Here is a 112,110-nt window from a genome sequence, read left to right as displayed (position 1 = left end):
CTTTTTCCGGCTGTGCTTCGGCCTTCGGCGAAGGCCTGCGCCCGTCCGGAAGAACCAGATCACCGGCGCGGCCAAAATTGGTCAGCGCCAGAACACCGAGGTGATGCACCTTGCCGTCAAGTTCGAACTGGCGCGAGGATGTGCCGATGCCACCCTTGAAACCGAAACAGCTCATGCCGGTTCCTGCACCGACATTGCCTTCGCTAACGTCCGTTCCCGCAATCTGCAAGGCTTCCTGCGCATCGGCTTCCGTGACGGCCATGGCCTGAATGTCGTTGAGCGGACCGTCATTGCATTCCAGAACGACCGGATTGACGGTCGCCGTGGTGCGCCCGATATCGGGATTGCCTGCAATCGCCTCTCGGATCAACGCATTGGCGCAGGTTCCGACGCCAAATGTATTGGTGAGCAGGATCGGCGTTTCCAGCGTGCCCAGTTCCTCGACCTGCACGAGACCAGTGCTTTTGCCAAAACCATTGATGACATCGCAGGCGGCCAGCACCTTGCGACGATATATGTTACCGTCATGCGGGATGATTGCTGTCACGCCGGTATTGATATCGCCGTTGCGCAACGTGCGGTGCCCCACGCGCACGCCCGGCACATCGGTGATGGCGTTGTTTTCGCCCGGCTGCATGATGCCGCAGATGATGCCGTAGTCGCGTGCCTTGCCTGTCATGGTTTTTTCCGTGTGCTGGCCTCGATAATGCGCATGAGGAAAGCCCGCAGCAGCAGGCCTTCCTCTAGGATTCTATCGTTTTGCAGAAAACAGGTCTTGTTCGCAACCTCGCGAGCAAAACCCATTCGTTAGTTACGACTGAAGTACCGGCTCAGATCCCGTGCGAGCCATATCCATGTAGATCTCCTGCAAACGGCGGGTGATCGGCCCCGGCTTGCCGTCGGAAATCGTATGATCCTGAATGCCGATGATTGGCGTCACGAAGCTCGATGCGCTCGTGAGAAACGCTTCCTTGGCGGCCTTCGCCTCATCGACCGTGAACAGGCGCTCTTCAATGCGAAGGTGCTGTTCTTCCGCGATCTTGATCACGGCGCGACGCGTGCAGCCAGGGAGGATAGCGTGCGAATTCGGCCGCGTTACCAGCACATTGTCATTGGTGATGATGAATGCCGTCGATGAACCGCCTTCGGTAACGAAGCCGTCTTCAACCAGCCAGACTTCATGGTAGCCCTTGCTCTTGGCCTGTTTCTTTGCCAGCACCTGCGCCAGAAGCATGACGGTCTTGATGTCGCGGCGCGCCCAGCGCGTATCCGGTGCAACATCCACCCTTACGCCATTCTGGACCGACGGCGAATTGGCGAGGTTCTTGGCCTGCGTGAACATGACGAAATTCGGCTTGATGTCGTCAGTATAGACGAAATCGCGTTCGGCTTCGCCGCGCGTCACCTGCATATAGACGACGCCTTCATGCAGTTCATTGCGCTTCATCAGCTCGATCTGTGCGGCGCGAATGGCGTCCAGCGAAGCAGGCAACGGAATTCCGAGTTCCCTGACAGAGCGCTCCAGACGGGCGAGGTGAAGTTCGTTATCAACAAGGCGGCCATCGATGACAGCGCTGACTTCGTAAATACCGTCACCAAACAGAAAGCCGCGATCGAACACCGACACTTTCGCCTCGTTCTCAGCAACGAAAGCGCCGTTCAAATAAATTACCCTGGCCAAAACACGTCCTCGGACATCTATGTGATTGATTGTGCGCACCCCGAAAAACGTGAAGCGGTTTTCGGAACAGATGCGCGTTTAACAGTTTTGCCGGACGGTATGGAAAAAGCTTGGGAGCTGCCAATGCTATGTTTTGCAATCACTATGCAGAAATTGCATAAGGGGTAAGGCAGCAGGAAAAAGGTCTCGTTCAAGCCGAACCAAACATACTGCCCTATTGCCATACTGCCTTATTGCCCTTTGCTGGAAAGGCCCCGACCCAATGGAACTGAAATGGCTGGAAGACTTCATCGCGCTGGCGGCAACGTCCAGTTTCTCGCGCGCGGCGGATACCCGGCATGTGACGCAATCCGCGTTTTCCCGTCGCATCAAGCAGCTTGAACTCTGGCTTGGCGTTACTCTCGTCAATCGCGCGACTTTTCCTGCAGAGCTTACTCGCGAGGGACGAACCTTCCTGCCAGTCGCGCAGGATACCGTTCGCCAGTTCTACAACACACGCAAGGCGCTGCAGCCGAGCCGCGAGGTCCAAAACCCCGTCCTCACATTTTCAGCCTTGCACACGCTGACAGTCACATTCTTTCCGCACTGGCTGAAGCAGATCGATGACGATGTTGGCAGCATACGCTCTCTGCTCAGTCCGGATCGGGGTGGTTTCGAGGACAATATCGCGACGCTGACGGAAGGAGAGGTTCATTTCTTCCTGACCTATGCGCATAATTCCGTGCCGATCCTGATCGACCGCACGCAGTTTCCTTATATCGTGCTCGGCACGGAACGGCTGATGCCGGTCTCGCGCCCGTCTCCGACAGGCCCGATCCTTGATCATGCCGTAGCCAGCGGGGAGCCATTGCCATATCTGAGCTATGGTGACTTTTCCTTCTTTGGCGCTGCCCTGTCGCAGAAATTTGCATCCGGTACCGCGTTCAAGCGTCAGGTGGTTCACGAAAACACCATGTCGATCGGTCTGAAGGCCATGGCGCTTGCAGGCTGGGGGATGGCCTGGCTGCCCGAAAGCCTCATTTATGATGAACTGCAACGCGGCGAGCTAGTGCCAGCCTCAACTGATCCCTATTGGGATTTCACGGTCGAGGTCCGTATCTATCGTCACGATGCGGCACTTCCGGCCCATGCCGAGAGCTTCTGGGAATATTTGCAGGCAAAAGATCGGGCAATATCTGAAAAGGGCGATTGACAGCAGCCCATCGTCGGCGCTGTAAAAGGCAGCATATCTTCAGCCGGTAGCAGGGGACACATCACGGCATGAAAGTTACCATCGAACAGACGCTCGATCAGGCGGGTACGGGCGCATTTCAGCGCGGTCTTCTGGGTGTGTTTGGCCTTGTCTGGGCCGCCGACGCCATGCAGGTGCTGGCGGTCGGCTTTACTGGTGCTGCCATTGCAAAGACTTTTGACCTGACCGTCCCACAAGCATTGCAGACCGGCACGCTGTTCTTCCTTGGCATGCTGATCGGCGCGGCGGTCTTCGGGCGACTGGCGGATAAATACGGCCGCCGCCGCGTGCTTCTGATCACTGTCGCCTGCGATGCAGTTTTCGGACTGCTTTCGGCATTTGCGCCGAGTTTCGGTATTTTGCTCTTCCTGCGCTTCATGACGGGCGTGGCAGTCGGCGGAACATTGCCGGTCGACTATGCGATGATGGCCGAATTCCTTCCCGCCAAAAATCGCGGCCGTTGGCTCGTCATGCTCGAAGGTTTCTGGGCGGTCGGCACCGTTATCATTGCCCTTGCGGCATGGGCCACCAGCCTTGCAGGCGTAGAAGATGGATGGCGCTATATCTTCATCGTCACTGCTGCACCGGCGCTCATCGGCATCTGGCTGCGCCTCTGGGTGCCGGAATCCCCGATGCATCTTCTGAAATCGGGACGTCCGGAAGAAGCCAAATCGGTCATGAACCGCGTGCTTCGCCGTAATGGCAAACCGGAGTTACTGCCGAAGGCCCGGCTTGAAGCGCCCCTTATGGTGACAGGCGAAAAGCTTCTGTCGCCAAATCTGCGCCAGCGCACGCTGACGACGCTGGCAATCTGGTTTCTCGTTTCGGTGTCCTATTACGGTATTTTCACCTGGATACCGGCCAAGCTTGCCGGTGACGGTTTTGGCTTTGTCCGCGGCTACGGCTTCCTTGTCGTGGTTGCACTGGCCCAATTGCCGGGCTACGCCCTCGCCGCCTATGGCGTGGAAGCGTGGGGACGCAAGAAGACGCTGATCACCTTTCTGTTCATCAGCGCTGCGGCCTGTGCTCTCTTTACAGTGGCCAACAGTTCAGCGGTTGTCGGTGTATCCATTCTCATCATGAGCTTTGCCCTGCTTGGCACATGGGGCGCGCTCTATGCTTTTACGCCGGAACTTTATCCGACAGGATTGCGCGCAAGTGGAATGGGAGCGGCGGGCGCGATGGCTCGCCTTGGCGGCTTGCTTGCGCCGTCCGCGCTGGCACTCGTCATCAGCCAGAGCTTCTATGTCGCCGTGGCACTGTTTGCGGGACTTCTGGCGCTGGCAGGTATTATCGCCTTTTTCATCGATGTGGAGACACGGCAGAAAGCGTTGAACTAGAACATGTCTCCCAAAAAATGGGAACCGGTTTTGGGATAAAGAAATGTTAGGAAAAACAGCCCGGAGATCAATTTTATCTCCGGGCATATTATATATTATTTCAGTGATTTATGCCGTATTCTTTATCCATTGCTTTCGGTACGCAGCGTAGGCTTCATTGCCCGGTCTGAAAATCCTGCCGTGTTTCTCCGGAACCGTTGCACCTGCGAGCAATCCGGCACCAAGCGACGTGCCGGTCGATCCTGATACAGCTTCGACGTCTCGTCCCGTAAAATTCGCCAGCGCTTCAAGATAGACCGGGTTTCCGGCAAACGGCCCTTCGACGATAACCGGTCCATCGGCACCCAGCAGGTGGAGACAGGTTTCCGTCATCAGCGCCGCATAGATGCAGGCGGCAACATAGCGCTCTGCATCGCTGGCTGTGTCAGCATTGATCCAGCGAAGATTGGAACTCGGATAGGGGCCGCAACCCGGCACGGCTGACGGCAGCGCCATGATGTGCTGCACCAGAACCTTTGCTGCTATATCGGGCTGGTCGATGACCGGGGGAACGGTCAGTCCTTCCGTCATGATATCGAATTCGCGCCCGCCCATGTAACGGGCGGATGGAACAGCACGACCATAGGCATCGACATTGGCAAGCGTGTCGCGTTCCGGGTCAAGCCCGTCGAAATTGCCGCCAACGGCGAAACTGACCACCCACGTCCCGGTCGAGACGACCGAGAACGGGGCCTCCCGATCCATTAGATGCGCGAGCAGCGATGCATTGGAATCGTGAATGCCGCAATGAACCGGCACAGCTTTGCAAAGGCCGACCTCTGTTGCAATCTCGGGCAAAACTTCGCCCAACGCATCGAAGGCAGAGCGAAGTGGCGGGAGTTTTGCACGGATGCCCAGCCGGTCGACAAGAGGTGAGAAGGCGGATTCCTTCGGCAACCACAGATCCGTATGACAGCCGAGCGATGTCACTTCCGAAGCGGCAATGCCAGTCAGGCGCCATGCCCAATATTGTGGATAGGTGAATATGAAATGCGCCCGCGCAAAATCGGCGGGAAACGTCGTCTTCAGATAATGAAGCTGCGCACCGAGATTAAGGCCGAGCGACAGCGGTGGCGAGAATGTATCTTTGAAATCCGGCTTTATGTCAGCATAGGCTGCGAGGATTTCAGCCGGATAGTCGAGTTCATAGTCGAGGACAGGCATGGCCAGCGTGCCGTCCTTCGCGACGAGAACCGCCGCCGCGCCATGCGTGGTGATGGAAATGGCGTCGAAGCCCGGCTCTTTGACAAAAGCGGCAAGGCTTTTCAGGAAAAAGCGCCACAGAGCCTCGATGTCATAATGTGGATAGGGGCCATCGCACAGCACCGTATTGGAGATGCGGTTTGCGACGATTTCTTCGCCGCTTGCCGCATCAAGCACGACGACTTTGGCGTTGGTCTTGCCTATATCCAGAATGGCAATGCGCTTCATGGCATGTGAAACACTGGCTTGAGGTCCACGGAAACCGGCGAATTATCGGCATTCGTTGCCATGATATCCGCCATATGCGCCCACCACTTTTTCATTACCGGATGATCAGGCAGGGCGGCCATGCCGTGATTGGGCTTACGTGTCAGCACGCCGAACAGGGTACTGGTCTCTTCATCGAGATAGATCGCGTAATCCGACACGCCTGTCTCGTGCAGAAGGTCCACCAGTTCCGGCCATATCTCGTCATGCCGACGGCGGTATTCCGCTTCCATGCCAGGATTGAGCTTCATGCGAAATGCATAGCGTTCGCCAGTCATGCTGCGCGCCTTGTTTTGAACTGCCGGATGAGGATCGGCAGTGAAATGGTGACGATCAGCAGGAGGCCGATGAAGATCGACATGACGATGCCCGGCACATTGAGAAGCCCAAGCCCGAAGGTCACGAGACCCATCACGAAAGCGGCAATCACCACGCCGACAATTGTGCCCGAGCCGCCAAGGATCGACACGCCGCCCAGCACGACCATGGTGACGACTTCCAGTTCCCAGCCTTGCGCAATGGAGGGGCGCGTGGAGCCGAGGCGCGAGGTCAGGCAGACGGCGGCGATGCCGCTCATCACGCCCGTCATCAGGAAAAGCACGAATTTGGTTTTCTCGACCGGAATGCCGGAAAAGCGCGCCGCGAATTCATTATTGCCGATGGCATAGACGCGGCGACCGAAGCTGGTGGCATGCAGCAGTATGCCAGACAGCGCGGCGAACAGCACCAACAGCGCGAATTCGAAAGAGATCACCCAGAACACATAGCCCTGTCCGAAATAGGCAAAGCTTGCCGGGTAGCCGCCAAAGGCCTGATCACCCAGCACGATATAGGAAATGCCGCGGAAGAGGCTCATCGTGCCGATGGTCACGACGATGGACGGCAGTTTCAACCCGGCCACCAGCCCGCCATTGATCGCGCCACAGACAAGACCGGTGCCGATGCCGATCATCACGAGGCCGGGTGTGCCGACACCTGCCTGCGCCGCTGCCCCCATCGCCGTCGAGGCGAGCGCAATGATCGCGGCGACCGAAAGATCGATTTCGCCGGAAATAATGAGAAGCGTCATCGCAAAGGCGATCAATGCCTTTTCGGTGAAATTGAACGTGGCATCCGACAGGTTCCAGGCATTGAGGAAGTAGGGCGAGGCAAAGGAATTCGCGATGAAGATCGCAATTGCCACGCCAAGCAAAAGCATTTCCCAGCTTGCGAAGATGCGGGAGAATGGCGTTCCGAGCCGGTCGGGGATATGACGGCGCTGTTCATTATTCATGCCGCAACCTCCTCGTAAGTTTTTGCAGCCTTGTCGCGCAGGATGATGCGTCCGCGCCGCTTTTCCTGTCGTGCATTGAAGATCACGGCCAAGATGATAACAGAGCCGGAAATCGCCATCTGCCAGAAGGGCGATATGTCGATGACCGGCAGTGCGTTCTTGATGACGCCGAGGAACAGCGCACCGAGAACCGCACCGGTAACAGAGCCTATCCCGCCAAGTGTCGAGATACCGCCAATGACGCAGGCCGCAACGCTGTCGAGTTCGAATCCGGCTGCAACATCCACATAGGCGACGGCATAGCGTGACACCCAGAGATAGCCGCAAAGCCCGGCGAGCGCACCCGACAGCACGAAGGCGAAGAAGCGCGTGCGGCCCACATCGATCCCGGTATAGACGGCGGCGGTCGGGTTGCCGCCGGAGGCATAAAGGGCGCGACCGAAGAATGTCCGCGTCAGCAGCACATAGACGAGCGCGACGATCAGGATTGCTGTCCAGCCGAGGAGCGGCAGGCCAAGAAAGGGCGTGCGCGGCGTGTTGAGAAACGGCGCCGTCATCTGATGGGCATTCACCCACGCGCCGCCGGAGAGCACAAAGGCCATCCCGCGATAGATGGTGAGTGTGCCGAGCGTAACGACAATCGCCGGAATGTTGAGCTTCCAGACCAGAATGCCATTGATGGCGCCCAGAACCGCGCCGATGCCAATTGCCAGCACAATGAGAAACACGAGCGGCAGGCCCGGATAGGTCGCATTCAGCATAGCCACCGCCATGCCGGTAAAGGCGAGGTTGGCGGCGACCGACAGATCGATTGACTTGGTCAGGATCACCGCCATCTGTCCAAGCGCGACAATGATGAGGATGGACGTATCGTTGAAAATATTCGCCAGATTATGTGCGCTGGCAAAGCCCGGAGCGCGGCTTGCGAACAGCCCCACCAGAAGAGCGATAATGACAAGGAGCAGGATTTCGCGCTGCTTGAGCAACTGTTTCATCGTCTACTCCGTGTTTCCGGTGGCGGCGCGCACCAGCACTTCCGCGTCGAGGCTGGCGCGCTCAAAGATGCCTTCCATCAGCCCTTCGCGCATCACCATCACACGGTCAGACATGCCGATGATTTCCGGCAGTTCCGACGAGATCATGATGATACTGAGCCCTTCCGCCGCCAATTCGCTGATAAAGGCGTGAACCGCTGCCTTGGAACCGATATCGATGCCTTTGGTCGGCTCATCGAGAATGATGACCTTCGGATTGGTCGCGAGCCACTTGCCGATGACGACCTTCTGCTGGTTGCCTCCGGAAAGGGTTCCGACAGGGACCGAAAGCGCTGCTGCGCGCAGGTCGAAACGCTCGGCATATTTGCGCGCCAGCGCCAGCTCTTCCGCCATGCGCAGAAAACCATTGCGCGAGGTGCGGGCGAGTGACGGCAGCGATACATTCTGGAAGATCGGCAGTTGCAGCACGGCGCCATGGCGCCCGCGTTCTTCCGGCACATAGACGATGCCATGTGCCACCGCATCGCCGGGGCGGTGGATACTGATCTCGCGATCTTCAAGCGTCACGCGGCCACGCGACGGCTTAGTGATGCCGAACAGCGATTGTGCGAATTCCGAACGTCCAGCGCCGACAAGGCCGTAGACGCCAAGGATTTCGCCCTTGCGAAGCTCAAAGGAAATGTCGCGGAATTCAGTTGGATGCGAATAGTTTTCGACCTTGAGCACCGGCTTGCCGATGGCGACATCCTGCTTGGGGAAAGCCTGTTCGACAGACCGCCCGACCATCATGCGCACAATATCGTTCTGCCGCGTGTCGGCAAGCACACCGTGTCCAACCGCGTGACCGTCACGAAAAACGGCATAATTATCGGCGATTTCATAGACTTCATCGAATTTGTGGCTGATGAACAGGATGGCTTTGCCCTGTGCCTTCAGCCGCGCCACGATGCGGAACAGATCGTCCACTTCCTTGCGCGAGAGCGCTGCGGTCGGCTCATCCATGATGACGATGCGCGAATCCACCGACAGCGCCCGCGCAATCGCCACCAGATGGCGCTGGGCGATGGACAGTTCTTTCAGCTTGATGCGGGCATCGACCGTCGTTTCCAGCGAGGACAGCAGCGCCTGCGAGCGGGCATAGACGGCCTTCCAGTTGACGAAGCCGAATTTGGTGTGCGGCGCATGGCCGAGATAGATGTTTTCGCCCACCGACAATTCGTCGAAGAGCACGGTTTCCTGATGAATGGCCGTCACGCCATGATCGGTCGCATCCTGTGCGGTTGCGAAATGCACGGGCTTGCCGTCGATGCGGATTTCGCCTTCGTCGGGCTGGTAGATGCCAGTCAGGATTTTCACAAGCGTGGATTTGCCAGCGCCATTCTCTCCGATCAGCGCCGTCACCTTGCCGGGATAAAGCGCGATGTTCACGTCATCGAGCGCACGCACGCCCGGAAACGTCTTGGCTATGCCGCGCATTTCCAGAATGGGCTGATCCGTGGCGGAAAGCGTCCGCTCTCCGCCGGATGGGCCGCTGGATTGAAGGGCTGCATTCATCGCAGATACCTGAAATCGGGTTTGGAAAACGATAGGCGGCATTGAGCTTGCATATCCAATGCCGCTTTTTTGTACGCGCATCTTTTCCGAAAACCGGTTTCCACTTTTCGGATGCGCTTTCCGATCAGAAGACCTTGGAGAACTCGTCGATATTCGACGCGTCATAGACGAAAGGATCGCTCATTGCGGCTTCGCCGTTTTCGCCGATTTTGATCTTGCCCATGCGTCCGGCTTCGATTTCCGAGCCCGGCTTGCCATCGGCATCACCCTTTACGAGGTGGTAGGCAATCTGGGTTGCCGAATAGCCAAGGTCGATCGGGTTCCAGATGGCGAATTCCTTGGTTGCGCCCGACTTGATGGCGCCGGCCATTTCGGACGGAAGACCAAGGCCGGTCACATAGACATCACCAATCTTGCCCGCATCCTTTACGGCCTGCGAGGCAGCGAGAACGCCAACGGTGGTGGGGGCCACGATGACCTTCACATTTGGATTTGAAGTCAGCAAGCCTTGTGCTTCACGGTAGCTCTTGTCGGCCAGGTCGTCACCATAAACGGTGGTCACCAGATTGAGGCCGGGGAAGTCCTTGAGCTGCTGCTTCATCTCGCCAATCCAGATGTTCTGGTTGGTCGAGGTGGTGGTGGCAGACAGGATCGCGAAATCGCCCTTGCCGTCCGGCAGATGATCGGCTGCAAGCTTGAGGCACATCTTGCCGATCAGTTCGTTGGATGACGGGTTGAGGTGGACGATACGGCCTTCAGGTGCGACGCCCGAATCCCACGAGATCACCTTGATGCCGCGCTGTGCAGCTTTCTTCAGGGCAGGGACGACAGCATCCGGATCGTTGGCCGAAATGGCGATGGCGTCCACACCCTGCGCGATGAGGGAGTTGATGACCTCGATCTGACCTTCCGCCGTCGTGGTGGTCGGGCCGGTATAGATGACCTCTACGCCGCCCAGTTCCTCCGCAGCTTCCTGCGCGCCCTTGTTGGCAGCTTCAAAGAAGCCGTTGCCGAGCGACTTCGCAACAAGTCCGATCTTCATGTCGGCGGCCTGCGCATGGGCCGCCATGAAGGCAACAGCCAGCGCAGTTCCTAGTGCCAGTTTCTTGAAAAGTTTCATGTCTCATTCCTCCCAGTATAAAGACATATGTTTCGCTTGCTCCGGCTCAGGCCACCTCGGCGGAATCCTCCCGTGGGTCGCCCTTGCCGGCATTTGCGGAGACCTGCGCCACGATGAGCCGGATGCCCGCATTTTCCACCATGCGCCGCGCGTCGTCCGAAATGCCGTCATCGGTGATCAGTGTGCTGACCCGGTCGAGAGGGCAAAGGATGAGGCTGGAGCGGCGTGTGAATTTCGTTGAATCAACCATCAGAACAAGTTCGTCCGCCTGGCCCATCAGTTTCTGTTCGCTCTGGATGATCAGCGCATCGGATTCCATGACGCCGAGCGGACTGATCCCCTGACAGCCCATGAACATGCGCCGTCCGTAGAAATTACGAATAACGTCATTGTCGAAAGGCGACAGGATAAGGCTCTGGTCGCGATAGATCGCACCGCCGGGCACGATCACCGTGCTTTTTGACTGGCGTAGCAGATGTTCGGCGATAGCAAACGAATTGGTCAGCACCTGCAGGCGGCGCGGAGCAAGATAATGCACCATCTGGAAAGTCGTGGACCCGCCATTGATGATGATGCTGTCGCCTTCTTCGCAAAGCGCCACGGCTTCGCGAGCGATTGCACGTTTGCGGTCCGTGTTTTCGGTCTCCGAAACCTTGAAAGGACGGCCTGCGAGATTTCCGAACTGTGGCGGATGAATAGCCTCTGCGCCACCACGCACGCGCTTGATACGGCCCTGCATATGGAGCGAAGCAATATCCCGGCGAAGGGTCGCTTCCGACGCCTCCGTCAATTCCACCAGATCCTGAATGGTAATCACCGGCTTTTCCTGAACAGCACTCAGGATGATGCGGTGGCGCTCTCTTTCGTGCATGGCTCCTCCTTGTCTTTGTATCGGGCATAAATGTCGCTCATGTCAATCACAAACAATCATAATAGGGCGCAATAGTCACATTAATGATTGATTATGATCGTTTATGATTGACAGCAATTCGTTTGATACGTCATATCTGCCGCAACATGATCGCTGGCACATTGGACATGCATGCGGATGGACATGCAGACGTACAGGCGGCTTGCGATTCACCATAACAGAATTGGGAGGATGACATGGTGGCCCAGAGCAGACTTCTCGAAAACCGGTGGGATGATGCCAGAGCGGCAACGATGGATGAGCCGGGCAAGCTGCTTTATCGCTCCAATCTGCTCGGTTCCGACAAGCGCATCACCAATTACGGCGGCGGAAATACGTCCGCCAAGGTGGAGGAAACCGATCCGCTGACTGGCGAAAAAGTTCAGGTTCTCTGGGTTAAAGGTTCGGGCGGCGATGTCGGCACCATCAAGCTCGACGGTTTCGCCACGCTTTATCAGGATAAGCTGGATGCTCTGAAGGGCATCTATAAGGGCGTCGAGGACGAGGACCGCATGGTCGGTTTCCTGCCGCACTGCACCTTCAACCTCAATCCGCGCGCCGCTTCCATCGATACGCCGTTGCACGGATTTGTCGCCTTCAAGCATGTGGATCACATGCATCCCGATGCGATCATAGCAATCGCTGCATCCGAGAACTCTCGTGAACTGACTGCCGAGATTTTCGGCGGCGAAATCGGCTGGCTGCCATGGCGTCGTCCCGGTTTCCAGCTTGGCCTCGACCTTGAAGTCTTCGTGAAGTCAAATCCCAACGCTAAGGGCGTTATCCTTGAAAGTCATGGACTTTTCACTTGGGCCGATGATGCCAAAGTCTGTTATGAAACCACGCTTGCCATCATCAACAAGGCCATTGAATGGCTGGATCAGAAGACGGCAGGCAAGCCCGCTTTTGGCGGTGCTGTCACGCAGAGCCTCCCAGTTTCCGAGCGCCGTGCCATTGCAGCACGGCTGATGCCCGAAATTCGCGGACTTATCGGTAAGGATGAGCGCAAGCTCGGTCATTTCGATGATCAGGATGCCGTGCTGGAATTTGTAAATTCAAACGATCTGCGCCCGCTGGCAGCGCTTGGCACGTCCTGCCCGGATCACTTCCTGCGCACCAAAATCCGTCCGCTGGTCGTTAATTTCGACCCGGCCAAGCCCGATATCGATGCCGTGGTTGCCGGACTTGAGGGTGCACTGGAAGCCTATCGCGCCGACTACAAGCGCTATTACGAGGCGTGCAAGCATGACAATTCGCCGAAGATGCGCGATCCCAATCCGGTAATTTTCCTGATCCCCGGTGTCGGCATGCTGTCCTTCGCACGCGACAAGGCGACTGCGCGCATCGCCGGTGAGTTTTATGTCAACGCGATCAACGTGATGCGCGGTGCATCCGGCGTATCGGAATATCAGGGCCTGCCCGAACAGGAAGCCTTCGATATCGAATATTGGCTGCTTGAGGAAGCCAAGCTGCAGCGCATGCCAAAGCCGAAAAGCCTCGCGGGGCGCATTGCATTCATTACCGGCGGCGCTGGCGGCATCGGCTTTGCCACAGCAGAACGGCTTGCAGGCGAAGGTGCTTGCGTGGTTCTGGCGGATATTGACGCAGAATCGCTCAAATCCGCTCACGCCAATCTGTCAAAGCGTTATGGCGCCGATCAGGTTCGCAGCGTCGAGTTAAATGTGACCGACGAAAAGGGCGTCGCAAACGCTTTTGTCGAAGCCAGCGTCGAGCTGGGCGGCATCGACATTCTGGTTTCCAACGCTGGTATTGCATCATCCGCGCCGGTAGAAGCCACCGAACTTTCCATGTGGAACCGCAATATCGACATTTTGGCGACCGGCTACTTCCTCGTTTCACGGGAAGCGTTTCGCTTGTTCCGCCGCCAGAAAATCGGCGGCAATGTGGTATTTGTCGCCTCGAAGAACGGGCTTGCAGCTTCGCCCAATGCTTCGGCCTATTGCGCTGCAAAGGCCGCAGAAATCCATCTGGCGCGTTGTCTGGCGCTGGAAGGTGCAGATGCCGGAATCCGCGTCAATGTGGTCAACCCAGATGCGGTTCTGCGCGGCTCCAAGATATGGGACGGCGAGTGGCGCGAACAGCGTGCAGCATCCTCGAAGATTGATGTTTCCGAGCTTGAGGAACATTATCGCAAGCGCTCCATGCTGAAGCTGAATGTTTTCCCCGAAGACATTGCCGAAGCCATTTACTTTCTTGCAAGCGATGCTTCGGCCAAGTCGACTGGCAACATCATCAATGTCGACGCCGGAAACCAGCAGAGCTTTCCGCGCTGACCATATAATCTGGACATTCTGGGAGGAACCATGTCCGAGCAACGCATTGCGGCCGATTTCATCGCCGAGCATAATTCCGGTTTTGAGAAATCATTGAAGAGCGATTATCAGGCGCTCGGCGAACAGCTTTTGCGCCGTGGCATCGAGATCGACACGATTACAGACAAGGTGGCGGCCTATTACGTGGCCGTACCTTCATGGGGCACAGGCACAGGCGGCACCCGCTTCGGGCGTTTCCCGGGCGGCGGCGAGCCGCGCGGCATTTTCGACAAGCTCGACGATTGCGCCGTCATCAACGAGCTTTGCCGTGCCACACCGAATGTTTCCCTGCATATTCCATGGGACAAGGCCGATCCGAAGAAGCTCAAAGCCCATGCCGAAGCGCTTGGTCTCGGCTTCGACGCCATGAACTCCAATACATTTGCCGACGGCGCAGACCAGAAGCTTTCCTACAAATTCGGGTCGCTTACCCATGTCGATCCGGCAGTGCGGGCGCAAGCCGTAGAGCACAATATCGAATGCATCGAAATCGGAAAAGCCATAGGTTCCAAAGCCTTGACCGTATGGCTGAGCGATGGCTCCAACTTTCCGGGTCAGCAGAATTTCACCCGCGCCTTTGAGCGCTATCTGGCTTCCATGGGTGAAATCTATCACGCACTACCCGACGACTGGCGCCTGTTCTCTGAGCATAAAATGTATGAACCGGCCTTCTACTCGACGGTGGTTCAGGACTGGGGCACCAATTATCTCATCGCCTCGACGCTAGGGCCAAAGGCGCAATGTCTGGTCGATCTCGGCCATCATGCGCCCAACACCAATATTGAAATGATCGTCGCGCGGCTGATCCAGTTCGGGAAACTTGGCGGATTCCATTTCAACGACAGCAAATATGGCGACGACGATCTCGATGCCGGTTCTATCGATCCGTATCGATTATTCCTTGTTTTCAATGAGTTGGTGGATGCAGATTATCGTGGTGTGGCCGACTTCCATCCGGCCCATATGATCGACCAGTCGCACAATGTGACCGACCCGCTGGAGAGCCTGATCTCATCCGCCAATGAAATCCGCCGTGCCTATGCGCAGGCGCTTCTGGTGGATCGTGAGGCACTGGAAACCTATCAGCAGGAAAACGATGCGCTGATGGCATCTGATACGCTGAAACGCGCCTATAGAACCGACGTCGAACCAATTCTCGCGGAAGCACGTCGCCGCACCGGCGGGGCCATCGAACCGATTGCCGCCTACCGAGCCAGTGGCTACCGCGATAAGGTTGCGAAGGAGCGTCCGGAGAGTAGAAGCGACGGCGGGGCGTTTAACTAAAACTCCACTTGCCACAAAACCGCCATATAATGAACGGTCCTTCGCCGCAATTAAAAGGCGATTTCTGTCGCTTGTCCGTTCCGAAAATCGCGTTTGGCAACTGTCAGCGCGATTTTCTGAATGTCAGATTGAGGCGAAACGGACCCAGTTTTTCATGCTCGCCGCGCTTCAGGGCGAGTATGCCATGATAGAAGAGACGTGAATGTCCGCCCCACACAACCACGTCACCGTGATGCAGGATATATTTCGCAATCGGGTCGGTTCGCTTCAACCCGCCGAACTGGAAAGTCGCAGGCAGACCGAGCGACACCGAAACAATCGGATTGTTGAAATCCTGCTCGTCCTTGTCCTGATGCAATGAAAGTTTCGCACCCGGTTCATAACGATTGATGAGACAGGCATCCGGCGCAAAATCAGGATAACCAGCTTCACGGGCAGCAGTTTGGGCAAGCGCGCGGAAGGCATCCGGCATGGTCGGCCAGAGAAGGCCGGTTTCCGGATCGTCGGTACTGTAGCGATAGCCGGTCCGGTCCGTGACCCAGCCGAATTCTCCACAATTCGTCATCGCAACCGACATGCGATATCCGCCCGGCGTGGTCATATGACGAAAGGGGGCCACGGCAGAAACATCGGCCACAGCTTTCAGAACGGCATTCTCACTTGGAAGCGCAAAGCCACGCAGAAGCACAGCGCCCGGCGCCAGGATTTCACGCGGTTCAATCTGGTCGAAAAGGTCTCTCATGAGACCTTTCTAGCATGAGATCAGGAGACAGCCTCCCGAAACCTGCTTTCAAACTCAAGCCAGCCCTGTGGCTTTCTCGAAAGAGCGCATGAAAAGATCATTTTCTTCCGGCGCACCGACACTGACGCGGATGAAAGTCGTGTAGCCCTGCTGCTTCCAAGGCTTCACGATGACGCCGTCTTCCAGCAGTTTTTCGGCAAACACAACAGAATCCGATTTCACGTCGATGAACAGAAAATTTCCCTTGGAGGGCGCAAAACGGATTTGTCGCTCGCTCAGGAAACCGGCCATCCGGTCCCGCTCGCTAAGCGCAAGCGCGATACCTTTTGCGAGATGGTCTTTATCCCGGCGCGCAACCAGCCCCGCAGCCTGTGCAATGCCATTGGCGTTGAAAGGCGTGCGGGCGCGGTCCAGAAACCCGCGCAAGTCCGGGTCGCTGACAAGCCCGAACCCGAGCCGCGCACCGGCCAGCCCATAAGCCTTGGAGAAGGTACGCAGCGCCACCCAGTGAAGGCCGCTGTCGCGCAGAAGTGTAGCGGCAGACGGATAATCGTCACCGGCTGCATATTCAGCATAAGCTTCGTCCACGACCAGCAACGTCTCCGGAGCAGCCGCATTGACAACGCGCTGCAAAGCCTCCGGTGTCAGCCAGGTCCCGACCGGATTGAGCGGATTTGCGAACATCACGAGACGCGGAGCGGTCGCAACCGCTGCCACCAGCGCATCAACGTCGACTTCAAGCGACGGCGTCACTTCAACCCGTTCGACACTTGCCCCCATGGTCGTCGCATAATCCTCGTGCAGCGGAAAGGACGGGTAAAGTGTGACCACCCGGTCGCGCGGCCGCAAAACGGTGCGGCAGATTACGCCGATCAGGTCTTCCGATCCGTTGCCGAGAATGATGCGGTCCTGCGGCCAATCGAACTCGATCGCAATTTCCTGCGCCAGTTCGCGTCCCGACGGGTCGGGGTAGAGCCGCAGCAGATCATGGGCACCGGAAAAGAGCGCCTGCACCTTGGGTGACGGTCCAAGCGGGTTCTCGTTGGAGCCGAGTTTTGCGATTGCCGGAGGATGATAGCGCGCCTCCACCTCGGCAATGGTGAGACCGGCATTATAGGGGCTGAGACCACGGATTTCGGGTCGAATCAGATCGCCAAACCGGGCATTTTCCTGCGCCATTCACGTTCTCCTCTGGTGCAGCGCGTCACTTGTCGCGCGCCTTTGGGAGAGAAGTTCTAAGACTAAAATCCAATTTTGTATATATATGTATAGACAAGTTATGAAAAAGATGTTCCTATGCTGGGGAGACCACAAAAAATTGCTAAACATTCGACCCGGAACAGTTAGAAGTTCGGGCAACAATATTGTTTTGCCAAAGGTCCGCAGGGGAACATGATGCAGGTTTTATCGCTTTTCGACCTAAGCGGGCGTAAAGCGCTGGTTACCGGTGCAAGCCGGGGACTGGGACAGGCCATTGCCGAAGCGCTAGCCTCGGCTGGTGCCGATGTCGCCATTACAGCGCGCAAGTCCGACGACCTCTCCGAAACGGCATCCCGTATCGCCGCCCATGGCCGCGCTTCGGCCACCCTTTCGCTCGATGTGCGCGATGTTGCCGCCTGTGGTGCCGCGGTCGCGCAAGCGGCGGAAGCTCTTGGCGGCCTCGATATTCTCGTCAACAATGCAGGCTATGAAGAAATCCGCCCCTCGCTCGATGTGGACGAGGCGCTCTGGGACCGTATCGTGGCGACCAATCTCAAAGGCGCGTTCTTCTGTGCGCAGGCTGCTGCCCGCCAGATGACAGACAGCGGAAAGGGGGGAGCGATCATCAATCTGTGCTCGTTGACCTCCTATGTCGGTGTGCCAACCGCCGCTCCCTACGGTTCTTCCAAATCCGGCCTCATGGGCATGACCCATGCTCTGGCGACAGAATGGGCGCCTTCCGGCATCCGCGTCAATGGCATTGCGCCGGGCTATTTCCGCACTGCCATGACCGATGTGTTTTACGAGAATGACGACTGGCAGACGGCGATGCTGGGCAAGATTCCGCAGGGCCGTTTCGGCGCAATGGAAGATGTTGCGGGCGCCGTGGTGTTTCTGGCAAGTGCCGCGTCGTCCTATGTCACGGGGCAGGTGATCCCGATTGACGGAGGCTACCTTGCATCCATCTGAGAACCTGCTCCAAAAGTCGCCCTGTGTGGCTGCAAATGGCAATTTGTCTACGTTCCGGTGCTCACGTACCTTCAAGTACGCTCCGCTCCGGTACTCGAAAATCACCATTTTCGCACACACATGCCGCTTTTTGATTCAGGTTCTGATATCCTTAAGTAGAACATCATCATACCGTGAAATAGCATTGAAATAACTTCATAAAGTACCTTCCGGTACTTTGACTGAAATGGGAAACAGTGATGAATACAACCGAAACCGGAACTGGCCGTATAGTCTCCAACGGACCGGCTGCCGTATCGGTCAACAATGTCAGCATGATCTATAAAGGCTTCCATGCCGTGCGTGCGGCATCTTTCGATCTCGCCAAGGGCCGTTTTCTGACCATTCTCGGGCCGTCCGGCTCCGGCAAGACGACGCTTCTCCGCCTCATCGCCGGTTTCCAGAAACCGAGCATCGGTGAAATATTCATCAACGATGAAGCTGTCAGCGCCGTGCCGCCGCACAAGCGTTCCATCGGCATGGTTTTCCAGAAGCTCGCACTTTTCCCGCATATGACGGCGGCCGAAAACGTCGCGTTTCCGCTGAAAATGCGCCGCTTCGATGCGCGTTCGATCCCTGAGCGCGTAGAGCGTTATCTCGACCTCGTTCGTCTGAACGGCCTCGGCGGACGGCGCGTGCACGAGCTTTCCGGTGGCCAGCAGCAGCGTGTCGCCATCGCGCGCGCCCTCGTTTTCGAACCGGACCTGCTTCTGCTCGACGAACCTCTGGCGGCACTCGACCGCAAGCTGCGCGAGGAAATGCAGCTTGAATTTCGCCGCATCCAGCGGGAACTTGGCGTTACGACCATCAATGTCACCCATGACCAGCGCGAAGCGCTCGTCGTATCTGACGAAATCATCGTCATGGATGGCGGTGAAATCCAGCAGATGGCGCAGCCATCCGAGACCTATCGCAACCCGTCCAACGCCTTTGTGGCGAACTTCATCGGCGTCACCAATTTCATTTCCGGCAAGGCATCGTCGCTCGACGGCAATCTCGTGCGGGTCGATGCAGGAATGGCTCTGGTAGGCATGGCAGGCGAGGGGCGCGGACCGGTTACCGCCAACGCAAATGTCTCGTGCGCAATCCGTGCCGAACAGATCCGTATCGGCGGCAGCGCCGCAGCGCATGCGGAACTCGATACCGTGCTTGAAGGCATCGTTACGGATGCGATCTTCGAGGGCGAACGCATCGTCTATGAATTGCGGGTTCCTGCGTTAGGAGACGTGTTGATGCGCGTCTTCGACCACGATCCCATCGGCCATAGCCAGTTTGCAGAAGGTGAAACCGTGCATCTTGGCTGGAACGCCCGCGATCTCATCGTCTTTGCCGTATGAACTAAAACGTTACGGGAAACTCCAGAGGAGAAACAAAATGAGCAATCTGAAGAAGCCTTTTCTGATACTCGACCGCCGCCGCTTCCTGCAGAGCGCAGGTGCTTTCGCCGCCGCAGCCGGCACGACATCGCTCGGCCTGTCGCGCGCATTCGCTGAAGAACCGGCAAAGCCGAAGGAACTGATCGTGCGCGCCTGGGGTGGCAGCTGGGTGGAGGCGCTTAAAGCGGGCGTGTCTGATCCATTTACCGCCAAGACCGGCATTTCCATCCGTCACGACCTGACGGAAGACAACGAAATCCAGCCGAAGCTCTGGGCTGCGGTCGCGCAGAAGCGTGTTCCGCCGATCCACGTCAACTGGGATACGACCACCAATGCGACCAAATCGGCATTGCGCGGCGTGACGGAAGACCTGTCGGACCTGTCCAATCTCAAGAACACCACCGATCTTGCCAAGCCGGTTGGTCTCGACGGCTATCCGATCGTCAACACATATGGCTATGTCTATGTGCTGGCCTATCGTCCGGAAGCCTTCCCGGATGGCCCGCCGAAGTCGTGGCACGCCCTGCTCGATCCGAAGTTCAAGGGCCGCATCGCGCTTTATAACGATGGCATCGGCTTCCACTTCCCGGCACAGGTTGCCGGTGGCGGCAAGCTTGAAGACATTCCGGGCAATATGCAGCCCGCATGGGATTTCATCACCAAGGTGAAGCAGCAGCAGCCGCTTCTCGGCGAAGACCCGGATTTCACCACCTGGTTCCAGAAGGGTGAAATCGATCTGGCCTGCACCATTTCCACCAATGCGCGCGAAGCCCAGAAGAACGGCGTCAAGATCGACTGGACCGTTCCGGAAGAGGGCGCGAAGTTCGACACCGACGGCCTTTGGATTCCAAAGGGCCTGCCGGAAAACGAGCTTTACTGGGCCAAGGAATATATCAATTTCGCCCTTACCAAGGATGCACAGCAGGTCTGGCTCGACGGCCTTGGCCTGCCGGGTGTCGTGCCGGGCCTGACCCCGCCCGCCGATCTGGTGAACGATCCGGCCTATCCGACCAAGGACGAGGATTTCAAACACCTCATCCGTATTTCGGCAAAGGTGCAGGTGGAAAACGAGAGCGAGTGGTTCTCGAAGTTCAAGGCCATCATGCAGGGCTGATCCAGCTATCATTACCGGAGCTGCCTTCAGGGGCAGCTCCCCAATCAGATAATCAGGAATTGAAACATGCGAGCGGCACGCACTGCCTATCCGGTTGTCTGGCGCATCATGGACGCGCTGGAAGCAATCGCAGCCTTTTTGTGGCCCGCGCGGTTCAATCGCGCCGTGCCTTATCTGATGCTGCTTCCGGCGATTGCTCTGGTCGGACTGCTGGTGCTGGGCTTGATCCAGATCGCGGATACCAGCCTGCGCACGCTCGACACTTCGACGTTCCTGATGTCGGACTATTACACGCTCGCCAATTACAAGCGCGCACTGACGGAAAGCCTCTTTGCAACCGTGGCATGGCGCAGCCTGTTCGGCTCGCTCGTCGTGACCGCATTCACGCTTCTTCTGGCATTTCCCTATGCCTATCTCATGGTGCGCACGCCATCGGCTGCATTGCGCAAATTCCTGCTGATCGCGCTGTTCCTGCCCTTCTTCATCGGTCAGGTCGTGCGCGCCTATGGCTGGCTCATCATTCTCGGTAATCAAGGCATGGTCAACGAAGCGCTTGGCCTTGTCGGTATCGCGCCAATGCGGCTGCTCTATAATTATCCGGCAGTTCTGTTCGGCCTCATTCAATATATGTTGCCATTCGCCGTGCTGATGCTGGCGCCAGCCCTGACGGCCATACCGGAGGAAATGGAAGCGGCGGCAAGCTCGCTCGGTGCGAACTGGCTGCGGACCTTCGCCCATGTTGTCCTGCCCATGGCCCGCCCGGGCCTGATCGGCGCGGGACTGGTGGTGATGACGCTGTCGCTCACCGATTTTGCCGTACCGGCTATTCTGGGCGGCGGGTCGCAGGATTTCATCGCCAATGCGATCTATGACCAGTTCTTCCGCACATCCGATCAGGGACTGGGCGCAACGCTTGCGCTGCTTCTCGTCGGCGTCGGTTCCATCCTCGTCGGGATCGTATTCACGTTGTTCGGGGCAGGCACACTTGCCGTGGGGAGGGCGCGCAAATGACCTCGCCACTGTCAAAATCCATCGTCATATGGACGTTCGTGATTGCCGTTCTGGTGCTGCTTTCCGCACCGACCATCGTGGTGCTTGGAGCTTCCTTCACATCGGGCAACATGATTACCTTTCCGCCAGAAGGGTTTTCGCTGAAATGGTATCAGAAGATCGCCGGAACGAGCGACCTCTGGGATGCATTCCTGCGCTCGCTCTATGTCTCCTTCATCTGCACCATTGTCGCCATTCCGGTCGGAACGCTCGCGGGCATAGCGCTGGCGAAATATGCCGTGCGGTTTGAAAAGACAATCCAGATTTATCTGCTGCTGCCCTTCACCATTCCGCTGATCGGTTCTGGTATTGGTCTCATGCTGGTCTTCGGTCAGGCCGGCATTCTGGGCCAGCTCTGGCCGGTGGGGATTGCAGCCTGCGTCATCAATCTGCCTTTCATGATCTGGGCGGTGACCGCAAGTGCCGCCAATCTCGATGCCGATCTGGAACTCGCCGCCGCCAATTGCGGAGCAGGGCCGATCTCGACCTTCTTCTTCGTCACCTTACCGGTCGTCGTGCCGGGCGTCATCAGCGGCTCGCTCTTGATGTTCATTCTGGCGCTGAACGAATTTCTGGTAAGCCTGCTTCTGGTCGATGCACGCATCGTGACGCTGCCGGTGCAGATCTACAATTCGATCCGGTCCATCATCACACCGGACCTTGCGGCCATCTCCGTCGTCTTCATCGCCTGTGCCGCTGCTGCTATCTTCCTGCTCGACCGGCTGGTCGGGCTCGACATCTTCCTCAAATCGAAATGACGGGTTGCGCCACCACCGCAACCAGCAAGGAGCCCATCATGTCCGATGTTTCTTTTCACGAACTGGCTAAACTGGACGACGCAGCGCGCGCCGAACTTCTCAAGCGCTCGGAAACCGATCTGTCCGGCTTTATTGAAAAGGCGAAGCCGATCATCGAAGCCGTTCGCACAGAAGGCGATGCGGCGCTTGTCCGCTTTGCGCGCGATCTCGACAAGGCTGAAGTCGATCCGGCGAACATCAAGGCGACGGAAGCCGAGTTCGATGCCGCTTTCGACAAGGTGGAAAAGGACGTGATCGAGGCGATCCAGTTCGGTATCGACAATATCCGCCATTTCCATGAGGAGCAGAAGCCAGAGGCCATGTGGCTGAAGGAAATGCGTCCCGGTGCCTTTGCAGGCGACCGCTTCACCCCGATCCGCTCCGTCGCGCTCTATATTCCGCGCGGCAAGGGGGCGTTTCCGTCCGTCACCATGATGACCGCCGTTCCGGCTGTGGTTGCTGGCGTGCCTGATCTTGCCATCGTCACCCCGCCGACGCCGGATGGTTCCGTCGATGCTGCCACGCTCGTTGCAGCACGCCTTGCCGGTGTGGAAACCGTCTACAAGGTTGGCGGTGCGCAGGCCGTTGCTGCCGTCGCCTATGGCACGGAAACGGTGAAACCGGCGCTCAAGATCGTTGGCCCCGGCAGCCCATGGGTGGTCGCAGCCAAGCGCCTGCTCGGCGGCGTCATCGATCCCGGCCTGCCTGCGGGCCCTTCAGAAGCCGTCATTTTCGCTGATGATACGGTGAAGGGCGGCCTTGCCGCGCTCGATCTGCTGATCGAGGCGGAACATGGCCCGGATTCGTCGGCATGGCTCGTCACGCACAGCCGCCGTGTCGCGGAAGAAGCGCTTGCCGCATTGCCGGACCATTGGGCACGCATGACCGAACAGCGCGTCGGCTTCTCCAAAACCGTGCTTACCGGCAAATATGGTGGCATCGTCCTGACGTCTTCCGTGGAAGAGAGCTACAAGTTCATCAACGACTATGCGCCGGAACATCTGGAGCTTCTTTCGACCGATCCGTTCGCGCATCTCGGCCACATCACCGAAGCTGCCGAAATCCTGATGGGGCCGCATACGCCGGTCGTCGTCGGCAATTTCGGCCTCGGCCCCAATGCCGTGCTGCCGACCAGCCGCTGGGCGCGCACCTATGGTCCGCTTTCGGTAACGGATTTCGTCAAGCGTTCGTCCATCGGCTATGTGACGGCTTCCGCCTATCCGGAATTTGCAAAACATGCCCGCACACTGGCGCGTTACGAAGGGTTCTCCTCACACGAGAACGCCGTGTCAGAAATCCGCAAGGATTACCTCTAGAAAGAGCCGGGGAGGCTGACGATGAAGGCTGTCCGGCTTTATGCGGCGAAGGATTTGCGGGTCGAGACAATCGACCCGCCGTCGCGGCCTAAGCCGGGCTGGGTCCGGCTGAAAGTGTCGGCTGCCGGTATCTGCGGCTCCGATCTGCATAATTTCATGACCGGGCAGTGGATCAGCCGGTCACCTTCGGTCGCAGGCCATGAATTTGCAGGTGTCGTGACTGAAACCGGTGCTGGCGTGACCGGCTTCAAACCCGGCGATACGGTGATCGCGGACTCCCGCTACTGGTGCGGCGAATGCCAGTCCTGCAAAAGCGGCAGGCACAATGTCTGCGAAACGCTGGGGTTCATCGGTGAAGTCTGCGATGGCGGTTTTGCCGAGGAGACAGCACTTCCTGCACGGCTCCTCGTTCATTACGATCCGGCCATCAACCCGGTGGTCGCCGCCATGGGCGAACCGCTTTCGGTGGCGTTGCACGCCATCCGCAAGCAGCGCGTACCGTCGGGCGAAGCGGTCCTCGTTGTGGGTTGCGGGCCGATCGGCGGGCTTGCAGCACTTCTTCTCTCCCGCCTGCATGACGGTCCTGTACTGGTCTGCGACCGCAACGAGCAGCGCGCCAGTCTTGTTTCAACTGTCACCGGCGCAACCAGGGTTCCACTCGACAAGGCGGCAATTGAAGCCGCACTCGATGGCCAGCCAATCCGCTATGCGATCGATGCCACCGGCAATATCGACGTCCTCAAGGCAACGCTCGACGTGCTTTCCGGCGGCGGTTCGCTGGCACTTGTTGGCATATCCCACGGCAGGATCGAGCTTGATCCGAATAGTCTGGTCGAGCGGGAGATCAGCCTGATCGGCTGCCATGCCTATCAGGACGAACTGCGTGAAATTGCAAAAATCCTGCCCGATCTTGAGGCGTCGCTGTTGCAGCTTGTCGACCGGGAAATTTCGCTCGATGAGGTTCCGGACGCCTATGCCCGGCTGATTGCCGGTGAAGCGGACGGCTTGAAAACGATCATACGGACAGGGATGTGACTCATGGGTGCTGGCGACAAATCAGAATCCCATCATGCCGCCGACATGGAACTGCCCGAAACCGCCGGGCCGCTCTATGAGAAGGTCAAGGCGCAGGTGCTGGACAACATCCGCTCCGGTCGCTGGCCCGGCAATCATCGCCTGCCTTCGGAACATGAACTGGTGGATGCACTCGGCATTTCCCGGATGACCGTCAACCGGGCCCTGCGCGAACTGACCGATCAGGGCATATTGAAACGTATTCAGGGCGTCGGCACTTTCGTCGCGCCCCCGAAGCCGGAAACGACGCTGATCGAAGTCGTCAACATCGCCAATGAAATCAAGGCGCGTGGCGGGCAGCACCGCGCCGAAGTCGTCACCCTCGACATTATCGAACCGACGCCCGAACTGCTCAATGCGTTCGAACTGCATAAGAGTATCCCCATCGCCCATTCGCTGATCGTGCACCTCGAAAACGAGGTGCCGGTGCAGCTTGAGGAGCGGTTCGTCAATACGAGCCTCGTGCAGCATTACGAATTGCAGGACTTCCGGGCTATCACGACTTACGATTATCTTCAGAAAAGCACCCCGATGACCGAGGTTGAGCAGGTCATTTCGGCGATAACACCAGACGCGGAAATTGCGCGTCTGCTGCGTCTCGATGATGGTATTGCCTGCCTGCTTCTGGACCGCCGGACATGGACGGGTGAAACGGTTGCGACCGTCAACAAGCTGATCTATGCCGGCAATCGTTACCGTCTTGGCAGCCGTTACAAGCCTGAAATCTATAGATAATCCAAACCACTTCGTAACGATCACATTTATCTGACCCAGTGCTTTTCACTGGTTGTGTTGACATTTGCTGATTCTCGTAACATTTATAGTTACATGAAAAGAGACAGCAAATTATCGGGCGTTCTGCACGTCCTTCTCCACATGGCGGAACATAAAGGGCCTGTCACATCGGAGGTTCTCGCCAAGGCCATGACCACCAATCCAGTCGTCGTGAGACGTGTCATGGGCGGCCTGCGTGAGCAGGGCTATGTTCGCTCGGAAAAGGGACATGGCGGCGGGTGGGAGATCGCCTGCGACCTTAATAAGGTTACCTTGCGCGACATTTACGAAGCTATCGGGGAACCAGCGCTTCTGGCCATGGGAAACCGCACCGAAATGCCGGGCTGTCTGGTGGAGCAGGCAGTCAATGCCTCGCTCAGCAAGGCATTCACCGACGCCGAAAACCTTCTTCTGGAGCGTTTTGGCGAGGTCACGCTCGCCATGCTGAGCGCGGATTTTCATCAGTGCGCGCTGGAGCGCGGCGTAACATTCGATCTGGAGAGCAGTCATGCATCATGATGCAATCATTATCGGCGGCAGCTTCGCTGGCTTGTCTGCCGCAACCTATCTGGCGCGGGGCAGGCGATCTGTCCGCGTGATCGACGCTGGAAAACCGCGCAACCGTTTCGCTGAACATTCGCATGGTTTCTTTGCGCAGGATGGCAGCAACCCGCTGTCCATGCTGGAAACGGCAAAAGCGCAGGTCGAAGCCTATCCGACTGTCAGGTTCACACAAGGGAAGGCCGTTTCCGGTAGTGGCGAAATCGACAACTTCGCGATCGAACTTGATAGCGGCGAAATCGTTGAAGGGCGCAGACTGATCCTTGCTTTCGGTATATCGGATGAACTGCCGGATATTCCCGGCCTCGCGGAGCGATGGGGCAATTCCGTCATTCATTGTCCTTATTGCCACGGCTATGAATTCAGCGACCGTCAGCTTGGCGTTCTCAATATGTCGCCGATGTCGGTGCATCAGGCCATGCTGATCTCCGAATGGGGATCGACAACCTTCTTCATTGACAAGGGACTGGAGCCGGATGCGGAGGCATTCGCAGAACTGGAACGGCGCGGCGTGAAGATAGAACGCAGCCCGGTCCGTGCGTTGCACGGCGAGGGGATCGACATTTCAGAGATCGAGCTTGAAGACGGGCGACTGGTCCCACTCAATGCGCTTTACATCGGGCCACGCAATTGGCTGAACAGCCAGATTGCCGGCACGTTAGGCTGCGCAATGGATGAACTGCCACTCGGCAGAACGATACAGACAGACGGGTTGAAGACGACAACGGTGCCAGGCATTTTTGCGGCGGGCGATATTACCCGTGGCGCGCACAGCGTCGCCTGGTCGGTCGCTGATGGCGTGACGGCAGGAACTGCAGCGCATCGATCTCTGGTGTTTTAGCCTCCCAATTTGTTGCAATCTGGCTACATTGGCACACCTGTCTGCGGCCGTTATATATCAGCCCCTTGCTTACACGCTCCAGTCCTGCAAATTCAGCGTTCGTGGCCCTTTCCGCAGTAGGGATTCTAGGGCCGGATCGAGGAATCCATGGTCACCGGGTCAGTTAACTCAAGACCGCTCGCAGGCATCGCGCTTGCTTGCGGCGGTTACGCCTGTTTCGCCCTTCAGGACGCGATGGTAAAATGGCTCGTCGCGACCTATCAGGTGCCGCAGATATTGTTCATGCGCAGTCTGGTGATCGTAGTCATTACCGGCGTACTGATACGCTATCGCCGCCATCCGTCCATTTTCCGAAGTCCTTATCGCAACACCATCGTCCTTCGTGCCGCACTTATGCTTGGCGCGTGGTTGCTGTTCTACAATGCGGCCCGCCATCTCGAGCTGGCAGAACTGACCACGCTTTATTTCTCCGCACCGATCATGGTCATGTTCCTGTCGATCCTCGTGCTCAAGGAGAAAATCGGACCGGGGAGGTGGATCGCCTGCGCCGTCGGGTTTGTCGGTGTAACGGTTGCTGCTAATCCCACCCATTCGCCCAATCTCATTCCCGCCGCCATGTGCATCGTGGCAGGTTTCTGCTGGGCGTGGAGCACGATCCTGGTCCGGCTCGTCAGCCGCAGCTAAACCACGATGACGCAGATGTATGCCACCGGCCTGCTTTTCGGTCTGGCCTGCGCGCTGTCCTTTCCGTGGACATGGCAGGACCCCGATCTCTCCGGCTGGCTTCTGATGATCAGTCTGGGACTTGTATCGACGCTCGGCCAGTTCCTTCTCTATGAAGGATTTCGCCATGCACCCGCCTCGGCGCTGGCGCCAGTGGAATATAGCGGGCTCATCTGGGCCTTTATCTACGGTTATCTCATCTGGGCGGAGGTTCCGGCAGCAAATGTGTTTGCCGGTGCATTCCTCATCGTGCTGGCAAGCCTGCTGCTCATCGCCTGGGAGCAGCGACAGGCAAACCTGCGCAAACGCCGCGCCCCCTGTTGAGAGCCCACTCCAAAACTCGCCCTGTGTGGCTGCAAATGGCAACTTGTCTCCGTTCCGGTACTATGTACCCAAAAGTACATTGTGCTCCGGTACTCGAAAATCACCATTCTCGCACACACATGCCGCTTTTGGATTCAGCCTCTAAGGCGCGGCCGCGTCACTCTTGAAGCGATGTCAAACCGCTTCTGCGGTCTGCCCGAGCGGTAGTGGGAACAGTCTGTCATATGCAATGTTGAACACAAACGCATAGACCAGATAGAAAACGACAATCGCTATATCCATCACAAGGGCGGCAATCAGCGAAATTCCCAGATACCAGGCGATGAACGGGATCAGCAGCACGATCAACCCGGCTTCAAAAAGGATTGCATGAAGAACACGGACGGCCATGCTCTTGTTGACGCTACCCGTGAAACGCAGCATCGCTTTGTCAAAGCCCAGATTGAACAGAAAATTCCACACGGTTGCGGTGGTTGCCGAAACAACCCCGATCACGCCCATCTCTGCTGCAGGCTTGTCCAGAATGAAGGCGGAACCGGGTATGAAGATCGCCAGACCGATGATTTCGAACATCGTTGCGTGGCGGACACGGTCCATAAAACTGCGCATTTCCTTTAATCCCTGTTGTTAATGCGCGTGCTTCTATCTTATTCTGGCGATAAGAAAAGTTAGATACTATCTGGATTTGCGATAAATGAGTATCGAACTCGAACAGCTAGAAGCCTTTGTGGCCTCAGCGGATCACGGCTCGTTCTCCGCTGCTGCGCGATATTTGCGTAAGGCGCAGTCCGCCGTCAGTGTGCTGGTTTCCTCGCTGGAAGACGATCTTGACGTCAAGCTGTTCAGCCGTGCATCCCGCAATCCTGTGCTCACGGAGGCGGGTGCGAGGCTGTTGCCGGAAGCGCGGTTGCTGCTTGCCCGGCGTGAACATCTGATTTCCGTCGCCAGAAATTTCGGCGATCATGTTGAAAGCCGTCTCGTGGTCGCAATCGACGAGCTTTATCCCGAACCGGCTATCGCGACGCTGTTCGCAGCCTTCGCGCAGGAATACCCGCATGTCGAACTGGAGCTGACTTTTCCGCCGTCAACGGCAATAAGCGGGCTTGTGCTGGAAGGAAAGGCGGACCTCGGCGTGATGTGGCACGCCGAACAGATGCCGGATGAACTTGGCTTCCACACCATCGGATGGGTGCCTCTGGTTCTCGTCTGCGGGCGAGAGCATCCACTGGCTCATACGGCGGTCAGCTGGGAAGATTTGAGATCGTTTCGCCAGATCATGGCCCGAAAGCACAGCGATACGGCTGAAAGCCGTCGTCTGCGAGTGGGTGCCGAGGTCTGGTGGGTGGAGAGCCACTGGGTCATCCTGCAAATCCTCACGCGAGGGATCGGCTGGGCATTTATTCCCGAGCATATCTTGCAGGATTCACCGCTGGCGCCGGAACTCGTTATTCCGAAACTGCAGTTCGACGAAGGTGCGCATCCGGTCGCGCTTGAGCTGATCTGGAACAAGCGGCGACGGCAGGGGCCAGCCGCGCAATGGCTGCAGGAGCGCTTTGCCAAGAGCCGCTTTTGAACTTCCGGCGACGAAGGTGCAAAGGGCAGGGAATACAATACCCTGCCCAACGCGGATTATACCTTTGCGGCTTCCACGAAACGTGGATCGAAAGTTTGCGCAAATGAGATATCCGCACTTGCCAGTTCCGGATCGAGCGCCTTGAGCATTTCGAACAGGCTCTTGAAGCCGTCTTCCGCAATCAGGCCCTTCTCGGAATACATGGCGCGGGACTTCTCGAAGCCGGTCTTGTAAAGCTCGCGGTCGCCCAGCAGATACTCTTCCGGCACAGCATCAGCCACGTCATCGGCAGAAGCCTTGTGAATCCAGTTCAGCGACTTGACGAAAGCGTTGACAACCCGCTGCGTCGTTACCGGATTTGCATCGATGAAGCTCTGCTGCACATAAACGGTCGCGGCCGGATTGGTGCCACCGAAAAGCTGGCGCGTGCCTTCTTCGGTGCGCGTATCCAGAAGCAAGGTGATGTCGCCATCCACTTCCAGTCGCGTGATGACCGGGTCAAGATGGACGAGGGCTGCAATTTCGCCCTTCTTGACGGCTGCGACCGCGCTTGCGCCACCGCCGACACCGATGATTGAAGCGGCATCTGCTGCCAGACCGTTCTTGATGAGCGCATATTGCAGCAGCAGCGAGGTTGAAGAGCCCGGCGCCGTGACACCGACATTCTGGCCCTTGAGATCGGCAATCGTCTTGATTTCGCCTGCGAGGTCCTTGCGCACGCCGATGCAGATGCCCGGAAAGCGGCCAAGCTCGCAGACGGCCTTGATGTCCTGTCCCTTGTTCTGCATGCGAATGGTGTGTTCGTATGCGCCGGTTACCACATCGACCGAACCGCCGATCAGCGCCTGCAGGGACTTTGCGCCGCCACCAAAATCATTGATGGTCGCCTTGATGCCTTCTTCCTCAAAGAAACCCTTGCGCTCGGCAATGGTGAGGGGAAGGTAATAGAAGAGCGGCTTGCCACCAACACCGAACATCAGCTCCGGCTTTTCCGGCGTCGCAGATGCATCCTGCGCATAGGCAGGCAGGCGCGAGGCAATACCCGCAAGCCCGAAGGCTGCGGCGCCCAGCAGTATATCTCTACGTGTTGTTCTCATGGTTTCCTCCTTGAATCCTCTTAACCGTTGTGTCCGGCAGCTTTCGGGCGCCAGACAAGCAGGCGTTCCTCAACGATCGTTACACACCAGTCGATAATCAGCACGAACCCGGTCAGCACCAGCATGCCGGCAAAGACACCGGTGACGTCGAACACGCCTTCCGCCTGATGGATCAGGTAGCCAAGCCCTGCCGACGAGCCGAGATATTCGCCGACAACCGCGCCGACGACGGCAAAGCCGACAGCCGTATGCAGGCTTGAAAACATCCAAGACAGCGCCGATGGCAGATAGACATTGCGCAGAAGCTGGCGCTCGTTCATGCCAAGCATACGCGCATTGGCGAGCACTGTCTGGTTCACTTCCTTCACGCCCTGATAGACGTTGAAGAAGACGATGAAGAAGACCAGTGAGACGCCGAGCGCCACCTTTGACCAGATGCCGAGGCCGAGCCACAGCGCGAAGATCGGCGCCAGCACGACGCGCGGCAACGAATTGGCAGCCTTCACATAAGGGTCGAAGATCGCCGCGAGCAGGGGCTTACGTGCAAACCAGAACCCGATCAGCACGCCGCCAATTGCGCCAATGGCAAAGGCCAGCATGGCTTCAAGCAACGTGATGCCGAGGTGATACCAGATCGTTCCATCAGCGAACCATTTATAGATGCGCAGCGCCACATCGCCCGGCGTCGCAAAGAAGAACTTCGCCTTGGCCGGATTGCCTAGCAGATGGGTGGCGGTGAAGAGGTGCCAGACCAGAATAACGGCGACAGCCACGCTGAGCTGCGCCAGAAACAGCATAGGCTTTTTCATTTCTTTTCCCCGCTCGTCTGCTGATAGCCCTTGAGAACCTCTTCCTTGAGCGCGCTCCATATTTCGCGATGAATTTCGTGAAATTTGTCGTCGAGACGAATTTCGGAAATCTCGCGCGGGCGGGCGAGGGGGATTTTATATTCGGCCATGATGCGGGCACGCGGCCCGGCGGACATGATGACGACGCGATCCGCCAGCGCGATGGCCTCTTCCAGATCGTGGGTCACGAACATGACCGCCTTCTTGTCCTGCGACCACAGGTCCAGCAGAAGGTCGCCCATGATAACCCGCGTCTGCGCGTCGAGGGGGCCGAAGGGTTCATCCATCAGCAGATATTTCGGATTGCGGATCAGCACCTGCGCAAGGCCGACGCGCTTGCGCTGTCCACCCGACAGCATATGCGGATAGCGGTCGCCGAAACTTGCAAGACCGACGCGGCCGAGCCACTCACGGGCCTGTTCGCGCGCCTGAGCCTTCGAGGTGCCTGCAATTTCCAGCCCGATGGAGACATTGTCCAAGACAGTCTTCCAGGGCATGAGGGCATCCTGCTGGAAAAGATAACCTGCCTTGCGATTGAGACCCTGCAGCCGCTGGCCGCTGATTTCGACCGTACCGCTGGCTGGTACGAGAAGCCCGGCAACGGCATTGAGCAATGTGGATTTTCCGCAGCCGGTCGGACCGACAATCGCCACGAACTCGTTTTCAGCAACTTCAAGATTGCTTTCGGCGACAGCATCGAAGCGGCCGCCATCGGCCAGCTTGAACGAAATCTGCACATCCTTGAGCGCGATTGCGGTCTTGCGTGTTGCTTCCGGCTGAATACGGCTTGGTTCGGCGCTCATCGCTCGTCACATCCGGTGAACTGACGATGTGCTTTGCCATAACGGCTCATATTTCCGCTCCTTTTCGGGTAGCGCCTCATGAATGGGGGAACAGACAAGACGCGGAATCTTGCCATCTAAAATGAGACGCAAAAATTTGCGATAGAGTCCCTTCGTATAACGTCCCGGTAAGAACATGCAACGAAAAGCGGACAACGCATTTCATTCTGTCGACAATAATATGTCTATACGAAATATTATTGCGATCAGCCGCGCCAGGTCAAGAAACGCTTCTCGATCTGCCCGATGATGAAATTGACGATCAGTCCCATCACCGACAGGATTGTGACTCCGGCAAACAGCTTTTCAAGATCGTAGAGCGATCCGGCTTCAAGGATATAGGAACCGACGCCGAACTGGGCGCCGAGCATTTCGGCTGCAACCAGCAGAATGATGGCGATGGAGATCGACACTCGCAGCCCGGACAGGATCGCAGGAAATGCGCCGGGCAGGATGATCTTGCGCACGATCGACCACCATCCGAGACCGAAGCTCTGGCCCATGCGCACAAGCGAACGATCCACATTATCGACCGCGCCGTAAGTGGCGACGACGGTGGGCGTAAAGGTGCCGAAGGCAATGAGCATATATTTCGACATTTCATCGATGCCAAACCAGATCACGAAGAGTGGCAGGAGTGCGATCTTGGGTATCGGAAAGAGGGCGGCAACGAGCGGCACCAGACCGGCGCGGACATAGCTGAACAAGCCGATCATTACCCCGAGACTCACACCGACCGCGATGCCAAGACTGGCACCGACAACAAGCCGCCGCAGCGATGGTAGCAGATGCTGCCACAGAAGGCCCGTCTGCCAGAGCTGGACGAAGGTTTCCAGCACGGCGGACGGGCGTGGCAATGTCAGATTGGATATGAAGCCGCTTCGGGTTCCGATTTCCGCCAGCGCCAGCAGCGCTATAAACAGGATCAGGGCCATGTGGCGCACCGGCTGAGGTGCGAAACCGCCACCTCGGAAAGGAACCGGGCGAACATCCTGGCTGGACTGCTTCATTTCTGCGATCTCAACCATTGATCAACTCCTGATCTGCTGCCTGCGCTTCCGCCCGCATCAGCTCCCAGAGCTGCTTCTGCTTTTCTTCCAGAACGGGGTCGCCAAGATGACGCTCGGAAAGGGGAAGATCGATGTCGACAATCTCCCTGATCCGTCCCGGCCGTCGCGACAGCACCACCACCCGATGACCGAGCCGCACCGCCTCGTTGAGATTGTGCGTGACATAGACTGAGGTGAATGGCTGGCGCGTCCACAGCGCAATCAGGTCGTCCATCAGCAGTTCCCGTGTCTGGCTATCGAGCGCCGACAAGGGCTCATCCATCAGCATGACGGCAGGACGTACCGACAAGGCGCGTGCAATCGCCACGCGCTGGCGCATGCCACCCGAAAGCTGCTTCGGTAATGCCTGTCGGAAATCTGACAGCCGGGTGCGCTCCAGAACATTGGTTACGATCCTGTCCATTTCCGCCCGGCCTAGACCGTGATCCTCCAGCACCAGCTTGATATTTCCTTCCACGCTGCGCCAGGGCAAGAGGGCAAAATGCTGGAAAACATAGGTGAGGGGATTGAGTGAATCTTTCGGCGGCGAGCCGATCTGCAGCACTTCACCCGAGGATGGCCGCTCAAGACCGCCCAGAAAACGCAAGAGCGTGGACTTTCCGCAGCCCGAAGGGCCGATCAGGCAGACGATCTGCCCCTGCGGGATGGTAAGCGATATATCTTTGAGAACTTCGACCGGACCATAGGAATGGCTGATATTTTTCAGTTGCAGATCCATTTCAACTCCAGTCAGAAAGTCCGCCCTTCGACGTTAGAGCGCGTTTCGATATGATTGGATCAAATCCGCGCTCTATCTCGTTGTTTTGACGCGCATCCCGGTTTGGAATACCTGTCGTCGGGCTTTGCGCCCGACAAAACCTGTCGGGCACTGAATGTTCAGTTTCAACCAGCCTTAGCCAGTCTCAAATTGTCTTGACGTAGGATGTGTCGAACAGCTTTTCCTGTGTGACGGCTTCCTTGACCATGCCTTCGGAGCGGAACCAGTCGAGCTGCTCCACGCAGCTGTTGAGCGACAAGGCCAGCCCCTTGTTGATGCGCATAGCACCATCGATCAGGTTCTGTTTTGCCGTCTCGAACGGGCTGTCGCTTTCGACATATTTGTGCACGATCTTTGCAATGTCGTCGCGCGCTGCATCGTCTGCAGTGTTGTCGATAAAGGCCGCATTATAATCGTCGATTGCCTTGGAATAGGCTTTGACGAAGGCTTCGGTCATGGCGCGCTCGTCGGACGCATTCTTAGTAGACGTGAATGCTGTCGTGACCTGATAATCCGGCGCATAATCGGAGACGAGACCGATCTGCTTTGCAGCGCCCTCACGGATGAGCTTCTTGGCGATATTGGGCTGGATGGCCCAGGAATCGATCTGCCCGGTCGACAGGGCACCGACAACAGCGCCGAGCTTCTGCAATGGGCGCAGCTGGATTTCAGAAAGAGGAATATTGTTGGCCTTGGCAATCTTGTGCGCCATGAAATGGAATGACGATCCTGCCGTGGTGATGCCAAAACTGTGTCCCGCCAGCTTGGACGGTTCCGTCAGCCCGCCTTCATAGGCCTTGTTGGAGGCCAGAATGACATTGCCGGTAATGCCTTTTTCTTCTGCAAGCGCACCGCCGATGACCTTGATCGCACCCTTGTCGGCCAAACTGATCAGACCGCCGCTCATTGCCGTCACACCGAAATCGGCATCGCCGGATGCGATGGCGACAGCCATGGGCTGGGCGGCTTCGAAGAACTTCAACTCGATATCGAGACCAGCATCTTTGAAATAGCCACGCTCGTGCGCGATATAGCTCGGCGCATGGCTCGCCAGATGGAGAACGGCCAGATTTCGCGTCGCGGCGCGGGCAGGGGAGCCGAAAGCCGTGCTGATGCCCAACGCACCAAGTCCCATCAATGTCTGACGGCGTGTCAGGGTGAAATCCATTCCGGTTCTCCTCCGATGCGGGTGTCAGCCTGGCGCAACAGATTTCCTGCTAGGCCCGGCAAACAAAATTTCATTACGTCTCTGCCACGGAAAAATATGGAAGATTGCTTTCGCATAAAGCCACATAGCGGGATTTTCAATAAGATTAACGGTCTCGTACTTGTTCTGCCGCCAATGCACCGGCATCGATTCTCCGCAGAAACGGGTCTAACCCAGCCAGTATTGGACCTGAAGCCATCTCAGGCAGAAGATGCCCGCCAGCCAGTCCTTCGCCGTCAACATCGATGGCCCAGTCTGCCCATATATCGAGCGGTTCGCGCCCGCCGCCATAGCGTCGGCCTTGTTCCCAGAAAACCAGAACCGGCGCATGAATGCGCCGTCCTGCCGCCCGATCCGCAAGATCGTCAGCTTCGTCCACACCTGCGCCTGCGCGGTAATCCTCGCATATCCAGTGCCGGACTTCCGCACTGTCAAAGGCTTCCCGATAATCCGCAAGTGCAAGCGGATGCAGCTTGTTGAGACCATGCGCCATCTTCTGCAAGGTTGTATCGATCATGAAACGAGGATTGCCGGAAAGAAGCATTTCAGGCAGCGGTTCGGGCTGTGCCAGCATGAACCAGTGCCACGCCCCCATGCCGAAAGCCTTGCTGGCGCCTTCCCACATTTCCGGAGTCGGTACGACCGTCACGGATACCAGTCCAACCACCTTGTCCGGGTGATCCAGTGCCATGCGATAGGCGACACGCCCACCGCGATCATGCCCAATCACAACAAACCGCTCATGCCCGAGCGCCTGCATCAACGCGACCAGACTAGCGGCCATCCGGCGTTTTGATCCGGCACCAACCGGATTGGACGTGATGCGGCTTCGTCCATAGCCCGGCAGATCAGGCACGACGACTGTGCGGGAGCGGGCGAGTTCAGGGGCAATGCGATGCCATGCAGCCATGGTTTCCGGATAACCGTGCAGCAACAGAACCGGCAGGCCTTTACCACCAGTCATGACCGCAAAACGAACATCATTCGTTTCCACTTCCCGCATCTCAAAGCCGGGAAAGAGCTGCTCGATTGCTGGTTTCATACCCCACCGTTTTGATCTCGTCGGAAACCGATTCAGTTGAAAGTGCTATGCTAGAGCATTTCCTGTTTTGATTGAAACATTGGAATCAGGCCACCGCGCAACCCGTCCGCGCGATGGCCATACAACCAGCCTCTATTTCATTTGCTTTGAAGAGACAGCCAGCGGGTTGCGTGTATGTTCATCAGATTGTCGCTGTAGCCTTCAACCTTGTCTGCCACGAGCGCTTGTGATGAAGGATAGAGCAGTGGGATGACCGGAACCTCTTTCAGCAGAATGCGCTCAGCCTGAGCAAGGGTTTCAGCCCGCGCTCCGGTGTCGGTCATCGTTTCCGATTTTGTAATCAGCGCGTCATAATCCTTGTTCGACCAATCGGAATTATTGAAATAATTGTCGGTCGTGAACATGCTCAGGAAGGAATAGGCGTCGTTGTAATCGCCGATCCATGCCTGATAGGCAAAATCATACATGCCTTTTTCATGCAGATAGTTGAAATAAGTCGCGCCTTCGACTTCGTCCTGTGAAGCATTGATGCCAATATTCTTGAGCATGTCTGCGATAGCAATCATCGTGTTCTTGTTGTTGACCGAAGTGGCATAGCGCAGCTTGACCGACAGGCTTCCCGGTGCGACACCGGCCTCCTTCAGCAATTCCCTGGCCTTGTCCTCACGATCCAGAATATCGAGATTCATGTAATCCAGCCGGGGCGCGTCCACGACATAGTTTTCAGTACCGGGAGGCACCATCGAATAACCCGGCATCATCATGCCACGCCGGATTTCATTGGCCAGAAACTTGCGATCAATCGCCATCGATATGGCTTCACGGACACGAGGATCGCGCAGCTTACTATCCGGTTCGCCTCTGACACTGACATAAAAGGTGCCGAAATAGGGGGCGACACGCAGATTATGCCCCAGATTGGACTTGATGTAGTCCATCTGCTCGGCGGGGACCGTACCGCAAATGTCGATCTCCCCGGCCTCAAACCGGCGCATGCACGACGCCGGTTGCTCGAATGGAATCCAGTTCACCACGTCGATCTTTACATTGGATGCATCCCAGTAGTTCGGGTTTTTCTTCATGACGATCTGCGCATTTGGTGTGAAGCTGGCCAATGTATAAGCACCGTTCGACACCATGTTTCCCGCCAGAGTGAACTTGTCGCCATATTTCTCGACGGCTTTCCTGTTTAGCGGCAAGGTCGTCTGATGGGTCAGCAGTGAGAGGAAATAAGGGGTAGGGGACGTAAGCGTGATTTTCAGCGTGCGGTCGTCAAGCGCCTCGACGCCCAGCTGATCCAGTGGGAGCTTGCCGGTATTGATTTCCCTGGCGTTCTTGATCGCATAGAGAACATTGGCATAACCCGCACCAGTCTTCGGGTCGATGATACGGTGCAGCGAATATTCGAAATCACCTGCGGTAACCGGATCGCCGTTCGACCATTTTGCACCCGCGCGCAAATGGAACGTATAGGTCAGTCCGTCGGGAGAAATATCCCACGACTGCGCCACACCCGGTATCAGCTCGCCCTTTGCATCTTCGGTAACAAGCCCCTCATAGAGATCACGCAACAAAGCGCTTTCATTGACCGTCGTTGTACGGTGCTGATCCAGTGTTGATGGATCGCTGCCGCTATCACGGTTCAACACGGTTCCAGCTGACGCGACGGTAACCAACAAAAAACAGCAAGCGCCTGCAAGAAAGAAACTGCGATGCATAAAACCCTCCCATTGATGGCGCGACCCCGATCCGGAGTCGCCAGACGCATCGACTGTATATTTCTTGTTCTAATCTTACTATTTTAAGTAATAACTCCCTAATTATTGTGATAATTACTTTAATAGCACACATATAAGCACGCACTATAATTCGCTTATTAGAATTTGCGATTATAGAAAACATTTTTATGTTTTACCTTGACGACGTTTTAGGCCGGGAAAGTATTTCCGGTCATATTTTTATATTTGTGAGGGGACATGAAGTTTACTTTATCGCTGGCAGGCTGCATTGCGACGGCATGCAGTGCATCTGCAGCCTATGGTGCTGACGCAGTCATCGCGCCGGAACCGGAATCGACACAATACGTCCGGGTTTGTGACGCATACGGCGCGGGATATTTTTATATTCCCGGAACTGAAACATGCCTGCGGATACATGGCTATGTCCGCTATCTTATGCAGGGCGGGGACGATGTTTATGGCCGCGGCTTCACTGACAAGGACGGCACACCTCATCTCCAGCGCAACAGCAAGCGCGATAGCTGGGACAATTCTGCCCGTTTCACATTGCGTGCCAGCACGGCATCCGAAACGGAGCTCGGCACACTAAAAACCTATGCGGAAACCCGTTTTCAGTGGGGCAATGGCAAGGATTCCGGCTCCACCGGCTCGTTGCGCGTTGCATATATCGATCTGGCGGGACTGCGTGTCGGCCTCGATTTTTCGACGTTCATATCCTTCGTGGGATATCTCGGCGACGTCTTTAACGATGATGTGATCCTTGCAGGCGGCTATCGTACAGGCTTGATCAGCTATACCTACTCCGGCAGCAACGGCATTTCGGCGATCCTGTCGCTGGAACAGGGCAACAATCTCGATACAGATAAGCAATATGGCTTTGATGGCACTATCAGTGACTATACCCCGCACATCGTTGGTGGTCTGAAATATGCCCAAGACTGGGGCGCGGTCATTACAGTTGCTGCATACGATGCCCGGAACGAAAAATGGGCGGGCAAGCTGCGTGGCAATCTCAACATCAATGACAAGCTGTCCGTATGGGCCATGGGTGGCTTTAAGTCCAACAAAGACAGCTATATGGACGTCAAAGGCGACAACGGACAAGTTGCAGGCCAGGTTCGCGCGATCAATAGTTTCTACGGCCAATGGGGCGGCGACTGGGCTGCCTGGGGTGGCGGTGCTTACAAAATATCCGACAAGGCCATCATCAATGCCCAGCTTTCCTACGATGCCACAGACACGTTCTACACGACGGCAAACGTCGCTTACGAACTGGTTCCTGGCTTCACGGTCACGCCCGAAATCTCTTACGTGCGCTGGCGTGACAAAAAGTCTGTCCTTAACGGGTCAGACGCGTGGCAAGGCCTGATCGCGCTCCAGCGGACATTCTGAGACAAACAGAAAGAGGCGCCTGAAAAGGCGCTTCTTTTCATGAGTGATCAAGTTTCCCTTGGTCTCAACATAAATCAGATAATATGTATTATGGAACTAACCCATATCCATCTGTCTTGAAACATCGCGACAATCGCTTGCGGCGCTGTCGACATCTGAGCCCTGAATATTCGCGGCACCAAGCACTAGAGAAATGGCACTGAAAACGAGCATGTAACTTCCAGCGAATCGGACCGTTTTTCCACCTCGTTTCAGCTGACATTCAAACGTCGCAAACGGCGGAAATTACGGCGTTTTTCGGGCGCGCTCAGCGAGCATTTCTACTTTGTAAATCCGGCGAAAACCCATAGTTCCGTACCAGAATTCGAGCACTTAATTCGCTCAAGAAAATGTGAATATGTTAATTAAGTCAAAGTGTTGATAAGTTCTCTTGCAAGTGGCGCGCTTATCCATAAGATGCGGGCCATTTCAAAAATTTCAAAGGAGGGGTTCTCAAATGTATCGTAAATTTCTACTGACGGGTGTGTGTCTTCTGGCTCTGGCTGGCGCAGCTTCGGCTGAAGTCGTTCTCAATCGCGGCAACGACACTGATCCGGCGACACTGGACCATCACCGCACCTCGACGGTGGCTGAAGGCAATGTCATGCGCGACTTGTATGACGGCCTGACTATTCAGAACGCAAACGGCGAAGCAGTTCCGGGCGTAGCCAAATCCTGGGATGTTTCCGAAGACGGTACGGTCTACACCTTCCATCTGCGCGATGACGCAAAATGGTCGAACGGCGATCCGGTCACGGCCGGTGATTTCCAGTTCACCTTCCGTCGCCTGATGGACCCGAAGACAGCCGCCGGGTACGCCAGCATGCTGTTCATCATCAAGAATGCCGAAGATATTGCCGGTGGCAAGAAGCCGACTGACCAGCTCGGCGTTGAAGCCGTCGATGACCATACGCTCAAGGTCACGTTGAACGCCCCTGCTCCGTATTTCCTTGAGCTTCTGACCCACCAGACCGGCTTCCCGATGAACCAGAAAAGCGTCGAGGAAAATGGCGACAAGTTCACCACGCCCGGCAAGATGGTGACGAACGGCGCCTATATGCTGGAAAGCTTCACACCGAACGACAAGATCGTGATGAAGAAGAATCCGTATTACTATGAAGCGGATCAGGTGAAGATCGATACGGTCAACTGGATACCGTTCGAGGATCGCGCAAGCTGCATGCGCCGTTTTGAGGCGAAGGAAGTGCAGATTTGCTCCGACGTTCCGGCCGAGCAGATGGACTATGTGAAGAAGAACCTTTCCAAGGAATTCCGCATGGCGCCTTATCTCGGCGTCTATTATCTGCCGGTAAAGGGCAAGACCGCCGACAGCAAGCTGAAGGACCCACGCGTCCGTCAGGCGATTTCCATGGCCATCGACCGTGATTTCATTGCCGATCAGGTCTGGCAGGGCACCATGCTTCCGGGCTATTCGATGGTTCCTCCGGGCATCGCCAATTATGTGAAGGATGCGCCGAAGCTCGACTATTCCGACGACATGCTGGAACGCGAAGACAAGGCCAAGGAACTGTTGAAGGAAGCTGGCGTCGAACCGAACACGCTTTCGATCGAACTGCTTTATAACACTTCGGAAAACAACAAGAATACCATGGCCGCCATCGCCGATCAGCTCGGCAATATCGGCGTCAAGGCTTCACTGAACGAGACCGAAGGTGCGACCTACTTCAACTTCATGCGCGACGATGGCCCGTTCGATATCGCGCGTGCAGGCTGGATCGGTGACTATAACGATCCGCAGAACTTCCTTTTCATCAGCCAGAGCAATGTGAGCTTCAACTATTCCAAGGTGAAGAACGCCGACTACGATGCGCTGATGGCAAAGGCGGAAAAAATTCTCGATCTCAACGAGCGCGCCAAGACGCTGGCTGAAGCTGAAAAGCTGAAGCTCGATGAGATGAGCAATATCCCGATCCTCTATTATTCGTCGCGCGCCCTTGTTTCGGACAAGATCGACGGTTGGAACGACAACCTCATGGACAGCCACAAGACGCGCTGGCTCTCGTTTAAACAATAAATTTTCAGCTTGGGCTGCGCCTGTTGGCGCGGCCCTTTTCTCTTCCGGCAGTTCCGGAGGGCCCTCTTTTGTCGGGGCTAACATTTTTTAATAAGCATATGGGAGTTTTCAATGGTTCGCGGATTCTTGATGACAGGCGTTTGCCTGATGGCGCTAGCCGGTGCCGCATCGGCAGAAACAGTGCTCAACCGGGGCAACGATACTGATCCCGCCACGCTGGACCAGCACCATACAACCACCGTTTCGGAAAACCGTGTTCTGCGCGACCTTTATGAAGGTTTGTTGGCGCAAAACGAGAAGGGCGAAGCCATTCCCGGAGCGGCTGCATCGTGGGATATTTCCGAAGACGGCCTCACCTACACATTCCATATGCGCGAAAATGCCAAGTGGTCGAACGGCGATCCCGTAACTGCTGGCGATTTCGAGTTTTCCTTCCGCCGCATCATGGACCCGAAGACGGCTGCCGGCTATGCCAGCGTCCTCTACGCCATTAAGAATGCCGAGGAAGTTGCCACCGGCAAGATGCCGGTCGATCAGCTTGGCGTGAAGGCGCTTGACGACAAGACGCTGCAAATCACTCTCAAGAACCCTGCCCCTTATTTCCTCGAACTTCTCACTCATCAGACCGGTTTCCCGGTCAACAAAAAGGCTGTCGAGAAGTTCGGCGACAAGTTCACCCTGCCCGGCAACATGGTGACCAATGGCGCCTATACGCTTGTCAGCTTCACTCCCAATGACAAGATCTCCATGAAGAAGAACCCGAATTACTGGGATGCTTCCAATGTGAAGATCGATGCGGTGAACTGGATACCGTTCGAGGATCGCGCAAGCTGCATGCGCCGCTTCGAGGCGAAGGAAGTCGATATCTGTTCCGATGTTCCTGCCGAACAGATGGACTATGTGAAAAAGAACCTCGGCGGTCAGTTCCGCCTCGCTCCCTATCTTGGCATCTATTATGTCGACATCAAAGGCGAGCCATCGAGCAAGCTGCGCGATCCGCGCGTGCGCAAGGCCATATCGATGGCCGTCGATCGTGAGTTCCTCGCCAATGAAGTCTGGCGTGGCGTGATGCTGCCAGCCAGTTCCATGGTGCCGCCCGGCATTGCGAATTACGTCAAGGACGCGCCGAAGCTGGATTTCGCCGACGAAGATGTGCTGGACCGCGAAGATAAAGCCAAGGAATTGCTGCACGAAGCCGGTGTCCAACCGGGTGGCCTTTCCGTGACGCTGCGCTACAACACCTCGGAAAACCACAAGAATACCATGGCAGCGCTTGCCAACATGCTGGGCAATATCGGCATCAAGGCAACGCTCAACGAAGTCGAAGGCGCCACCTTCTACAACTACCTTCAGGAAAAGGGGATGTTCGACATCACCCGTGATGGCTGGATCGGCGATTACAACGATCCGAATTCGTTCCTGGAGCTTTATACCACCGGCAATTACTTCAATTATGCCGAATGGTCGAACAAGGATTACGACGCGCTGATGGCGAAATCCGCAACCACGACCGATCTCGCCGAGCGCGCAAAAATCCTCGCTGAAGCAGAGAAGATACTGCTCGGGGACGGGGCCGTCGTGCCGCTGATGTATTATTCGTCCACCGCTCTCGTTGCCGACCGTGTTCAGGGTTACGAAGATAACCTCATGAATTCGCACGGCACGCGCTGGTTATCGACAAAGAACTAAAAACAAAATGAAACACGCCCTTAGTGGGATTTGCCGGATCGTTCAAAGCGATCCGGCAAAGAAGGGAAAAGAACATGCTGGGCTATACGCTCCGACGATTGGGTAGTGCGATACCCACGATATTCATCATCATCACGCTGACGTTCTTTCTGATCCGGCTTGCGCCCGGCGGACCTTTTGACCTTGAAAGGCCGATTGATCCACTGATCCTGGAGAACCTCAAGAAGGCCTATAATATGGATGCGCCGCTGTGGCAGCAGTATCTGATTTATCTGGGCAATCTTCTGCACGGCGATCTTGGACCGAGCTTCACGCGACGCGACTTCTCGGTAAACGATCTTTTCGCTTCCGGCCTGCCGGTTTCGATCATGCTCGGCACACTCGGCCTGACGCTTGCAGCGATCATCGGAACATTTCTCGGCACGCTGGCAGCGCTGAAGCAGAACTCAGCTGTCGACTATTTCGTCGTCGCGCTGGCTACATTCGGCATCACCACGCCCAACTTCGTCGTGGCCCCTCTCCTCAGCCTTCTGTTCGGCGTCATTCTCGGATGGGTTCCGGCGGGCGGCTGGTCGTCGGCCAATATAACCTACTGGATATTGCCGGTCCTGACGCTTGCATTGCCGCAGGTCGGCGTCATTGCGCGTCTCGTGCGTGGCGCGACGATTGAGGCATTGCGCGCCAATCACGTGCGCACCGCGCGCGCCTATGGCCTGCCGTCACGGGTGGTTGTGGGTGTGCATGCCTTGCGTGCCGCCATGCTCCCCGCCGTATCCTATCTCGGCCCGACGGCTGCAGCCCTGCTCACAGGTTCGGTCGTGGTCGAGACGATCTTCGGCATTCCCGGCATCGGTCGTTACTTCGTGCAGGGCGCGCTTAGCCGCGATTACACCCTCGTCATGGGAACCGTTGTTGTCATTTCGGTCTTCGTCGTGGTGTTCAACCTGATCGTCGATCTTCTTTATGCATGGCTTGATCCGAGGGTTCGCTATGACTGATCTTACTGTACCGACGGAAACAGCCCGGCTGGAAGTTCCGAGCCGCTCGCTCTGGCAGGACGCATGGTTGCGCCTGCGCAAGAACAAGGCTGCCGTGGCAAGCGCTATCGTCCTTTTTCTGATGGCTTTTCTGGGCATTTTCGGCCCGATGCTGAGCCCGCACCCCTATGATAAGATTTATCCGCAGTTCGTGCGTGTGGCACCGAGCCTCGAAGCCTATCCGCGTGAAGATACAATCATGCCGGGTCTTGAACGCGAACTTGCCCGGGCGCGGCTGAAAGCTGCCGGCGAGCCGGAACTGAACGGCAACAATGTCGTTGTCGACTTTACCGCACAGCGTCCGACGGACGAGCGTGTGCTGCGTTATTTCCAGCGCTCCGACCTGTTCAGCAATCCGAAAATCGAGATCGCTACTGACGGGCTGTCGGGCAAGCTGACCCTCGACGTGGCGCGCAATTATTTCCTGCTCGGCACCGATAATCTGGGCCGCGATCTGATGACGCGCATCTTCATCGGTGTGCGCATGTCGCTTGCCATCGGCCTGCTTGCCTCGGCGATGGCACTGGTTCTGGGCGTGTCCTATGGCGCTGTCTCCGGTTATCTCGGCGGGCGCATCGATAATGTGATGATGCGGCTCGTGGATATTCTCTATTCGCTGCCCTTCATCTTCTTTGTGATATTGATGCTCGTCTTCTTCGGGCGATCCATTTTCATCATCTTCATCGCCATCGGCGCGACGGAATGGCTGGATATGGCGCGCATCGTGCGCGGACAGACATTGAGCCTCAAACGTCAGGAATTTGTGCAGGCTGCGGAAGCGTTAGGCGCGACACGGCGCGGTGTCATCACCCGCCACATCATTCCGAATGCGCTCGGCCCGGTCATCGTTTTCGTGACGTTGCTGGTGCCGAAGGCAATCCTGCTCGAAAGTCTCCTCTCCTTCCTCGGTCTCGGTGTTCAGGACCCCCTCACCTCTCTGGGGCTGCTGATTTCCGAAGGTGCCCAGAACATGCGCGGCGCAAGCTGGCAATTGATCTGGCCTGCCGCAACGCTGACCATCATCCTGTTTGCGCTGAACTTCCTTGGCGATGGCCTGCGCGACAGCCTTGACCCGAAGGATCGCTGAGATGACGAGTGAAAACATTCTGAGCGTGCGCGACCTGAGGGTCACATTCGACACGCATGACGGTCCGGTAGAGGCAGTGCGCGGCATCAATCTCGATGTCAAAGCCGGTGAAACCATCGCCATTGTCGGCGAGTCCGGTTCAGGCAAGAGCCAGACGACCATGGCAATGATGGGGCTTCTGGCCCAGAACGGCAAGGCAACCGGCCAGGCGCTCTATCGCGGTCAGGATCTGATCGGCATGTCCGAAAAGAAACTGAACAATATCCGCGGCGCAAAGATCACCATGATCTTTCAGGAGCCGATGACGTCGCTCGATCCGCTTTACCGCATCGGCGACCAGCTTGCCGAGCCGCTTCGCTATCATCGCGGCATGAACAAGAAGCAGGCGCGCCCGCGTATTCTTGAACTGCTCAAGCTGGTTGGCATTCCGGAGCCTGAGCGCCGCATCGACAGCTATCCCTATGAGCTGTCGGGCGGGCAGCGTCAGCGTGTCATGATCGCCATGGCGCTCGCCAACGAGCCGGATATCCTGATTGCGGACGAACCGACGACCGCGCTGGATGTCACCATTCAGGCGCAGATTCTCGATCTTTTGGCCGATCTGCAGAAACGGTTGGGCATGGCAGTGGTCTTCATCACGCACGATCTTGGTATCGTGCGGCGCTTTGCCGACCGGGTCTATGTGATGCGTTCGGGCGAAGTGGTTGAAACCAACGAAACGGAAAAGCTCTTCACCGCACCGGAGCATCCCTATACGAAGATGCTGCTCGATGCGGAGCCGGAAGGCGAAAAAGCCCCTCCCCGTGACGACGCGCCGGTGCTTGTTCGCGCCGACAATGTGAAGGTCAATTTTCTTATCAGCAAACCATGGCTCGGCGCTGCGAACTATCTCACCGCCGTCAACAATGTCTCGCTGACATTGAAAGAAGGCCAGACCATCGGCATTGTGGGTGAATCCGGTTCCGGCAAGTCCACGCTCGGTCGCGCCATTCTGCGTCTTCTCCCATCAGAAGGCCGCATCGCTTATCTCGGCAAGGAATTGCCGACGGAATCGCAGGCGATGCGTCCGAAACGCCGCGAATTGCAGCTCGTTTTTCAGGATCCTTTTGGCTCGCTCAGCCCGCGCATGACGGTGGGACGCATCATCACTGAAGGGCTTCTGATCCACGAACCGAACCTTTCGGCGAAAGAGCGTGATCGCCGCGCGCAGGATGCCCTGCGGGAAGTCGGCATGGACCCGGCCATGCGCAATCGCTATCCGCACGAATTTTCCGGCGGCCAGCGCCAGCGCATCGCCATTGCGCGCACGATGATCCTGAAACCGCGCGTGATCGTGCTCGACGAACCGACAAGCGCGCTCGATCGTTCGGTGCAGAAGCAGATCGTCGCCCTGTTGCGCGACCTGCAGAAAGACCACGGCTTGTCCTATCTCTTCATCAGCCACGACATGGCGGTCGTGCGGGCCGTTTCGGACTATGTGATTGTGATGAAGAACGGAAAGATTGTCGAACAGGGCGATACCGAACAGGTCTTCGATCACCCGCGCGAAGATTATACCAAGGCTCTGATGGCGGCGGCGCTCAGCGAAGAGCGCTTCGGTACGTGATGTAATGACGGAATGAAAAGCGAAAGGGCCTGATTTCAGGCCCTTTTCATTTGAAAGAAGCTCAAGCGACGCTGTGCAGTTCGGTGCAGACCTTGTTGCGGCCCAGATGCTTGGCACGATAGAGCGCCGCATCTGCCCTGCGGAAGACCGTTTGGAAATCTTCGTTACCCGGCATGCAGAAAGCGATGCCTGCGCTGGTCGTCGTTGAGAAATCTCCAGCCGAAGCCTCGAACACGATCGCCGAAAAGGCTTTCCGGATCGTGTCGGCCAAGGCAAGAACATCGCTATTATGTTGCTGCCTCAGGATCAGAACGAACTCCTCACCGCCGATGCGGGAGATGAGAGCCTGACCTTTGACATGACTACGCAGAACGCCGGAGAACGTGTACAGCACTTCATCCCCGACGATGTGGCCATGCGTATCATTGATGGATTTAAAAGCATCAAGGTCGAAGATCACGACTGAATCCCCGAGCTGCAGTTCATTATCGTCCAGCACGTCATAAAGCGCACGCCGGTTCAGCAATCCAGTCAGGCTGTCGGTGCGCGCCTCGTTGGCATGACGACGCGCAATGCGCGACTGGGTGAAATTCAGCGACAGCGCGCCAATGCCCGTAATGCCTATGATTGCAGTGATGGCATTGATATCTTCGGCCCAATTGCTTGGGATCGTAGTCATGACCCACTGTTGTTGATGCAGGATGACAGCGCCGCACAGAAAGAATGAAATCGCTGTCCGGGTATAAAGAACGATCATGCCAATGACCGGGACCGGCGCTTCCCGATAGACATGGAAATATTCTTTCGCCGTCAGCAGGAGCAACAGGGCCGAAGTCAGATTGAAGATCGCCGTGCCAGTGCCCGTCTGTCCGGCCAGAATGGGCAGCGTCGTCGCGCATATGACAGCAATCGCCAGAACGATCAGAAAGCTCCGTTGTATCGGACGTCCGGAAATCTGCCGTGACCCGACAATCAGGAAGATGAAACCGACACTCTCCAGAGCGAAGGCGACAATGGAGGCCGTAGCCAGCGGCAAAGGCCCCGCATAGTAAAGTACTGCCCCCGTGCCGAGCAGGATCATGCCAAGGCAGCCCCAGAGCAGAAATTTGTCACGCGAGTTCTGATACCAGACGCTGAGAATCGTCAGTCCTACTGCCAGAGAGCAGATACCTGTCGCAAAAAACAAAGTGTTCTGGTCGAGTCCCAAAGCTGCACTTCCCCCGCTGCATAGCCAAGTGTAGTTCAGCTCTTGATAATAAGCGATAAGCAATATGTTTAAATCGATCAACCATCAGTCGACATGATGCCATATCTATACAGAACAGATGAGCTATGGTTAATAATCGCCATACATGGCTTTGGTAAAAGAGGTCGAGATGTTGAAAATTGCATTGCTGGCAGGCAGCCTGACACTTCTTGCAGCACCATCGTCTTTCGCCGACGAACAGACAATCGAAGGCGTGGGCCTCGGCAGGGAAATCACCTGCACCTCCGGCGATGTCGGGATTTACGGTGCGGAAAATAACGTCAAGCTCAAGGGAGAATGCGGCCATGTCACCATACATGGCGTTTCTCATACAGTGACGTTCGAAAACGCCCGGAAGCTTTCGGTATCCGGCACGGACAACACGGTTTCGGGCGGAGCAACGCAAAATCTGATCGTTGAAGTGTCGAACAATCAGGTAACCGCCACCTTGAAGAAAGGAACGGATCCTTCAATTCTGGAGGTTTCCGGCGCGGAGAATATCGTCAACGTGAAGGTCGATGGGCCTTCGCAGTTCGATGTCAGCGGCGCGAACCATCAGGTGACCTGGTCGCTTGCAGGCGGTTCCGCCGAACCGACGATCTCGATCTCCGGCGCCGATAACGATGTAACCAAGGCTGAATGAAAATGATCTGCGCGGCACCGTGGTCTGGCGCCGCGCAGATTATCGATTTCAGGCTGCCAGCGAAGCCATATCGATGACAAAGCGGTAGCGTACGTCGCTCTTCAGAACGCGTTCATAGGCTTCGTTGATCTCCTGAATGTTGATCTTCTCGATTTCCGAAACGATGTTGTGCTGGCCGCAGAAGTCCAGCATTTCCTGCGTTTCCTTGATCGACCCGATCATCGATCCTGCAAGCGACTTGCGGCCGGGAATGAGCGAAAACGCATGCACCGGCACCATGTCTTCGGGAACGCCAACGACAACCATCGTTCCGTTTACCTTAAGCAGGCCAAGATAGGCATTCCAGTCGATGGCGACGCCAACCGTGCAGATGATGAGATCGAACGATCCTGCCAGCTTTTCGAAAGTGGTCGCGTCGCTGGTCGCATAATATTCATGAGCGCCGAGCTTGAGGCCATCTTCCTTCTTGGAAAGTGACTGGCTTAGAACCGTAACATGCGCACCCATGGCATTGGCGAGTTTGACGCCCATGTGTCCGAGTCCACCCATGCCGACGATCGCCACACGCTTGCCGGGACCTGCATTCCAGTGACGCAGCGGCGAATAGAGGGTGATGCCTGCACAGAGCAACGGTGCTGCCGCATCGAGCGGAAGATTGTCAGGCATGGAAAGGACATAGCCTTCCTTGACGACGATATGGTCGGAATATCCGCCCTGCGTCCGCGCCTTTCCTTCGGTGTCGAAGGTGTTGTAGGTCTGGATGAGGCCCGGAAGATAATGCTCATTGTCGACATCCCGGCTGGCGCAGCCAACACAGGAATCCACGAAACAGCCGACGCCTACCTTGTCGCCGACCTTGAACTTGGTAACCGCATCACCGACCGCGGTGACGACACCTGCGATTTCGTGCCCCGGAACGATGGGATAAACTGCGTTCTTCCATTCATTGCGGACGGTATGGATGTCGGAATGGCAAACGCCGCAATACTGGATCGAGATGACCACGTCATCTGCATTGGGCTCGCGCCGTTCAAAAGTGAACGGAACCAACGGCTCATCTGCATCCGTAGCAGCGTAACCTCTTGCTATGGCCATGATAGACTCCATTTATTGGATTGGGGAAGCAGGCAGAATATGCCGGAAGCAAGGGCAGAAGCGGTAGACCGATCCTGCAAGCTTCTTGCACGATCCTGCAAAACTGCCTGCTTCACGATTGCCGATGCATGCCTGCCTGATCAATAATTGCTGTATTCTATCTCATCTGAAGCGGATCACCTATGACGTCACTGAACGACACCTACGAGGAACTTGCCGCGCTGGCGGAGCGTTTCACCGCACAGGACGGTGAATACCGAACGCCGATCGAAGGTCTGGGGATCAGCAGGCGGACGACGCCGAGCATACCGTGCCACAGCAGCTATCGGCCCTGTCTCGCCATGGTGTTGCAGGGCGCGAAATCCCTGCGTCTCGGCTCCGAGACGATCAATTATACCAAGGGCGAATATCTGGTGACGTCGCTGGACCTGCCCGTCACATGGCGGGTGGTCGAAGCTAGCCCGGAAGCACCACATCTGTGTCTGGCGCTTGCCATCGACAGCGAAAAGCTCACCGACCTGATCGGGCGCGCCGACGTTCGCAGGCACGTGATGGCAGATGGCGATCAATGGGGCATTACCGTCAATGCAGCGCCTGCTGGACTGCTGGATGCGGCTCTGCGCCTGCTGCGCCTTCTTGACAATCCCGAGGATATTCCGGTGATGGCCCCCCTGATCGAACAGGAAATCCTTTATCGCCTTCTGACTGGTCCCGGCGGCGAGCGTTTGATCAACATCGCAACCGCCGACAGTCAGGCCAACCGGATAGCACGGGCTATCGGGTGGCTTCGGCAGAACTTCGCAGCGCCATTGCGGATTGAACAGCTTGCCGAACACGTCAATATGAGCGCGTCGTCATTTCATCATCATTTCAAGGCGATTACGGCAATGACGCCGGTTCAGTATCAAAAGCAACTGCGTCTGAACGAGGCACGCAGGCTGATGCTGGTCGAGCGTCTGGATGCTGGTACGGCTGGCCATCGCGTCGGCTATCAAAGCCCGTCGCAGTTCAGCCGCGAATATAGCCGCTTCTATGGAAACCCGCCGATGCGTGACATCGAAGCGGCTTAGATAGCAGAACGGCGGAACTTTCGTTCCGCCGTTCTATTGTTAGTGCCCTTGGCTGTTGCGGACCGCCGCGACATCTGTCGCCTTTACCGGTCCTGCACTGTTACCCCATGCCGAGCGGACGAATGTTGCCAGTTCGGCGACTTCATCATCCGACAGGCGGTCGGCATAACCCTGCATCACCAGACGCATCGGACGCTTCGCCGTGGACGGAACCTCGGCGCCATGCAGGATGATCGAGATCAGCGGTTTCGTCTCCGAACCTGTCACAAGATCATTACCGGCAAGCTCAGGAAAGATTTCCGGCGCGCCCTTGCCCGTCACGAAGTGGCAGGCGGCGCAGTTATCGATGTAGAGACGTGCGCCCAGAGGCATATCCGGAGAAGCTTCCGTCAGCATCTTTGTCGTTGCTTCACCGGCCGCATCGGCCGGAGCCGCTGGCAGCGCCATCGACGCCTTTGAAGCGAAGCTCTGCGGCACTTCGACAGCCGCACCGTCGATCCCCTTCAGGAAAGCGGCCATCGCCAGATTGTCTGCATCGGTGAGATGCTGCAGCGAATGCTCGACAGCGAGGCCCATTTCGCCATTGGCTGTTGAATGGGAATTGCGGCCTGTTGCGAGATAGGTTGCCAGCTCCTCGATGGACCATTTCTGCGGAGCGGAATTGGCACCGCGCAGAGACGGCGCATTCCAGCCATCGACAACACCGCCGATGAGGAAGTCCTTGTCACCGACCTGCGTGCCGCTCTGCGCCATCAGCGGATTGCGTGGGCTGTGGCAGGCAGCACAGTGTGCCGGTCCTTCGACCAGATACTGTCCGCGATCCTCTGCTTCCGACTTGCCGGCGGCCTTGAAGCCCGCTTCTTGGCCGAGAGCCAGCCAGTTCCAGGCGCGAATGCCAAAACGCATGTTGAACGGGAAGCCGAGCTTGGTTTCCTGAACGACATTGTTCACCGGCTCCACCTGATGCATGAAATAATCATACAGAGCGCGGACATCTTCTTCCGTCAGCTTGCGATAGTTCTCATATGGCATTGCTGGATAAAGATGCGAGCCGTCGGCACGAATGCCATCATAGAGAGCGGCGCGAAACTGATCGAGTGTCCAGTTTCCAATGCCGGTTTCCTTATCCGGAGTGATGTTGGTCGTCCAGATCGTACCCATCGGGCTTGCAATCGGGCGGCCACCGGCAAAGGGCTTGCCGCCTTCCGCCGTATGGCAGGCCATGCAGTCGGAGGCATACATGACATATTCGCCCTGCCCTTCGGCAGGCTTCCAGTCTGCGGCCAGTTCCTTGGTCGGTTTAGTCAGTTGTACCGGCACGAAGATGAAGGCCAGCAGTGCGACAATACCGATGACGACCAGAGCGCCGATTATGCGAAGAAAAGTTTTCATCACCATTCTCCTCAGATCAGCGGACGCGGATTGGACAGATATTGCGTGCGGATCGCATGCGCAGTCGAATAGGCAAGCCCGCCGAGCAGGCCTGTCGGATTGTACTGCGTGTTCTGCACGAAATTGCCCGCGCCGGTCATGAACACATTGTGCTTGTCCCATGCCTGCGAGTAGCGGTTGACCACGCCCTCCCGCGGGTTTTCCGACATGCTATGGCCACCCGTATTGTGCGTCGTCTGATAGGGACGCACGTCATATTGCGCGCCTTCCTTCTTGAAGGACGACTGCATCAGGTCCGGGTTCATCGTCTTGGCCAGTTCTTCCATCTTGGTCTTCATGTACTGGGTCATCCGGATATCATTCGGATTCCAGTTGAAGGTCATGCGCATGAGCGGGCGACCGTGACGATCCTTGTAGGTTGGGTCCAGATCGAGATGGTTAGTCCTGTAAGCCATATGCGAGCCATGGCTGCCGATGGACATGGCATGGCCGTACCATTCGGCAATGGCCTTCTTCCATGCACCGCCCCAGCCCGGCGTACCGGACGGCAGTGGCATACTGCGGATCGGCTGGCCGTTGGTCTGGCCTGCGCGCCAGTACGAACCGCCGATGAAGCCTTCTCGTCCGAAATCGATCTGGTTGACACCGAAATCGTCGATGCACATGCCGTTCGCGCCGGTGCCGATGAACGGATTGAACTCTTCATCCTTGAAGAAGAGCGTCACGCCGCCATTCATCTGATAGGCATAATTACGACCGGTCACACCTTCGCCCGTTGCCGGATCGTATGGCTGGCCGATGCCGGAAAGCAGCGCCAGATGCACGTTGTTGAGCGAGAAGGACGCAAGAATAACAATATCTGCGGGCTGGAACACTTCCTCCTGCGTCGCCTCGTCGAAATAGGTCACGCCCGTAGCCGTCTTGCCGTCTGGCGCCATCTCGACACGCAGAACTTCCGACTCCGTGCGATAGGAGAAGTTCGGCATGCGCTTCAGCGCATCGAGGATTGCTGTCTGAGGCGAAGACTTGGAATACTGGTAGCAGCCGAAGCGCTCGCAGAAACCGCAATGGTTGCACGGTCCCATCTGCATGCCATATTCATTGACATAGGCCGTCGACGCGATGCCGCCGGGCGACGGGAACGGATGATACCCCATGCCCTGCGCGGCATCGGCAAACTTCCGGCCGTCCCAGGTCGTGTGCATCGGTGGCATGGGATAGTCGTTTGAGCGCCATCCCTCAAACGGATTACCGCCTTGGGCGATCTTGCCCTTGAGGTTGCCAGCCTTCCCGGAGATACCGGCAATACGCTCGAAACGGTCGAAGAACGGTTCCAACTCGTCGTAATGGATCGGATAATCGCCCAGAAGCATGTCTTCCGGAATGATCTGTTCGCCCCAGCGTTCCCTTACATAGGAGCGCAGGCGCAGCTCTTCCGGCTGCGGACGCCAGTTCAGGCCGTTCCAGTGCGTGCCCGCTCCGCCAACGCCGTTACCAGGCAGAAACGAACCAAAACTGCGATACGGCAATGCAACTTCATTCTCGTTGCGTCGGATCGTGACCGTCTGCTGGCTGGCGCGCTGCATCAGCTTGAGGCGCACACCATATTTTAGCTCGTCGATCATGTTGGGATACTTGAAATCGGGGACCGTGTTCTGGTCGTGACCGCGCTCAAGCGCAACGATTTCAAGCCCTTCCTGAGCCAGTTCCATGGCCAGAATAGCGCCGGTCCAGCCGAGGCCGACAACGACCACGTCTTTTTTCTTTTCCTGACGTGCCATTGTTAAGCCCTCTCGCCCTTGATCGAAACTGGGCCTAACGGGTAGCGAACATTGTAGCGTTCGACCCATTCCTTGTAGCTGCCGCGCGCGCCGGGGAAGCCGATATAGCTCCAGGCCTGCATGCCGTGATTGCCGCCATACATCGGATCGGCGAAATAGCCTTCCTTGGTGTTCTGCAACAGGACTGTGAAGAAGTCGCGCAGTTCAGGCTGCAAACCGACCTCCCCCTTCTGCAGCGAGGTCAGCGCCGCATCTTGCTGTTCCGCCGTCAAGGCCGAGAACGCAGCGCCATGCTTCTGCTCGCACCACGCATTGAAGGCAGGAATACCCTGCCTGTAAATCTGCGCAGGGTTGAGCGGCGTCTGCCAGCCGCGCGTCGGATCGGCGGACGCATCGTGGGGACCAACCATGTACCAGTCATCCGCGCGACCGTAATCACCGGCAAGCTGGAGATCGATGAAGACAGGAACACGGGCTTCGATAGCGCCTGGACCATCGCCTTCAGACGGGATCAGTCTTGCCGTTGCGGCGAGAATGAAAGCCCATTCGACTTCATTGAAATATTGACGTTCATATTCTTCGAGTGGAACCGGGGGAGTTTGTGGTTCCGCTTTAGCTGAGACAGCGAGCCCTGAAAGCATCACGCTTGCCGCGGAGGCTTTCAGAAAACTGCGACGACTCGGATATCCGGGAAGGTCGGTCATTGTCGTTTCCTGCCGATTAGGTGGGTAAGACTTTTGGAGGTGTTTCCGAGAAAATTCCACGATACGCAGATGAGAAACATACGCTCTGGATACACAAGCCTCCAGAATTGTTCAAACAACTTGTACCCTAGTTGTGCATAACCAACCTGCGTTCGCTATAAGACTAGAGCCTTAGCGCAATCCGAAAAGGCCCGGAGAATGACGAAAATCCGGTCGAATGACGCCGAGGCGCGGGCAGTTTTCACAATCACGTGAAGACAATCCCTGCCCGCCACATATTGCCCGGTCTTGCAGTTACGATCACCCATCAAAGCTGAATTGGGTTCGCCTGACCGGAACCGGCAGCAGCTTTTCACGTTGAAAGCGATGGCCGGAAGTGGCCATTATGGTGCTGTCGCGGTTTGCACGCGACTGGAGTGAAACGAAGGGAGGTCAGAAAAATGAAGGCACGCACAGCGACTGTCGGTGATCTTGAAAGCGTTTTTCACGACCTTTCGAGGCGTATGGCGATCGAATATATCGCCGCCGGCAAGGATACTAAAGCCGCTTATGACAACCTGATGATGAACCTGCGGGAAGGCCGTGCACATGCTTTGCTGCAGGACGGCAAGGTGGTTGCTATCATCGCCTGGCATGAGGGCGACGGTGCCACCGATACGCTTTTTGCGGCGAAGGAAGAATTTTTCAACCGAAATACCGTGCGTTTCTGCAAGCAGCATATCCGGCAGATCCAGGCTTTGGCCGGTGATCTGCCAATCCATTCACGAAGCTGGCTCGACCGATCCGACATCGTAAAATGGTTCAAGATCATTGGTTACCAAGAAAAAGGAACCGACAATGGTGCCCGCCTCTTCGAACTGCCTGCCCGCCGTGACGGCATAGTTGCAGCATGACACCTCGCCACCGGAGCAAGTTCCGGTGGCGTTTCTATCCCTCGCCTGTTTGAAGCAACAACCGAATTCCGTTTTTCGTTTTCTGTGAATACAAAGTAAAATCAAAGACATAAAATAATTACTGGAGCCAATTGCGAGTCTCGCATGAGTTGCGGGGAAAGATCGCTTCTTTCAAGCCTTTAACGCATTCCTGACGATTAGCCGTTATTTGGAAAGATGACTGCCATTCGGGGGAAATCATGGCTTGGAAATTCATGCTTGCAAGTGCCGTTCTTGCCGTAACTCGAACGATGCCGAGGGGTTTCGTTGCGCCCACGGGACCAGCTGTGGTCTCCGATAATGCAATGGAAATGGAACTGAAACCCGCACCGATCAATCCTGACTGGGTGCTGGACGGCACTCCGCAGGCGCGCTCCAGCGAGCAATCAGCAAGCCGGGACGGAGCCGCCTATACGGCCATCTGGGATTGCACCGCAGGCACTTTCCGCTGGTATTTCGGCTGGGATGAAACCGTCTATATTCTGGAAGGTGAAGTGCACGTTACCGACGCTGACGGCGGCACGCGCACCTTGCGGGCTGGCGACGTTGCCTATTTCCGGGGCGGCACATGGGCAACCTGGAAAATCGACAATTATCTGCGCAAGGTCGCCTTCATGCGGCGCACTTTGCCTGCACCCGCTTCGTTCCTCTATCGCGCCAGCGACGCGGTGAAACGGCGGCTAGGACGCCGCAAGAGCGGCGCGCTGAACTGATTACCGGTTTGTGATCGGGATGGGCGCCGCATCCGCGCCCATCACGTTGACGAACAGTCCGATATTTCAGTATAAATCAATGACGGCTTTCGCCGTACATGATGGGAATGGGGTTCTCCCGAAACTGCCAGCAATTGGCTGATGACTCCTGCTTGAATTGAAACAGGAGAAGAGTGCGTCGCAAGACCTCTCGAAGTGAGATATTCTATCGAATTTCCAGACGTCACCGACTAATCTCTATCCATTATTGAAATGGACACAGAACAATGCAAGCAACCCTCATGGTAGCGCTCGGTGGAGCGATCGGAAGTGTCGCGCGGTATTGGCTGGCCCTCTTGATGCTGCCGATAAGCCGCGAACTTCCCTGGGGCACCATCGTCATCAATATTGCCGGCTCTTTTGCAATCTCGTTCTTCGGTGCGCTGACACTGGAGCAAGGCCGTTTTCCCATACCGGAAATCTGGCGCCTCGCCTTCATGGTCGGCGTGTGCGGTGGCTTCACCACTTTCTCGTCTTTCAGCCTGCAAACGATGGATCTTCTGCGCGCTGGACAACCCGGCAAAGCCCTGTTCAATATCGGTTTTTCGGTTGTGCTTTGCCTGATCGCCGTGTGGCTCGGGCTGCTTGCCGCAGAACGCTTCAATGGTGGTATCGAACAGGTTGCGCAGAATGTAATCGAAGAAGAAGCATCATAAGCTTCACATACGATTGCAACAGCAACGGTCGGTGTTAACGCGTGCCGTCCGGCTGTGGGCGCACAACGCGCTCTAAATATTTGTTTTCACGCGCATCTTATCCGAAAACCGTTTCACACTTTTCGGGATGAGCTCTAATGGACGCACGTGTGAAAGTGGCCCGGCTTTCAGATCCACGGCTCATATGAAAACACCCTCCATTTGCTATATTATGCAAATAAAAAATGAAGATATATTGACTTTGACGACTTTCATTTACTTAAAACGAATCAATTACTGGCCATAAATTAAGTTTTATGATATGTTTTACCTATATTATATTTTAGGATTTATAAATATGGGACTTGATACATTCTCTGTTCTTCAATCTCTTGCATTGTTTGCAGTCGTAATAGTGATAATGTTCATGATATTTATCGGCATAAATACCAATGGAACATTGTGATTTAATCACGACCTGCTTCACTGGAACGTATCTGGAAAAATGTGAAACAATTTCCGGGACAAAAGAAGACAGAACACTTGCTATAGCTCCGGAAAATATGTGCGACGCGACCTCTCAACGCTTTCCGTCACTAAATTTCTCGGTTGCGAAATCCAGGAAACTCCTGAGCTTGGGCGTCATCTGTCGATCTGAAGCATAAAGCGCATGCAGGGCGCGCGATGGGGGTTCGTATTCAGGGAGAAGCCGGATCAGCTTTCCTGACGATATCTCATCGGCAACCAGTTCATACGGTTGAAAGAGGATGCCCATACCAGAAAGCGCTGCAGCACGCAGTGCTTCACCGCTGTTGGCACAGAAACGACCTGTGATTGAAATAGTCACCTCTCCTTCCGGCCCAATGAATGACCAATGAGTGCGGAGCGATGAATGCGTGAAGATCAGGCATTCATGTTCGACCAGATCCTGCGGTGTCTTCAGGCTGCTTGCAGAATCCATATAGGCAGGCGCAGCACATAGAATAAGGCGATAGGGCGCAAGACGCTTGGCGATAAGGCTGCTGTCGGGGAGATCGCCAGCACGAAAAATCACGTCAAACCCCTCCTCCACCAAATCGACATTTCGGTTCGTAAGATTGAGGTCTACCGACACCTCGGGATGCCGCCTGAGATATTCCGAAAGTTCGGGCGCAAGCGCATGGCTTCCAAAAGTCACCGGAGCACTGACGCGAAGCCTTCCCCTTGGTTCAGACCTTGTCTCCGCCATCAATGCTTCGGCAAGGTCCATTTCCGCCAGAATGTTCTTCGCGCGCTCGTAGAACACTTGCCCGCTATCAGTAAGGCTTTGCCGACGCGTCGTCCTTGTCAGCAGTCTTACACCCAGTCCGAGCTCCAAGGCACGTATCTGCTTGCCGGCAAGCTGTGACGACATCTCCAACTCGTGTGCCGCCGACGAGATGGACCCGGATTCGACTGCCTTTACGAAGACTCTCATGCCAGTCAACCGATCCATTACAAACAATCCGTTTCTATTATTGAAAAGTATGAACCATTTTATCCTCAGTGTTTCATAACTACAATATGCATGAAGCTGCCATTATCCCGCGATCGACCGGGACAGCACCATTTAGAAGGAAAGGCACCAAGCCATGCAACCCGTCTCTGATACAACAAGCACCGCGATCCGTCCCAGCGCACAGCAACCAACTGTAGTCCTCGTGCATGGAGCATGGGCCGATGGATCGACGTGGAGCCGACTGATCTCCCTGCTGCAGGAAAAAGGCGTGAATGTCGTAGCCGTACAGAACCCGTTGACCTCCCTGGAGGACGACATCGCGACCACCCGGCGCGCGCTTGAAAGACTGCAAGGCCCTGTTGTGCTGGTCGGCTGGTCATATGGTGGAGCCGTGATTACCGAAGCCGGCCAGAACGACAATGTGAAAGCACTTGTTTATGTGGCGGCCTTCGCGCTTTCCGAAGGTATGTCGGTCAACCAGACGGCCAAGGATTACCCGCCCCCTTCCGGTTTTAATCACGTCCAAGCCGACGAGGATGGCTTCCTGACATTGACATTGGAAGGTGTGCAGCAGCATCTTGCTCAAGACGTCGCGCCTGCACAAACCAAGGTGATATTCGCTACACAGCACCCAACCCACGTCAGTAGTTTCGATGGCAAGGTGTCCGTGGCTGCGTGGACGACGAAACCGTCCTGGTATGTGGTGAGTGAACAGGATCGCATGATCCAACCAGATCTCCAGACAGCAATGGCGCAGAAAATCTCCGCAAAGGTGACTACTCTGCCAGCCGGGCACGCACCGCACATTTCCCAACCGTCGGAAGTCGCAGAAGTTATTCTTGAGGCGATTGCCCATGTTACCCAGTAAAGAGAAGTTCGCTTCAGAACAGGCCACCACCACACGAAGCCTGCCCCCAAACCGGGGCGGCTTTTTGCGTCTTACCAGAAATGTTGATGGAAGCAGGCTCTGGACCGTGCAGCTTGCACCGAAGCACCCGTTGCTCGCAACCGGAGTAACGCGATCGGCTTCGGTTTGGAAACGATAGGCGGCGGCTAGTGCCAGCGTTTAGATTTTATACTGAAATGGCGGAGGGGGTGTCTGTCATTCGAACTTATGAGTAATTCCGAGTAATTCCGATAACTCAATAAAATCAATAATTTCGTATCATTTTCGTGCCGGTCATCTGCGCTTAGTTCCGATGGGTTCCGACATGCATTTGTGGGTAGGTATGTGGGTACCAAAGTATACTTTTGGTTCTACTCTCATAAACTCAAAAATGGTGTACGTGAAATTCTTTCATTTTCAATAGACTCAAGCATCTCAACAGCTTAATATCACTACTTCTAATCCCATTTTTTGAGGTCTGAAATGGCCAGCGTCATCAACAGATTAAGCGCCGCAATGGTCGCCAAAGCACTTCCCGCAGGCATGTATAATGATGGCGGCGGGCTGTATTTGCAGGTCGCCAAGGGCGGCACCAAGTCTTGGATTTTCCGCTTCATGCTTGCTGGCCGTGCCCGCGAAATGGGACTTGGCTCCATCCACGATTTTTCACTTCGGGAAGCCCGGGAACGGGCGCGAGAAGCTCGGCAACTTACGGCGGATGGAATAGACCCAATTGAGGCACGCCGAGAACGCCAAGCCACCACGCGAGCGAAGGCCGCGAACGAAATCTCCTTCGCGGATGCCGCCGAACGCTACATCAAGGCGCACGCGGCAGGCTGGAAAAATGCCAAGCACGCGGACCAGTGGCGCAACACCCTCAAAACCTACGCCTACCCCGTCATCGGCTCCCTATCAGTCGCCAGCATCGACACCGCCCATATCACTAAAATCATCGAGCCGATCTGGGCAGAAAAAACCGAAACCGCGAGCCGTGTACGCGGACGTATTGAGTTGGTGTTGGATTGGGCCAAAGCGCGCCATTACCGGAACGGCGAAAACCCTGCTCGTTGGCGCGGCCACCTAGACAAGCTGCTTCCCGCCCGGTCCAAGGTTTCCAAAGTTCGGCATCACCCAGCCATGACGTACACCGACCTCCCCTCCTTCATGCCCCGGCTCCGAGAGGTATCGGGCATAGCCGCCCGCGCCCTTGAGTTCACAATCCTCACCGCTGTCCGCACGTCCGAAGCCATCGGCGCAACCGACGCCGAGTTCGACTTAGTCGAGAAGGTCTGGACGATCCCGGCAGAGCGCATGAAAGCGGATAAGCCGCACCGCGTCCCTCTTTGCGACCGCGCCGTAGAAATCCTGCAATCAACGCCGAGGGAAGCCCACAGCCCTTACGTGTTCCCCGGCGCGAAACGAGGTAAGCCGTTGAGCAACATGGCAATGCTAGAAGTTCTTCGAGGAATGGACGGCACTGAGGGACTAACCGTTCATGGCTTTCGCTCCACATTCAGGGATTGGGCGGCGGAGCGTTCCAGCTTCCCTCGCGAGATTGCCGAAGCCGCGCTCGCCCACACCGTCCGCGACAAAACCGAGGCGGCATATCAGCGTGGCGACATGCTGGAAAAGCGACGCAGGCTCATGAGCGCGTGGGCTGACTACGTTTCCACGACTCCTGCATCCGGCAACAATGTATTGGCGATTGGTAAATTATAGCGAGTAAAAAACGACGCAAGAACTGCACTGTCAGAAATTAACGATAGTAGGCGAAACAAGCAGCGGTAGCCGCCATTTCGTTGAACGTAACCTGTCGTTGCGATAAATTTGAATGGGTAATGCCTATGGGGGGGCACCATGCAACAGGCACAAACACACCTCTATTTCAGTATTCGCCCATCTTTGATTGCGTGGATTTCCGCTGGAATAATCGCTTTACTAGTATTTCTGCACTCCGTGGTCATGGTGTGCTGGTACACAAAAGCTTGTGGCATTGCGATGGAGCCGATTAATCGCGTCGGCCATATGTTTGACCTCAACCGAGAAATGAACGTTCCGACGTGGTTTTCTGTACTTCAGCTATTTGCAACCGCCTGCGCGCTCGCATTGGTCGCGTGGGTCCAGCGCCTCAAATCACTTCCTTCGACTGCGTGGTGGGGCTTGTCAGCGATCTTCTTCTATATGTCGCTCGACGAGGGAACGGACATGCACGGCTTATGGCGAGCGGATAATTACGCCATCCCCGGCACCGCCCATCCATTTTTCTCATGGATCATTCCGGCTGCTTTCGTTGTGATCGTTGTCGGAGTTATTTTCGTCCGCTGGTTATTCGCACTGCCCCGACGCACAGCAAGCCTGTTCGTCCTTGCAGGAGCGGTTTTTGTGACCGGCGCTCTGGTCTTCGAGGGTATTGGAGCGTTCTTGGCTGACGAAACCTTTTTCAATGCGTCCTACCTCGTCGTTTCAACAATCGAAGAGACGCTGGAAATGTCGGGCGTTCTAATTATGCTTTTCGCAGTGCTCGAATATCTGGAAGACCAAGGCGTTAGGCTTGCGCTCGCCCCCGAGCCATACGACTGAAAAATTCACACAAAATTTGCGAGGGACATGGTCAGGCAGATGGGGGGTGGCATCCGGCGAAGTAGCCCTCGCCGTTTGCACAATGCAAAGGGGGGATGGGGCCTCGGCCTACCCAGCTTTTTGGTCGTTGAGTCGATAGCGTCCCTTGGCGACGCGAACGAATAGCGCAACATCGGGCGACTGCTTGTCGGTGCAATGGTCAGCGAGGAACTCGAAATAGCGAGGATAGGCCCAGCCGGGTGCAACCCGTCGCACATCTAAGGCGCGAAACGGCTCCGCCAGTTCCCCCTTCCGCACGGCCATGCAGACTGCCGAATAAATGTCAGTCCCACCCAGTCCCATAATAGAACACAATAAGCAATGAAACTCGGTGGGGCAAGGCTGGACCATACCGATCTTCGCCCCGCATTCGGCGCATGGCGCGATATTTCATTCGATGGATAGAACTACCGGCAATCATTGCCGCGCTTGATGGCGGCACCATTCCGTCCCGTTTCCCGATACATTCTATCCGTGGCTAGCCATGCCATGCGACGCCCGCCCACATGCATATGGCTCAACCTCACAGCACCGTATTCCCGCGCAGTATCAATAGGGCAAGCCCTAGCGATTCTCGGAAAAAAGCCAACTGGTGGTATCACACACATTGGAGTTGACTTTTTGATACACCAGTATCACAGTCTTATAGAGTTATGTGAGACTATCGGAGTCCGTCATGTCCACCGCCGCAATCGTTGGCTACGCCCGCACATCAACCACCGACCAGAAAGCTGGACTTGAAGCCCAGCTCCGCGATCTGTCAACCGCAGGTGCTTCGCGCATATTCCAAGAGGAGTTGTCGTCTGTAGCTACCAAGCGCCCGGAGCTGGAGCGGGCGCTGGATTACGTACGCGAGGGCGACACGCTTATCGTCACCAAGCTTGACCGCCTTGCACGATCCGTCGCAGACCTCGTGGCAATTACAGAGACGCTTCGCACAAAGGGGGTGGCACTCCGCATCCTATCGATGAACCTCGACACCGCCACACCGACCGGCAAGCTGATGCTGAATTTGCTGGGGTCAATTGCCGAGTTTGAACGGGAATTGATGCTGGAACGGCAGCGCGAGGGGATCGCGAAGGCCAAAGCCGAGGGGAAATATAAGGGGCGAGCGCCGACTGCGCGGGCGAAAGCGGAGGATGTGCTGCGGCTGAAGGCCGGAGGGATGACGGCGGACGCCATCGCGACGAAGCTGGGGATCGGGCGGGCGAGTGTGTTTAGGATTTTGCGGGAGTATCTACGCTCAGATAAAAATATTTCGAACGGATCGGCGTCATAGACTCTGTAGGATATAGACCTAGGCGGCGTGGACGAATTTGAGCCAGTATCTTGCGGTAGCAATATGAACCATGCTGATGAAGCTCTCGGCGAGTTGGTCGTATCGAGTAGCAATGGCGCGGTTGATTTTCAGTCTGCCAAACATCCGTTCGATTAGGTTGCGCTGTTTATACAGCGTGCGATCATATTCAATCTTCACGCGGCGGTTTGCTCTGCCAGGAATGACGGGCTTGATATTGCGGCTGGCAAGATCATCACGAATGGCATCCGCATCATATCCCTTGTCAGCAAGAAGCGCCTGTGGCGCTTGCTCGGGTAAGCTGATCAGAGTGTCGTAAGCCTTGCAATCTGCGGCTTCGCCAACCGTCAGATGGAAGGCAAGCGGTCTTCCTCTGGCATCAGCCAGACAGTGAAGTTTACTGGTGAACCCGCCCCGCGAGCGGCCAAGAGCGCGTCGATGAATCCCCCCTTTCCGCCCGCTGCCGAAATATGGGCCCGAACTGTGGTGCTATCGATGCTGTAGTGGCCGCTGTCAGCCATGATCTCAGCGAGCGTGATCGAAACAGCCTCCCAGACCCCGGCTTCGCTCCAACGCCGAAACCGCCGATAGATCGTATTCCAATTGCCGTATTTGGGTGGGACATCCCGCCAAGGCGTCCCGCAGCGAAGTCTCCAAAGTATGCCGTTGATGATCGCACGATTTTGCTCCGGACGACGACCGCGTCCCCGATTGACTGCTTCAATCGGCAATAAATCCTTCAGAACACGCCATTCGGATTCGCTCAGATCGCCTCGGCTCATGACTGCCTCCAAAAAGCAGTCTTGAATCAAGCTGCGATCAATTCGTCAACCAATTCGTCCACGCCGCCTAGTAGGGCATTTCCCCATCTGAATGAATCGAAGGGGCTGTGATAACTAGTTCGAGCCTGATCACACTGCCTGCGGATGGAGGTCGCTCACAATGCCCCTTTACGGCGACCGCAATTCTCATAAAATGGAGTTCGCCCTTACTAAGTATGACTTGGTTGGTTAACATCGCGAATGCACCTTGTTCAAACTGCGTAACGCCCGGTCAGCAAAAGGCGTAATCATTAGCAAGAGGTCATTGTATCGCTTTCTTATTCGGCACGATTAAACTTTATAAATGACAACAGAACTGCAACCAGTAGGGTATGCATGTATGGACGCTGCATCAGGGCTAGTGGCGGCGAATGGCTCACCACAAGGTCATCACGACAACGGCGCTTGTTGCCACGCTGCGAGACACAGGGCTGTTTGGGCCGCTTGTCGTCGGCGGATCAAACCAATGGTAAGCGGCATGAAGCTCATATTCATGTCGCCAATACAGTTCAGGCTCCAATCTCAAAGAAAAAGTGTTCTCCAAACTGGAAACCCTTCTGCAAAAATCCGTAAACCGGACCGTCCGCGCGCTGGCAAGATGAGAATGAAAAATGTTAAACTCATCATCTCATAGGAATCTCAAAGCGACTTCTTATCCTCCGGCACAATCCAAAATTAAATGGAAGCGCTTCAATATAGTCACCCCATAATTGCAAATATAAATTCAAATACCTAGCCACAAGTAAAGTTCCCCTATGTAAACAGCAAAATCTCTGTTTTCCAATGCGCCGCCTTTATGTATTACACCAGAAACATTATTATCAGTATCAAGCAACGGACCGCCCGACATACCTTGTGCGAGTTTCTGAGTGACTTCAATATAATTAACAGCGGACTTAACAGGGCGCGAACTCACCGTACCTGGACGAATGTTTAATTTATCGCCGGGACCAAATCCAGGATACCCTGCGGCAATCAGTTCTTCACCAATCTGGGCGTCTTTGAGCGATCTTTGTAGTTCAAAGTATTCAACGCTCGGTATATTGTGTTCAATAATAGCCAAGTCCCTATGAGAGCAAATACTCTTTATTTTTCCAGAAAATTTATTTGAGGGTTTGGAAGGGTGATATACTTCAATTTCAGTTGAACCTTCAACACAGTGTGCAGCAGTAACCAAACCAACTGACTCTAAAAAGAACGCGCTGCCTTGGCACATTTCTCCATCAAAATGTTCAATAACCCAAACAGCCCGATCCCTCATCTCTGCCTGCGTTGGTTGAATTTTTATCGTCGATTTAGCGAAGGATCTATTGAATCGAGCAGCCAGCCCGCGAAAAATAGGATCAGACACTCCTTTAATGTGGCCAAGCCAAGCAATCTTACCGCGCAAATAATCTTCTATATTCGCATTGGAAGAAAATCTTGACATTAACTCCTTTTGCGCATCCTTCAGACCAATAGTTTCAATCTTATACAGAGCGGCTCTAACATTCCGAATGAATTTTCTGTCGATATTTAATACTTCATTGACCCGAATACCAGTAACTGTTCTTCGTGAGTGCTTGTCCGCATAATGAGCTTTGTTGTCGTTCAACGTGAATCCGTTGGAAGTAAACAAGTTTCTTAATCCTTCCGAAAGCTGAATTACCGGAAAATGCCCTGCTCTTGGAACAGATTCTGCAAAGAGAAGACTTAAAGGCTGATGGCTTGAAAAAGTTATATCGTCAGCATATCTCGTGTATATACATCTCGTCCGCTTCGCAAAAGCTTGAAGATTTTTATCCAAGCGAAAACATATCATATTAGATATCAACGGACTACTTGGTGCTCCCTGTGGAAGGCAGCCATCGTTACAGCAAATCCATGTGATCGCTGCACTTACATTCTCATCAAGGCCGATTGCCTCCAAAAGACCACGCACTCGACTTTCCGTTATCGACGGAAAAAAATCCTTGATATCAATATTTAAAATATACTTTTGTTTTATGTGTGATTGCGCATTCGTCTTAACGGATCGATGTGAAACGAATCCGTGAACGGAATTCCTCGGTTTATAAATTTTCGCAAGCTGTATAGAAATTTTCTTTTGTAGCATTTTTAATCGGTAATTCGGCGAATTAATCGTTCTTTTTTTGCTTTTTCCCTTTGAAATATCGAATTTTCTATACATTCTTCCACGAAACCAACGAATTTTATTTAGCTCATTCGGAGACATCTCCAAATATGCTAATAGTTGGTTTAGATTGCTGAGAGGAAGCGGAAGGCTAACGCGCGATTGACCGCCAAATATATAAAATGGATTGTGCACGAGGTCCCCCTTCCAATCACCCCCGTTGCGCCATTACATCATGGGGCGTAACGATTCTATATTCGACGTTAGCTCTTACGCCGCAGTTACTACAGCGCGTATGCGAGGGGAGACCTCGTAGGCGCTCTCTAGCAAATTGAATTCAATTCGGAAAGATGGCATCTGTGAGCAACCAAAGATTAGCAGGTCCAGAGCGCGTTACGAAAAGAGTGAAACGGTTTTGGATAAGACGCGCATGAGAACAAATATTAGATCGGTTCCGATGATCCTGTCGAAACAGGAGCCGCCCAGTTCACGGCTGTGAAGGTTAAAAAATCAGACCGTGCCGAGCGCGTATATTTATATCCTGTCCCACGCCATCCAATCCTGGAAAAAGATTTCTGCGATCAATTCCCATACCGAACAGTGTGGATCGTAAGCGTACAGCATACTTCCCAAGTATAACTATTTTTACAAATCCGCGAATTGATTGGCTACCTGTCGTAAAAGTATTTCCAATATCAGTCCGTTGATCAAGCGGCACAAACGGCAGGTTCTTTGGTCCGTATGGATGAAATGTAAAGATAGACTTCTGCGCAGGAATACGTCGATCAATCGCAGGTGGTTGCATAGCTATCACGTTATGAGGCCCTACACTCAACACTTCTTCGGGTAAGTGCTGCGCGTCGGGGGCAATCATATATACGGCTACATCTATGTTCGCATCAGCCTGTTCTACCGCAAAGAAAAGCGCAACTAGCGGATCCTGCGACCAATCAAGCAGGCGAGTCGGGACTCCAAAATGCTGTGCGATCACACGGTCATTGCTGAAACTACGCCTTATCGGCGGAATATAGGGAAGTCCTTCACGAAAAAACAGTTCGATACACTGTTGTTCGTATAGATCGTAGCTCTTTGAAAGCGTCTCAGCACCGATATTGGGTTGCTTTCCGCGATAAAGCGCAGGAAGCAACCCCCACTGACAGTTGCCTTGTCCTCGAAAAAGATGCCGATAGCTACCGGGCTGGCTTTCGATTATTGCGAGGTAAGATGCCAACGAAGCATCTGGCAGTTCTACCGTTCTCATGTTGAAATATTCGCCCACCCAAAATTACTTCGATTCCCTCTGAATATAGCTCAAACATTAGTTCATTGAGCAGTCGTAGGAGAAGCAAAAATTTATCGTCCCATGGGTGTAACGCAACCGCTATTTCTAGTAAAAATCACAAGGTTGCCGCCGCGTCGACGTATTGATGGCGTGGAGTGTGGATCGACTATGCCGCTCGCTACAGGGCCTCGTCGCCTTCCTTTCCGCCCTCCGCGTCGATCTATTCCTCCACCCGCGGAGGATCGACACCACCACCCCGGCGGGTAAAGCTATGTTCCAGATGATGGGCGTGTTTGCGGAATTTGAGCGGGCAATGATTAGCGAGCGCGTCAAGGCAGGATTGTCCACCGCCCGCGCAAAGGGGAAAAAGCTGGGTAGACCCGGCCTTTCGGCGGTCACCGAAGCGGCAATCCTCCGTGACCTTCGCGGCGAGGCCCCGGCCTCGCTCCGCACCCTCGCGGCCAAGCATGGAGTTAGCGTCGGCACAGTGCACCGGCTAAGCCGGGAGCTTAATACCGAGCCGCTTTAAGCCGCTCCGCCAGCCCTGCCGTTGACATTTCCAAGACGGGTCTATCGACGCTCTCAGTCCAGCCCGCTTCGCTGGGGGGCCACTTGCCTTCAGCAATCAGAGCGAGACGCGCCTTAGCACGGCCAAGGCGTTCCGCCGTCTGCTTGGTTACATTCAGAGAAGCCGCAGGGGGTGGCGCTACGCGCCGGGCCTCCACCTTCCGCAGCAGCTTCAACGCCTCCAGCCGCAAATCCGTTGATTGTTCCTCATCCTCGGCCACCCCGATTAAATATCGGTGGGTGAGGTCGTAGACCCCTTGCGGCGCTTCATACTCAATAATGGCTTTCGCGGCCTCGACGCACTTGGCCTCTGCCACCTCGGTCGAGGTCATGATTTGTAACAGCGCGGCGAGTGCGGGGCTTAGGATTTCACCGGCTTCGCCGTTATCCTTTGTCATGGGGCATACCCTTTCTTTTTGTGTTCGAGCGAAGTTGGGCGGCGCGAGCACCTCATTTTCGGCAAACTGGTGCGCTCGCGCCGTAAACAGCCCTATTTTTTGGACCATACCTAGCTGACGCCAAGGGCGATTTCGTGCGCTACCCGGTTAGAGCAAATCGGTCGGGTTGGTAAAAAATATAACATTTTCAATGATATAGAACACAATCCTAACCCCTAACCGCTCTAACTTCAGTTGATTAATGGTATTGTGTTTTGCGATAGACTTTTTAGAACTATGGGTCTAACGGGTAATGTGCGGTTATACGGTTAGGATTTATTAAAACATTGATTTAATTGTCTTTTTCATATCCCTTTACCGCCGTCCGCCCGATCCAAAGCGGCTTCGGCCCATCCCACCCCAGCCTGCGCATACATGCCGCCACCCGCTTATTCTCCCGCATCGCCACCTCACGCATATCCTTCATGAGGATTTGCCCGAAGATTGCCTGCGTCGTGATCCGCTGCTTGCCCTCGGCAACCTTGGCGAACCTCGGCAGGAGCGCAGCGAGCGTATCTTCCCACGGGTCAGCTTCAACTCGCGCCTTCGCCCGCTCGGCAGCAACCGCCCAAAGATGCGCGGGGATAGTTACCGGATCAGCTTCGCCGGGTTCCGCTGCTGCCGCCTCGGCCCAAAGCAGATCACGCACTTTGCGCAACGCGGGGAGGTCAATTTTCCCGGCGCGCACTGGCCAGAACCTCCGGTTTCCGGTCGGGTCTTTCAGATATGTCGCGTCATTCGTCGTTCCGATTAGGATACAACGGCGCGGTACCTCTTCCGTTGACTTACCATAGGCTTTCCGGCCCCGATCGTGGGTTTTGGAGATAAATTGCTTTGCATACTGGACGGCTGCTTGACTTAGCCCGCTCATTTCCGGCGCTTCCACGATCCATTTCCCCCCAAGTATCTCCATGTGCTCCTTGTAGCTTTGGCGGAAATCCAGCGCGTCGGTGAAATTATCATCTCCGCCCGCCAGAACCTTTACTACCGCAGACTTCCCCAGCCCTTGATCCCCTTCCAGCACGAGCATCGCGTCAAACTTGCAACCCGGACGCCGCACACGACGCACCCCGGCAATCAAAACCGCGCGACCAATCGCCCTTGTCAGTTCATCATCCTCTGCACCGAGATATACCGAAAGCCAAGTATTTAGCCTCGGCGTCCCATCCCACGTCAGCCCATCGAGATATTCCCGCACCGGATCGAACGAATTCTCCAGTGCCAGAACTCGAGTTGCATCCTCGATGAAACCCTGCCTCGGATCGAACCCGAACCGCTCCACCACGGCATTCCGCATCTTCAGCGCGGTGTCGGAAAACGGCTCTCCGCTCGGTTTCCCATACCCCTCGAATTCTATACGGTCGTGAAATACATCATATTTCGGGCGAACGCCGAGGGAAGTGATCGCGATCTTTGCATTTGCGAGCGACGGCTCGTAATCCTCTGCATTGCCCCTGCGAATAAAACCCGGACCGTTTTTCGCGCCCGGCGTCTGTTTCCGGGTCAGTTGCGTAGCAAACGCGTCAACCGCCCTCGGCTTCGCGGGTGCAGGCGGAAGAATTTCGCCCAACCCCAAATCCTCCAAGCGCAGCGGCTTTTCACTCTTCCCTTCGTCACCCATGACGCGCACCTTTCTCACGGCTCAACAATATCCGAAGTCCCTCATAGAGCTTGTCGTACGCGCTCTGGGCGCGAGCCGTTGGTATGTCCTCGACCAATTCCAACGCATCGAAAATCAGCATCCATGCTTGGGCGAATGCATCATCGACCGGCTGCGAGCCACTGCGTCGCGCCCGAGCTTCATCCAGTGAAACAATATTATTCATCACTCACCTCCGGGGCTTCTACCTCGCTTGAGAAAAGTAAAGGGGCCGAACCAATCCGGCACTCATTGGTTCGGCCCCGGCGCGCACCCACGGACTAGGGGCGCAGCCTCAATTCGCTCGCCGTTTCCGCAGGGCTTCTTCCGCCTTCGCCACCAAGTCCGACACATCCGGCGTCGGCTCGCCCAGCACCCGCAGCGTGGTCATTGTCGCGACAAGCCGCTCAACCAACGGTAACGCCTTGCATTCCGCCAGCCAGTCCTCAGCCCGCGCCAGCACCAGCCCACGGAAAGCGACCTCGGCATCCGTCCATCCTGCGGAAGCCAGCATTTCTAGCGCTCGCATCACCTCGGTCCAGTTTGTATCGTCAAGATGGCGGAGAACCTGTCGCGCCACAGCATCCGGCTCACCCCGGCTAAACCGCAGTTCCCGGAGCATTTCTTCGGCGGTCGCGGCCATCACCTATCTCCCTCATCCGGTTTCACGGTGCTGGTGAACAGGCGGCTCGCTGCCGACTCCACACCGCCATAGGTCTCCAGCCCATGCGTCGGCGCACCCCTTTCCGCGCCTCGGTCATATGCGCCCGTAGCGGTGGAGTCGGCAAAAGCGTTGATGACATTGAGGGAATGCTCGGACATGGGCAGATTGCTACGCAGGTAGTGCTCAAGCACTTCCCGGTGCCCGACCAGTTTATGATCCTGAATGTACCGGGCAACGCGCTCGTGCTCTTCTGGGTAAAGCGCAGCCGACTGCTGATAGCGGTACGCAATCTGGTCCAGTTGTTGGCGGGTGAAGAGGCGGGCGCTGGCGGCGTGATAAAAGTCTTCGGATTTCATCGGGCTTGCTCCTTTTGAGCGAACGCTGCGAGCCACGCCTCGACCTTGGGATGGCTGTACATAATTGACTGGAGTTCCTGCGGGGCATCGGGGAAAGCAGCAAAGACCGACGCCCGCACAGCTTCGCGAGCCTTCGTCCGTTCCATCTCCCGCTTGTGCATTGCAGCGCAATCGCTGATGCCCAGCGCCACCGTGTCCGAGGACTTGTCGTACTCCGGCACCGTCTGCCCGTTCAAATGATCGGTCGCTGAAATGCCGGGGCCAGATCGAAAACTTCCGAGCTTGGCCTCCAGCCGAGCGCTTTCGATCTTGTCATCTGAAATATAGTTCATGGCTTTCGTCTCCTAAAGTTACGCGCTCGCTGCGCCGCTTCGTTCGATGCAATTCTCCTGCCACGCCGCAATCGCATCCTCATCCCAGCCAACGGCGCGGGGGCCGAGTCGGACGGGTTTCGGAAACCAGCCATCCCGCATACCCTCATAAATGGTGGAGGTGGAAAGGCCAGTTGCTTTGCGGACTTCCGGTAGTCTAATGAACGTTTTCATTTGATAAATCCATGTTTTACTTACGGTTATTTCCGATATGCTTTAGTAAAACATGATACATTCCGACGGTCTATACTTAACCAAATCGGTTGATACATATGACCCCCAGCCAATACACAGGAAAAACCATCGATCACATTTTCGTGATATTTATTAATTGTTTGTGAGCCATATAAACCTGAAGTGATTGCTTCACGAATATTTTCTACCTATTTAGCAAAATGGGAAAGAGTCTCGGCCCAGCTAGCAATTCAATGTTTGAATTTTTGCAAAAGATTTGACCGGCAAAAATTGCCGAATAACTGCTTCGTCACTGCAATGGCCTTCAGGTTTATATGGCTGCTAACATTTTGTTATTGTATGGCCCAAAGACTCGAACGACGGCAAACGCTGAAAAGACTCGTCCGATAAGAAATTGGATTCAGGTTCGTAAGGCTAATGGCACCGTGCCATTGTATGGTTCAAAGACTCGGATGCCGCTAAGCGCAAGAAGACTTGCCCGAAACGAAATCGGTTTCAGGTTCGTATGGTCGCTTTCGAACGGAAAGGGGCCATACAGGCCTGTCGCGAGAGTAAACGTTGAAAGGTTTATCGGAAAGGAGCGTGGGTAAAGGTTGGTATGGTCCTACGCATGAAGCGTAAAGCCATACAGGACTGAAGCAACAACGAACGCTGAAGAGACTCGCCCGCGATGAAATTGGGGCATGTTTAATATGGCTTATCACATCATGTGACGAACCATACGAGACTCGGACGACTATCCCGCCTTCAGGTTGGTATGGCTTTATGCATCATGCATACAACCATACAGGACTCAGGCGAGGCTAGACGCTTAAAGGCGCCAGCGCGCAGGCAAGGCGTTCCGACTCCCTCAATTTTCATGCTTTGTGTCGGATCGCGACTAGGCAGACACACACGCCAATCCGTCGACGCATCGACAACAACGGTTAATTTCCAATTGTGGGTAGATCCGTGGTATGACTTCGCGATGCTACGTTTTACGCAATAATTTCAATAACTTAAAGTGAAATATGGCGGAGGGGGTGTCCTACGAATTATTGTGCTAATTAATTGTTTTAATTTTCTTTTAATATAAGATATTTCGTTCTGTATCCGGATTTGTATCCGGCTAGAATCTTGAGTTTAAGTGAAATCAATTCAAGCCAAATGGAAATCGGTCGCAAGGTTCAATGTGATTTCAGTAACCATTGATGGTGTTTAGTGAAGCGTTGTACTCCTCGCAGAATCGCCGTCAGTACGATTAAGCGCTACACGCTCTTAGGCTTTTAGAAGTCATCTTGAATTGAGGGGATTTTGTCAATCCTCGAGCTACACCACTCACATATCTGCTCTATAAGGGGGGCGCTTAACCAATGCTGAATTTCCGCGCCGGGCGACAACAATCTTAAACGATCTAAAAGTAGACCATTAACGATATTGGTGCTGAGCCGATATTCTTGGTCAGTCAATGAGAAGGGCATCGCAAAACCTTTCTTCGGATCGCAAGTAAAAATAATTATACGCTTCCAGATATCCAAATCAGGGGTTTTACGCTTCTCAGTCCAGTTGGCCCCGCTCGCGCACTGAAAAAGGTAGATCGGAAATCCGGCTCGGTCATCTCCAAAGGCACGATAACAAAGAATATCTAATCCCGCCTCATTTTCAGAACCCCGCACCCAGTGATTAAGATCACCTAACCCTTCCCGCAAGTGTCCGGCGCACCTTTCAGCAACTGCACCTAAGCCAGCCGCTTCTTGTTTGGACCATCCGGTCTTCACCACTTCCCAACCAGCCATCGTTAACCGAACCGATTCGACGCTCAAGTCTTCAAATAGCACCCCCTGCTCTGTGTAATCAGAACCAAAGTGCTGTCGCCAACTTCGGTAAGATGGCAATAAAGATAAGATCAAACAGAATGAATATGGCGCATAGTCACTCCACTCCCCTTTAGAAACTATTCGCATCTGATCTTCGACAACAAACGGATAACCTTGTCCTAATATCCTTTGTCTTCTTTCGATACAGAGACGGACATCAGTTGCAAAATCCCAAGCTTTCTCCTGCGAAGTATAGAAGTTGCTTTCAAGAAGTATATCGACGATATCAGATAGCGAACTTTCCCCATCGAGGAAAAGTACAGATGCCTCTACCCAATCGCTAATAAGCTCAACATTATCGGCTACGTAAGGCCCCTTTTTCCGAAAGCCTTCTTCTGGGAGACTCATCATTTTGCGGAATACTTTGTCAAAAGATCGGAGTAAATCTCCGGAAAAGATCGGAGCAACTGGAATGAATCCTGACCTAACCGAGAAACTGCTTGCCTAACAGATGTATCATCAGCATAAAGATGAACACGGCTCAAAGCCGCCTCAATATCATCCGCAGCAGAGTCAATTAATCGTGCAATTTCTGGCGCATCTCCGCCGGCAAGTTGAAAAGCAGTATCGAATCTAGGTTCGACCGTTCTTTCCAAGTATTCAACAGCCTTTTCACTTTCAAGTATGTGCCCGAAGTTATCCACTTGACGGGAGTCAGCGACCAGAGGTGGAACTTTTTCATTGCCAAACAGCCAACGCGAAAAATTCACCAAATGAGCAAGTTTGTCACTCGGAACCGGTCTTTTGGCTGCTTTAGGTTCGGCCAAAACGTCAATATTCAGATACGTTTTTACCCCCTCAGTTCTCAAAGACAGGAACAAAACACTAAATCGCTCCTCGACTTTATCAATAGAAATTCCTTCAACTTCTTCCATTTGCAACAGAAGACGATATGAAATATAATTTTGCCTTATAGTTGGCGTTTTGCTGCCAATTTTACGCATCACTTCTTGGTAAGAATAGCCATTCTCATCAATAAGCTTTGCTATATACTCAGCCTTTTCGGCGGGAGGCCACTCTTTAATACCGGTGACATGCCGAAACCCCAGAAATACATCGATATCTTGACGTGAATCTGCAACTAAGTATGGAACGCTATCAAACAGATCTTTGGGAATTTTTCCCGATTCAATGATTTGCTTCCATTTACGATCTACATCATCGCCTTGAGCGGCAGCCTGCAGCAGCTTCAAAGAAGCTAGCCGCCTGTTACCCTCAACAACGACCAGTCGTTCACTACCATAAAGCTCTTCCTTTACGACCAAAAGAGCTTCTTGTACCCAAAAGCCGCTCTCCATAAAAGAAACAGCAAGTTCGTCTAATGTCCAATCTCGCATGAGTTTCAATATACGAGCTTGTGGGACTTTTGGACCAGTATTGCTACGCCCTAATCGAGGATTCAACGGGTCCAGAAACAAGTCGTCAACTTTGGCGAATTCTAGCTTCTGATGAACGGCCATTAACTCACAAAAGCCATTACTGGCTCTCCATTCTTGTCAGTTTCGACTTCGATATCGTCGAGATCCGATACTAAATTTGGTTGCACACTCAGCAAACGCCTCGCGACTTGATTAATGACCTTAACGTTTACGGCGTTTCCGAACGCTTTAAAAGCCGCAGAATTGTGGTTTGGTAAAAATTGTAGATGATCCATGCTCTGCAGTCTCGCACACTCTCTGACAGACATAAACCGGCGCTCCCAAGCGATGACTGGAAGTTGGCTAGTTGTAAGAGCAACTAAAGAAGGCGAAACTGTAGGACGCTTGACTCGAATACCGGACGCTCGAAATTGAATAACAGTATTCCAGATATTTCTACCTCCATCCTTCCAATTCCATTCAAGTTTCTGAAAACTTGGAGCAAAATCAAGAATTTTTGGTAACCACTTATCAATAACCTTATTGTTGTCTGTATAAAATTTCCTGTTCTGACGAATGAAATTCTTTTTCCATGCCGGAAACTCTACTTGCTCTAAAGCTGCATAAGTCGGGATTGATAATCGCATTTCATCAGGCGTCAAACCTGACAACTCTCTTCCAAAGGCGCCCTTATACTCCTGAATTTTGAAACCCAAGGCGTGAGGTGTTTCGTTTTCGAACGGATAGGTGGCCCCAAACTCCATGGCCCATATCGGAAAAGATGGAATCGCCACTTCTGAAGGTAGTGTATTTAGCAGCTCCTGCCATGCATTCAAATACTCGATAAACCTAGCGTTTAATCGTTTAGCGGAAGCGGCATGAGGCTCCAGAATAGAACGAATAGACAGATCATCTCTATTGACACTCGCTCCAGGCCAATCAAATTGGCGCAAAGGTTCCATCGATCCTATAATGATCGCTCTTTCGCGTGCTTGAGGCACACCGAACATATGGGGCGAAAGAATTTTTGCGTGAACATCCGAGTATCCGTGACTCCTCAAGGCTTGCTCCATTTCAGCCCATGTACGTCCCTTATCGTGACGAAGTAAATTTGGAACATTCTCAAGAATAAAATAGTTAGGGCGATGATGTCCGATAATCGATAAAACGTGACTGAAAAGATCGCCCCATTTTGGACAATTTGTGCCAAGTTGATCGCCCGCTTTTGAAAATGGTTGACACGGAAATCCTGCGCATAGAACATCATGCTCCGGAATGTCACTTAGAGCTACATTGCGGATGTCTCCCGCTGGTTCTATTCCAAAATTTTTTGAGTATAATTCACGTAAGTCGGGTTGTAGTTCCGACGCAAAAACACAGTTGTGGCCAAGCTGTTCAAGTGCCAGATGAAATCCGCCAAGCCCCGCAAATAGATCGATGAAACGCAGATTATTACTGTTCATCCGGACACCGTACTCCAGCTCCGAAACCATCGCACTCAATGAATTTCGCACCTAAATCTTCCAAAACAGTTCTTATATCGCGCAAAGTTCGCTCATAGGGTTCACGTCTCCCTGTCTCGAAATCTGCCAGTGTGGTAGAGGAGATTCGCGCTCTTTGTGCGAGATCAATTCTATTTAATCCCAGTCCGGCACGGGCCATTCGACATTGTGATGGGCTTATCGCCATAACAGCAACCTTGGCAAAATTTCACTATGTTGGATTTTAGTAACGATTTATCCGACAAATCATAGTGGCTATGCATTCACAATCGAGTTTCTCACCATTTATTCCAACTCATCTGCAGCCTACGACAGACAGGCACCACAAACGACGGTCGCGCCCCTAGGTTTTTCAGAAGAGCGCAAGGGGCAAAATACAGGCCAGCGAGGTGAGCGTCCTAGATTAGCCTTAATATTGATAACCGCAGACCAACGCCGGTTATGAAAGCGCGGTTTTCTTTTCTGGCAAAACGGTGACGGTAAATTAGTTGCCGCTTTCAAGCCTGCGGTGTTTGCTACCGAGGGTGCGCCCTTCGCTCAGCAAAAGTGCTTGAGGAAAAACACAGCGGCTTGGTTGCTTGGAACAGAGAAGCTGACCCAGACATTGGCGAATAGGTTCAGCCTGCCATTCTGCTTCAGTACGGCGGCATCTCAGATATAGAATGAGGGTGCCACAGTGGTTGAAACGATAAAGCCCCGCCGAAGCGGGGCATTATTACTTCTGAAACCAAGCAAGCAGTTTCATTGTGTTCTCATAGAGCGAGACGACGCCAATTAGCACAGCAAGCACGGCAAGAATGACCCACCGCATAAAACGGCCAATTGTGCGCATTGATCTGATCAGATCCAGCCCGTGCTTCATCAAGTCAATATCTTCCTCGCGAAGCTGGGAGAGAAACTCGCGGGTTTCTTCGGGTAATTCGATCAGCTTGCCAGCTGTGGATGCTTCCGGATCCATTGGCATCACCTCATTCCCCCGCCAAGCCATCATAAAAATCAGCGCACCGATCTGTGCGCGCATTCTGTCGATCAAGCGCCTGCCGTTCGCGTTTGAGCACTGATCGAACTTCTGCCCCATCGATCAGCGCTGCATGCTGTTCTTTTCTGCGGCAGTCATCGGGATAGGCTGGCAATTGCCGTTCTGAATGCGCCTGCCCCGCCTGTTCAGCCGCTTCCTGCAAAAGCCTGTTATTTGCGCAGGAACTCAATGTCATCGCGATCAAGCAGGCAAAACCGCCCCGCATCAGCAAGCCGCTTTTCATAGTCGGCAATCTCCTGTTCCGTTTGTTCAATGCGTGCGGCTTCAGCTTCGCGAGCGTTGCGCAGCTGCACTTGATAGGCTTCGATAACGAGAGCATTTGCGCGCCTGATGGATTTGAGCTGATCGAGTTCAGCCTTTAACGCCAGCGCCTGAAATTCAGGAACCAAGCCTTTTTTCGCCTGCCCCTCGAAAACAGCTCCGACATAGGGAAGATCCTTGAGAACCGGCACGCCGTTAAAATAGATCGCGGACAACACGATCCCGACGGCGCAGCCAGCGGCTATCTTGAGGTAGTCCAGCAGGCCGAACATCACAGACCTGCCAGACAGAGTTCCAACTCACCGATGCGCTGAGCGTCACCCAGTTCGCGGCGCTTTTTCAGACCATCCACGACCTTGCCCCCGGCGCGATTGAAAGCGGTCATCGCGTTGCAGGCTGCACGCCATTGCCGTTCACTCATGCGGCGGGCGGCGGTCGACTTGCAGGCCGCACCAGTCCCAATGTTATAGGAGAGATCCAGCATCGACGCCTGCACGCTGATAGGTGCCTGATCAAAAGTCCGGATACACTTGCGCAGCGGTTGCCTGAAATCGTTCTCCAGACGTGTGATGAGTTTCTCGCGGCACTGCTTGTCAGTGTAATAGTCACCTTTCTTGACATCTTTGGTTTCGCCGAGACATACGGTCCAGACTTTGCCGAGCTTGTCGTAATAGGCCTGGTTTTCCATTCCCTCCCATGGGGCGGTCAGATAAGTCGCCGTCAAAGCGACGAGCCCCAACCCAGACGCCAGAGCAGCTTTTGCGCGTTTACTCGCCATTTCGAAATACCTTCTGAGAAACAAGGCGCATCACAAAGGCTGCGACCACCACGAAGAAGGTCAGCAACGCGAACACGCCGGAGGGGATGGGGAAAGTGTCACCAAGGAGCGGCAACACGGCTTCAATGCCGGTTAGAACACCGGCAAGCAGGATCAGGCGGACAGACCACGCCTTTCGCAAGACGTGTCGCCAATCGGGCACAAGCTGCATGACAGCCTCTATTTGACGATGGATATGAGAGAGATTTTCAGCTGCAGGCTGACATTGTCGTAGGCGACATAGCTCCAGCCGATCCAGCAACCGCAGATCCTGCCGAAGACCTTGAAGCGGGCGCGATACGAGAAAAACAATCGGCCATTCGCGTCTCGATACACACCCTCATAGAATGTGCCGGGTTTCGACCAGTCAATGCCGCCGCTGTCGATCTGATAAACGGTGGTCACGCCATCTAACCTGAAACCGAGCACATTGGCCGCAAAGCCATAAGCCGGGTTTCGCATGATCCATCGTGTTCGCTGCCACCACAGTTTGAAGCCCTTGGCTTGCGGCCATCCAAGCTGATGTTGCCCGCCGTCCAGGTCGTCATCATGCGTGTGAAAAAGCGAGAATGGGTACGGCAGAACCGAAATCCCCGCCAACACTGAACAGAACGCCAATATCGGTGCGATCAGGATCGCTACCAGCTTGGCAATAAGCAGCAAGATCCCGTAGATCGCCCACTTGATGAAGACGACCGGATAATTCCGGATAATGTATTTCATGATTGCCCCGTTGGAAATTCGAGCGGCGCTAGGCGCGACCTATACCCATGCCCATAGGTGACCCGCCCGTCGTCGAGGTTGCGGGCGCTTGCGGTTTAGGATCCGGCACCGCAGGCGTTTTAGGACTGTTCTCGTTTGTTTTCGACGTGCTGGCAGCAGTCGACTTTTTCTTATCCTTGGATGCCTTGCTGGCGACCGGCTTTAGCTTCGCTTCGATATCGGTCATATATCCCGACTTGCTGATGCGGTGGGTTGCTGTCTCGATAATGAATTCGATGCCGTCAATTTCCGGCCGCACATTCTGGTAGGAAAACGGCGCGCCTGCCCGAATGGTCGGATCGCCAAACACTGTGACAAAGGTTTTGACAGTTTCCGCCTTGAGGCTTTCAGCCTTGGACTTCGCAGCCTTTTTCGCTTCGGCTTCCGTGCTGAAATTTTCCTTCACCGTAAAATCGGCAGTGCCTTCCTCGTCGCTGTCTTCCTCGACCTCGACCGTCTCAGCTTTGGCGCGGTCGCGAACCTTTGCGCGCACTGTTTTGACTTTCTTGCGATAGGCGAAGTTGATGCGACATGTGCCCTGCACGATCTCGAATGGCCCGACGACAATAGGCGTCAGATCCTTTCCGCTCGCTGACTTCCCGCTACCACGCTTCGCAAAAATCAGCTTGCCATCCTTGACCGAGAACAAAGCACCGTGAATGCGTGCCAGACGCTCGCATACATGCACGTCGCTCTCATCCTGCTGTCCGAACCAGTCGTACTTGTGCGAAGCGACCTCGTCGTCGATGACAGGCTGCAAACCGTTTTCGGAGGCGATTTGCTGCAGGATCTCGGCAACAGTCTTTTCATCCCAGTGGCGGGAGCGGCTTTGCTTGAACTTGTCGCGGATATTCGCCCCTCGCCCGCGAATGTTCATGCCGTAAGGAAGGCAGCGGATCTCTGGGTCATCTACAGTGAACGCACCGAAAGGGAGTATGCCGGTCTCTGCATAGCCAAGCGACACCTCAATCTTGTCACCCTTTTTAGGGATGGCGGCGAACGGGTTGCCATCATTCAGGTCGACATCAATCGAGTCCGAGCCGACACCCTCTTTGTCGGTGACAGTCAGCGAGATAAGCCGTTCATTCACAATGGACGCGACGGCTTTGCCGTTGACTTTTATTTCAAAGGCTGGAGTCTTCATGAAGCACCTAGTGCTGAACTTTGATTAAACCGGGGGGAAAATGAGGAAGCTATTTGTTTCTACTGCGCTGCTGAGTAGCATCGTTCAAATCGGCGCTGCGACGGCAGATAATAATAGGCCGACACCTCAAGCAGTGACGGCTGCGATGGCAATGGTCAAAATTGTAAGCCAAGACATCAAGAGGGATCCAGAGAACCCAAGGGTTTTAGTACAAATCAAAAATGACAGCGACCTTGCTTTCAGCTGGATCACTGTATCTTGTCGCATCATGAAAGGTGACAAGTTCCTCGACGTAGCGGAAGCATACATTACAAATGTTCAGCCAGGGGAAACCGTCGGAGAACAGGCAACCTATTCCGCAACACCAGAGAACAATGAAGCTGATCGCGCTATTTGCAGACCCGCAATTGGCTTGTAGGCTAATCCCATAGTGCAATTAGCGGTTGGTTTTGATCTGCTCGCAAAGCATCGGGAAGATTAATTTTTGTACCAATTGGCAACCGATGCGGCAGCGCCGCCAACCCGGGATTAGCTTCCAAAACCCGCTCGACATAGCCGCTTTCGTCGCCATAGACCTTACGGCAGATAGCGTCGACCATTTCGCCTTGTATCGTTGTGTAAACGCGCGCCATGGCATCACCCGAACAATGATTGAATGACAGAAATCGGCGAGAAACTGCCGCCAGTGTAGCGCTTAAGCTGGATGCGGAAAACATCCATACGCGGCTGTCCAAGAGCAGTGTGATAAGATTGATCTTCGCTAATACCTTCGATCACGTGCATGCCGTAGACATTTCCGGCTAATGTAATAAGCGGCAATACAGTTCCGGCAACAGCCGCCCCGCGAAGGCCTTCAAGAACAGCCAATCCGCCGAACTCATGCGGGAACAACACTCCTTCAATTGTCGTGCGATCATCATCGCCGCCTGTCCATTGGAGTCGGTTCAACCCGCCTACAGTGTTGATGTCGGCCCAACGGGTGGAAAGGTCACGCTTCAATCCCCGGTAACCGAACCGAAGGGAATGAAACATGAAAGGCCCTAAGCACATCGGAATTGCCATTACATTCCCCCGTCGGAATATGCGCCGCCAGACGCCGCACGGAATTGAGCCGCGACTGCTTGTGCTGTCTGAGATGCGATCTGTTCCGGAGAAGCGCCGGTCTGCACGTTCATATGAACCGTCACCACTGGAGCAGGCTGCGGATTGGTAACCCGCACATCTTGCGTTCCACTCGGCATGGTCTGTACCGGCGTAGCAACTGAAACAGATGGCGTCCCAACCAACGAAACATCAGCCGGCCCCTTTGCACCTGCAATGCCAGCCGTAGGAGACGGCGCGGTCAATGCGCTCCACAGCGCACCGAAACTAAACGGTTGGGACGCGTTTTGCGCGGGCTGATTTGGCAGAGGCGCGGCTGGTAACACTTGCCCCGTACCAGTACCTGCTTTGGTCCTTTGTTCGTTGGACTTCTGTACGAAAAATTCCGGGTTTATGTAGCGAGGATCGGACGGCCCTTTTGCTTCAAGCCCCTTGTAGAGACCATAGGCCATAAGCCCCCATATGCCACCACGGGCCACCATACCCCCGGTGCCACCGCCAGCACCAAGAATTCGGCTTAACCATCCAGCACCAGCACCACCAGCAGCTGCAGCGCCACCGCCAACCGCTGTAGAAGCGGCACCAGCCGCCGCCGTTCCTGCGATCAGGTTTCGCAGGTTTAGGAGCGGACCGGAAACCGCCAACAAACCACCAGCAATCATAGCCCAGTCAACCATTGAAAGTTTGGCCAGATTATCCGCGAACTCACCAATGCTGTTAGCACCCTTGACGGCATCAATCAGCGTGATAGCAGCGGAAGATACAAGGGCGATCTTCCCAAATGGGGACATAGCTAAACGGGTGATACCGCGCCCCAAAGTCAGCATCGCTGCGCCGGTAGCGGCAATGCCGAGTGCACTTATCACGGTCGCAGAACCAGACATCTTGCTGAGAGCTTCCGAGATATTCCCGGCAGCGCCTAACAGATCCCCTTCCCCAATATCTTTGGCGAAGGCTTTCAGGTCTAGACCAATCTTGCGGAAATTGTTCGAGAGCTTAGCCAGATCAATCATGCGCTGATCGACCTGCGTGCCGTCGCCTTCAAAGGCCTTGCCAAACAGAAGATCACCGAGATCATTGATTAGCTGGCGTGTTCCGCCCTCGCCCCCATAACCGAAACCGCTCATTAAGCCCTTGACGGCCATTTCGATCTTGTCGATGACGCCCACACGTTTATCCAGCGTGTCCAGCACATCGCCTATACCAAGGCTCATATCCTTGATCGTCGGCAACCAGCTATCACCAACGCCGATGCCATAAGCTTTGATCTTGTTTCCAAGCAACTGCAAAGCATTCGCCGTCGTTTCGGCGCGAACCATATATTCCTGAAATGCGGATCCGCTGTAGTTCGACTCAGTGCCGATCATCGCAAGCTCGCGGCGCAGCTCTTTCGTATCGGCAATGATCGGCATGAGCGCTCGCGCCTCATCACCGAACAAGGCAGAAGCGATGCTGATATGCTGATCTTTCGGTAGCTGCTGGATCCGCTCGATCACGTTCAACGTGGTCTTGAGCGCATCTTTCTGCATGTTCTTCGATACCTTGACGGAATCGAGGCCGAGCTTTGCGAATGCCAAACGCTGTGACTTTGTTGCCTGCTCACCTTTCGTCAGTGCGCGCCCCATGTTGCGGAACGAAGTTGCCGCGACTTCCGCCTCAGCACCTGCCGAAATCATGGACGCGCCGAAAGCGAGCGTCTGGGTATCGGAAAAGCCGAACATCTTGCCGGTCGCAGCAACCCGCTTGTCAAACTCCACGAGGTCGCGAGCAGCCGAGGCGGTATTGTTTGCGAGGTGATTGATGGCGTCAGCGTGTAAACCGATCTGGTCGACGTTAAAGCCAAGCTGGGTCTTGATCTTTGCTAGCGCATCACCGGTTTCCCCCTGCGACGTATCCCACGCCACGCTGACCTTTGCAGCCATTTCAGAGAACTTTGTCAGCTCCTGCAACGCAACGCCTGACTGACCAGCAGCAGCATAGATCGAGGCAAGCCCATCGGCAGTTACCGGGAGTTCCTTCGATAGTCCGAGGATCTCGGATCGAACGACGGACAATTGCGCAGGCGTGCCGTCGACGACCTTGCGGACATCGGCGAAAGCTTCCTCGAATTTCATAGCAGCGCCGACGGTTCCGCCGATACCTTCACGAACACCGACATAACCGGCCCCGATGGCGACGAGATTACGAGCCAACGCCCCGACGGAAAAGCCGCCGCCCGCCCCCATGATCGCGGACGTCGTTCTGCTGGCACGACGGTTGAGACCGTCGAGCGCAGCAGCAACACCGCGAGCGGGCCCGGTGATCTGATCGACAAGCGAAACAACAAGCTTGGAACTCAGGACAGCCATTATTTTCTCTTTGCTTTCATCAGATCGACGGCCTCATCACGCCACAGCAAGACTTCCTGCGGCGTCATTTCCAGAAACGTCGATATCGGGGTGTAAAGGTTCTGGCTAAGCCAGATTGTCAGGCGTCGCCATCCGAGGTGCCCTGCCGCAAAAAAGGCGACACCACCTTTGTGCAACGCTCGTAGTCGGTCACGCTAAATTCGGCCACCTCCGGATAGGTGGATCCGGATAGCTGGGCGATCATCAGTGCCATAACCTGATTGTTGCCTCCGCCTTTGGCCACGTTTTCGACGGCGATGAGGTCTGCCAGCTTAGGCTCGCGAAACTCAATCTGGTTGGTATTCGTGCCACCAAGCTTATAAGACTTGGAAAGCAAGACTGTGTTTTTATCAGTCATGTTGTCGTGTCCTTGAAACTACGCTGATTACGCGAGAAGTGCGCTGCGGATGGATTGAGTGCGCGACGTGCCGCCGATGGACACATCAAACGGCGTCATTTCGATCAGGGTCGCCCCTTCGACTTCCAGCTTGTAATAACGAAGCGTGATCGAGAAATCGTTCTCGGCCATGTCACCCGGCTTCCAGGCGCCATGATCGTTCTTGATGAGGCGACCGCGAATATAGGCAGTTGCGTTGACGACGGTGCCATCCTCGTGCACGAGCGCACCGGTCACCATGAACTCGCGCTCGGAACCGACTTCCAGGCCGAACAACGTGATAACCTGAGGATCAAAGCCAGAGAGCTTGAAACTAGCCTCCATTTTTTCATAACCCATCGGAATATCGATCGGCAGCACCATACCGGCGTTGCGCAGTTCCTCGACCTTTTCCGTCGGAACCGGCAGCGTGATCTCGCTGGCCTGCCCGATCTTCGAAACGCGGTCTGCAAAAATGGTGCAGTTCCGCAGGATATAACGCGGCATGTCAGACATGAGCCTAACCCCTTAATGACGTTGAAGTGGGAGAAGTGGAGCGGATCGGCTGGTAGTTAGCCAGCCGATCCGGAAGTGATTTCCTGCGCAACCTGGTTGAGCAACAGCGTGTAGCTGGCGATATTGCGATATGCCGTAATACGGATATCAACCATCGGTGCAGGCGGTTCGAACTTCACACCAAGCTTGATGATGCCTTGTGCCATATCGTTGTCGGTGTTCGTGTCCAGCAGCCAGCAGTCATGACCGGGCAGTATTGCGCCTTCGGCTTCCATCTGCCGGAGGAAAGCGCGCCCGCCCTCGACCATGAATTTCAGATTGGCGCGGGAGAACGGCTTGTCGACAAATTCGAGATATGCCTTCTCCAGCGCTTCATTTATTGCGTCAGCAGTTCGCCGCACAGAAATGAATTGCCAGAGAAGCTCTGCCGCGCAAGTCCAGACACCCCAGAGCCGGAAGCCTGTATTATCGATATTGACGATAGTGTTGATACGGTTTTCATTGAGGTAGTTCGACTGGTCGCCATATTCGATAGGACGATTGACGCCGACAATGCCGGAAATACCGACGTTCGAGCCGGACCACCAGAAACCTTGCTCCAGATCCATTTTCGCCTGCTTGGCGGCGAAGATCGGCGAGGATGGAGCCGGAACGTTGGCATCAAGTTCCGTGTCGTACTTCAAGACTTTCGGATCGCAGATTGCGATGCGCCCCGAATTGATCAGCCCACGATACTGCACTGCAGCCTGATCGGTCGTGTCCGGCCCGTCGACATAAGCAACAGCTTTCAGCTTTTCCGCCACACCCATCAACTCGGCAACAACCGGGTTCATAACAGAACCGATATTGGCGGTTGCGGTTGCGTCCTTGGATCCAGCCTTGCCAGTGATCGTAACCGTCGGCGTGCCGGTATAGCCATAACCAGCCTTGCGAACGATGATCGCGGTGATTGCCCCCTCGGCGACAACAGCCTCAGCGACTGCACCGGATCCTGCCCCGGTAACCGCAACCGTTGTGGTGTCAGCATCGTAACCGGTTCCGCCTGCGGTCACATTGATTGAGGCAATGCCGTCGGCTGGCGAGGTCTGAGTGAAGCCTGGAGCAATAAGCAACTTTGGCTTATAGAGACCGTCCGACGATGCGCGCCGGAATGCATGGACACCGGTAAAGGCGGTCTGGTCGCCGATAAGGTTCGACCATGTTTCCGCCGTCGTCTCGCCTTCCTCAACTCGAACCACAATAATCGGACAGCCGACCTGGTCGAAAATGCTGTCGATAGCGTTTTTCAGCGTACCTGCATTGCCGAGTGTTGCTGCGTCCTGCGGGCGCAGGATCTGCACCGGCTTATTCAACGGGAACGCAAGTACGTCCGCATTCGGCGCAGTACCGATAAGGCCGATGACGGCAGTGCGCGCAATACGCACCAGAAGTGGAGTTTCGGCACTTTCGAATACACGCGTGCCATGGTGAAAGGACACAGATGCCATAGCGGCACTCCTTTTGTTAAGACGGATTAGGGTGGACGATAGTAAGCTAGGCGCAACGCGAGGATTGCGGCCTCGAACGCCGTGTCAGCTGTCAATAGCCATGACAAGTCGCCTAAGTTAGTGGTGAAGAATTAGAACTTGCAGCTGCGCAACAACGACAAACCGCATTGGTTGTCGCGCCATGGCAAATACAGATGGTATTCGCCAATTATTTGAATACGGCTTTCAGATACGGGAGACGCGAACCTACCCCCGCAACAGCAAAGCTGATAAGAACCGTGAAGGCTGATAACAGCGAGATTGATTTCAACGCCCCGATAGGCGGAAGAACTCGTGGGATCCATATTTGTAGTGTTTCAAGCACGATCGGATGCAAAACGTAAACGCCGAGAGTAACAGAGCTAAGGCTAGTCAGAACCGAAGTTCTCTTTAGTGGTATTCGAAGGAAAATCGAATAAACACATACAGACATAACTATCACGGTGGGGCTGAGATAATTGTAGAGATAAAGACCGGAACCATTTGGCCCATACAGATCCACCAACAACCAAGTGCCCACTACGGTAGCGATAAAAGATAACACTGCCCCAACCAAAGCAATTCGTAGCGGCAATGGCCTTCGACTAACTGGCCCACCAATAAGGTAATAGCCGATGAAAGGCAGAAACCAGCTAAATGCCGTCATTCTTCTATCTGTTATCGTCCAAACCGCACATGCAACAGCCAAACAGACCAATCCCGTTACAAGAAGCTGGCGATCACCTACAGCTTTACCATAAGCTGCAAACGCTGGAGTAAAGAGATAAAGCCCCCCGATCAGAAACAGAAAATACAAATGGTAGTACGGTTGACCCGCCAAGAAGCGCATTGCGATATCATTAGCGCTTTGCACGCCGGAATAAGCGAAAAACACTGCGCTCCAGAAAACAACGACTAAGGATAGCCGGCGAAACCTCCTCCCCAGAAAAGCGCTACCGTGTGTGTTATTGGGGCCAACATTTAATGCACCGCTCAGCAGGACGAAGACTGGCACACACCAACGAACAGCAGAGTCCACAGCGTTTGCAAAATGCCATTGGTATAATGGGATGCTCCCGTACTGATACAGATATCCTGCAGCCGCATGTAACACTATTACAGCACAGCAAGCGAGGACACGAGCCAAATCGAACGGCGCGTTGCGGTCTGTCATCTCACCCCTCTGCCTGCTAGCGACCATCGATGCCTAACCGCAAAACCTCACGATGGCAACAGAGCTTATGTTCTATCGGGTTCTCGCCTCGCCAGAAGAAGTTACAGTTTCGGCCAAGCTATAACGTCTAACACTGCTCGCGCTGCCACTTCATTTTCGGCCTCGTCAACGTCACGTTTTGAGCCGAGACGAACACTTTCAATTGCGGCACCAACTTGTTGCCATCGACTAAAGGCAATCAATACTGTGTCAGCAACATCCGCTAGCGTTGGCCCTGTAATACCGATTTCGGATGAAAGGACTGGATAATCCTCTGACTGCGGGCTAGCGGCAGCTTTAAATGCTCGCGCCTCATCCACCTTCTGTTGATACGTCATGGCCTGCCCATTGCCTGGCGTGATGTATTTCAAGCGTTCGTTTTCGGCCTCAGCATCAATCTTCGCCTTCAAGTGAATCTTCAATTGCGAAAGCGAAATTGACGATAAGTCCACATCGAGAGCTTTCTCCATCTGCGCGCTTAGCTCGTTCGGCCAACTTAATTTACCATCACTATAGATACACTCAGCCGCTAGAGATGGGTTTCGATTCGCGAATGCCGTCACTTCATTTTCGGTCATAAGAGTATGCATTAGACTGTGCCTCCGAATGAAGCTGAAAAGACATGCCCGTAATCGGCATTAATCGTTGATGGATTGAGATTCATAGTTGAGCTGCTAGATTGCACGACCATTAGTGAAAGCACGTCACCTTGCTGACACAACAGCGAAGTGGACATCGCGAGAATTCGCCCTCTCGAATTGACAGCAGCCTCGGCAACATTCACTCCATTTCTGCGCAAAGTCAGATTTGTTCGCTCTGCCACGTCCTCGAAGAAGAAATTTGCGAAAACGTTCCAGATCCCGCGCTTTGGTATGGTAGCTTGTCCATTCGCGGCATTATACATTCCCGAACTATCAAATTCAGTTTGGTCCAGAATGACAGTCGTGGGTGTAATCGACGGTATACTCGTGACAGCCGTGTGCTTGGCTTTGAAGCCTAACGCCTGCGTAGGAAGTCGGGAAAGCGAAGACAGTATCCATTTTCCGAGGTTCGCAGAATAGATTAGCAAAGCGGGAACATTCGCAACCATATCTCCCGACCGGACAGCAACACCATCAGCGCCCGATATTGCTTTCGCGCCGGTTCCGTTAAGATTGAATGTCGCACCCGCATTTGGGGCGAAATTCGGACTCACTATAACTGTAAAACCATCATAGAGTTGATCTGGCACCACTGATAATGTGCCCGTCATCGCGCTGGATGTCCCCCCGACTATTGCAAAATTCCAGCGACCCGACTGAACATCTAACGCCAGCTTTTCTATGTATACGCCACCAACTTTTTCAAAGATGCGACCATTCGGAAGACTTATACCATGTCCCTCTGGCGGCGTCAGAATTGCCCAACCAGCAGATGTGTATTCAGCTATTTTTCCAGATTGACCATTCCAGGCCCCCGTTGCGCCCGCTGGGACATAATACACGTCTCCGATTGATGGCGCTGCTGGAGGCGCAGAAACTGACATCGATATGACAGGCAACCAAGGCAATCGGCTCAATCTCTGCAACGCAACCTTGAACGATGGGTCAACGACAATCGTGATCGCTGCAATGTTCGAGAATGCGACCTCCAGTCGAATAGTGCCTTCGACCGTCTGTCCGCTCGACGGGATTGGTTTGCTGATAGGAGGATCGTAGCGAGCGATAGCAATCAGATCGCCATCCTGATCAATCAGGCCTGCTTCCCGAATTGTGAATGGCCCTTCTGAGGCCTCCAGAAAAATATCGAAGTACGCCACATTCGATGCGCCCACCACAGTGCCATGACCAGAAATCGCCTTGCGTGCAACTTCATGGTAAAGCGCAGTTTCGCCGCCCGACGGAACGGTTGTGCCGTCACCGATTGCGATGTGAGTAATGACAACGGAAGTACCGTTGGCAAGCGCCGCCGCTTCCTTCGCGCGGCCAAGGTTCGTCATCAAAGCGAACGTGTTTTGAGCCATAGTCTTAAACCTTGTAATGAGCAGTTGCCGATATGAAGGCGCACGGCGCACCGGCAATAAAACTGGATGCCCTTAATACGGGCGGTTCGAACGCGAACGGATGGGCAATTGCTGTCAGATTAGTTCGGGGCAATGCACCGATGTAGGTCGTGCCACGGGCCTGTATGACTGCGCGGGTTCCAAACACGCGTGATTTTGGCTTGGCAGCATCAACCGATGCGATTGCCGCCGCTTGTGCCTCAAGATCAAAAACCGGACTGCCATTGCGATAAAGGATTTCCACACGGAATGTTCCGCGCCTCGAACCATCCTCCCACCACTCGACAATGCGGGTTTCCAGCTCAAATGCTGCCAGCGCTCGCTCAACCGCACCACGCGTACCCTTGAGACGATGCACCATAGGAGAAGCAGCAATAACCCGGCGCTGTTGCGCTTCGGGCCAGTCAGCCGACCAGACATCAACCGACACACCCATTGCCAGATATGGCAACAGAACCTTCGGACACGTGGCAGGATTCCAGATCGTCGCGACAACGGCGGGATCTACCGTCGCAATCCGTGCCAGTTCGGCAGCGAGCAATGCGACAGTGAGTGGCGAAGAACGCGCAGGAAGAATGGAAAGCGCGAGATCTACGACGGCGTCAATCGCTTCACCTGGCGTCATTGCCACGATCCTTGCGTTTGAACCGTATTGACCGTGATTGCGCCGACTTGTCCGACACCTTTCGAACCCGGCTCGATATCAGCCGCAGGCGAAACCACCTCAACAGTCACATTGTCGTCGACCGCTGCGCGACCGCCGATAACCTCGCGCTGCACGGCCAAACCGATACGACGGCGAGACGCGGCATATGCAGTCAGTCGCTTTTTCGCTTCCGCCGCCATCGCCGACACGTCGACACCCGGTGCATAATAAAGAGTGACCTCGATATCGTAAGGCGTAACGGTCGCAGGCTCGATGCGGACATTGTCACCAATTGGCCGAACGTCCTTCGGCGTCACCGCCTCGAACGCCCGGTTCAACAACGTTTGATCTGTAGGGCCGTAGGTAACCGTCGGAAGAATTACGACGAGTATTTCAGGTGCTAGCACCGGATCGCCGGTAGCCCGACCGGAAAACGGGTTCGGGATCAGCCCCATTGAATAGGCGTCTGCATGAAGTCCATTCGTATAGGTTGCAGCATCTTCCTCGGAATAGACCGCAACATCGGCGATATCCCGTTTTCCATCCAGCTCCAGAGCATGAAACGCATATGCACCTTCCGGCCCTGCGGTCGAAAACGCTTCAAACGCGAGCAGGATGCGGGCGCGGAAAATGTCGTCGAGTTCGACCCATTTCCCCAGAACCGGATCCCATTGCGAATTTTCCGGCTGATCGTCCTCGGCATTGTCGTAGACAAGACGCGAAATACCGGCATAGGTCGCTGCGATATGGTCAAGGTCGCCGCCGATGGCAGTCGCCAGAGACAAGGCGCGGATTGCTTCATTGACCCGCTGGCGAAACTTCATTTCCTGATAGCCGCCGCCTTCCGAAAAGGCGATCACCATGGGATCGGTTTCCAGCTTCTCAACATCGTAAGAAACGCCGAACCGTTCCAGCGCGGCAATCAGGTATTCGTCGCGTGAGCTTTTGATTTCCTCGAAATCCACCGCGACGACGCTTGGAACATCGCCAAGGTCAGCCAGGTTCGGCGCAACAAAGCGGCTCATGACATAGTCCTTGCTATTGTGATGTTCGTGGAGGTCTCGCCTTCGGTCACGGAAAAATCGCCCTTGTGACCATTCGGGTAATAGACACCCCGTATCTGGAGATCGATGACGCCCTGCTCGGTCAGGTTGCCGATGTTTATGCCGGTGACCGCGAAGCGCGGCTCCCATTTCGCAATAGCCATGGCGCAAGCCGAATAGATGCCGAGAATGACGCGATCATTCATCGGTCTATCGATCAGTCCCATCAGCTCGGAACCGAAGTCCCGACGCATCACCCGAGATCCAACCAGCGTTGTCAGAATGACCTCAATCGACTGCCGAACATGGTCAAAGCCCGCCAGCAGTGAACCGTCCACGTTCGAAAAGCCGAGGGATGACATGGCCTATTCCTTAACCGGACGAACAGTCTTTTGCCGGTCGGACGGCTTTTCCAGCTGATGACCGTAGGGAGCCATAAATTGCTTGGCCACGGCATCTGGCATTTCCTGCTCGGCAGCTTTGGCTATGTAGTAAGTGCCGCCGTAAAAGCCGCTTTCCTTCACGATGACTTTCATCACCTGTTCTCCTTTGGTCAGTCGCACGACCACTTGGTCGCGCCAGAAATGAGACTTGCGCCACAACCCGTCGTGTCGCCGGTTCGCGCCACGGGATCGCCTTCGCAGATGAACTTCGATGATCCCGACACAATCGGCGTAACGCCATGACCGGGAATGGGGCAGGAATGCAGATCGCCTTTTCTGGCAATGAGCTTTCCCTCGCATATCCACTTGTCAGCGGACGAAATTACGGTGCCACCATGACTGGATGTATCACCGAGACGAACGATCAGTGGCATCAGGCAAGGTTTCCGTTGGAGGCTGTAAAAGTGATACTCGCCGCATCAATCGTGACAGTGTCGTCACTGATGAAAAAGCGGACACCGCCCTTGACGATCACCGCGTCCGGCCCGTCGTGCGGGCGCGGGTTTGCATTCGAGTGCGTCGAGAAATCAATGACGGCATCAGTTAGGTCACCGCTTTCCGACATGACATCGACCTGCTGTCCGACCGTTGGCGGGATATGGGTCGATATCCCGCCCGCTGCGATTTCCTTCCACGGGATCCAGCCGGTTCGGAACGGTTGATCGCCGCCCTCGATTTTCACACGAGCGACGCCTTTGCCATGGTCGATCTCATCGATCACGCCGGTTCGACGATGATTAGCCAAACGACGTTCAACCTCGAACAGTCGGCGCTGCATCTCGACGAGGACATCAGCAAGAGATTCAGCCATCAGATTTTCTCGAAATCGACCCGCGAAATGTCCGGTTCTGTCGCTTCCGCTGCGAGCGGCGGCACATCGCAAAGCGCCCTCGCCTCATCCAGCGTGAAACCAAACCGTCGACGTTGCTCTATGGAGTTAAGCTGGATGACGGCCAAGCCCATCAGTTCTTGCAGTTTCTGCAAATACGGATGCTGTACCGCTTCCATCTGATCGAGCAGTTTTTGCCATACAGAAGTCGATGCAACCGGCTCGCCGTAAACCGGATCCGGAAGCAAGTCGCAGGTGATGCTTTGCTGATGCGCTGCCATACGGGTGCCAGTCTCGGCATCTGCCGTTCGCCTGCGCTCAACCTTGACGATATCACGAACAAGGATACGCCAGATCTCGGCCCACGGATTATCTGGATCCATCAACGCGGCGATAGACTGTCTATCGACAACATCAAGAAACAATTCGAAGGCAGAGTCAGTTGCGGGTATTCCAGGAATGATCGTGCTTTCACCAGTCTCCTGATTGGTTTCGACCATCGACGCTGCGACGCCGGTTTCAATCAAAAGTTCAGTAAGTCCGTTCTGCCAGAGTCGTCGCGCACTACTCAGATCTTCGGCCTTCGATCCGTCGGTATAGACCGATATAAAGGGTTTCTCCTGATCGGTGCGAAGGCTACCGTCCGCCCCGACGTCAATCGATCCAATTTCACTGTCGAGAACATTGGAACCGACCGAGGTCGCACCGTTAAGCGCCCCGATTGTCGCGATACGCAGTGCAATTCGACCTATAGACATCAGATCTGCCCCAGTTTCACGACGATGAGATTGCTATATCGATCCGACACTGCGGCGACTTCAAACCAAGGCTTTCCCGCCCTATCATTCGCGCGGACCTTGTCGCCAACCTCCGGATCAGGACCGGTGTAGGTTGAACGATCCAGGAACAGTTCGGCCTCGCCCAACGACAGCCGAGATCTATATGTCCCGGTAGGACCGGGAGCGCGCGAGTCATCGCCACCGACATGCAGGAGCGCGTTAATCTCAATCGATGGCCGATCAGGATCCACGACCTGCTTTTTCATGAAAGACAGGCGAACCGACTCGCCATAGCTACGTGCCATCTTTTGATCGACCATAGCTTCCAGTTTTCGCCAGTTCGCCATGTCGCTTACACCGAAAGACGCACCGCGCCGAAGTCGGATGGGTTCGCCGCCGCCTCGGTAGCGTGACCGATGAAGGTATTGCCGGTCGCTGTCGTCGAGATATTCTTGTCAGCGGCAACGTAATAGACCTTGGCACCAACGGCCCACGCTTGCGCGGAAACCTTCGGCAAGGCGAAAACGCCCCTGGTTGCGATTTCCACATCTTCGCCAGCTTTTGCGGAGAACTGGGCAACGCCGAACAGATCGCCGACAACAACCAGGTCGCCAGAATTCACGTCAGCTGGAGCCGGAACGGTGACGCTGTCACCTGGCTGAATATAGTTTTTCATGGGAGTTTTTCCTTATGAAGGATCAGAACGGAAAGGATGGCGGGTCCAAACGACCCGCCTGCTGTCGATCAGGCTCCGGCGTTCTTGTAGCCAAAGCGATAGTCGGTCGCGCCACAGCCGAAGTCGTGTTCAACTGACATGCTGAAACCCTGACGCCCGAACGGCTCATCCATACGCACGCGCGGTGCCTCGTAGCCTTCCAGATAACCCCAGCGGTAGTTCGAGCCTGCCGAAGGTTCGCCAAACAGATGCCACGCATTGCCCTGGATCTGGTTCGACTCAATCAGCTCGAACTTGCCGGAGAAAATATTGACGGTCGAAACCGTCGCGGGCGTAATCGAAGCCAGAAGCTTTTCGGCTTCGGTCAGCTTGTCGGGGCCAACCAGCATGATGCGAGCGGCATTCGACAGCAACGGATTGCCGTCCAGGCTCTTTTGCTTGCTCATGGCCTTCCGGCCATCACCGACACTGTCGACGGTAATTGCGGACGGAGTACCGGCAAGGTTCTTGTGATCCGCGTGGAACACCGACTTGCCGTCTGCAAGGTTACCGTTGAAGGCACCCGCATAGAAAGTGACTTCCTCAAACAGCGCGACAGAAGCGCCATAGCTGGTAAGAAGATCAGAGATTGCGCCCAGATCATCATTGATCAGCATCTGACGGCTGACGTTCAGAGCGATGGCGTAGCTGAATGCCTGTACCTGCTCCTTGCCTTCGCCGAACGAGCCATATTTGATCTCGCCGTTCTCCAGCACCTTTTTCAGGAGTGGGAAATCACCGACCTTCACAGTGGTGTCAGGACGGAAGTCACGGAAGTTGCGTTGACGCGCAAAGCGTCGGAACGTTGGCTGGGCAAGCGCATAGCGCTGTTCGAGAGTTCGGTTGACCGCACCTTCGAAGATTGCCGGGAAATCGGAGGTCGAATGCGAAGCGCGCGTAAACACATCGTCGATGTCGCGGGCATTCATCATGCGACGACCGCGATAGTTGACGCTCTCTGCAGCCAGATCGACAAGGCCCATGCCCATATATTGGCGAGCAGCTGCAGAAGGGCCAGCCTGCGGCGTCGGTGCACCGAGGCCATAAGCGAGCGCCTCAATCTGGGCAGATCGACGAGTAACCGCCTCATCATGAACCACATCGACACGTACACGGCTGTCTGTTGGGCTCTGGCGCTCATTCGAAACCATATGATCGAGGAGCAAGCTGCGGAAAGTCTCGACCGGCGTGCCAGAGCGAACATGCTCGCGACCAAGATCCGGAAAACCGGAACGTGTAGCCAGATCCTCAATAGTGCTGGACCGCTCACGCTCGGCGCGCACGCCTTCGTCGACTGCAGCTCGGACGGCCGGATCGACTGGCGACGCGTTGCGCTGTTCGTTTTCCATCCGGGTAATATCCGAACGGACCTGATCGGCCTCAGCCAGAATGGTGGCATGTTCCTGCTCGATTGCCCGAACCGCATCTTCATCGAGATCATCGGTAATGCGCGCGCGGGTAGCTTCCGCACGGTCGGTGATTTCTTTCAGCTTCGAACGCAGGCCCAGCAAGGCAACGTTGGCACCGATCAGGTGCATTCCGTCAGGCTGTACGAATGCACGATAATCGAGGGATGCTGCATGCGATGGATCTGCGGCGAACAACGCCATAGCCAGACCGACGCAGATAAATGCGGCGACGGTCGCGAAAATGTAAGCACCCTTATTCATGGTGTGCGTTTCCTTCTATGTACCGGGCAAAACAAGCGCCGTCGCCCTGCAACCCCGGAGAATTGCAGGCGGCAAACTGGAAATGGGTGATTGCTGGATTAAGTGAGGCGGCGGACAGCTTCCGCCATTCTCATCCGCGCTGAGGCCGCAAACGTCGATACGGGCTTGCGGTCGATCAAAAGCGGGAATGTATCGGTTTGATTGCGCACCTGTGCGCCGGGATCTGCCGGAACCGTCACGAACGAAATTTCGTTCGGCGTCCAACGTTCGACGAATACCTTTTCGACCTCACCCTTTTTCTGGGCTTCCTCGATCCGGATCTTGTCGATGGAATAGCCGACCGACACATTTTTGATGATGCCATCGGAGACCAGACCGAACATACGGTCGGCGCGCTCGTCGATCCCGGCTTTTGGAAACCGGACCTTAGCTTTACCCTCGCCGCCTTCAACCCACGCCCGCTCGACAACCGCGACCTGCGAAAAGGTCGACCAGACAGAATGACTATCCAGAACCGGCGCACCGGCATTCATCCGCGACAGATCGATTGCCTTGTCGCTGACAAGCAGGATCTCGTCGAACGGAACAACCGTATCCCAGCCTACATAACGGCGACGGCGAACAGTTGCGCCGGTAGTCCATACCAGATCCAGCGTGCGTGTCTCGGTATCGACACCGGATGGCAGCAGCCGGACTTCCTGCATCTGCATGGGCAGACTGTCCGGCATCTTGCGCAGGTTAAGTTTCGTCATCGTTTTCGTCCTTCTCAGGAGGATCGTCGGTATTGACGGGCTGCTGGACCTGACCGGCCTGCGATATGCGGCGCGGATCGCTGTCCAGGATGATGCCTCGCTTGTCGAGCTTGGCGTTGTCCGACTCTATTTCGTCCAGCACATCATCAGTGTTTTCACCGGTCTCGGCGATTGCCGATGAGAGCGAGCGGAAACCGGCGCGAACTTCCTTGATCCTGGCATTCACATCTTTCAGCGGATCCGCTGAGTAGAAACGCGGCGGCGACCATTCAACCGCCACAGTGGGAGTGTTGATCTTACCGGCAAGGTAGGCAGCCTCACAGAACCAGTCCCACATCGGCTGCAACAGCATCGGTATGATGACCTGCCATTGCAGCATTGAGATCATGCGCCGGAAGCCTTCCAGGCCGATCTTGCTCGACGAGTAGTTGACCTTGTCGAGCCGACCGGTCATGAGCGCATAAGGAACGCGCCAGCCAGCTGCGATAGTATGCAGCATCGAAGCTTTATAAGGATCGTAGCTGTCGGTAACGGCAGGCTGCGAGAATTTCAAATCTCGCCCGCCCACAGCGTTGTAGAACATACCCGGCGTGAACTTTTCGACACGCTGCCCGTGCACATTGTAAATGCCCGGTGCCGTCGCTTCGCCATCCCTACCGGTCGGCGGCAATCCAATCGTGTCGTCAATGTCACCGCCGGTCATCACCCCGACGATGCAGGCTTCGAGACGCTTTCTGACAAGCTCTGACTGCTCATACTCGGCGAGGTCGAATGTATCGTCCATCGCTGGCGTCCCCCATGGAACGCCCCTGACCTGCGTGCGCTGTTTTTCGAAGACATGCGCAATATCAGCTGCCGGGACAGGCTTCGAAACTATGGTCGATTGCGGGTCAAAAAAGCTGTTTCCGGGGTGAGATCCGAACATCCAGTAGGCGCGCTTGCGGCCTATCGCATCGAACTCGATCCCCTGAATTGCCTTGCCGCCGCCAGATAATACCCCTTCCTTGGTACTATCGAGCAGGTCCGATTCAATCACCTGCAGCTGCAGCGGAACCGGCAATCCATCTTCCAACCTGCGGCGGCGGCGACGTACAATACCGTCACCGCTTTCAAACATCTCTCGAACCGTCAGGGCAACGATGCCGTTGAAGTCGAGATCGCCATCAGCATCGCAAACCTTGCTCCATTCCTGGAACAGTTTGATTGCTTCCTTGTTCTTCGAGCGCGGGATAATGCCGTCGCCGATGGCATGGCTGACCAGCTCGGAGACAGCTTTCGCCGCATAGGGATTGTTGCGGACCAGATCCCGCATACGGTCGCGAAGCTTGCGACCGGCGCGAGCGATCTCGGCATCTGCCGATGTCGACTTTGCGCGACGGCCTGATTTCAGGCGATTGGTTTCCGCACCGGAATAGCTGCGCTGGACAATTTCCATTGCAGCGCGGTGACGGACACGACGCAGCCCCGCCTCCGGCGACACGTAGCCGATGGCCTTATCAAGAATGTTCCCAATGCCCATTAGTCTAACGCCGCCAGAATAGTGCGAGGGCCGCGTGATTTACGGGCCCGAAGATCCGCAAGCGCTTCCCGCATATCTTTCAAGGAATGATATTCCACTTCACGGCGGGTGCCGCCTGAGTGGAATATGACTTTCTTCGCGCCGGTCAGAATAGCTTCCTCTAGCGCTGCGATCTGATCGTCTATTGTCGCCATGACTATAACCACTCCGAAGGTGCGATCTGTGGAAGGGATGAAACAGGTTTGATTTCCGGTGGCGTCGACAACTCGCCCTCACGGTGTGCCCAGTTCGCATTCACCATCTGGCGAGCGGCGAAGGCATAAACCGTGCAGTCGAGAGCTTCGTGTCGTCGCCCCGGCACCGGCACGAATTGCCGAACCGTTTGTCCGCGCGAGTATTTGACTACCAGTTGCTCACCTACGAGCTGTTCAAACCAGACAACAGGCAGAGCTTTCGAAAAGCGCATGGAACCTGCGCGCGCGAGCCGACCGAAAATGTGGCTCTTGATGCCGTCGACACCGACGATGAACAGCTTTCCACCCTTGACGGTGGACTTGGATTTCTCAATCCATGGCCGGTTGCCGCCTACGCCCTTGATCGCAAACACGCGCCTACGGAACCGTGGGAATGCATAACGATAGACAGTTTCCATCGTTTCGCCGTCCGAGCTGTCGATGCAGGTGGCATCGACCTTGATCTTGCCGCCGAGCGGGTGATCCCATTGCGTGCCGAGCGCGACATCCAATTCCGACCAAGTTGTGTGATCGTCGTATCGCCCCCAAATCACCTCATGTCCGAGGGCGTAAGGAATCCCTTCTTTGTCCCAACCTATGAAGGTGATTTCCAATCGATCATCCTGCACGTCCACGCCTGCGGTGATGATAAGAACCTGAACAGGAATGCCGGTCGTGGCCGTCGCATCGTCATCGTCTGGAGTTTCCGCAACCAGGCTGAAATCTTCGGCGCGGCTCGCAAGCTCGATATCATCCAGCTCGTCGGTGTTTTCCTTCCAGCCTTGCGCGAGGATCGTGTTGATGAACGTTTGAAGCTTCGACGGATCATTCTTCGCGCCGACAAACTCTTTCGCCAACCGACCCCAAGACGCATTCGGTAGCAAGGATATCAGGGCATTCATCCGAAACCCTGCATGGTCCTTTACTTCCGGTTTCAGTGCCCGCCAGCGACCATTCGCAACCATGCCGGGTTTATGACGCTCATCGATAACCGAGCCGCATTCCCGGCAAACATAGTAAGCTTTCTCCGGCTCACCTTCCGGCCATTGAATATCGGACCACTGGATCTCATGGAAGTGTCCGCACTCAGGGCAAGGCACCTCATAAATTCGCTTATCCGACTGCTCATAGGATTGCAGCACATGGCTGGTTTCCTCATAAACTGGCGTCGACCCCATTACGATCTTGCGATCCGCAAACGACAGGGTGCGGCGCTCGGCGAGCAGGATCGGCGACCCTTCCTTGGTCGCCGACATGCCGTCCGCTTCGTCGATAAACAGGATGCGCACATTATGGCGGCGCAGGTTGCGCGGTGCCTTCGCAGCAATGACTTTCAGAAAGCCGCCTGGAAAGCGCCGGGAAAGCAGAGTGTTTCTGCCGCCCTCATCCACATCGCCGGTCAACAATCCGTTGAGTGCGGGCGAGGCATCAAAGATCGGCTCGACATCCGAAACCATATAGTCGCGGCAGTCAGCCTCAGTAGGCAGGAGCGAAAGGATCGGCGACGGATCGTTCGAACAGAAACTGGCCATCGCACTTGTCAGAAGCGTCGTGAAGCCGACGCGCACCGGCTTTACCAGTGTGACACGCTCAAGCGCGCTGTCGCCGATAGCGTCTGCAATCTCGCGCTGCGGTGGCCAGAGCCTCACCCGACCCGTCAGCGACGATACGCCCTCCGGCAGGTAAACTGTCTGCTCAATCCATTCCGAGAGCTTCAGTTTCGGTGGCGGCGTCAGGGCTTCCCATACTGCCCGCCGCGTGATCGCCAGAGCCGTCGTCATCGTCCTTTTCACCAAGCTCTGTAAGTGCCGTGCGAATTTCCTCGTCGATCAGATCGACATCGAAAGTGGTAAGGTGGGGCAGCATCTGGCGGCATCTGGATGGAACCGCCATCATCACGTTTCGGACGCGTCGGGCTATCGAAACCCATTCGTTGCGAACCTCGGCAATCGGGACCAGTTCCTTGCGCATTGCCGCGTTGCGCATTGCTGCCTGGTCGGCTTGCTCGCGTGCCAGTCGGGCACGTTCTGTGGAGAGCGCGTCGACATTGTCACCGCCTCGACCTGCCGCGATCCCGCGCAGATGCTCGCAATAGAGCTGAACTGATTTGCGCAGGTCGAAGCGATTCCGACCTGTCTTCACAATGATTCCACGCTCGACGTAATCGGATATTGCCCGCTTTGAAACGCCGAGGATCTCTGCGAGATCTGCCGCTGTTATCCCAGCTTCGTTTTCAGGCTGTTCGTCATCCTCCACCGGATCTTGCACCGGCAAAAGTGGCTGCGCGGCCTGATCGACGTGCTTCTTGTGCGATTTGGCAGCAAAACTGGGGCTGACATTGAACTTTTCCGCTGCCTGCCGGACGGTATGGCCTTCCTCAATGAAAGCTATGACCTGCTGGCGCAGCTCGTCTGAATACCCTTTGGCCATGTGATTCCGATTCCATTCAAAGGGCGGTGGAATCCCCCTGTAAAAATTCGCAGAGACCGAAATCCCGCAGTCGCGCTCACCCGCTCCGGTCACAGACCGGGGAAAGGACCCAATGGAGGGGGTGGAAGGGGTTGACCGGGTCGGTCGGGTGCCCTGCCCTGATCGGCAGCCTATGGCAGCAACTTCTTGATCGCTGCGTCGACACGCTCTTGAAGCAAGGGCGCTGCCATACGTTCAAATGCAACCTTGGTTGATCCCTTGGTCATTTCCACTGGGATAAACACATCCGACCGGGTGTAGGTAATACGACTGCCTGACTTGTTAAGCCGGTGAAAGACGTGTCCGTAAAACTTTGGCACATCCTGTCGGTTCGGAAACTTGCCACCCTTCATAAACGAACCCGCGAAAACCTTGCGCTGTCCGAATGGCTTGGCCGAGACACCCTTGCGGGTTTCCTTTGGCGACAGGTATTTCAGGCGAATGTTACCGCCTCGCGTGACCATATCGTAAGAAAGCTTGCCGGGTCTTGCGACACCGGGATCGCCGATTGCTTTGACGATGGTCCTACGCTGCAAGCCGGTCTGTTTCGTCAGTGCACGAACAACTTGCGTCTTCGCCCTGTTGCCAACCTGATTGACGATGCGTGGCAGCACTTTAGGAAATCGGGTGTTCAACTGATCAAGCCTGCTACCAAACAGTGACAGGTGCTTGTCAGCCCAGTGCGCCGTTATCGTTGCCATGAGCTGCCTCTATAGAAAATGGAAAGAGCGCCTCATGGGCGCTCAATGGTATCGGTGATTGGTAGGCATAGCTTACGCACTGACCCTGAATCGGTGTCTCAAGTTTGAGACTGTCAGGGCGGGGTCCGACCGGCGTACCAACCTCAGAACTTTCGTTCCCGCTGTCTAGGCGTTTTCAGAGGCTCACTACAGGATCATCGGATTATCCGTGAGCCGAATACGCTCACAAAGGTTCGAGGATTGCAAGAGGCATAATTGCTGGCGTCGATCTTCCAAAGAAATCGATATCAACCACCGCGTTACCCTTTCCATCGTGACCGCCCGAAACAATCTCTCCATTGCGCCCGGCAAATATCCCATCGCGAATATGAACTTTCATACCTCGCTTGAATACAGCTTGCGGCACCTCATGATCAAAATGGCCGTTCTCTGCTTTCTCGTTGAAAGACAATACCTTATCGTCTGAAACGAGATGAGGGTTTTCATAACCTCCAAGTATCCCAGCAACATACTCGAAGCCCATTAATGCAGCCATCGTGTCATTTGAAATGATGCAGCGGGCGAAGATGTAACCAATGAAAATAGGTTCTTTTCTAGGTGGGATAACACGATGACGCTTGCGTATTTCCTTGCCCAATTTCATGGGGACAAGCGTTTCGATATCGGCATCCAATAGAGCATTGCCCACAGCGATTTCACGACCAGTCATCACTTTCAGCACCAGCCAAGGAGAATCATCACCGGCCCGAATCGCTGCCTTAGCATTCTCAATGCGCCTGCGTTTTCTTTCTTCAATGGACTTATCGAGCTTTGCATAGCATCGCGACAGGTCGATATGCGCTGCCTGATCAATCAAACGCTTATCTGCCATCATCATCACCCAATCCCCTCAAAGCAATCTCGAACCCGTTCAACCCTTCCGGTCCACCTGCCGGGAAATAAACCCATTCGGCATTGCCCGTATCAGGCAACCAAGGCCAACCGCGCTCAATGTGAAAAGCTTCCCAAGCCTTCCATTCATCGCCACCGATGCGAACCTGCACGAGAAGATCCTTGATTGCCTGCAAGCGAACAGGAACAAGCGCACCGCGACGGTTTGCAGCTCGTTCGAACAATTCATTCACAGCCGGGAAACCTTGCCGTGCCTGCTTTTCGCGAAGAAGGGCCTCAGCCGTAAAGCGTCCGCTTTCTGAGAGGTCCCGCTCGAATGCATTCAGTGAGACAGCCTGCGTTGGACCATTCAGCAAAAGCTCATAGACGCGTGCGCCCCAAATCTTGCCAAGTTGCGGCGCTGGCACCGAACCCGATTGTTCGACCGGCGCTTTCGCTGGCAGCTTTTCCCAACGCTTTTCTCGAAGATAGACCGCATAGGAGCATACAACCTTGCGTCCAATGGCCTTAGCGGCCTCGACGTAACGAGCCGCACCATCCGAAGCCGCGATGCGATCTTCCGGCGAGAGCGTATTCCAGACCCGGAACGCGTCAGGCTCGCTGTCTGTGACCGCAGTCGGCCAAACGTGGAAAGCCTTTTTGAATGCACGCTCAATGGCCTTCCGGTTTTCCCTGCTTTCCTGCTCGCTCTCGCGCTCTCTCTCAGATAATGGTTTATCTGATGGTTCTATGACGGTTCGGGTGACACCGTGACACCCGTCGGCGTCGTCAATGTCACCCGTCTCAGCCGCCGTTGTCACGGGTGACACCGTGTCACCGGTGACACCATGACACCCGTCGGCAGCAATATCAGTGTCCGGCAGACCGTGAAGCACCTTCATGTTGAAGTTGTATCGGGTCGTTTCACCCGGACGCCCGCTTGCTGTAGAGACAACAATAAGCAGGTTTTCATCAACAAAATCGCGCAAAAGACGCTGCACTGTGCGTTCCGACATATCGGTTTCACGCGCCAATTTGCCTACAGACGGCCAAATGCCGCGCCCGTTGTCGTCCGCAAAGTCAGCCAGACGAACCGCAAGCATCTTCCGGCTTGATGAGCCTAGCTGTTTTTTGAATATCCGTGACATGACGGCAATACTCATTGTCCCACCCTTAGCCATGCTTCGAAAGCAGCGCGCAGATCCCGCCAGCGATCAGCCGCAGCGCTGTTTTCGTTCAATTCTTTTCTGGATTGTATTTTCAGGATCGTGCGCAGCTTTTCCGCTGCCCGTTCCTTTGTTAAAGGCCACTCAAGGCCGTGCCGTTGCTCAAGAAATGCCTTGAACGCGTCGTCGTCACACTTCATTGCAGCCTCAGCTGCATAGTTCTGCAAACGGCGCTGTCCGCCTTGCTTTGGCCCACGCTGTCGCATCGCAACAATTGCCCGATCAACCAATTCGAGCATAATTGTCACCATGCGCGGCGCACTTACGATGAAATCAATCTCGTCAAATGTCGCGCCGGGATGGAACGTGGCGACCTTATTAAGCTCGCCATGTCGCGTCTTTGCCTCAACGAACGAAGCATCACCCTCGCAGCAAAGCTGCCAGTCAGCGCCTTCCAACGCCGCCAGTTTCGCGCGTATGCGGCGCAGATCAGAAGCATCAGCGCTCATGACGGCACCTGCTCGGATAACAGCAGCAGTCGTCCTTCGGCGTGCTTCAATGCAGCGCCGCGAACGTTTCCACGAAAACGCGTCTGATGCATGGCAGCATAAAAGCAAACGAGATACTCGCTACCAGCATCGAACTTGTGTCGAGCGCAGGCGCTTTCCAGCACGTGCCGATACTTCAACATGATTGAGATCGGACACGTCAGCAGTACAACGGCGCGCTCAGCGTCGGTCCCGGCATCGTTCATTACGCGAAGAATGGGGAGCATCGTGTCGGTCATGGCACAACCCGCCCATTCGCCTCATGCCCCCATACATCCCAGCCCTTTCGCGGGCCGCGAGCGTTAAGCTCAAGCTTCGCAACATCGGGATAAAATTTCTCAATCTGTTCCGCGAAATAAGCAGGCTTTGCAGAGTGCTTGCCCTTTTTCTCGCGATGAACGGTCGGGGGCAGCATTTCCGGCAACGGGCACGCAATGTCGCCCCGGCGACCAATCAACAACAATTCGTGCTGATCGCGCCCCCAGTAACCATTGCCTATGTCAACTTTGTCCCAAATCCAGTGATGAACGTATTTGAAGCCGCACGCTTCCATCACACGCAGGGCATCAGGAAGCATCGGATTAGTAGCCCATAGAAACAATACAGCAGGATTGTTGCCGCCGATCAGCTCGACCATTTCCGCCGCGATGTCGTCCGTGGTCATTGTCGGATAATGATTTTCGGCGCTTTTCTCGCCGCCTGTAACATCGGAGTGAACCCGGAATTTCCACGCCGGATCTGCATAATAAACCGAATAGATACGATCCAACTTGGCTGGCGCAGTTGCTTTTCCCAAATCGGCGATCATCGCCATATTTGTCAGGCGAACAGCATGCTTGACCTTTTGTTGGTGCGTGCGGATTTCCTTGCTTTCGCCCCGAATGCGCTTTTCATCCGCAAGAGCGCCCTCGATGTAGGCGATCTGTGCCAGATCGTTCGGAAGCTTTTTGAGCCGATCCAGTGTCACGCCATTGTCGAGACGCGTTCCCCGCAGCAGGCGCAGTGCCGCTTCGCAAATCTTCTCACCGCGTTCGGCGTCGCGCTGGATAGACCGCTCCGTTTTGCCGTCAGTTCCGCCGTCGCAGCGACAAAACTGCGGCGTTCTTGTCGTTCGATCAAGTCGCCAAGTTGGCGGCTTGATTTCGGTCGCCGCCATGTTGTGTTTCCGGATATTTGAGCAGGTAAAGTTCTTTGCGCCGAAAGGTGAAGACGGCCCGATCAGCAGCCGTCAATTCCGAACGTGCTAGATTTTCATCGATTTCCCACAACTCGGAATCAAGCTTGCTTTCATCACGAATAAAGCCGGAACTTCCAGCCAGCCCAACTGCCGGGCAGCTTCCAGACGGTGGGCACCAGCTGATAGTACGAACGGTAAATCGTCCTCACCGACCCGAACCGTGATCGGTGTGCGCATGCCCAGTTTCGGCAAAGGACTGCTTGAGCGCTTCAACCTTGGATGCATCAACCTCGCGCAAGCGGTCGCGAACATCGATATCGGCAATCTTGATATGGACAGGTGCATCCATGTCAGCGCCCTTCCGCCAGATAAATGGCTATAAAAAATGGAGAAGCCGCCATCAGATTGATCAGGACAGCGACAATGACAGGGATAAGAAAATCGTGCTTAAGCAGGCGCTTGATCATTGTCGCACCGCCCGCAAGGGTTCCAACCCTTCAAGCTTGCGCAACTCGTCAACCAGTTTCCGCACCCGGCGGCGAGGAATAGGACGCCATTGACCGCCGTTTTGAGAGTAGTGACAGCGCCAGCCCTGCATGCGAAGGCGAATACCAAAGCGATGCAGATAGCAGTTGAAGTATTCAACGCTCCCGCTTACTTCCGGCTCGAACCGCCGGGGAGCGCCATTGTCAGCGATCCATTGATCAACAAGGCTTGAGACGGAAACCATCGTTAAGCCCCCACCTTGCGCAGCAGGTCTTGAAGCGCCCGCATTGCTTCGCGCGCTTCCTTGGCGATGGTCTTGCGTTCGCCAGCATCAATGCGACCATCTGCCAGAGCTGCAAGAACAGCCTGCGAAACGTCCATCGTTTCAGACATGACGCGGTGCGCATCCATTGCCGTCAGCGGCGTGTGATCACCGTCAATCACAGCATTGGCAGCAACCAGTTCATAACCAAGCAATTCCGCAGCTTGTTTAATAATCGTCGGGGATTTCGCTTTGCGATCAACCTCGATAGCAACATCAAGCGGCATGAAACTGTCGTGATGCTCATCATTGAATGATGCATACTTGGAAAGCGTCGAAGTACCGACGCGGGTAAATGGCAGAATGCAGCTAATGCCACCCGCCAACGCATAAGCGCCATCGGTTGCAGACTTAAGCGAACGCTGTTCTTGCTCGGAAATAGTGCGCACGAAACACCCCCCTGAAAATTTCAAGGAAAAAAAGTCGTCAAAGGATTCGGTGAAACTCTCAGGCCGCGCCGTTAAAGCTTGACCATCTACTCGAAACGAGGCGGACCACAGGTCCAACGCTTATGAAAGGATGCGAATGATGGTTTCATGGCGCTGCCACCAAGTCGGAATTTACGGTCGGGGCGCGCTGCCCAGCATTGTTACAGCGCGCCCCAGCTTCGCCACTGGGGAGGTCAGCAGGCGAAACGCAGTCATTAGCAGGAGCAGCGACAGATCGTTCTTTCAGCCAGCCCATCGCACGCTCGAAGATGCCTGTTGATAGATCGCGCTTACCGGCGATCAAATCGTCGATATGTCCGCCGCGACCAAACAGTGTCTTTGAAACAGACGAACGTGACACCCCCGCCAATTCGCAATAGCGATCAGCTTCTGAGATGAGATCTTCGATGAGCCTGCTTTTCACTGATGACACCGCCAACATTCCTCTTTCTGCTAATAATGCGGAACATAGGGGACATATTTCCCCATTGTCAACGGATAATTGTCCCCCTTACGGACAAATCGTTGAGGACGATAATCCCCGTATGGAAAACACTATTCAACAGCGCATTCGAGAGCGCCTTGAAGCTCTTGATCTGACACCAGAACAAGCCAGTCGAAAAGCTGGATTGGATAAGACTTATTTGCGCAAATTGTTTGAGCGCCCATCCGCATCACCACGCGGCAATACGCTCGAAGCGCTCGCAAAAGCGCTGGAAGTTGATATCGCACACCTCGTATCTACAGGCGATTCGGTAGTAGAAAAGGTTAGTAGCGACATCACTAACAACGACGTGAAAAACGCGAACGTTAACCCACCGTCAAGGCAAGTAATGCCAAATGATGTTCCCGTACTTGGAACCGCTGCGGGGTCCGTGGAAGGAGCATTTCAATTGGTTGACGGTGTTATTGACTATGTGAGACGCCCCCCGGCTCTTATGAACTCCCGCGACATTTATTCCATTTTTGTAGAAGGGTCCTCAATGTACCCGGAGCATAAACATGGAGACCTTCGGTTCATTAATCCGCACAAACCCGCACGCGTTGGCGATAGTATTGTTATCCAGATTAAGAACGATGGTCGCCTTACTTACGATGCCATGATTGGCCATCTCGTAAAGCGCACCGCTACACAGCTAGTCATAGGAAAACTTAACCCTGAGATGTCCCTAACGTACTCGTTGGACGACATTGTCAGCGTGCATAAAGTGCTAGACATGAACGAACTATTCGGCGTCTAGGGACAAATTTCCTTTTTCATGTTGACAGGGGACATTTGTCCCCTCTATACCATTACTCGCCCCCACGGAGCAGATCGTGCCGGTTGAGTAGTGAGTAACGGCTCGATCTCTCCTCTTTGGGCTTAACAGCAATGGAGATCGCCGTGATTAAAGTTCAGCCAAAAACAATTTCAAAGACCGCCCCCACTTGCCGTGACAATGTGATTGTCAAAATGGCCGACGCAATGCGCGTGCTGGCATTTTCTGGCGACAACGTTTCCCCTGACACACTTGCGCACCACGGCTTTTCCCGTGAAGTCGTCGACCGGTTCGGCGAACGCGCCGCAACGCTCGCACGCCGTCTTTCGGTTCGTCAGGTTGCCAGCCATGTATAAGGAAATCAGTTTTCAGACAGAAGTCGACGGCGGATTTCATCTTCCTACCGCTTACAGATCTCACGCACGCCAGCTCGATCATATGGTCGCGATTGCCACGCTGATTGCAGGTAGCGTGTGTGCGGCGATCTTGGCTGTAAACATTTTCGGCTGATCGCACCAATTGTCCGCAGGCGGGCCAAATCCAGTAATCCTGCAACTGATTGCAGATGATGCCCGGCAAGCAGTGCTCGACACATTTCAAGAGCAATGGCGAGAAGTACGGACAATCGGATTTTCCCCTGACGAAACCTTAGACGCACTCATTTACGGGCTTCTACGGGCGACAGTGGACCTGATTACGCACACCGCCGCGCCAGATAGGCGCGAAGCAATCCCGCGCATAGCGGCAGAGAGACTAATCCAGGCATTTCAATTAGCCCGCGAGAGGGAGATTCATGACAGCAACAATACACTTCACGATAGAGCGACGCGCCCTCCTTCCAGCTCTTGCAGTGGCTAACCGCACCGTTGAAAAGAAGCCGACTGTCCCAATTCTGGGCAATGTACTGATCCAGTGCGAAAACGGCCATCTGACAGTCTCAGGTACAAACCTTGACGTGGAAGTTAAGGCGCGTGCCGTGCAGGGAGGCGTTTCGGACTTCCCAGCATTTACGGTTTCTTCCGGCCTGCTGCACAGCGCAGTCAGCAAACTCCCGGATGGCTGCGAGATTGAGTTTGAAGGCGATGACGCTGTTATTAACATCAGAGCCGGTCGCTCGAAGCTTCAAGTTCCGGTTCTACCAGCTTCTGACTTCCCGGAGATACCGGGCAGCAACTTTCCGCACGCGTTTAACTTGCCCGCAAATGACCTATCGCGAGCACTTTCAAATGTTGGGTTCGCAGTTTCAACCGAAGAGTCGCGATACTATCTCAACGGCATATTTATGCATGGGGATGAAGGTAAGCTGAACTTTGTCGCGACTGATGGACACCAGTTCGCCTATTTGAAAATCAAGGCTCCCGATGGCTGCGACGGCATGCCGGGAGTTATCATTCCACGTGGCATTTTCAATCTTCTTTCACACTGCACGAAAGCGGGTGGCGATACTGTCATCAGCCTGTCGGACCGAAAGATACGCTTCGCGTTTCAGGATGGCGTGACTGTCACTTCAAAACTCGTCGATGGTACGTATCCCGATTATCAGCGCATTATCCCGACGCGCAACGACAGACTCTATCACGTAGACCGTGAAGCGCTGCTTGAAGCGGTTGGCCGCGTCAGTCTGGTCGTTGGTGAGAAATCCGACGCCATTAAATTCGCATTCGGCGCGGATGATGTGCGGCTAGAAATCGAAAACCCGCTGGCTGGCAACATGGAAGACGCGGTGTCGCTCTCGGAAAGCCATCCAGAAGATATCAGTATCGGCCTTAGCTACAAATACTGCACCAACGTACTCAGTGCGATTGGCTCTGAGGAAGTACGGTTCGCGCTCGAAGCGTCGAACAGCCCATGCCTTATTTCGCCCGTGCAAGACCCTGAAGCGGGCGACCCTCCCCTGTTCATCATCATGCCAATGCGTTGATTGGAGCGCGGAAACCATGACGACTAAAGCAAAGCCTACCGAAACCGCAATCCGGTACGCAATCGAATACGCGTTACGCAGCGAGACCATCACAGCTGAAGTGACTGATGACTGTGGAGGATCGACGCACCAGACCGTTTATATGACGGCGTCTGATCTCGAACCGTTCGTGACGCGAATGCTGCAAGAACTTCAAGTGATCTGAGGTGTCCGCCATGAAAGTCACAGTCGAATGGCACAATGCCGGTCCCCACACGATCTACGGAAAGCTTGAGGCGCGTCTGGGCAGAATACCAACTGACAAGGAGGCGTCGGACGAGGTGAAGCGCATATTGCGGGAGGCAAAACAATGACACCTTGGACATGGTTTGCTGGCAATCTTGACGATGATGTCTATGATCTTGCCGAAGCGGACACCCGCGAAAAGGTGATCACAGCCGCTCTTGATGCTTCAACTGGATGGCTAAAGCCCGGCGATCAGCTCCGCATCGTTGAAGCGCGAACCAGCACTGCGAAGAAATATGAAGGCTCAGACTTCGTGCCGTTTCTTCGGACGAGGAATGCGGAAATTATTTATTTGGAGGGCGGCGCATCATGATCGCCATCGCCCAGCATATTCAGATAGTTGGTGATTTCCTGCGCTTCATCTCGCCGAAGATTGCAACAAAATTGGCCGTTCAGCTTGGCAGGCTCGCCTGTGGAAAGCCTAACAACGGTCCACGTTCCATCCGGCTCTTGCCGTTCGTTGAAGTGAATTTTCGTCATGGCAGTGTCAGTTCGTTGATATGCCAGACAGATAAGTTTGCGCGTGCGCGTTTCAAGCCATCAAGGAGAGCAAAATAAAATGCAGGCACAGATTTCAGCCGCACAGCAAAGAAACCTTGATCACATTCAAGCACCAAGGCTACTTGATGTTAATGACGTGAAACGCCTCACAACACTCGGAAAGACAACGATTTACCAGTATGTGAAAGACGATAAATTCCCCAAGCCACTGCGCTTGGGCGCTAATAAAATTAGATGGCGAGAGGATGAGGTTGTAGCATGGTTGCAATCCCTCCCACGCGCCTGAGAAGCTAACGTTTTGGCCCCAGTAACAGTTCTCCTGCTGGGGCCATCTTTTCAAGCAGCAAATCCGCCCAAAGCTGTGCAAGCTCACGTCTTCGACCGAGGTACATTGCTCGATTGTACGCAGCCTCAACTTTGTCTTTCGGAACATGTGCGAGCATTAAGTCGATTAACGCCCGATCATTAGGGTAGTGCTCGTTCATCACTGTGGAGAATGTCGATCTCCAACCATGCGGCACATGCTTTCCAGACAGATGCGCCCGCTTTAACAGGTAACTCAATGCGTTCTCAGACATGGGTTTAAATCTGTGCCTGACGTTAGGAAATACGTACGGCGCGCCCCATGATTCCTTTTTGATGGCTTCAATGACTTCAACAGCTTGCTTCGACAGTGGAACAAGATGATCCCGACGCTCATCATCCTTGTGTGCAAGCTTCAGCTTCATACGAGATGCCGGTATGTGCCACACCGGATTCTCTTCATCGAGGTCCGAGAACTCGGTCCAAGGAGTTGTGATTAGGGTGCCAGGTCGGACTGCGGTTAAGGCAAGTAGCCGCATTGCCAATTTAGTAACCGGATGAGCTGTTTCAGCCTCAGCTTTATTCAGAACATCGCGAGCATCCTTGAGAGTGATAACGGCTGGCTGCTTTCCTTTGCGCAGTGGAGCCAAAGCACCTTTGACAATATGCGCGGGATCATTCGATGCGCGACCGGATGATATGCCATAGACGAAGACCGCCGAAATTCGCTGCCTAACCCGCTTTGCCGTCTCGATTGCAGTTTTCTCGATCTCACGAAGCAAACGTAGAACGTCAGGAGCCGTCACATCATCAGGATGTTTGTTGCCGATATGAGGGAAAACTCGCGTTTCCAAGCTCTCTATTACATCATCCGCATGGCGCTTTACCCACATCGGTTTTTGCAGCTCGAACCACTCACGCGCTAAATGCTCGAAGGTAATACCGAGTGTATTGGATGAGGGCTGATTCGGAGACGCTTTTGGATCGCCTCCCCCCTTTACGA

Annotated in this window: 124 protein-coding genes, 2 pseudogenes and 1 riboswitch (2 of these 127 cut by a window edge); of the genes and pseudogenes, 43 read left to right on the top strand and 83 right to left on the bottom strand. The window is 55.0% G+C overall.

The features are described 5' to 3' along the window. A protein-coding gene (locus OHI65_RS09550) for a P1 family peptidase (protein ID WP_125300615.1) crosses the window boundary here: on the bottom strand, positions 1-679 show its 5' portion. 350 nt of this gene lie to the left of the window's left edge; 679 of the gene's 1,029 nt are visible here — the first part of the coding sequence; its start codon is at positions 677-679; the stop codon falls past the left edge of the window. A 132-nt stretch (positions 680-811) separates the two neighbouring features. Beyond that, positions 812-1,663 (bottom strand): D-amino-acid transaminase, encoded by an 852-nt coding sequence (locus OHI65_RS09545; protein ID WP_012092958.1) that lies wholly within the window; start codon positions 1,661-1,663, stop codon positions 812-814. 280 nt (positions 1,664-1,943) lie between these two features. On the opposite strand from OHI65_RS09545, the gene OHI65_RS09540 reads away from it, so the two are divergent. After that, positions 1,944-2,873: a LysR family transcriptional regulator gene (locus OHI65_RS09540; protein WP_012092959.1), complete on the top strand. Its 930-nt coding sequence runs from the start codon at positions 1,944-1,946 to the stop codon at positions 2,871-2,873. 68 nt (positions 2,874-2,941) lie between these two features. After that, positions 2,942-4,252, top strand: coding sequence for an MFS transporter (locus OHI65_RS09535; RefSeq protein ID WP_094515796.1), 1,311 nt, complete (start codon positions 2,942-2,944; stop codon positions 4,250-4,252). Positions 4,253-4,360: 108 nt separating this feature from the next. On the opposite strand, the gene OHI65_RS09530 is transcribed toward OHI65_RS09535, so the two are convergent. The 7 genes from OHI65_RS09530 to OHI65_RS09500 form a co-directional block, all read right to left on the bottom strand. After that, complete coding sequence (locus OHI65_RS09530) at positions 4,361-5,722, bottom strand: FGGY-family carbohydrate kinase (protein ID WP_125300614.1); 1,362 nt, start codon at positions 5,720-5,722, stop codon at positions 4,361-4,363. Further along, positions 5,719-6,039: an L-rhamnose mutarotase gene (gene rhaM, locus OHI65_RS09525; protein WP_012092962.1), complete on the bottom strand. Its 321-nt coding sequence runs from the start codon at positions 6,037-6,039 to the stop codon at positions 5,719-5,721. The genes OHI65_RS09530 and rhaM overlap by 4 nt, the downstream gene beginning before the upstream one ends. Beyond that, positions 6,036-7,034, bottom strand: a complete 999-nt coding sequence (locus OHI65_RS09520) for an ABC transporter permease (protein ID WP_125300613.1) — start codon at positions 7,032-7,034, stop codon at positions 6,036-6,038. Before OHI65_RS09520 ends, rhaM begins: the two co-directional genes overlap by 4 nt. After that, on the bottom strand, positions 7,031-8,029 hold the full coding sequence (locus OHI65_RS09515) for an ABC transporter permease (RefSeq protein WP_125300612.1): 999 nt from the start codon (positions 8,027-8,029) through the stop codon (positions 7,031-7,033). Before OHI65_RS09515 ends, OHI65_RS09520 begins: the two co-directional genes overlap by 4 nt. A 3-nt stretch (positions 8,030-8,032) precedes the next feature. Continuing rightward, entirely contained in the window at positions 8,033-9,583 is a 1,551-nt protein-coding gene (locus OHI65_RS09510) for a sugar ABC transporter ATP-binding protein (RefSeq protein WP_125300611.1), read from the bottom strand. 124 nt (positions 9,584-9,707) lie between these two features. Beyond that, complete coding sequence (gene rhaS / locus OHI65_RS09505; RefSeq protein ID WP_125300610.1) at positions 9,708-10,703, bottom strand: rhamnose ABC transporter substrate-binding protein; 996 nt, start codon at positions 10,701-10,703, stop codon at positions 9,708-9,710. 46 nt (positions 10,704-10,749) lie between these two features. After that, positions 10,750-11,574: a DeoR/GlpR family DNA-binding transcription regulator gene (locus OHI65_RS09500; protein WP_010658769.1), complete on the bottom strand. Its 825-nt coding sequence runs from the start codon at positions 11,572-11,574 to the stop codon at positions 10,750-10,752. Positions 11,575-11,810: 236 nt separating this feature from the next. Here OHI65_RS09500 and OHI65_RS09495 point away from each other — a divergent pair, with 236 nt between their 5' ends. Beyond that, on the top strand, positions 11,811-13,907 hold the full coding sequence (locus tag OHI65_RS09495) for a bifunctional rhamnulose-1-phosphate aldolase/short-chain dehydrogenase (RefSeq protein WP_264358699.1): 2,097 nt from the start codon (positions 11,811-11,813) through the stop codon (positions 13,905-13,907). A gap of 30 nt (positions 13,908-13,937) precedes the next feature. After that, on the top strand, positions 13,938-15,230 hold the full coding sequence (gene rhaI, locus OHI65_RS09490) for an L-rhamnose catabolism isomerase (RefSeq protein ID WP_094515788.1): 1,293 nt from the start codon (positions 13,938-13,940) through the stop codon (positions 15,228-15,230). A 103-nt stretch (positions 15,231-15,333) separates the two neighbouring features. Here rhaI and alkB read toward each other — a convergent pair whose 3' ends face one another. After that, the gene (alkB, locus tag OHI65_RS09485) at positions 15,334-15,972 is read right to left on the bottom strand and encodes a DNA oxidative demethylase AlkB (RefSeq protein WP_125300608.1); all 639 of its coding nucleotides are present in this window, start codon (positions 15,970-15,972) and stop codon (positions 15,334-15,336) included. A gap of 54 nt (positions 15,973-16,026) precedes the next feature. Further along, positions 16,027-17,151, bottom strand: a complete 1,125-nt coding sequence (locus OHI65_RS09480; protein ID WP_125300607.1) for a histidinol-phosphate transaminase — start codon at positions 17,149-17,151, stop codon at positions 16,027-16,029. A 216-nt stretch (positions 17,152-17,367) separates the two neighbouring features. Between OHI65_RS09480 and OHI65_RS09475 the strand changes: the two genes are divergently transcribed. The 11 genes and pseudogenes from OHI65_RS09475 (at position 17,368) to OHI65_RS09425 (ending at position 28,130) form a co-directional block, all read left to right on the top strand. Continuing rightward, positions 17,368-18,141, top strand: coding sequence for an SDR family NAD(P)-dependent oxidoreductase (locus OHI65_RS09475; RefSeq protein WP_094515785.1), 774 nt, complete (start codon positions 17,368-17,370; stop codon positions 18,139-18,141). A 239-nt stretch (positions 18,142-18,380) separates the two neighbouring features. Then, positions 18,381-19,517: an ABC transporter ATP-binding protein gene (locus OHI65_RS09470; RefSeq protein ID WP_125300606.1), complete on the top strand. Its 1,137-nt coding sequence runs from the start codon at positions 18,381-18,383 to the stop codon at positions 19,515-19,517. A gap of 37 nt (positions 19,518-19,554) precedes the next feature. After that, a complete protein-coding gene (locus OHI65_RS09465; protein ID WP_010658776.1) occupies positions 19,555-20,670 on the top strand; it encodes an ABC transporter substrate-binding protein in 1,116 nt (371 codons plus the stop codon). A 66-nt stretch (positions 20,671-20,736) separates the two neighbouring features. Beyond that, positions 20,737-21,681 (top strand): ABC transporter permease, encoded by a 945-nt coding sequence (locus OHI65_RS09460; RefSeq protein ID WP_125300605.1) that lies wholly within the window; start codon positions 20,737-20,739, stop codon positions 21,679-21,681. Beyond that, positions 21,678-22,478: an ABC transporter permease gene (locus OHI65_RS09455; RefSeq protein ID WP_010658778.1), complete on the top strand. Its 801-nt coding sequence runs from the start codon at positions 21,678-21,680 to the stop codon at positions 22,476-22,478. Before OHI65_RS09460 ends, OHI65_RS09455 begins: the two co-directional genes overlap by 4 nt. A 38-nt stretch (positions 22,479-22,516) precedes the next feature. After that, on the top strand, positions 22,517-23,833 hold the full coding sequence (hisD, locus tag OHI65_RS09450) for a histidinol dehydrogenase (protein ID WP_264358698.1): 1,317 nt from the start codon (positions 22,517-22,519) through the stop codon (positions 23,831-23,833). A gap of 21 nt (positions 23,834-23,854) precedes the next feature. After that, positions 23,855-24,868, top strand: a complete 1,014-nt coding sequence (locus OHI65_RS09445; RefSeq protein WP_125300603.1) for a zinc-dependent alcohol dehydrogenase — start codon at positions 23,855-23,857, stop codon at positions 24,866-24,868. 3 nt (positions 24,869-24,871) lie between these two features. After that, the gene (hutC, locus tag OHI65_RS09440; RefSeq protein WP_010658781.1) at positions 24,872-25,642 is read left to right on the top strand and encodes a histidine utilization repressor; all 771 of its coding nucleotides are present in this window, start codon (positions 24,872-24,874) and stop codon (positions 25,640-25,642) included. A 93-nt stretch (positions 25,643-25,735) separates the two neighbouring features. Continuing rightward, positions 25,736-26,200: an Rrf2 family transcriptional regulator gene (locus tag OHI65_RS09435; protein WP_125300602.1), complete on the top strand. Its 465-nt coding sequence runs from the start codon at positions 25,736-25,738 to the stop codon at positions 26,198-26,200. Next, positions 26,190-27,083 carry an NAD(P)/FAD-dependent oxidoreductase gene (locus tag OHI65_RS09430; RefSeq protein ID WP_125300601.1) on the top strand — a complete coding sequence of 298 codons (894 nt, stop codon included), beginning with the start codon at positions 26,190-26,192 and terminating at the stop codon, positions 27,081-27,083. The genes OHI65_RS09435 and OHI65_RS09430 overlap by 11 nt, the downstream gene beginning before the upstream one ends. Before the next feature lie 147 nt (positions 27,084-27,230). Beyond that, a pseudogene (locus OHI65_RS09425) lies at positions 27,231-28,130 on the top strand (DMT family transporter). A gap of 174 nt (positions 28,131-28,304) precedes the next feature. Here OHI65_RS09425 and OHI65_RS09420 read toward each other — a convergent pair. Then, complete coding sequence (locus OHI65_RS09420; protein WP_012092982.1) at positions 28,305-28,739, bottom strand: PACE efflux transporter; 435 nt, start codon at positions 28,737-28,739, stop codon at positions 28,305-28,307. 85 nt (positions 28,740-28,824) lie between these two features. Here OHI65_RS09420 and OHI65_RS09415 point away from each other — a divergent pair, with 85 nt between their 5' ends. After that, positions 28,825-29,703, top strand: a complete 879-nt coding sequence (locus OHI65_RS09415; protein ID WP_125300600.1) for a LysR family transcriptional regulator — start codon at positions 28,825-28,827, stop codon at positions 29,701-29,703. Positions 29,704-29,759: 56 nt separating this feature from the next. Here OHI65_RS09415 and OHI65_RS09410 read toward each other — a convergent pair whose 3' ends face one another. The 8 genes from OHI65_RS09410 to OHI65_RS09375 form a co-directional block, all read right to left on the bottom strand. Continuing rightward, positions 29,760-30,800 carry an ABC transporter substrate-binding protein gene (locus OHI65_RS09410; RefSeq protein WP_125300599.1) on the bottom strand — a complete coding sequence of 347 codons (1,041 nt, stop codon included), beginning with the start codon at positions 30,798-30,800 and terminating at the stop codon, positions 29,760-29,762. A 20-nt stretch (positions 30,801-30,820) separates the two neighbouring features. Further along, positions 30,821-31,609 (bottom strand): ABC transporter permease, encoded by a 789-nt coding sequence (locus tag OHI65_RS09405; RefSeq protein ID WP_094515775.1) that lies wholly within the window; start codon positions 31,607-31,609, stop codon positions 30,821-30,823. After that, on the bottom strand, positions 31,606-32,451 hold the full coding sequence (locus tag OHI65_RS09400; protein ID WP_012092986.1) for an ABC transporter ATP-binding protein: 846 nt from the start codon (positions 32,449-32,451) through the stop codon (positions 31,606-31,608). The genes OHI65_RS09405 and OHI65_RS09400 overlap by 4 nt, the downstream gene beginning before the upstream one ends. A 245-nt stretch (positions 32,452-32,696) precedes the next feature. Further along, on the bottom strand, positions 32,697-33,518 hold the full coding sequence (locus tag OHI65_RS09395; RefSeq protein WP_012092987.1) for an ABC transporter permease: 822 nt from the start codon (positions 33,516-33,518) through the stop codon (positions 32,697-32,699). Beyond that, complete coding sequence (locus OHI65_RS09390; protein ID WP_012092988.1) at positions 33,511-34,278, bottom strand: ABC transporter ATP-binding protein; 768 nt, start codon at positions 34,276-34,278, stop codon at positions 33,511-33,513. The genes OHI65_RS09395 and OHI65_RS09390 overlap by 8 nt, the downstream gene beginning before the upstream one ends. A gap of 184 nt (positions 34,279-34,462) precedes the next feature. Beyond that, the gene (locus OHI65_RS09385; RefSeq protein ID WP_125300597.1) at positions 34,463-35,485 is read right to left on the bottom strand and encodes an ABC transporter substrate-binding protein; all 1,023 of its coding nucleotides are present in this window, start codon (positions 35,483-35,485) and stop codon (positions 34,463-34,465) included. A gap of 145 nt (positions 35,486-35,630) precedes the next feature. Continuing rightward, complete coding sequence (locus tag OHI65_RS09380; RefSeq protein ID WP_094515773.1) at positions 35,631-36,566, bottom strand: alpha/beta fold hydrolase; 936 nt, start codon at positions 36,564-36,566, stop codon at positions 35,631-35,633. A gap of 137 nt (positions 36,567-36,703) precedes the next feature. Beyond that, positions 36,704-38,284 carry a peptide ABC transporter substrate-binding protein gene (locus OHI65_RS09375; protein WP_114048009.1) on the bottom strand — a complete coding sequence of 527 codons (1,581 nt, stop codon included), beginning with the start codon at positions 38,282-38,284 and terminating at the stop codon, positions 36,704-36,706. A 258-nt stretch (positions 38,285-38,542) separates the two neighbouring features. Between OHI65_RS09375 and OHI65_RS09370 the strand changes: the two genes are divergently transcribed. The 6 genes from OHI65_RS09370 (at position 38,543) to OHI65_RS09345 (ending at position 47,190) form a co-directional block, all read left to right on the top strand. Next, entirely contained in the window at positions 38,543-39,697 is a 1,155-nt protein-coding gene (locus OHI65_RS09370; protein WP_114048010.1) for a porin, read from the top strand. A gap of 496 nt (positions 39,698-40,193) precedes the next feature. Next, on the top strand, positions 40,194-41,771 hold the full coding sequence (locus OHI65_RS09365) for a peptide ABC transporter substrate-binding protein (RefSeq protein WP_010658796.1): 1,578 nt from the start codon (positions 40,194-40,196) through the stop codon (positions 41,769-41,771). Between the two features lie 111 nt (positions 41,772-41,882). After that, positions 41,883-43,460, top strand: a complete 1,578-nt coding sequence (locus tag OHI65_RS09360; protein ID WP_012092993.1) for a peptide ABC transporter substrate-binding protein — start codon at positions 41,883-41,885, stop codon at positions 43,458-43,460. Between the two features lie 74 nt (positions 43,461-43,534). Next, positions 43,535-44,458, top strand: coding sequence for an ABC transporter permease (locus OHI65_RS09355; protein ID WP_010658798.1), 924 nt, complete (start codon positions 43,535-43,537; stop codon positions 44,456-44,458). After that, a complete protein-coding gene (locus OHI65_RS09350; protein ID WP_094515769.1) occupies positions 44,451-45,584 on the top strand; it encodes an ABC transporter permease in 1,134 nt (377 codons plus the stop codon). The genes OHI65_RS09355 and OHI65_RS09350 overlap by 8 nt, the downstream gene beginning before the upstream one ends. Position 45,585: 1 nt before the next feature. After that, positions 45,586-47,190 carry an ABC transporter ATP-binding protein gene (locus tag OHI65_RS09345; RefSeq protein ID WP_125300596.1) on the top strand — a complete coding sequence of 535 codons (1,605 nt, stop codon included), beginning with the start codon at positions 45,586-45,588 and terminating at the stop codon, positions 47,188-47,190. A gap of 61 nt (positions 47,191-47,251) precedes the next feature. Here OHI65_RS09345 and OHI65_RS09340 read toward each other — a convergent pair whose 3' ends face one another. Continuing rightward, positions 47,252-48,397 (bottom strand): sensor domain-containing diguanylate cyclase, encoded by a 1,146-nt coding sequence (locus tag OHI65_RS09340; protein WP_264358697.1) that lies wholly within the window; start codon positions 48,395-48,397, stop codon positions 47,252-47,254. Between the two features lie 169 nt (positions 48,398-48,566). On the opposite strand from OHI65_RS09340, the gene OHI65_RS09335 reads away from it, so the two are divergent. Beyond that, positions 48,567-49,079 (top strand): DUF3060 domain-containing protein, encoded by a 513-nt coding sequence (locus OHI65_RS09335; RefSeq protein WP_010658802.1) that lies wholly within the window; start codon positions 48,567-48,569, stop codon positions 49,077-49,079. A gap of 48 nt (positions 49,080-49,127) precedes the next feature. Here the strand turns inward: OHI65_RS09335 and OHI65_RS09330 are convergent, their stop codons facing one another. Continuing rightward, positions 49,128-50,174: an NAD(P)-dependent alcohol dehydrogenase gene (locus tag OHI65_RS09330; RefSeq protein ID WP_029927403.1), complete on the bottom strand. Its 1,047-nt coding sequence runs from the start codon at positions 50,172-50,174 to the stop codon at positions 49,128-49,130. Between the two features lie 182 nt (positions 50,175-50,356). On the opposite strand from OHI65_RS09330, the gene OHI65_RS09325 reads away from it, so the two are divergent. After that, positions 50,357-51,244, top strand: a complete 888-nt coding sequence (locus OHI65_RS09325) for an AraC family transcriptional regulator (RefSeq protein WP_010658804.1) — start codon at positions 50,357-50,359, stop codon at positions 51,242-51,244. A gap of 39 nt (positions 51,245-51,283) precedes the next feature. Here OHI65_RS09325 and OHI65_RS09320 read toward each other — a convergent pair whose 3' ends face one another. From OHI65_RS09320 to OHI65_RS09310, 3 genes are read right to left on the bottom strand one after another with little or no spacing between them, the layout of a single operon-like run. Beyond that, positions 51,284-52,636 carry a cytochrome c gene (locus tag OHI65_RS09320; protein ID WP_125300594.1) on the bottom strand — a complete coding sequence of 451 codons (1,353 nt, stop codon included), beginning with the start codon at positions 52,634-52,636 and terminating at the stop codon, positions 51,284-51,286. 11 nt (positions 52,637-52,647) lie between these two features. Next, complete coding sequence (locus OHI65_RS09315) at positions 52,648-54,417, bottom strand: GMC family oxidoreductase (protein ID WP_125300593.1); 1,770 nt, start codon at positions 54,415-54,417, stop codon at positions 52,648-52,650. A 2-nt stretch (positions 54,418-54,419) separates the two neighbouring features. Beyond that, positions 54,420-55,121, bottom strand: coding sequence for a gluconate 2-dehydrogenase subunit 3 family protein (locus OHI65_RS09310; protein ID WP_012093000.1), 702 nt, complete (start codon positions 55,119-55,121; stop codon positions 54,420-54,422). Between the two features lie 440 nt (positions 55,122-55,561). Between OHI65_RS09310 and OHI65_RS09305 the strand changes: the two genes are divergently transcribed. The 3 genes from OHI65_RS09305 to crcB all read left to right on the top strand — a co-directional run bounded on the left by OHI65_RS09305 (position 55,562) and on the right by crcB (position 57,461). Beyond that, the gene (locus tag OHI65_RS09305; protein ID WP_010658808.1) at positions 55,562-56,014 is read left to right on the top strand and encodes a hypothetical protein; all 453 of its coding nucleotides are present in this window, start codon (positions 55,562-55,564) and stop codon (positions 56,012-56,014) included. Between the two features lie 239 nt (positions 56,015-56,253). Beyond that, positions 56,254-56,766 (top strand): cupin domain-containing protein, encoded by a 513-nt coding sequence (locus OHI65_RS09300; protein WP_012093002.1) that lies wholly within the window; start codon positions 56,254-56,256, stop codon positions 56,764-56,766. Between the two features lie 94 nt (positions 56,767-56,860). Then, positions 56,861-56,924, top strand: a riboswitch (Fluoride riboswitch). Between the two features lie 108 nt (positions 56,925-57,032). Continuing rightward, positions 57,033-57,461 (top strand): fluoride efflux transporter CrcB, encoded by a 429-nt coding sequence (gene crcB, locus OHI65_RS09295; RefSeq protein ID WP_012093003.1) that lies wholly within the window; start codon positions 57,033-57,035, stop codon positions 57,459-57,461. 559 nt (positions 57,462-58,020) lie between these two features. On the opposite strand, the gene OHI65_RS09290 is transcribed toward crcB, so the two are convergent. Continuing rightward, a complete protein-coding gene (locus tag OHI65_RS09290; RefSeq protein ID WP_012093004.1) occupies positions 58,021-58,914 on the bottom strand; it encodes a LysR family transcriptional regulator in 894 nt (297 codons plus the stop codon). A 136-nt stretch (positions 58,915-59,050) separates the two neighbouring features. Here OHI65_RS09290 and OHI65_RS09285 point away from each other — a divergent pair, with 136 nt between their 5' ends. The 3 genes from OHI65_RS09285 (at position 59,051) to OHI65_RS09275 (ending at position 62,383) form a co-directional block, all read left to right on the top strand. Further along, positions 59,051-59,785, top strand: coding sequence for an alpha/beta fold hydrolase (locus OHI65_RS09285; protein ID WP_125300592.1), 735 nt, complete (start codon positions 59,051-59,053; stop codon positions 59,783-59,785). A gap of 501 nt (positions 59,786-60,286) precedes the next feature. Beyond that, positions 60,287-61,522, top strand: a complete 1,236-nt coding sequence (locus OHI65_RS09280) for a tyrosine-type recombinase/integrase (RefSeq protein ID WP_151612320.1) — start codon at positions 60,287-60,289, stop codon at positions 61,520-61,522. Positions 61,523-61,660: 138 nt separating this feature from the next. Next, positions 61,661-62,383, top strand: coding sequence for a hypothetical protein (locus OHI65_RS09275; protein WP_264358696.1), 723 nt, complete (start codon positions 61,661-61,663; stop codon positions 62,381-62,383). Positions 62,384-62,491: 108 nt separating this feature from the next. Here OHI65_RS09275 and OHI65_RS09270 read toward each other — a convergent pair whose 3' ends face one another. Further along, positions 62,492-62,686 carry a hypothetical protein gene (locus tag OHI65_RS09270; RefSeq protein ID WP_313733548.1) on the bottom strand — a complete coding sequence of 65 codons (195 nt, stop codon included), beginning with the start codon at positions 62,684-62,686 and terminating at the stop codon, positions 62,492-62,494. A 412-nt stretch (positions 62,687-63,098) separates the two neighbouring features. On the opposite strand from OHI65_RS09270, the gene OHI65_RS09265 reads away from it, so the two are divergent. Continuing rightward, entirely contained in the window at positions 63,099-63,701 is a 603-nt protein-coding gene (locus OHI65_RS09265; protein WP_264358695.1) for a recombinase family protein, read from the top strand. Positions 63,702-63,719: 18 nt separating this feature from the next. On the opposite strand, the pseudogene OHI65_RS09260 reads toward OHI65_RS09265, so the two are convergent. From OHI65_RS09260 to OHI65_RS09250, 3 genes and pseudogenes are all read right to left on the bottom strand, one after another. Then, positions 63,720-64,501: pseudogene (locus OHI65_RS09260) on the bottom strand (IS5 family transposase). 763 nt (positions 64,502-65,264) lie between these two features. Next, complete coding sequence (locus OHI65_RS09255) at positions 65,265-66,848, bottom strand: reverse transcriptase domain-containing protein (RefSeq protein WP_264358694.1); 1,584 nt, start codon at positions 66,846-66,848, stop codon at positions 65,265-65,267. 307 nt (positions 66,849-67,155) lie between these two features. Then, on the bottom strand, positions 67,156-67,914 hold the full coding sequence (locus tag OHI65_RS09250; RefSeq protein WP_264358693.1) for an FRG domain-containing protein: 759 nt from the start codon (positions 67,912-67,914) through the stop codon (positions 67,156-67,158). 166 nt (positions 67,915-68,080) lie between these two features. On the opposite strand from OHI65_RS09250, the gene OHI65_RS09245 reads away from it, so the two are divergent. Beyond that, the gene (locus tag OHI65_RS09245) at positions 68,081-68,464 is read left to right on the top strand and encodes a recombinase family protein (protein WP_264358692.1); all 384 of its coding nucleotides are present in this window, start codon (positions 68,081-68,083) and stop codon (positions 68,462-68,464) included. Here OHI65_RS09245 and OHI65_RS09240 read toward each other — a convergent pair. The 17 genes from OHI65_RS09240 to OHI65_RS09155 form a co-directional block, all read right to left on the bottom strand. Beyond that, complete coding sequence (locus OHI65_RS09240; RefSeq protein WP_264358691.1) at positions 68,445-68,900, bottom strand: hypothetical protein; 456 nt, start codon at positions 68,898-68,900, stop codon at positions 68,445-68,447. The genes OHI65_RS09245 and OHI65_RS09240 overlap by 20 nt on opposite strands. 331 nt (positions 68,901-69,231) lie before the next feature. Further along, positions 69,232-70,560: a virulence-associated E family protein gene (locus OHI65_RS09235; protein WP_264358690.1), complete on the bottom strand. Its 1,329-nt coding sequence runs from the start codon at positions 70,558-70,560 to the stop codon at positions 69,232-69,234. Then, a complete protein-coding gene (locus OHI65_RS09230; protein WP_043061704.1) occupies positions 70,553-70,765 on the bottom strand; it encodes a hypothetical protein in 213 nt (70 codons plus the stop codon). Before OHI65_RS09230 ends, OHI65_RS09235 begins: the two co-directional genes overlap by 8 nt. Positions 70,766-70,873: 108 nt before the next feature. After that, positions 70,874-71,221 (bottom strand): hypothetical protein, encoded by a 348-nt coding sequence (locus tag OHI65_RS09225; RefSeq protein ID WP_264358689.1) that lies wholly within the window; start codon positions 71,219-71,221, stop codon positions 70,874-70,876. Then, positions 71,221-71,598 (bottom strand): hypothetical protein, encoded by a 378-nt coding sequence (locus OHI65_RS09220; RefSeq protein WP_151612340.1) that lies wholly within the window; start codon positions 71,596-71,598, stop codon positions 71,221-71,223. Before OHI65_RS09220 ends, OHI65_RS09225 begins: the two co-directional genes overlap by 1 nt. Then, the gene (locus tag OHI65_RS09215) at positions 71,595-71,930 is read right to left on the bottom strand and encodes a hypothetical protein (protein ID WP_264358688.1); all 336 of its coding nucleotides are present in this window, start codon (positions 71,928-71,930) and stop codon (positions 71,595-71,597) included. The genes OHI65_RS09220 and OHI65_RS09215 overlap by 4 nt, the downstream gene beginning before the upstream one ends. 18 nt (positions 71,931-71,948) lie before the next feature. Further along, positions 71,949-72,143 carry a helix-turn-helix transcriptional regulator gene (locus OHI65_RS09210; protein ID WP_264358687.1) on the bottom strand — a complete coding sequence of 65 codons (195 nt, stop codon included), beginning with the start codon at positions 72,141-72,143 and terminating at the stop codon, positions 71,949-71,951. A 1,286-nt stretch (positions 72,144-73,429) separates the two neighbouring features. Further along, positions 73,430-74,371, bottom strand: a complete 942-nt coding sequence (locus OHI65_RS09205; RefSeq protein ID WP_264358686.1) for a hypothetical protein — start codon at positions 74,369-74,371, stop codon at positions 73,430-73,432. Further along, complete coding sequence (locus tag OHI65_RS09200) at positions 74,368-75,480, bottom strand: hypothetical protein (RefSeq protein WP_264358685.1); 1,113 nt, start codon at positions 75,478-75,480, stop codon at positions 74,368-74,370. Before OHI65_RS09200 ends, OHI65_RS09205 begins: the two co-directional genes overlap by 4 nt. After that, complete coding sequence (locus OHI65_RS09195) at positions 75,480-76,871, bottom strand: DNA cytosine methyltransferase (protein ID WP_264358748.1); 1,392 nt, start codon at positions 76,869-76,871, stop codon at positions 75,480-75,482. The genes OHI65_RS09200 and OHI65_RS09195 overlap by 1 nt, the downstream gene beginning before the upstream one ends. Then, positions 76,831-77,040: a helix-turn-helix domain-containing protein gene (locus OHI65_RS09190; RefSeq protein WP_264358747.1), complete on the bottom strand. Its 210-nt coding sequence runs from the start codon at positions 77,038-77,040 to the stop codon at positions 76,831-76,833. Before OHI65_RS09190 ends, OHI65_RS09195 begins: the two co-directional genes overlap by 41 nt. A gap of 555 nt (positions 77,041-77,595) precedes the next feature. Further along, entirely contained in the window at positions 77,596-77,958 is a 363-nt protein-coding gene (locus tag OHI65_RS09185) for a hypothetical protein (protein ID WP_264358750.1), read from the bottom strand. A gap of 110 nt (positions 77,959-78,068) precedes the next feature. Beyond that, on the bottom strand, positions 78,069-78,452 hold the full coding sequence (locus OHI65_RS09175) for a hypothetical protein (protein ID WP_264358683.1): 384 nt from the start codon (positions 78,450-78,452) through the stop codon (positions 78,069-78,071). Next, positions 78,452-78,958: a lysozyme gene (locus tag OHI65_RS09170; protein WP_151654424.1), complete on the bottom strand. Its 507-nt coding sequence runs from the start codon at positions 78,956-78,958 to the stop codon at positions 78,452-78,454. Before OHI65_RS09170 ends, OHI65_RS09175 begins: the two co-directional genes overlap by 1 nt. Next, the gene (locus OHI65_RS09165; RefSeq protein ID WP_264358682.1) at positions 78,948-79,169 is read right to left on the bottom strand and encodes a hypothetical protein; all 222 of its coding nucleotides are present in this window, start codon (positions 79,167-79,169) and stop codon (positions 78,948-78,950) included. Before OHI65_RS09165 ends, OHI65_RS09170 begins: the two co-directional genes overlap by 11 nt. 8 nt (positions 79,170-79,177) lie before the next feature. Next, positions 79,178-79,720: a hypothetical protein gene (locus tag OHI65_RS09160; protein ID WP_264358681.1), complete on the bottom strand. Its 543-nt coding sequence runs from the start codon at positions 79,718-79,720 to the stop codon at positions 79,178-79,180. Between the two features lie 28 nt (positions 79,721-79,748). Next, a complete protein-coding gene (locus OHI65_RS09155; protein ID WP_264358680.1) occupies positions 79,749-80,903 on the bottom strand; it encodes a phage late control D family protein in 1,155 nt (384 codons plus the stop codon). 40 nt (positions 80,904-80,943) lie between these two features. Between OHI65_RS09155 and OHI65_RS09150 the strand changes: the two genes are divergently transcribed. After that, positions 80,944-81,321, top strand: coding sequence for a hypothetical protein (locus OHI65_RS09150; protein ID WP_264358679.1), 378 nt, complete (start codon positions 80,944-80,946; stop codon positions 81,319-81,321). A 1-nt stretch (position 81,322) separates the two neighbouring features. Here OHI65_RS09150 and OHI65_RS09145 read toward each other — a convergent pair whose 3' ends face one another. From OHI65_RS09145 to OHI65_RS23045, 30 genes are all read right to left on the bottom strand, one after another. Beyond that, positions 81,323-81,535, bottom strand: a complete 213-nt coding sequence (locus tag OHI65_RS09145; protein ID WP_264358678.1) for a tail protein X — start codon at positions 81,533-81,535, stop codon at positions 81,323-81,325. Positions 81,536-81,539: 4 nt separating this feature from the next. Beyond that, the gene (locus OHI65_RS09140; protein ID WP_264358677.1) at positions 81,540-81,965 is read right to left on the bottom strand and encodes a phage tail protein; all 426 of its coding nucleotides are present in this window, start codon (positions 81,963-81,965) and stop codon (positions 81,540-81,542) included. Continuing rightward, positions 81,965-84,352 carry a phage tail tape measure protein gene (locus tag OHI65_RS09135; protein WP_264358676.1) on the bottom strand — a complete coding sequence of 796 codons (2,388 nt, stop codon included), beginning with the start codon at positions 84,350-84,352 and terminating at the stop codon, positions 81,965-81,967. Before OHI65_RS09135 ends, OHI65_RS09140 begins: the two co-directional genes overlap by 1 nt. 118 nt (positions 84,353-84,470) lie before the next feature. Beyond that, entirely contained in the window at positions 84,471-84,749 is a 279-nt protein-coding gene (locus OHI65_RS09130) for a phage tail assembly protein (RefSeq protein ID WP_151609880.1), read from the bottom strand. Between the two features lie 27 nt (positions 84,750-84,776). After that, the gene (locus OHI65_RS09125) at positions 84,777-85,283 is read right to left on the bottom strand and encodes a phage major tail tube protein (RefSeq protein WP_114215482.1); all 507 of its coding nucleotides are present in this window, start codon (positions 85,281-85,283) and stop codon (positions 84,777-84,779) included. 56 nt (positions 85,284-85,339) lie between these two features. Further along, positions 85,340-86,770: a phage tail sheath subtilisin-like domain-containing protein gene (locus OHI65_RS09120; protein WP_264358675.1), complete on the bottom strand. Its 1,431-nt coding sequence runs from the start codon at positions 86,768-86,770 to the stop codon at positions 85,340-85,342. A 208-nt stretch (positions 86,771-86,978) separates the two neighbouring features. Continuing rightward, positions 86,979-87,962, bottom strand: coding sequence for an acyltransferase (locus tag OHI65_RS09115; RefSeq protein ID WP_264358674.1), 984 nt, complete (start codon positions 87,960-87,962; stop codon positions 86,979-86,981). A gap of 101 nt (positions 87,963-88,063) precedes the next feature. Beyond that, on the bottom strand, positions 88,064-88,591 hold the full coding sequence (locus tag OHI65_RS09110; RefSeq protein WP_264358673.1) for a hypothetical protein: 528 nt from the start codon (positions 88,589-88,591) through the stop codon (positions 88,064-88,066). Further along, positions 88,591-90,003 carry a phage tail protein gene (locus OHI65_RS09105; RefSeq protein WP_264358672.1) on the bottom strand — a complete coding sequence of 471 codons (1,413 nt, stop codon included), beginning with the start codon at positions 90,001-90,003 and terminating at the stop codon, positions 88,591-88,593. Before OHI65_RS09105 ends, OHI65_RS09110 begins: the two co-directional genes overlap by 1 nt. A gap of 4 nt (positions 90,004-90,007) precedes the next feature. Continuing rightward, positions 90,008-90,667: a phage tail protein I gene (locus OHI65_RS09100; protein WP_264358671.1), complete on the bottom strand. Its 660-nt coding sequence runs from the start codon at positions 90,665-90,667 to the stop codon at positions 90,008-90,010. Beyond that, on the bottom strand, positions 90,664-91,713 hold the full coding sequence (locus tag OHI65_RS09095) for a baseplate J/gp47 family protein (protein WP_264358670.1): 1,050 nt from the start codon (positions 91,711-91,713) through the stop codon (positions 90,664-90,666). The genes OHI65_RS09100 and OHI65_RS09095 overlap by 4 nt, the downstream gene beginning before the upstream one ends. Then, positions 91,710-92,093 (bottom strand): GPW/gp25 family protein, encoded by a 384-nt coding sequence (locus tag OHI65_RS09090; RefSeq protein WP_264358669.1) that lies wholly within the window; start codon positions 92,091-92,093, stop codon positions 91,710-91,712. The genes OHI65_RS09095 and OHI65_RS09090 overlap by 4 nt, the downstream gene beginning before the upstream one ends. 3 nt (positions 92,094-92,096) lie before the next feature. Beyond that, the gene (locus tag OHI65_RS09085; RefSeq protein ID WP_264358668.1) at positions 92,097-92,267 is read right to left on the bottom strand and encodes a hypothetical protein; all 171 of its coding nucleotides are present in this window, start codon (positions 92,265-92,267) and stop codon (positions 92,097-92,099) included. Positions 92,268-92,284: 17 nt separating this feature from the next. Beyond that, entirely contained in the window at positions 92,285-92,548 is a 264-nt protein-coding gene (locus OHI65_RS09080; RefSeq protein WP_151653055.1) for a PAAR domain-containing protein, read from the bottom strand. Next, positions 92,548-92,985, bottom strand: a complete 438-nt coding sequence (locus OHI65_RS09075; RefSeq protein WP_264358667.1) for a phage baseplate assembly protein V — start codon at positions 92,983-92,985, stop codon at positions 92,548-92,550. The genes OHI65_RS09080 and OHI65_RS09075 overlap by 1 nt, the downstream gene beginning before the upstream one ends. Further along, positions 92,985-93,761 carry a hypothetical protein gene (locus tag OHI65_RS09070; protein WP_264358666.1) on the bottom strand — a complete coding sequence of 259 codons (777 nt, stop codon included), beginning with the start codon at positions 93,759-93,761 and terminating at the stop codon, positions 92,985-92,987. The genes OHI65_RS09075 and OHI65_RS09070 overlap by 1 nt, the downstream gene beginning before the upstream one ends. Beyond that, a complete protein-coding gene (locus OHI65_RS09065; protein ID WP_264358665.1) occupies positions 93,761-94,129 on the bottom strand; it encodes a hypothetical protein in 369 nt (122 codons plus the stop codon). The genes OHI65_RS09070 and OHI65_RS09065 overlap by 1 nt, the downstream gene beginning before the upstream one ends. A 5-nt stretch (positions 94,130-94,134) precedes the next feature. Beyond that, positions 94,135-94,458: a DUF2190 family protein gene (locus OHI65_RS09060; RefSeq protein ID WP_264358664.1), complete on the bottom strand. Its 324-nt coding sequence runs from the start codon at positions 94,456-94,458 to the stop codon at positions 94,135-94,137. 68 nt (positions 94,459-94,526) lie between these two features. Further along, positions 94,527-96,167 carry a hypothetical protein gene (locus tag OHI65_RS09055; RefSeq protein WP_264358663.1) on the bottom strand — a complete coding sequence of 547 codons (1,641 nt, stop codon included), beginning with the start codon at positions 96,165-96,167 and terminating at the stop codon, positions 94,527-94,529. A 98-nt stretch (positions 96,168-96,265) separates the two neighbouring features. Then, positions 96,266-96,919: a hypothetical protein gene (locus OHI65_RS09050; protein WP_264358662.1), complete on the bottom strand. Its 654-nt coding sequence runs from the start codon at positions 96,917-96,919 to the stop codon at positions 96,266-96,268. Continuing rightward, positions 96,906-98,438, bottom strand: a complete 1,533-nt coding sequence (locus tag OHI65_RS09045; protein ID WP_264358661.1) for a phage portal protein — start codon at positions 98,436-98,438, stop codon at positions 96,906-96,908. The genes OHI65_RS09050 and OHI65_RS09045 overlap by 14 nt, the downstream gene beginning before the upstream one ends. After that, positions 98,438-98,632 (bottom strand): phage head-tail joining protein, encoded by a 195-nt coding sequence (locus OHI65_RS09040; RefSeq protein ID WP_264358660.1) that lies wholly within the window; start codon positions 98,630-98,632, stop codon positions 98,438-98,440. Before OHI65_RS09040 ends, OHI65_RS09045 begins: the two co-directional genes overlap by 1 nt. A gap of 2 nt (positions 98,633-98,634) precedes the next feature. Then, positions 98,635-100,452, bottom strand: coding sequence for a phage terminase large subunit family protein (locus OHI65_RS09035; protein WP_264358659.1), 1,818 nt, complete (start codon positions 100,450-100,452; stop codon positions 98,635-98,637). Then, the gene (locus tag OHI65_RS09030) at positions 100,367-101,101 is read right to left on the bottom strand and encodes a MerR family transcriptional regulator (RefSeq protein WP_264358658.1); all 735 of its coding nucleotides are present in this window, start codon (positions 101,099-101,101) and stop codon (positions 100,367-100,369) included. The genes OHI65_RS09035 and OHI65_RS09030 overlap by 86 nt, the downstream gene beginning before the upstream one ends. A 170-nt stretch (positions 101,102-101,271) precedes the next feature. Continuing rightward, on the bottom strand, positions 101,272-101,841 hold the full coding sequence (locus OHI65_RS09025) for a hypothetical protein (RefSeq protein ID WP_264358657.1): 570 nt from the start codon (positions 101,839-101,841) through the stop codon (positions 101,272-101,274). Positions 101,842-102,064: 223 nt separating this feature from the next. Then, on the bottom strand, positions 102,065-102,718 hold the full coding sequence (gene nusG, locus OHI65_RS09020) for a transcription termination/antitermination protein NusG (RefSeq protein ID WP_264358656.1): 654 nt from the start codon (positions 102,716-102,718) through the stop codon (positions 102,065-102,067). Beyond that, positions 102,702-103,874, bottom strand: a complete 1,173-nt coding sequence (locus OHI65_RS09015; protein ID WP_264358655.1) for a helix-turn-helix domain-containing protein — start codon at positions 103,872-103,874, stop codon at positions 102,702-102,704. Before OHI65_RS09015 ends, nusG begins: the two co-directional genes overlap by 17 nt. After that, complete coding sequence (locus tag OHI65_RS09010; RefSeq protein ID WP_264358654.1) at positions 103,871-104,335, bottom strand: hypothetical protein; 465 nt, start codon at positions 104,333-104,335, stop codon at positions 103,871-103,873. The genes OHI65_RS09015 and OHI65_RS09010 overlap by 4 nt, the downstream gene beginning before the upstream one ends. A 47-nt stretch (positions 104,336-104,382) precedes the next feature. Further along, positions 104,383-104,664, bottom strand: coding sequence for a hypothetical protein (locus OHI65_RS09005; RefSeq protein WP_264358653.1), 282 nt, complete (start codon positions 104,662-104,664; stop codon positions 104,383-104,385). Beyond that, complete coding sequence (locus OHI65_RS23045) at positions 104,661-105,239, bottom strand: MT-A70 family methyltransferase (RefSeq protein WP_413541915.1); 579 nt, start codon at positions 105,237-105,239, stop codon at positions 104,661-104,663. Before OHI65_RS23045 ends, OHI65_RS09005 begins: the two co-directional genes overlap by 4 nt. Before the next feature lie 18 nt (positions 105,240-105,257). Between OHI65_RS23045 and OHI65_RS23040 the strand changes: the two genes are divergently transcribed. Beyond that, positions 105,258-105,602, top strand: a complete 345-nt coding sequence (locus OHI65_RS23040) for a hypothetical protein (protein ID WP_413541914.1) — start codon at positions 105,258-105,260, stop codon at positions 105,600-105,602. 66 nt (positions 105,603-105,668) lie between these two features. Here OHI65_RS23040 and OHI65_RS23035 read toward each other — a convergent pair whose 3' ends face one another. The 5 genes from OHI65_RS23035 to OHI65_RS08985 form a co-directional block, all read right to left on the bottom strand. Next, a complete protein-coding gene (locus tag OHI65_RS23035; protein ID WP_413541913.1) occupies positions 105,669-105,839 on the bottom strand; it encodes a ParB N-terminal domain-containing protein in 171 nt (56 codons plus the stop codon). Then, positions 105,808-105,951, bottom strand: coding sequence for a hypothetical protein (locus OHI65_RS23030; protein ID WP_413541912.1), 144 nt, complete (start codon positions 105,949-105,951; stop codon positions 105,808-105,810). The genes OHI65_RS23035 and OHI65_RS23030 overlap by 32 nt, the downstream gene beginning before the upstream one ends. A 114-nt stretch (positions 105,952-106,065) precedes the next feature. Continuing rightward, complete coding sequence (locus OHI65_RS08995) at positions 106,066-106,332, bottom strand: hypothetical protein (RefSeq protein ID WP_264358652.1); 267 nt, start codon at positions 106,330-106,332, stop codon at positions 106,066-106,068. Positions 106,333-106,334: 2 nt separating this feature from the next. After that, on the bottom strand, positions 106,335-106,799 hold the full coding sequence (locus tag OHI65_RS08990) for a phage regulatory CII family protein (protein WP_264358651.1): 465 nt from the start codon (positions 106,797-106,799) through the stop codon (positions 106,335-106,337). Between the two features lie 145 nt (positions 106,800-106,944). Beyond that, positions 106,945-107,262: a hypothetical protein gene (locus OHI65_RS08985; RefSeq protein ID WP_264358650.1), complete on the bottom strand. Its 318-nt coding sequence runs from the start codon at positions 107,260-107,262 to the stop codon at positions 106,945-106,947. On the opposite strand from OHI65_RS08985, the gene OHI65_RS08980 reads away from it, so the two are divergent. The 9 genes from OHI65_RS08980 (at position 107,246) to OHI65_RS08940 (ending at position 111,090) form a co-directional block, all read left to right on the top strand. Continuing rightward, positions 107,246-108,079, top strand: a complete 834-nt coding sequence (locus tag OHI65_RS08980) for an XRE family transcriptional regulator (protein ID WP_264358649.1) — start codon at positions 107,246-107,248, stop codon at positions 108,077-108,079. The genes OHI65_RS08985 and OHI65_RS08980 overlap by 17 nt on opposite strands. Positions 108,080-108,291: 212 nt before the next feature. Continuing rightward, on the top strand, positions 108,292-108,453 hold the full coding sequence (locus OHI65_RS08975; protein ID WP_264358648.1) for a hypothetical protein: 162 nt from the start codon (positions 108,292-108,294) through the stop codon (positions 108,451-108,453). Continuing rightward, on the top strand, positions 108,446-108,607 hold the full coding sequence (locus OHI65_RS08970) for a hypothetical protein (protein ID WP_264358647.1): 162 nt from the start codon (positions 108,446-108,448) through the stop codon (positions 108,605-108,607). The genes OHI65_RS08975 and OHI65_RS08970 overlap by 8 nt, the downstream gene beginning before the upstream one ends. 283 nt (positions 108,608-108,890) lie before the next feature. Next, positions 108,891-110,018 (top strand): DNA polymerase III subunit beta, encoded by a 1,128-nt coding sequence (dnaN, locus tag OHI65_RS08965; RefSeq protein ID WP_264358646.1) that lies wholly within the window; start codon positions 108,891-108,893, stop codon positions 110,016-110,018. Between the two features lie 16 nt (positions 110,019-110,034). Continuing rightward, a complete protein-coding gene (locus tag OHI65_RS08960; protein WP_264358645.1) occupies positions 110,035-110,223 on the top strand; it encodes a hypothetical protein in 189 nt (62 codons plus the stop codon). A 10-nt stretch (positions 110,224-110,233) separates the two neighbouring features. After that, positions 110,234-110,371 carry a hypothetical protein gene (locus tag OHI65_RS08955; protein ID WP_264358644.1) on the top strand — a complete coding sequence of 46 codons (138 nt, stop codon included), beginning with the start codon at positions 110,234-110,236 and terminating at the stop codon, positions 110,369-110,371. Further along, on the top strand, positions 110,368-110,616 hold the full coding sequence (locus tag OHI65_RS08950; RefSeq protein WP_264358643.1) for a hypothetical protein: 249 nt from the start codon (positions 110,368-110,370) through the stop codon (positions 110,614-110,616). The genes OHI65_RS08955 and OHI65_RS08950 overlap by 4 nt, the downstream gene beginning before the upstream one ends. Continuing rightward, entirely contained in the window at positions 110,613-110,861 is a 249-nt protein-coding gene (locus OHI65_RS08945) for a hypothetical protein (RefSeq protein WP_264358642.1), read from the top strand. Before OHI65_RS08950 ends, OHI65_RS08945 begins: the two co-directional genes overlap by 4 nt. Position 110,862: 1 nt before the next feature. Further along, positions 110,863-111,090 (top strand): helix-turn-helix transcriptional regulator, encoded by a 228-nt coding sequence (locus OHI65_RS08940; protein ID WP_264358641.1) that lies wholly within the window; start codon positions 110,863-110,865, stop codon positions 111,088-111,090. Positions 111,091-111,094: 4 nt separating this feature from the next. Here OHI65_RS08940 and OHI65_RS08935 read toward each other — a convergent pair whose 3' ends face one another. Continuing rightward, positions 111,095-112,110, bottom strand: partial view of a tyrosine-type recombinase/integrase gene (locus tag OHI65_RS08935; RefSeq protein ID WP_264358640.1) — the 3' portion only. It continues 217 nt past the right edge of the window; only the last 1,016 of its 1,233 coding nucleotides appear in the window; its start codon lies beyond the right edge, outside the window — the gene reads right to left on this strand; its stop codon occupies positions 111,095-111,097.

Source organism: Brucella sp. MAB-22, from assembly GCF_025908475.1.
In the GTDB taxonomy this organism is placed as follows: Bacteria; Pseudomonadota; Alphaproteobacteria; order Rhizobiales; family Rhizobiaceae; genus Brucella; species Brucella anthropi.
Note: the sequence above shows the minus strand (reverse complement) of the source record. Positions and strands in the feature narration are given on the sequence as shown.

Bases quoted from the DNA above. Each gene is read 5' to 3' on its own strand.
- OHI65_RS09540 (WP_012092959.1), top strand. From the start codon at position 1,944: ATGGAACTGAAATGGCTGGAAGACTTCATCGCGCTGGCGGCAACGTCC.
- OHI65_RS09535 (WP_094515796.1), top strand. From the start codon at position 2,942: ATGAAAGTTACCATCGAACAGACGCTCGATCAGGCGGGTACGGGCGCA.
- OHI65_RS09530 (WP_125300614.1), bottom strand. From the start codon at position 5,722: ATGAAGCGCATTGCCATTCTGGATATAGGCAAGACCAACGCCAAAGTC.
- rhaM (WP_012092962.1), bottom strand. From the start codon at position 6,039: ATGACTGGCGAACGCTATGCATTTCGCATGAAGCTCAATCCTGGCATG.
- OHI65_RS09520 (WP_125300613.1), bottom strand. From the start codon at position 7,034: ATGAATAATGAACAGCGCCGTCATATCCCCGACCGGCTCGGAACGCCA.
- OHI65_RS09515 (WP_125300612.1), bottom strand. From the start codon at position 8,029: ATGAAACAGTTGCTCAAGCAGCGCGAAATCCTGCTCCTTGTCATTATC.
- OHI65_RS09510 (WP_125300611.1), bottom strand. From the start codon at position 9,583: ATGAATGCAGCCCTTCAATCCAGCGGCCCATCCGGCGGAGAGCGGACG.
- rhaS (WP_125300610.1), bottom strand. From the start codon at position 10,703: ATGAAACTTTTCAAGAAACTGGCACTAGGAACTGCGCTGGCTGTTGCC.
- OHI65_RS09500 (WP_010658769.1), bottom strand. From the start codon at position 11,574: ATGCACGAAAGAGAGCGCCACCGCATCATCCTGAGTGCTGTTCAGGAA.
- OHI65_RS09495 (WP_264358699.1), top strand. From the start codon at position 11,811: ATGGTGGCCCAGAGCAGACTTCTCGAAAACCGGTGGGATGATGCCAGA.
- rhaI (WP_094515788.1), top strand. From the start codon at position 13,938: ATGTCCGAGCAACGCATTGCGGCCGATTTCATCGCCGAGCATAATTCC.
- alkB (WP_125300608.1), bottom strand. From the start codon at position 15,972: ATGAGAGACCTTTTCGACCAGATTGAACCGCGTGAAATCCTGGCGCCG.
- OHI65_RS09480 (WP_125300607.1), bottom strand. From the start codon at position 17,151: ATGGCGCAGGAAAATGCCCGGTTTGGCGATCTGATTCGACCCGAAATC.
- OHI65_RS09475 (WP_094515785.1), top strand. From the start codon at position 17,368: ATGCAGGTTTTATCGCTTTTCGACCTAAGCGGGCGTAAAGCGCTGGTT.
- OHI65_RS09470 (WP_125300606.1), top strand. From the start codon at position 18,381: ATGAATACAACCGAAACCGGAACTGGCCGTATAGTCTCCAACGGACCG.
- OHI65_RS09465 (WP_010658776.1), top strand. From the start codon at position 19,555: ATGAGCAATCTGAAGAAGCCTTTTCTGATACTCGACCGCCGCCGCTTC.
- OHI65_RS09460 (WP_125300605.1), top strand. From the start codon at position 20,737: ATGCGAGCGGCACGCACTGCCTATCCGGTTGTCTGGCGCATCATGGAC.
- OHI65_RS09455 (WP_010658778.1), top strand. From the start codon at position 21,678: ATGACCTCGCCACTGTCAAAATCCATCGTCATATGGACGTTCGTGATT.
- hisD (WP_264358698.1), top strand. From the start codon at position 22,517: ATGTCCGATGTTTCTTTTCACGAACTGGCTAAACTGGACGACGCAGCG.
- OHI65_RS09445 (WP_125300603.1), top strand. From the start codon at position 23,855: ATGAAGGCTGTCCGGCTTTATGCGGCGAAGGATTTGCGGGTCGAGACA.
- hutC (WP_010658781.1), top strand. From the start codon at position 24,872: ATGGGTGCTGGCGACAAATCAGAATCCCATCATGCCGCCGACATGGAA.
- OHI65_RS09435 (WP_125300602.1), top strand. From the start codon at position 25,736: ATGAAAAGAGACAGCAAATTATCGGGCGTTCTGCACGTCCTTCTCCAC.
- OHI65_RS09430 (WP_125300601.1), top strand. From the start codon at position 26,190: ATGCATCATGATGCAATCATTATCGGCGGCAGCTTCGCTGGCTTGTCT.
- OHI65_RS09420 (WP_012092982.1), bottom strand. From the start codon at position 28,739: ATGCGCAGTTTTATGGACCGTGTCCGCCACGCAACGATGTTCGAAATC.
- OHI65_RS09415 (WP_125300600.1), top strand. From the start codon at position 28,825: ATGAGTATCGAACTCGAACAGCTAGAAGCCTTTGTGGCCTCAGCGGAT.
- OHI65_RS09410 (WP_125300599.1), bottom strand. From the start codon at position 30,800: ATGAGAACAACACGTAGAGATATACTGCTGGGCGCCGCAGCCTTCGGG.
- OHI65_RS09405 (WP_094515775.1), bottom strand. From the start codon at position 31,609: ATGAAAAAGCCTATGCTGTTTCTGGCGCAGCTCAGCGTGGCTGTCGCC.
- OHI65_RS09400 (WP_012092986.1), bottom strand. From the start codon at position 32,451: ATGAGCGCCGAACCAAGCCGTATTCAGCCGGAAGCAACACGCAAGACC.
- OHI65_RS09395 (WP_012092987.1), bottom strand. From the start codon at position 33,518: ATGGTTGAGATCGCAGAAATGAAGCAGTCCAGCCAGGATGTTCGCCCG.
- OHI65_RS09390 (WP_012092988.1), bottom strand. From the start codon at position 34,278: ATGGATCTGCAACTGAAAAATATCAGCCATTCCTATGGTCCGGTCGAA.
- OHI65_RS09385 (WP_125300597.1), bottom strand. From the start codon at position 35,485: ATGGATTTCACCCTGACACGCCGTCAGACATTGATGGGACTTGGTGCG.
- OHI65_RS09380 (WP_094515773.1), bottom strand. From the start codon at position 36,566: ATGAAACCAGCAATCGAGCAGCTCTTTCCCGGCTTTGAGATGCGGGAA.
- OHI65_RS09375 (WP_114048009.1), bottom strand. From the start codon at position 38,284: ATGCATCGCAGTTTCTTTCTTGCAGGCGCTTGCTGTTTTTTGTTGGTT.
- OHI65_RS09370 (WP_114048010.1), top strand. From the start codon at position 38,543: ATGAAGTTTACTTTATCGCTGGCAGGCTGCATTGCGACGGCATGCAGT.
- OHI65_RS09365 (WP_010658796.1), top strand. From the start codon at position 40,194: ATGTATCGTAAATTTCTACTGACGGGTGTGTGTCTTCTGGCTCTGGCT.
- OHI65_RS09360 (WP_012092993.1), top strand. From the start codon at position 41,883: ATGGTTCGCGGATTCTTGATGACAGGCGTTTGCCTGATGGCGCTAGCC.
- OHI65_RS09355 (WP_010658798.1), top strand. From the start codon at position 43,535: ATGCTGGGCTATACGCTCCGACGATTGGGTAGTGCGATACCCACGATA.
- OHI65_RS09350 (WP_094515769.1), top strand. From the start codon at position 44,451: ATGACTGATCTTACTGTACCGACGGAAACAGCCCGGCTGGAAGTTCCG.
- OHI65_RS09345 (WP_125300596.1), top strand. From the start codon at position 45,586: ATGACGAGTGAAAACATTCTGAGCGTGCGCGACCTGAGGGTCACATTC.
- OHI65_RS09335 (WP_010658802.1), top strand. From the start codon at position 48,567: ATGTTGAAAATTGCATTGCTGGCAGGCAGCCTGACACTTCTTGCAGCA.
- OHI65_RS09330 (WP_029927403.1), bottom strand. From the start codon at position 50,174: ATGGCCATAGCAAGAGGTTACGCTGCTACGGATGCAGATGAGCCGTTG.
- OHI65_RS09325 (WP_010658804.1), top strand. From the start codon at position 50,357: ATGACGTCACTGAACGACACCTACGAGGAACTTGCCGCGCTGGCGGAG.
- OHI65_RS09320 (WP_125300594.1), bottom strand. From the start codon at position 52,636: ATGAAAACTTTTCTTCGCATAATCGGCGCTCTGGTCGTCATCGGTATT.
- OHI65_RS09315 (WP_125300593.1), bottom strand. From the start codon at position 54,417: ATGGCACGTCAGGAAAAGAAAAAAGACGTGGTCGTTGTCGGCCTCGGC.
- OHI65_RS09310 (WP_012093000.1), bottom strand. From the start codon at position 55,121: ATGACCGACCTTCCCGGATATCCGAGTCGTCGCAGTTTTCTGAAAGCC.
- OHI65_RS09305 (WP_010658808.1), top strand. From the start codon at position 55,562: ATGAAGGCACGCACAGCGACTGTCGGTGATCTTGAAAGCGTTTTTCAC.
- OHI65_RS09300 (WP_012093002.1), top strand. From the start codon at position 56,254: ATGGCTTGGAAATTCATGCTTGCAAGTGCCGTTCTTGCCGTAACTCGA.
- crcB (WP_012093003.1), top strand. From the start codon at position 57,033: ATGCAAGCAACCCTCATGGTAGCGCTCGGTGGAGCGATCGGAAGTGTC.
- OHI65_RS09290 (WP_012093004.1), bottom strand. From the start codon at position 58,914: ATGGATCGGTTGACTGGCATGAGAGTCTTCGTAAAGGCAGTCGAATCC.
- OHI65_RS09285 (WP_125300592.1), top strand. From the start codon at position 59,051: ATGCAACCCGTCTCTGATACAACAAGCACCGCGATCCGTCCCAGCGCA.
- OHI65_RS09280 (WP_151612320.1), top strand. From the start codon at position 60,287: ATGGCCAGCGTCATCAACAGATTAAGCGCCGCAATGGTCGCCAAAGCA.
- OHI65_RS09275 (WP_264358696.1), top strand. From the start codon at position 61,661: ATGCAACAGGCACAAACACACCTCTATTTCAGTATTCGCCCATCTTTG.
- OHI65_RS09270 (WP_313733548.1), bottom strand. From the start codon at position 62,686: ATGGCCGTGCGGAAGGGGGAACTGGCGGAGCCGTTTCGCGCCTTAGAT.
- OHI65_RS09265 (WP_264358695.1), top strand. From the start codon at position 63,099: ATGTCCACCGCCGCAATCGTTGGCTACGCCCGCACATCAACCACCGAC.
- OHI65_RS09250 (WP_264358693.1), bottom strand. From the start codon at position 67,914: ATGAGAACGGTAGAACTGCCAGATGCTTCGTTGGCATCTTACCTCGCA.
- OHI65_RS09245 (WP_264358692.1), top strand. From the start codon at position 68,081: ATGGCGTGGAGTGTGGATCGACTATGCCGCTCGCTACAGGGCCTCGTC.
- OHI65_RS09240 (WP_264358691.1), bottom strand. From the start codon at position 68,900: ATGACAAAGGATAACGGCGAAGCCGGTGAAATCCTAAGCCCCGCACTC.
- OHI65_RS09235 (WP_264358690.1), bottom strand. From the start codon at position 70,560: ATGGGTGACGAAGGGAAGAGTGAAAAGCCGCTGCGCTTGGAGGATTTG.
- OHI65_RS09230 (WP_043061704.1), bottom strand. From the start codon at position 70,765: ATGAATAATATTGTTTCACTGGATGAAGCTCGGGCGCGACGCAGTGGC.
- OHI65_RS09225 (WP_264358689.1), bottom strand. From the start codon at position 71,221: ATGGCCGCGACCGCCGAAGAAATGCTCCGGGAACTGCGGTTTAGCCGG.
- OHI65_RS09220 (WP_151612340.1), bottom strand. From the start codon at position 71,598: ATGAAATCCGAAGACTTTTATCACGCCGCCAGCGCCCGCCTCTTCACC.
- OHI65_RS09215 (WP_264358688.1), bottom strand. From the start codon at position 71,930: ATGAACTATATTTCAGATGACAAGATCGAAAGCGCTCGGCTGGAGGCC.
- OHI65_RS09210 (WP_264358687.1), bottom strand. From the start codon at position 72,143: ATGAAAACGTTCATTAGACTACCGGAAGTCCGCAAAGCAACTGGCCTT.
- OHI65_RS09205 (WP_264358686.1), bottom strand. From the start codon at position 74,371: ATGATGAGTCTCCCAGAAGAAGGCTTTCGGAAAAAGGGGCCTTACGTA.
- OHI65_RS09200 (WP_264358685.1), bottom strand. From the start codon at position 75,480: ATGGCCGTTCATCAGAAGCTAGAATTCGCCAAAGTTGACGACTTGTTT.
- OHI65_RS09195 (WP_264358748.1), bottom strand. From the start codon at position 76,871: ATGGTTTCGGAGCTGGAGTACGGTGTCCGGATGAACAGTAATAATCTG.
- OHI65_RS09190 (WP_264358747.1), bottom strand. From the start codon at position 77,040: ATGGCCCGTGCCGGACTGGGATTAAATAGAATTGATCTCGCACAAAGA.
- OHI65_RS09185 (WP_264358750.1), bottom strand. From the start codon at position 77,958: ATGGGGCAGAAGTTCGATCAGTGCTCAAACGCGAACGGCAGGCGCTTG.
- OHI65_RS09175 (WP_264358683.1), bottom strand. From the start codon at position 78,452: ATGTTCGGCCTGCTGGACTACCTCAAGATAGCCGCTGGCTGCGCCGTC.
- OHI65_RS09170 (WP_151654424.1), bottom strand. From the start codon at position 78,958: ATGGCGAGTAAACGCGCAAAAGCTGCTCTGGCGTCTGGGTTGGGGCTC.
- OHI65_RS09165 (WP_264358682.1), bottom strand. From the start codon at position 79,169: ATGCAGCTTGTGCCCGATTGGCGACACGTCTTGCGAAAGGCGTGGTCT.
- OHI65_RS09160 (WP_264358681.1), bottom strand. From the start codon at position 79,720: ATGAAATACATTATCCGGAATTATCCGGTCGTCTTCATCAAGTGGGCG.
- OHI65_RS09155 (WP_264358680.1), bottom strand. From the start codon at position 80,903: ATGAAGACTCCAGCCTTTGAAATAAAAGTCAACGGCAAAGCCGTCGCG.
- OHI65_RS09150 (WP_264358679.1), top strand. From the start codon at position 80,944: ATGAGGAAGCTATTTGTTTCTACTGCGCTGCTGAGTAGCATCGTTCAA.
- OHI65_RS09145 (WP_264358678.1), bottom strand. From the start codon at position 81,535: ATGGCGCGCGTTTACACAACGATACAAGGCGAAATGGTCGACGCTATC.
- OHI65_RS09140 (WP_264358677.1), bottom strand. From the start codon at position 81,965: ATGGCAATTCCGATGTGCTTAGGGCCTTTCATGTTTCATTCCCTTCGG.
- OHI65_RS09135 (WP_264358676.1), bottom strand. From the start codon at position 84,352: ATGGCTGTCCTGAGTTCCAAGCTTGTTGTTTCGCTTGTCGATCAGATC.
- OHI65_RS09130 (WP_151609880.1), bottom strand. From the start codon at position 84,749: ATGACTGATAAAAACACAGTCTTGCTTTCCAAGTCTTATAAGCTTGGT.
- OHI65_RS09125 (WP_114215482.1), bottom strand. From the start codon at position 85,283: ATGTCTGACATGCCGCGTTATATCCTGCGGAACTGCACCATTTTTGCA.
- OHI65_RS09120 (WP_264358675.1), bottom strand. From the start codon at position 86,770: ATGGCATCTGTGTCCTTTCACCATGGCACGCGTGTATTCGAAAGTGCC.
- OHI65_RS09115 (WP_264358674.1), bottom strand. From the start codon at position 87,962: ATGACAGACCGCAACGCGCCGTTCGATTTGGCTCGTGTCCTCGCTTGC.
- OHI65_RS09110 (WP_264358673.1), bottom strand. From the start codon at position 88,591: ATGCATACTCTTATGACCGAAAATGAAGTGACGGCATTCGCGAATCGA.
- OHI65_RS09105 (WP_264358672.1), bottom strand. From the start codon at position 90,003: ATGGCTCAAAACACGTTCGCTTTGATGACGAACCTTGGCCGCGCGAAG.
- OHI65_RS09100 (WP_264358671.1), bottom strand. From the start codon at position 90,667: ATGACGCCAGGTGAAGCGATTGACGCCGTCGTAGATCTCGCGCTTTCC.
- OHI65_RS09095 (WP_264358670.1), bottom strand. From the start codon at position 91,713: ATGAGCCGCTTTGTTGCGCCGAACCTGGCTGACCTTGGCGATGTTCCA.
- OHI65_RS09090 (WP_264358669.1), bottom strand. From the start codon at position 92,093: ATGTCATCCCTCGGCTTTTCGAACGTGGACGGTTCACTGCTGGCGGGC.
- OHI65_RS09085 (WP_264358668.1), bottom strand. From the start codon at position 92,267: ATGAAAGTCATCGTGAAGGAAAGCGGCTTTTACGGCGGCACTTACTAC.
- OHI65_RS09080 (WP_151653055.1), bottom strand. From the start codon at position 92,548: ATGCCACTGATCGTTCGTCTCGGTGATACATCCAGTCATGGTGGCACC.
- OHI65_RS09075 (WP_264358667.1), bottom strand. From the start codon at position 92,985: ATGGCTGAATCTCTTGCTGATGTCCTCGTCGAGATGCAGCGCCGACTG.
- OHI65_RS09070 (WP_264358666.1), bottom strand. From the start codon at position 93,761: ATGTCTATAGGTCGAATTGCACTGCGTATCGCGACAATCGGGGCGCTT.
- OHI65_RS09065 (WP_264358665.1), bottom strand. From the start codon at position 94,129: ATGGCGAACTGGCGAAAACTGGAAGCTATGGTCGATCAAAAGATGGCA.
- OHI65_RS09060 (WP_264358664.1), bottom strand. From the start codon at position 94,458: ATGAAAAACTATATTCAGCCAGGTGACAGCGTCACCGTTCCGGCTCCA.
- OHI65_RS09055 (WP_264358663.1), bottom strand. From the start codon at position 96,167: ATGAATAAGGGTGCTTACATTTTCGCGACCGTCGCCGCATTTATCTGC.
- OHI65_RS09050 (WP_264358662.1), bottom strand. From the start codon at position 96,919: ATGACGAAACTTAACCTGCGCAAGATGCCGGACAGTCTGCCCATGCAG.
- OHI65_RS09045 (WP_264358661.1), bottom strand. From the start codon at position 98,438: ATGGGCATTGGGAACATTCTTGATAAGGCCATCGGCTACGTGTCGCCG.
- OHI65_RS09040 (WP_264358660.1), bottom strand. From the start codon at position 98,632: ATGGCGACAATAGACGATCAGATCGCAGCGCTAGAGGAAGCTATTCTG.
- OHI65_RS09035 (WP_264358659.1), bottom strand. From the start codon at position 100,452: ATGACGACGGCTCTGGCGATCACGCGGCGGGCAGTATGGGAAGCCCTG.
- OHI65_RS09030 (WP_264358658.1), bottom strand. From the start codon at position 101,101: ATGGCCAAAGGGTATTCAGACGAGCTGCGCCAGCAGGTCATAGCTTTC.
- OHI65_RS09025 (WP_264358657.1), bottom strand. From the start codon at position 101,841: ATGGCAACGATAACGGCGCACTGGGCTGACAAGCACCTGTCACTGTTT.
- nusG (WP_264358656.1), bottom strand. From the start codon at position 102,718: ATGATGATGGCAGATAAGCGTTTGATTGATCAGGCAGCGCATATCGAC.
- OHI65_RS09015 (WP_264358655.1), bottom strand. From the start codon at position 103,874: ATGAGTATTGCCGTCATGTCACGGATATTCAAAAAACAGCTAGGCTCA.
- OHI65_RS09005 (WP_264358653.1), bottom strand. From the start codon at position 104,664: ATGACCGACACGATGCTCCCCATTCTTCGCGTAATGAACGATGCCGGG.
- OHI65_RS23045 (WP_413541915.1), bottom strand. From the start codon at position 105,239: ATGGCGATGATCGCCGATTTGGGAAAAGCAACTGCGCCAGCCAAGTTG.
- OHI65_RS23040 (WP_413541914.1), top strand. From the start codon at position 105,258: ATGCTTGACCTTTTGTTGGTGCGTGCGGATTTCCTTGCTTTCGCCCCG.
- OHI65_RS23035 (WP_413541913.1), bottom strand. From the start codon at position 105,839: ATGCGCACACCGATCACGGTTCGGGTCGGTGAGGACGATTTACCGTTC.
- OHI65_RS23030 (WP_413541912.1), bottom strand. From the start codon at position 105,951: ATGGATGCACCTGTCCATATCAAGATTGCCGATATCGATGTTCGCGAC.
- OHI65_RS08995 (WP_264358652.1), bottom strand. From the start codon at position 106,332: ATGGTTTCCGTCTCAAGCCTTGTTGATCAATGGATCGCTGACAATGGC.
- OHI65_RS08980 (WP_264358649.1), top strand. From the start codon at position 107,246: ATGAGCCTGCTTTTCACTGATGACACCGCCAACATTCCTCTTTCTGCT.
- OHI65_RS08975 (WP_264358648.1), top strand. From the start codon at position 108,292: ATGGCCGACGCAATGCGCGTGCTGGCATTTTCTGGCGACAACGTTTCC.
- OHI65_RS08970 (WP_264358647.1), top strand. From the start codon at position 108,446: ATGTATAAGGAAATCAGTTTTCAGACAGAAGTCGACGGCGGATTTCAT.
- dnaN (WP_264358646.1), top strand. From the start codon at position 108,891: ATGACAGCAACAATACACTTCACGATAGAGCGACGCGCCCTCCTTCCA.
- OHI65_RS08960 (WP_264358645.1), top strand. From the start codon at position 110,035: ATGACGACTAAAGCAAAGCCTACCGAAACCGCAATCCGGTACGCAATC.
- OHI65_RS08955 (WP_264358644.1), top strand. From the start codon at position 110,234: ATGAAAGTCACAGTCGAATGGCACAATGCCGGTCCCCACACGATCTAC.
- OHI65_RS08950 (WP_264358643.1), top strand. From the start codon at position 110,368: ATGACACCTTGGACATGGTTTGCTGGCAATCTTGACGATGATGTCTAT.
- OHI65_RS08945 (WP_264358642.1), top strand. From the start codon at position 110,613: ATGATCGCCATCGCCCAGCATATTCAGATAGTTGGTGATTTCCTGCGC.
- OHI65_RS08940 (WP_264358641.1), top strand. From the start codon at position 110,863: ATGCAGGCACAGATTTCAGCCGCACAGCAAAGAAACCTTGATCACATT.